This is a genomic window from Nannocystis sp. (assembly GCF_016714285.1).
Classification (GTDB): domain Bacteria; phylum Myxococcota_A; class Polyangia; order Nannocystales; family Nannocystaceae; genus Nannocystis.
Map to the genome: position 1 here is coordinate 115,344 of NZ_JADJNN010000035.1, position 115,343 is coordinate 230,686.

Here is a 115,343-nt window from a genome sequence, read left to right on the forward strand (position 1 = left end):
CGCGCCGCAGTGGGCCTGGAGGTCGCGCTCTGCGGCCGACGCGATCGTCGGCAGCGTGCTGCGCGGACGCACCGGCATGAGGTCGCCGGGGTCCTCCGGATCCGGCGCGCGAGGCTTCGGCCTACGCGACTGGGACTGCGGCTGCGACTGCGGCTGCGGCGGATCGGCGGCGGCCGGCGGCGCTTCGGCCACCGGCGGCGCGAGCTCGGCCGCGGGCGGCTCCTCAGGCGGCGTCGCAGCCACCGTCGACTCGGCGGGCGGCGTCGCAGCCACCGTCGGCTTCTCCTCGGCAGGCTGCGCCGCGGCGGGCGACGACGCGGCGCCCGCTGACCGCCGCACCCGCGAGGTCGCGAGGATCGCCGGCGTGTCGTCGGACTCGAGGTCGAGGCTCGGCCGCGACTCGGCGCGCCGCAGCAGCGCCGCGAACGCGAACACAAACACCATCGCGGTGCAGCTGGTCGCCACGATCGTCCACCAGCGCAGCAGCGGGCCGACACGACCCTCCCGCTCGTCGGCGGTGTCGTGCAGGTCCGGCACGACCCGCAGCGCCACCGGTGCCGGCGCAGGCACAGCCGCGGGCGTCGGCGCCGAACGTAGCCGGCCCCGGCCACCCGGTGAGCCGGCGTGCAGCAGCTCCGCCAGCGCCTGGCCGAACGCGACCGCGGTCGGGAAGCGCTTGTGCGGCTCGAAGGCGATCGCCCGCAGCACCAGCGCGTCGAGGCTCGGCGGGATCCCCCCGCCCGGGTTGGCCTGCGAGGGCGGCAGCGGGTCGTATGGGTGGGCCGCGCCCGGCTGCTCGTACCAGCGAGCCGGGATGTCGCCGGTGAGAAACTCGTAGAGCATGATGCCCGCCGAGTAGAGGTCGACCCGCGGGTCGCTCACCGGCCCGCCGAACTGCTCCGGCGCCATGTAACGCGGCGTGCCGAGCACGAACTCGGGCTGCGTGCGCGGGTGGTCGCCGCTCATCTCGAAGCCCGGCAACACCTTCACGATCCCGAGGTCGAGCAGCTTTAAGAAATCGCCGTCGGGCCGCTGCTCGAGGATGCAGTTGCCGGGCTTGATGTCGCGGTGCACCACGCCGCAGTCGTGCAAGGTGCCGAGCGCCTTCAGCAGCTCGCGGACGATCGACACCGCCTGCGTCCACGGCAGCGGCTGACGCGGCTGCTCGGGCCCGGTCGGCCGCAGCAGCGACTGCAAGGTGACGCCGTCGACGTGCTCCATCACGAGGTAGAGCAGCGGCGGCTGGGCGACGTCGCAGCGCCCCTGATCGATGATCTTCACCACCCGATCGCGGTACGGCCCGTCGAGCTTGGCCGCGACCTTGACCTCCTGCAGGAAGCGGTCGACGTTGCCAGGGTTCAGCCGCCGCTCCGGGTTCAACACCTTGATCGCCACCCTGCGCTTGAACATCCGCAGGTCGTGCGCGACATACACCGTCGCAAACGCGCCCGCGCCGATCTTGCGCGTGAGCTGGTAGCGCTGGTTCAGCGTGCGGCCGGAGAAGTCGTAGTCGGACATGGGCTGAATGTGGGGAGGTCAGTCGCTGGCCTCGGACGCGCCGCGCACGAGCGGGGCGACCACACACGTGAGCACCGCGCCGGCGAACACGCCGAGGCTGGCCTTGCGCGGGGTGCTGGGGGCGAGAGATCGGTACATCGGGGCTCCGTTGTTCGGCAGCGGGGACGCGGGTGTTGCGGGCTCAGAAGGTACCGTCCTTCAGGACATCCCGCCGCTCACCCGAGCGCCCGCCGCAGCCGCGCCGGCAACCGCGACTCCCAGCCCGGCCGGGCCAGCGCAGCCAGATCCGTCCCGGCGTGCGTGTTCCACAGCAGCACCGGCCCGGCCTGCCCGGCCGCCAGATCGGCCTGCATCGCCGCCGCACACTTCCCGGTGTAGGTCGTCTCGAGCAAGCACCCATTCGCCGTCGCCAGGGCCACCACCCGCTCGCCCGCCGGCGTCGGCACCGCGTACCCCGGCCCGACCTGCGAGTGGTCGATCGACCACCCGACCTTCGCCCGCCGCAGCAGCCCGCGCCAGCCCTCCGCCGCCAGCTCCGCGTGCAGCCCCGCCGCCAGCAGCTCGCGCCACACCTGCCCGACCATCCGGCCCCACGAGCCCGCCCCCAGCAGCACCGGCTCGACCGCCGAGACCACCTTGAGCTGCGTCGACACCCCCGCCAGCGCCAACCCGAGCACCAACCCCGCCGAGCTCGCCGCCGATCCCCCGGTCATGTAGATCGCCGCCGGCCGCGGCAGCTTGCCCGCGTCGATCTGCCGCCCCAGCTCGAGCCCCGCCTCCACGAAGCCGAGCCCGCCGAGCCCGTTGCTCCCGCCCGCCGGCATCCACGCGCCGATCCGCGGCGGCCGGGCCCACAGGTAGTAGCGGAGCCCGGCCCACGGCAACCCGATCCGCGTCCGCACCGACCACACCCGCGCCCCCGTCGAGACGAACGCCGCCAGCGTCTCGCGCACGTGCGGCGTGAACACCTGGTCGAACATCAGCCCATGCGCCTCCCGCCCCTGCTCGCGCAGAAACAGCGCCAGCGACAGCAGGTGGTGACTGCCCACGCCCCCGAGCGACACGATCGGCCCGTCCCCCGCGTAGCGCGGGCTCGCCAGCAACCACTCGAGCTTGCGCACCTTGCCGCCGCCGTACAGCCGCGAGGTCTGGTCGTCGCGCTTGACCCACACTTCAGCGCCGCCGACGTCGAGCCACGGCGCCCGCTCGACCGGCGTCGGCAATTCCGCCAGCGCCAGCCGAGGCGGCGGTCTGGCGACGAAGGCCGCGAGGTGATGATCGGCGCGCAGCGGCACGGGCGGCACCTATACCACCACCCTCGTCGTCCCGCTCCACCCACCCGACCGACCGCCAACCCCTCATCGCCCACCCGACCGACCCCGTCCGGACCACGTTCACCCGCGACCCGCGTCCCGGTCGCCCGCGCCCGCACGGATCTGGCGAGACTTCCGGAGATTCATGTAGGCTTCCCCGCGATGCAGAAGCCCTGCCCATTTTGCGGCGAGATGATCCAGAGCGTCGCCGTCAAGTGTCGCTACTGCGGCGAGTGGATCGATCCGTCGCGCCGCCCCGAGGCCGCCGAAGCCGTCGCACCTGCTGTCACACCCGCCGCCGCACCCGCCGCCATCGCGGCCCCCGTCGAGCCCGCCCCCGTCGAGCCCGCCTCGATCACGCCCTCCGTCGCGCCCGCCTCCCTCGCGCCCACCTCCCTCGCGCCCTCCCCACCCGCGCCGCCCGCCTGGTCCCCGCCGCCCGCCAACGCCCCGGCCGGCCAGGACACCCTCGGCGGCACCATGAAGGGCCTGCCCGTGCGCTCGTTCTACGAGCCCGCCCAGGAGTCCGGCCTGCACGCCGCCGCGACCAGCAACCTGAGCTCGCGGACAGGTCCTTTGGCACCTGTCCCAACGAACCTGTCCTTCGCGCCAGCCAACGCCCCGAGCCCGGCCCCCGCGAGCGTCGCCCCCGCGAGCCCGCCGCCCGTCCCCAGCTCGCGCCTCGACGACTTCGAGCGCCGCTTCCTCGGCGGCGACGACCTCCCCGCCGACGACCCCGGCGACGACGACCCCTTCCTCAGCCGCACCGCCCCGACCCCGCCGCCCCCGCCCTGGGGCCTGATCGCCGCGGTCGTCGGCGGCGTCGCCCTGATCGCCGTCCTGCTGTTCAAGGACACCCTCTTCCCGCCCGAGGCCCCGCCCGCGGAAGACCCGATCGCCGACACCAAGCTCGAGCCCACCCCCGCGCCAACCCCCGAGCCCGCCCCACCACCGGCCGACACCAAAGCCGCCACCAACCCCGACACCAAGGCCGAGCCCGCGCCGGTCGTGATCCCGCCGCCGGTCCCGGTCGACGCCGCCTTCAGCGACGAGCTCGCCAGAGCCCGCGCCGCCTACACCGCCGGCAAGATCAAGCCCGCCGCCGACGCCCTCGCCACGCTCGCCAAGCAGGCCCCCGACCACCCCGAGGTCCTCCTCCTCACCGCCCAGGTCCAGCTCGAGCAGGAGCAGCTCCCCGAGGCCCAGAAGACCGCCGACCGCTGCGTCCTCGTCGACCCCAAGCTCGCCGACTGCTGGCTCACCCTCGGCGTCCTGCGCCAGAACAACAAGGACAACCCCGGGGCCATCGCCGCCTACGAGGAGTACCTCAAGCTCGCCCCCGAGGGCCGCTACCACCGCGACGCGACCTCCCAGCTCGCCCGCCTCAAGCCCAAGTGAGCCCCGCCACGAGCCCTCAGCCCGCGGCCAGCTCCGCCTCGACCTGCTCGAGCTCCGCGACCCCGATCTCCCAGCGCCGCGTCAGATCCTCGAGCGTGTCCGCGTCCTTCTGATAGCCGTTGAGCAGCGACGCCCGCAGCTTGTCGTCCGCGTAGGTCGCCGGGTCCGCCAGCTGCGCGCTGCGCTGCTTCTGCGCCGCCTCGAGCCCGGCGATCCTCGCCTCCATCTCGGCCACCTTCTTGCGCAGCGGCCCGAGCACCTTGTTGCGCTCGTTGCGGAGCTCCGCCTCGCGCCGCCGGTCCTTCTGCTTCGGCGCCTCCGCGACCACCACCGCAGCCGGCTTCCCCTTCCCCGCCACCACCTGCACGTGGGTCGGCCGCGCCGCCTGCAGCGCCTTCTCCCCCTTCACGCCCGCCTCCGGCTCGCCATCCCGCCGCCTGCGGCAGCTGTCCATGTACTCGTCGAGCGTGCCCGGATAGGTCTCGACCTTCCCCCCGCTCACGTCCCAGATCCGCGTCGCCAGCTTGCGCACGAAGCTGCGGTTGTGGCTCACGAACAGCAGCGTCCCGTCGTAGCTCTTGAGCGACTCGGCCAGCGCCTCGCTCGAGTCGAGGTCGAGATGGTTGGTCGGCTCGTCCATCAGCATCACGTTGCCCGGCCGGATGATCAGCCGCGCCAGGGCCACCCGCGCCCGCTCGCCGCCCGACAGCACCCGCACCTTCTTGTCGACGTCGTCCCCGCTGAACAGGAAGGCCCCGAGGATGCTGCGCACCCGCGTCTGCCCGGCCGCCGGGTCCTCCGCCGCGACCTCCTCGAACAGCGTGCGGTCCGGCCGCAGCGTGTCCGCGTGGTGCTGCGCGTAGTAGCCCACCTTCACGCGATTACCGAAGCTGATCGTCCCGGCCTCGATCGGCAATTCGCCCGCGATCGCCCGCAGCAGCGTGGTCTTGCCGGCCCCGTTCACGCCGATGATCCCGATCTTCTCGCCCCGCCGCACCGTCAGGTCGACGTCCGCCAGCACCACGTGATCACCGTACGCCTTGCGCAGCCCCTCGACCCGCAGCACCACATCACCGGCCCGGTCGCAGGGCGGGAACTCGAAGCGCATCACCTGCCGCCGCGTGAAGGTCTTGACCTCCTCCATCTTCTCCAGCGCCTTGACCCGGCTCTGCACCGCCGCCGCCTTGGTCGCCTGGGCCCGGAAGCGCTCGATGAACTGCTCCGTCTTCTCGCGCTCGCGCGCCAGGTTCTTGGCCCGGTTCTCGAGCAAAACCTCCTCCTCGGCCCGCTGCTTGAGGTACCCCTCGTAGTTGCCCGAGAACTGCCGCACCCCCTCCGGCTCGAAGCTCACCACCCGACCGATCTGCTCGTTCAAAAATTCGCGGTCGTGCGACACCAGCACGAAGGCCCGCTGATAGCGCTTCAGATACGCCGCGAACCACGCCACCGAGGGCAGGTCCAGGTGATTGGTCGGCTCATCTAACAGCAGCAGGTCCGGCTGCTGAAACAGCAGCGCCGCCAGCACCGCCCGCATCTTCCACCCGCCGCTGAACTCGCCGAGGTCGCGCGCCGAATCCGCCGCCACAAAGCCCAGGCCCGCCAAAATCCGCAGCGCCTCGTGCTCGGTGAAGTGCGCGTCGAAGTGAGCGACTCGCTCGTGCACGTCGGCCAGCCGCTCCGCCAGCTCCATCAACCGCTCCTGCTCGGCCTCACCGTCCCCGCCCGCCGCGAGCGCCGCCTCGAGCCCGGCCTGCGCCTCGTGCAGCGCCGCCTCCGTCTCCGCCAGCCGCGCGTCGAGCTCGGCCCGCCCCGGCACGCTGTTGACCACGAAGTTCGCCAGCGTCTGCCCGCCCTCGACCACCAGGTCCTGCGCCAGGTAGCCGACCCGCACCCCGCGAGCGAAGCGCAGCGAGCCCTTGTCGTAGCTCTGCTGCCCCGCCAACATCCGCAGCAACGAGGTCTTCCCCGACCCGTTGGGCCCGATGAGCCCGATCCGGTCGCTCGCGCCGATCCGCAGGTTCAGGTCCGCGACGATCGTCTTCTGACCGAAGCCGAGTGACAGCGAATCGAAGACGACCAGGCTCACGGGCGCGGGTTATAACAGCGTCCCCGCCGCACCAGAAGCCCCATGCCCGACCTCGACCGCGAAACCCTCGAGCGCCTGCGCCGCGGCCTCCCGCTCCGCCTCGACCGCAGCGGCCAGTTCCACCTCGGCGACGACCCGATCTCCCACCCCCGCATCCGCGCCGCCTTCCTCGCCGGCCTCGACGAGGCCGACAGCGGCGAGCCCACCCTCCACCTCGGCGAGCAGTGGTGTTACCTCACGGTCGACGACTGCCCGCTGCGCGCCACCGCCGTCCTCCGCGCCCCCGACGACACCCCGCAGCTGCGCCTCGACGACGGCCGCACCCTCCCCCTCGACCCCAGCACCGTCGTCGAGGACCCCACGGGCCTGCGCGCCACGGCCCCCGCCCGCCGCAGCGGCCGCCCGCTCCGCGTCCGCCTGTCCAACACCGCCGCGATGGACCTCAGCGCCTGGCTCGAGGACGAGGCCACCCTCGTCGTCGCCGGCCAGCGCCACCCCATCGCTCGGGTCCCCCGCGTCGCCTGAGCGCTACTTCCGGAAGCGCACGTGGAAGTGGTCCTTGTGGCCCTTCCAGTGGCGGATGATCCCGTAGTTGCGCCCGCGGCCGCGTGGGTACTGGAACAGCACGTCGAGCGTGCTCTCGCCGACCTTCTGCTTCTTCGCGTGCTCGTACAGCAGCTTCTGCAGCCCGTAGTCGAGGAACACCGAGCGCACGTCATCGGTGTCGACGAAGGCCTTGATCAGCGCCCAGGTGCGGGCCACGTCGAGGTTGTCGACCCGCCCGGTGCGAAACCTCGTCTCGTTGGCGTCCTCGCCCTTGAGCACGAGACCGATGTCGACATCGATCCCCTTCTGGTGCGACTTGTGGCCCTTGAGCGGCCCGCCGCCGCGGGCGCTGATGTCCCCCACGTGCACCTGCGGCCCGCCCTTGCCGGCCTTGCTCTGCTTGTAGCGCGACAGCGCCGCCTTGATCGCCTTGACCGACTGAGCTGTCCCATAGGCCAGGTGCGGGCGCTTGATGTAGTAGCTCTTGCCGGGCTCGAGCGCGACCCCGATCTTGAGCGTGCCGCGGTCCTCGTCCTTCGGCGCGAACTCTGGCAGCACCCCGCGGTCGACCACCAGCGTCAGCTCGTCGCCCGGCCGCAGGTCGCTCATGTTCTTCTCGAGCCGCCGATGCAGCGCGCCCGACTGCAGGCGCACGATCTCCTTGGCCAGCAAGCCGTACTTCTCGCCGATCTTCGACAGCGAGTCGTTCTGCTTCACCGTGTACGTGAACTCCTCGCGGTTACGCGGCGCGATCTCCGGGCACACGCGGATCTTCTTCCCGATCCGCAGCACGTTGATGTCGAGCTTGGGGTTCAGCTTCTTGATCGCGCTCACCCGCACGCCGTAGCGCGCCGCAATGCTGCTGACGATGTCCCCCTCGATCACCTCGTGCTCGTACACCGGCATGCGAAACTCGCAGGCCGCGTCGCCCTTGATCTTCTTCTTGCCCGCGTCCTTCTGCTTCTTCGCGTCTGACTTCGCCGGCTTCGCCTTCGCCGCGGGCCTGACCCGCGGCTTCGCCGGCTTCAGCTCGCGCAGATCGATCAGCTCCTCCTCTTGCTCCTCGGCCTCGCTGTCGATCTGATCCGGCGACCCGGGCGGCGGATCCTCGACCGGCTCCTCGGGCTCCGCGCTCGCCGGCGGCGCGGGCAGAGGCACGGGATAGTCCGCCCGAGCCGGCGTGGCCCCCCCGAGGACGAGCCCCAGCAGGAAGCAGTTGAGCGAGACGAGTGCGAGGCGAAGGCGCATGCGTGGCTCCGGTCACGAGCCCACGGGCCCGCGGGCAGCTAGACCCGGTGACACCTGCTTTATTCAGGCAGGCCCGGCATCCTGGCAAATTCACGGCCGCAGCGCGCCTGCCGCGAACTTCGCCGACCGGAGTTTTCTCGCGGCCCGGCCACGCTCTTTGTTATACCGACCAGCATCATGGACTCCGTCGTGATCCAGGGCGTCGAGCTGCGCCTGTCACCGCCCGACGATCTCGACTGGGAGTGGGTCGGACGACCCGAGCTGCGCCGCCAACTCCTCGCCGCGTGGATGGTCCTCGACGACCACGACCACGCCATGTCGCCCCGCCTCGTCGGCAAACCCGGCGTCGGCAAGACCACCCTCGCCGCCGCCGCCGCCAAGACCCTCGGCCTCCCGGTCTACGTGTTCCAGGCCACGATGGACACCCGCCCCGAGGACCTGCTCGTCACCCCCGTGATCGCCGACGGCCAGAAGCTGCGCTACATCGCCAGCCCGCTCGTCAGCGCCATGATCACTGGCGGCGTCTGTGTGCTCGACGAGGGCAACCGCATGAGCGAGAAGTCGTGGGCCTCGCTCGCCCCCCTGCTCGACCGCCGCCGCTACGTCGAGTCGATCGTCGCCGGCATCAAGATCCCCGCGCACCGCCAGTTTCGCGTGTGCGCCACCATGAACGACGACTCGAGCACCTTCGACATCCCCGAGTACATCCACAGCCGCCTCCAGCCGCAGATCCTCATCGACTTCCCCGAGCGCGACGAGGAGCTGGCGATCCTCCAGGCCAACCTCCCCTTCGCCCCCGCCCGCATCCTCCACTACCTCTCGGTGTTCCTCGAGCGCGCCCACGAGGAGGACCAGGCCTACACCGTCCGCGACGGCATCAACATCGCCCGCTACGCCCTCAAGCTCGGCAAGAGCGAGCCCCGCGGCGGCCTCGACATCAAGAAGCACGTCCGCCACGCCACCCTCCAGATCCTCGGCGAGGAGGCCCTCGAGTACCTCCCAGGCGAAGTCCCCGTCGACCCCACCCGCTGACCCACTCGCTGCCCCACTCGCTGACCCACTCGCTGATCCCACTCGCTGACCCACTCGCTGATCCCACCCGCTGACCCACTCGCTGCCCCACTCGCTGATCCCACTCGCTGACCCACTCGCTGATCCGCTCGCTGACCCCACTCGCTGACCCCCGGGACCTGTCCGGAGGCACATGTCCGAAGAGACAGCCCCCACCTACCGCCCGGCCTGGCCGGACCCGCTCGGCCTCAGCCGCGACGAGCTCGCCGAGCTCGGCCTCCTCCTCCCCGGCGTCGCCGTGCTCCCGGTCCTGCACGGCCGCCTCGAGTTCGCATGGATGGTGCGCAAGGCGATCGAGAAGCTCACCCCGACCGCCCTCGCCGTCGAGCTGCCCGAGAGCCTCGGTGAGCCGATCCGCCGCGCCGTCGCCCGTCTCCCGCTGCTCAGCGTCATCGAGTACCCCGACAGCGCCGGCCGCCCGCTCTACCTCCCGATCGAACCCGCCGACGCGCTGGTCGAGGCCGTCCGCCGCGGCCACGAGCTCGGCATCCCGGTCCACCTCGTCGACCGCGATGTCGACCAGTACCCCGCGATCCGCGATCGCCTCCCCGACGCCCTCGCCGCCGAGTCCGCCGGCGCCCGCAGCTTCCTGCTCACCGCCCTCGCCGCCGCCGAACACTCCCCGCGCGTCCCCGAGGACGACCTGCGCGAGCAGACCATGGCCTTCCACGTCGCCACCCTCGCCCGCGACCAACCCAGAGACGCCGTCATCCTCGTCGTCTGCGGCCTCCACCACGCCCGCGGCGTGGTCCGCCAGCTGTTCCAGCTCCTCGGCGAGCGCCACCCTCCCGCCACCCCGCTGCGTCGCGTCCGCCGCGACGGCGCCGTCCTCCACCACCTCAGCGAGTCCGCCAGCCGCGAGGTCCTCGCCGAGCTCCCCTTCGTCAACGCCGCCTACGAGCGCAGCCGCGGCACCGCACCGCCCTCCGCCCAGGGCCCCGCCCCCGCCGCCACGATCGTCGACCTGTTCACCCGCACCCGCCAGGCCCCGCGCGTCGACCCCTTCCGCAGCGCCGCCCCGCCCGAGCCGCCCGAGGACCGCCCGCACGCCACCGGCCGCATGGGCATGCTCCTCGCGCTGTGCCAGCAGGCCCGCAAGACCCACCGCGAGCGCACCGGCGAGGCCCTGCGCCCCGGCACCCTCCTGCAGCTCCTGCGCTACGCCTGCCGCTACGCCTACCTCGAGGGCGGCCTCGGCCCCGACCTCTACCAGCTCGTCATCGCCGCCCGCGGCTTCGCCGACGACAACTACGCCCACGAAGTCTGGGAGGTCGCCACCCACTACCCCTGGCAGACCAGCCGCCCCGAGTTCCCCCCCCTCGACCTCAGCCTCCGCGATCTCCACGACCGCGTCCGCACGATCCGCTTCCACCCGAAGACCCTCCAGCGCCGCCATCGCCTGATGCGCGTCATCAAGCCGCGACCCAAGGAGCGCCGCCCCGGCGAGTGGGCCGAACACTTCGACGGCGACAACCTCTGCTCCTACCCCCCCGAGGACCTCGCCCTCGAGCACTACGGCGCGTTCCTCCGCAAACGCACCGAACGCCTCCAATCCGCCTCCCAGACCGTCGTCGAGCCCTTCAGCACCAACCTCTACGACGGCGTCGACGTGCGCGAGACGGTCCGCAACTGGCACAGCGGCACGCTCTACGTCCGCCGTGAACTCCCGAGCCGCGGCAAACCCGGCGCCGTGGTCGTCATCTTCGAGGACGAGCCGCTCCACGTCGCCGAGCCCCGCTTCCCCTGGCACATGACCTGGCAGGGCGAACACGACGAGGAGGGCGACATGGCCCTCTACGCCACCGACCCCTTCGCCCGCGTCGTCGGCCCCGGCATCGGCCGCGCCCTCTACGGCGGCTTCCTGCTCACCCGCCCCCCGGGCACGATGTTCGGCGTGTGGGAGGACCCGTACTATCACGACGCCCGCAGCAAGGCCGAGCGCCTCCTGCTCGCCGCCCTCGACCACACCCCCGAGCGCGTGGTGGTCTACGTCTCCCCGACCCCGCCGCGCCCCGCCTTGCGCCAGCTGGCCCAGCGAATGGACCGCAAGATCGTCCACGTCCCCCTCGGTCAGCTCTCCCCGGTCACCCTCAAGCGCCTGCGCGTCTTTCATGTCCTCAGCGACCGCGCCGCCCGGGCCAGCGCGCGCGCCTTCATCCGCGACTAAAAGCACATCGATCGCCAGGCCCCACCACGGCCGAACCTGGCACCGAACCTATTGCCGAACTGGCCGCCGAATTGGCCGCCGAACTTGCCGCCGAAACTTGGCCCTGCCGCGCCCCTCGGCTATCTCTTGCCCGGTAAACTCTGCCTCTTGAACAAGGCCGCGGCTCCCCGCGTCCTTGCGGCCCGCGCAGCGGGCTGTTCCCGCTGTCTGCGTCAGCACCCCGCGTCGAGGACCGTCCATGAACACCAAGCAGCTTGTCTCCCACGTAGCCTCCCTCTGCGCCCTCATCTCGGTCGCGGCCTGTAACAACGACACCCCCACCGGCAACCTCGAGGTCTCGTTCCAGATCGGCAGCGGCGTCCCCTGCGACACCCTCGGGGTCGAGGACATCACGGTCAAGCTGGTCTCCGGCTCCGACCTCACCGCCGAGCCCACCGCCGAGGTCACCGTCGCGTGTGACGAGGGCAAGGCCCTCCTCACCTCCGTCGAGGTCGGCACCTACCACGTCGTCGTCGAGGGCACGGACTCCTCGAACACCGTCGTCGTCGACAACGGCCTCACCGCCATGGACCCGAACAACCAGGCCGAGGTGCTCGAGGGCCAGGACACCAAGCTCAACAACGTGATCAAGCTGAGCCCCACCCCGGCAAAGCTGCTGGTGCGCTGGAACTACAGCAGCTTCAAGAACCAGTGCGACCAGATCCCGGTCGCGAACTACGAGGTCATCGGCTACAAGAACGGCGGCACGGCGCAGATCGCCATGGGCTCCTTCGCCTGCGACAGCGTCGCCGACGCGGGCGCCGACGGCACCTACCACAGCTTCCCGGACCCCAACCGCGTCGTCGACGGCGCCGAGCTCGACTCGATCGAGATCACGCCGCGGGACGCCACCGGCAACGTCGTCGGCACCGACATCGTCTACAGCCTCATGGAGCCCCCGGGCCCCGGCAAGACGGTCGAGCTGACCTTCTCCGTCGACTGCACGGACACCACCTGCGACCTCGCGTGCAAGTCCGACCCCTGCCTGCCCGACTGATCGCCGCGCGCTCCCGACCCTGACCCTTGGGTCAGGTGCGGGAGCGACGACAGAAACGCCAGCGCGGCGCGCTCCCGACCCAGGAAGCGCGCCGCGGCCGTTTCATCGCCTCGCCGTCTGTGTCACGATGGCGCCGCGATGCTCCCCTTGTTCGCGTCGATCGCCGCACTCGTGCCACTGGCAATGGCAATAGAGCCGGCGCCGCCGACCGCTGGAGTGACCGCTGGTTTGGCCGCGAGTCCGGCCGCGGAGCCACCGACCGCAACCACCCCGGCCCCGGTAGCGACCCCGATCGCCACGCCCGTCGTCGACTACCTCGTCCGCATCGACCTCGGCCCCGAGCTCGCCCGCCGCATGGGCCTCCGCGTCGTCGTCCGCCCCACCGGCGACAACTTCGGCAACCGCCGCAGCGCCGTCGCCATCGAGCTCCCCCGCCCCGTCACCGCCGACCAGAGCCCCGGCCCCGCCAGCGTCCGCCTGCCCGCCGGCGTGTGGCGCATCGAGGCCAGCGCCCCCGGCTTCCTCCCGAGCACCCGCGAGTTCACCGTCGACGCCACCACCCCCGACCAGACCCTGCGCTGGCCGCTGCTCCCCGACTCCACCCACAACGACGTCAGCTTCCCCGTCGCCACCGACGACACCGCCGCCACCCCGCCCGGCGTCGCCCTCCGCGTGCGCTCGGCCGACGGCGCCGCCAGCTGGACCTGCGCCACCCAGCACACCCCCTGCACCCTCCGCCTCGCCCGCGGCGCCTCACTCGTCGAGGCCCGCGCCAACGGCTTCCAGCCCGCCAGCCAGCGCTTCACCGTCGCCCCCGGCCAGCCCCTCAGCATCCCGCTCGCGCTCACCCGCAGCGCCGATAACCTGTCTCAAGCGCCAGGTCCGAAACAACCTGTCCCTGCGGACATCCGCCGCCGCCTCGCCCTCGGCCTCGGCGTCTCGGCCGCGCCCTTGTTCGCCGCTGGCGTCGGCCTGGCCGTCGCCGGCCGTCTGCAGTACCGCGGCGCGCTCGCGGACGACAGCTGCCGCGACGCCTACGGCCCGGTCTGCGCCAACGCGATCGTCGGACCGATCCACCGCGCCAGCGCCGGCTTCGGCCTGATCGGCGCCGCCGCCGGACTGCTGGCCACCAGCCTCACCGCGGCCTTCCCGGTCACGCGCAGCACCTGGGGGATCGAGCTCGGCATCGGCGCGGCCCTGACCGCCGCGGGCGCCGGCTGGACGATCGCCAACACCATCTCCCTCGACCGCGCCCTCCAATCCGGCCCGATCGACGAGCTCGACGCCCGCGCCGGTCGCCGCCTCGGCGCCAGCCTCGTCCTCGGCCTCGGCGCCGGCGCGACGGTCGGCGCCATCACGGGCCTGCTGCTGCACCGCCGCAGCAGCGGCGTCGCGCCCTACGCCGCCCCCGGCCAGGCCGGCCTGGTCTGGCGCGGCCGCTTCTGAACCCGCGAGCTACGAACGCCCCGCGAGCACCGCTGCCGAGCCCGCGCCCCTCAGCGCCCGGTGAGCACCGCCGCCGGATCCATGCGCGCCGCCCGACGAGCCGGTAGCCACGCCCCGAGCACGCAGAAGCCCGCCGCGAAGCCGAGCGCCAGCAGCACCAGGTCCCACGTGAACATGAAGTAGGTCGTCGGCTTGTACGGGAAGTCCGGCACGTAGTTGGCCGACACCGCGTCGAAGCCGACGCTCGCCGCCCACGCCAGCAGCACGCCGACCGTCCCCGCCGCCAGGCCGACGCAGGCCGCCTCGCCGAGGATGATCAGCCGGATGTCGCCGCGGCTCGCCCCGACCGCGCGCATGATCCCGATCTCTCGCTGGCGCTCGTACACCAGCATGAAGAACACGTGCATGATGTTGACCGCCGCGATGCCGACGATGATCGTGCTGAGCAGGCTAAACACCAGCACGAACACCGTGATCAGCATGCCAGCCTGTTCGGCGCCGCTGTCCGTGACCTCGAGGTCCAGCTCCTGGATCGCCTTGGCCACCGCCGCGACCTGGTCCTTCGCCACCACCTTGACCACGATCGAGTGGTAGCGCGTCGCCGCCTCCGGCGTGCCGTAGTGCACGTTGTAGCCGGCCACGTAGCCGCGCGGCAGCGTCAGCCCGAGCGTGATCGCCTTGTCGCTGAAGCCGACCAGCTTGACCCGCTCGTACAGCAGGGCATCGCGCGCCGAGGCCTCGACCATCGACGCCCCCACCTTCATCTCCACGCTGAGGCCGATCAGGAACTCCGGGTTCAGGCGCGGCAGGCTGTAGGCCCGGCGCAGCGAGCCGTTGTAGATCTCGACCAGGTGGTGAGACACCAGCGCCGGCACGTACTCGCGGCACACCAGCGTCGGCCCGCCCTCGCGCGGCCGCCCGCAGTAGCCCGCGCCGCACTCCTTGTCTTGCTTGCAGCTCTGCGGCTGGCTCCCGGGCGTCACCGCGGGCGGGTCATGGAAGGCCGGCCCGATCTCGTCCGCGACCAGCCCCGGATCGATGCCGTCGACGATCAGCTCGGTGCGCAGATCGTTGCCGATCAGCTGCTTCCCGCCGACCGCCACCGCTGGCACCGTCAGCTTCATCTTCGGGTACACGCCGCGCACCCCCGGGATCGTCCGCAGCTTGTCCGCGCTGGCGTCGTCGAGCACGTCGCTGGCCATGCCGAGGCTGAGCGGCCCGAGGTCGAGGCTCAGCGTCTTGGCCACCACCTCGAGCTGGTCCAGCGGGAAGATCTTGCCGAGCACCACGCTGCGCACCCCGGCCCCGAGCGCCAGGAAGAACGCGAACGCGGCGATGCCGACGATCACCCCGATCGACGCCAGCAGGAAGTGCACCGCGTTGCTGCGCAGGTTGGCGCCGACGATGCGAGTCAGCTTGTTGAACTTCACGCGCCCACCTCCTGCGCCGGCACGATCACACCGTCGCGCATCTCGATCACGCGGTCGGCCGCGCGGGCGATGGTCGTGTCGTGCGTGACCAGCACCAGCGTCACCTTGTCGTCGCGGCACAGCTTGAGGAACAGCGCCAGCACCTCCTCCGCGGTGTTGCTGTCGAGGTTCCCGGTCGGCTCGTCGCCGATCAGCAGCGCCGGTCGGTGGAACAGCGCCCGCGCGATCGCCAGCCGCTGCCGCTGCCCGCCCGACAGCGTCGACGGCCGCGCGTCGGCCTTCTCCGCGATGCCCACCCGCGCCAGCAGCTCCTCCGCCCGCGCCCGCGTGGCCGCCCGGTCCTGCCCCGGCCCGCGCACGAACAGCGCCGGCAGGGCCACGTTGTCGCGGCAGCTCATGTAGTCGAGCAGGTGGAAGGCCTGGAACACGAAGCCGATCGACGCGTTGCGGTACCCGCTCAGCTGCGCGTCCTTCAGCTTGCGCAGGTCCTGCCCGCCGACCTCCACCGTGCCCGTGTAGCCGGTGTCCAGGCCGCCGAGGATCCCCAGCAGCGTGCTCTTGCCCGAGCCCGAGCGCCCAACCACCGCCACGAACTCGCCGGTCGCCACCTCGAGGTCGACCCCACGCAACACCGGCAGCTCCGACTTGCCGGTGCGGTAGCTCTTGTGGACGCCGCGAGCCCGGATCATCGCGGCGCACACTACCGCCGCGCCGCGCAGGGGGTCAACTACCTCTTCGACACCAGCCTGCTCAAGCCCGTGCTACCGCCGCGCCGCGCAGGGGGTCAACCCTCGTTTCAGCGCGCGCCACTGCGACGCACATCAACGGGCATCAACGGGCATCAGCGGGCCGCCATCAGGCCCACGCTGTACCACGCACCCGCATCGCCGACGCAGCCCGCCTCACCCGTCTGCGCCGCCTCGACCCACAGCTGCGCCTCGCCGCGGTCGCCGACCTGCGCCCAGCTGGCGTCGACGTACCACCGCGGCGCCGCGCCGGCCCGCCGCAGCTCGAGCGCCCGCCGCTGCGCCTCGCCACAAGCTGTCTCTTCGGACATACACACTTCGGGCCCCTCCGTCAGCGTGAAGGGCGGCCACAGCTCCGTCCCATCCGGCGGCCCCAGAGCCCCGCCGCGCGCCCCCGCCAGCAGCAGCTCGCCCTTCGCGGTCTCGAGGCGCACGAACTCCGCCGCCCCCGCAGCCTCGCTCGAAGGCCAGAACGCCCGCAGGCGCACCGGGCCGCCGCGCGCCAGCGCCGTCCGCGGCGGCCGCGGCGTCGCCCACACCCGCAGCGTCCGCGCCACGACCACCCCGGCCTCGTCGCAGCGCAGCCCGATCGCCAGCTCGTCGGCGATCGCCGCCGCCGACGTCACCGTGCACGCGAGGTCCAACGAGATGTCCTCCGGGACAGGCTCGAGCGCCCACGCGAAGCTCACCGCCTCAGGCTCGGCGCACTCGGGCGTCGCCCCGGCCGTGGCCACCACGCTCGGCACGTCCGCCATCGTCGGCCCCGCACACGCAGCGAACCCCAGCGCAGCGCCGACGATCCACCCCGCCACGCCGGGTCGCTGACCCATGCCGCCAGTCTGCGCGCCGCGCGAGCCACCGTCCAGCCACCACCTGACCCCACCTGACCCAAAGGCCACCCGGCGCGCCGCTCTCCTCGCAGCGCAGGCTTGTGCCCCCGGGCCGGCCACGGCACCATGACCCGCCTATGCCGCGCCCGCTGCCCGTCGCCCTCGTCCTCGCCTGGTTGCTCCCCGGCTGCAAGGGCCCCGGCGAGGTCGCCACCGAGGCGAGCGAGACCACGCAGCACATCACCAGCGCCACGGCCACCGACAGCTCCACGCAGGGCCCGACCTCCGAGCCCACCACCACCGGCGACCCGCCCACCACCACCACCACCGGCCCCTGCGAGACCGGCGAGGCCCGCTGCCTCAACGCCGAGAAGCGTCAGGTCTGCCTGGGCAACGCCTGGGTCGACGAGCCCTGCAACCCCAACGAGGGCTGCTTCGGCGAGGGCACCTGCAAGCCCTGCGTCTGCGACGCCGCCACCTGCGACGGCCCCGACACCCTCAACGTCTGCCACTGCTTCTCCCTCGACCCCGAGCCCTGCCCGCCGCTCACCGGCTGCGCCGAGCTGGACGGCGAGGTCGCCTGCCACCCGATGGTGTGCACGCCCAGCAGCAGCGAGTGCGACGGCCCCGGCACCGTCATCGCCTGCAACGACAGCGGCACCGCCTTCCTGCCGCCGACCCAGTGCGGCACGACGGACATGTGCGACTTCGGCGAGTGCCTGCCCGCCTGCGAGGTCGTCGCCAAGAACGACTCCAGCCTCGGCTGCGACTTCTGGGCCGTCGACATGGCCAACGTCCCGCCGCGCGACGCCTACGTGTTCGCGGTCGCGCTGTCCAACCCGAGCGAGACGACCCCCGTCCAGGTCACGATCTACGACCGCAACGACAACGGCAGCGAGCAGGTCATCGCCGAGGACACCATCCAGCCGCGCGACGTCAAGGTGTTCCCGCTCTCGGGCAGCAGCAACGGCCAGAAGGGCTTCTACGCCGGCGACGCCGGCTTCCTCGGCACCGGCATCGCCCCCGGCCGGGCGCCTTCCGCGTGCACAGCGATCTGCCGATCGTCGCCACCCAGTTCAACCCGCTCGGCGGCGCCAAGGCCTTCACCACCGACGCCTCGCTCCTGCTGCCCACCCACACCCTCGGCAAGAGCTACTACCACCTCGCCTGGGACAAGGGCATCGGCGCCGGCTCGGCGATGGTGATCGTCGCCACCGAGGACAACACCCTCGTCACCATCAACTCCACCGTCGACACCCCCGCCGGCCAGAACGGCATGCCGGCGCTCGTCGCCGGCGTCCCCGTCGCCCTCCCGCCGCTCAAGCGCTACGACTACATCCAGGTCTCCGCCGGCAGCCAGGACCTCAGCGCCAGCAAGATCACCAGCAACGCCCCCGTCGCCGTGTTCGGCGGCCACAGCTGCGGGCAGGTCCCCAACACCAACATCGACTTCTGCGACCACCTCGAGGAGCAGATCTTCCCGGTCGACACCTGGGGCAGCCACTACGTCGCCGGTCGGTCCCCGCCGCGCAACACCGAGCCGATGGTCTGGCGGGTCCTCGCCGCCAAGGACAACACCTCGCTCACCTTCGACCCGCCGGTGTCGATCGGCGACAAGGCCAAGCTCGACGCCGGCGGTCTGCTGCAGTTCACCGCCGACGCCGACTTCGACCTCAGCAGCACCGCGCCGGTCCTGCTCGCCGGCTACATGTACGGCTGCAAGGCCACCATGCTGCCCGAGTGCCCCGGCGACCCCTCCATGGTGCTCGCCGTCCCGGTCGAGCAGTGGCTCACCGACTACGTGTTCCTGGTCGACTTCTCCTACACCAACGACAACGTCAAGATCGTCCGCAGCAGCGACCAGCCGGTCGAGCTCGGCTGCTTCGGCGAGGTCACCGAGTGGACCGACATCACCCCCGACTACCAGTCGGCCGTCGTCAACATCAACCCTGGCGCCCGCAACTGCAAGCCCGGCACCAACAGCGCCACTGGCGTCGCCCCCTTCAGCATCATGGTCGTCGGCGAGGCCGCCAGCACCAGCTACGCCTACCCCGGCGGCCTCGCCCTCAAGCCGATCAACCCGGGCTGATCGCCCGCGAATGATCGACTCACGATCCGCCCTGAGAAGCCACGCATGGCCCTGCACAGCAAGATCCTCCTCGGCCTGCTCTGCGGCGCCGTCCTCGGCGTCTCCGCCAACCTCGGCCTCGGCCCCGAGCACCCCGGCGTCGCCCTCGTCGACCGCTACCTCGCCGGCCCGGTCGGCCAGGTGTTCCTGCGCATGCTGCAGATGGTCGTCATGCCGCTGGTCTTCGCCTCGATCGCCCTCGGCGTCGCCGGCGTCGGCGACGTACGCCGCGTCGGCCGCATGGGCGCCAAGACCCTCGCCTACTTCCTCGGCACCACCGCGCTCGCCACCGGCCTCGGCCTCATCGCTGTCCGCCTGGTCCAGCCCGGCACCCACATCGCCGTCGCCACCCGCGAGAAGCTGCTCGCCGACTACGCCGCCAAGGCCGCCGACAAGATCGAGGCCGCCCACACCGCCGACTTCGGCGTCGACACCCTGGTCGGCATCGTCACCCGCAACCCTATCGCCTCCGCCGTCGACGGCGACATGCTCGGCATCATCTTCTTCGGCCTGGTGTTCGGCGCCGCCGTCTCGATGATCCGCGCCGACCGCCGCCAGGCCATGACCACCTGGCTCGAGGCGCTCGCCGAGGTCGTCACCACCATCATCGACTTCGCCATGCGCCTCGCCCCCTACGGCGTCGCCGGCCTCATCTTCGGCGTCACCTCCCGCTTCGGCTTCGACCTCCTCGCCCCGCTCGGCCTCTACGTCGGCCTCGTGCTCGCCGCCCTGCTGCTGCACGCGACCGTCACGATGGGCCTCATCATCCGCCTGCTCATCGGCGTGTCGCCCCTGGTCTTCTTCACCCGCATCCGCGCCAGCCTCGTCACCGCCTTCAGCACCTCCTCGAGCAGCGCCACCTTGCCGACCAACATCCGCGTCGGCGAGGAGCGCCTCGGCATCCCGCCGCAGGTGTGCGGCTTCGTCTACCCGCTGGGCGCGACCATGTGCATGAACGGCACCGCGCTGTTCGAGGGCATCACCGTCATCTTCCTGTGCCAGGTCTTCGGCGTCTCGCTCGACGCCGGCCAGATGGCCGTCGTCATGGGCATGGCCGTGATCACATCGGTCGGCGCCGCCGCCGTCCCGGGCGGATCGATCCCGCTGATGGTCGGCATGCTCGCGATGTTCCGCGTCCCGCCCGAGGGCATCGCCGTGATCCTCGGCGTCGACCGCATCCTCGACATGGCCCGCACCGCCGTGAACGTGCTCGGCGATCACACCGCCGCCGCCTTCATCGCCCGCTCCGAGGGCCTCTGGGACCCAGGGCAGCTGCCCGTCGATGAGCCGGCGCCGCGCCACGAAAGTGCCTGACCTGCCAGCACACTCGCGGCGCTCGCTGTAGAACTCCCACGATCGCCGCCACGACTGCCGCGACGCTGCCGCAGCGACGATCACCACGACCGCGACCACGACTGCCGGTAGGCAACCGGCAGACACCTGAGGACACCATCGGGGACCTCCGGCCCCACGCGCGGACGAGCGTCATCGCGGACGTTCTGAGTTATCATTGCGCCGCATGGCGCCGCACGCAGGGTCGCAGTCTGAATCTACCGACGCGTCGGCGTGGAAACCGAGGTCTGCGCTGGCTGGCACGCTGCTGGCCAACCGCTACCGCATCGCCGGCCTCATCGGTCAAGGCTCCACCGGCGCGGTGTTCCGCGCCGACGACATCATCTCGGGCAAGCCCGTGGCCGTGCGCGTGCTCGTGCCCACGCTCGCCCAGCAGCCCGGCCTCATCCCGCGGATCCGCGCCCGCATCGAGCGCAACAACGCGATCCAGCAGCGCGACCCCGCGGCCCTGATCAACCTCGTCGACATCTTCGACGTCGGCATGACCCTCGAGGGCGAGCTCTTCGTCGTCAGCGACCGCCTCGACGGTGACCACCTCGCCACGATGCTCAGCCACAACGGTCGCCTCCCGTGGAGCCGCGCCCGCAGCCTGCTGATCCGCCTGTGCCAGATCGTCCACGGCCTGCACGCCGAGGGCATCATCCTCGGCGGCCTCGAGGCCCGCCACTGCTATGCCATCCGCGGCAAGAACAAGCACGAGGCGATCAAGGTCGTCAACAACGCGGTCATCGAGCAGCTCGCCAGCACCATCGGCCCCCACGCCGGCCACGGCGCCACCGTCCTCGCCCGCTACATCGCCCCGGAGCAGGCCTGCGGCGAGCCGATCGACGCGCGCAGCGACGTCTACTCCTTCGGCGTCATCGCCTACGAGCTGCTGTCCGGCAGCGTGCCCTTCACCGACGCCAACCCGGTGCGCCTGGTGTCGATGCACCTGCAATGTCGGCCGCGTCCGCCCCGCGAGGTCGCCCCGGACGCCGAGATCCCCGCCGAGGTCGAGGCCGTACTGCTGCGCAGCCTCGCCAAGGACCCGGCCGACCGATTCCCGACGATGGACGCCTTCGCCGCCGCGCTCATCGCGGTGCCCGAGTCGTCGCTGCCCGCCGGCGCTCACACGGTCGTCTCCGCGAGCACCGCCGCCAGCGAGATCCCGACGGCCCCCGTCGACGCAGCGCCCACCGCGGCGCAGGCCCCAGCGAGCCCCACACCCGCCGCAACGCCTGTCGCCGCCCCAGCAACGCCCGCGCCCGTCGCCGCCGACGCAACGCCCGCGACCCCGCCCGTCGCCGACGCAACAACCGCGACCCCGCCCGTCGCCGTCGCAGCAACCGCGACCCCGCCCGTCACCGACGCACCGGCACCCGCGACCACACCCGTCGCCGTCGCAGCAACCAACGCACCGGCGCCCGCGACCCCGCCCGTCACCGACGCGGCACCCGCGACCCCGCCCGTCGCCGACGCACCGGCACCCGCGGCCCCGCCCGTCACCACCGTCAGCGACCCCGCGCCGAGCGCCCCCAACGTGCCGACGCCGGCCCGTCGCGCCGCCTCGATCCCCACCCACGTCACCCTCCCGCCAGGCTCGCTCAGCAGCGACATGATCCGTGGCGCAGCCGCCCCGCCGATGCCGGGCACAGCGGCCCGTCCTGCCACCTTGCCGCCGACGCTCGGCGGGCTGCGCTTGCCGCCACCGCCCTCGCTCGGGCGCCCCTCGACGATCCCTCCGGGCGGCCTGATCTTGCCGCCTCCGCCCTCGCTCGGGGTCCCGTCCGCGACCCCGCGCACCCCCTCGACCGCCTCGCCCACCGCCGCTCGCCCCGGCAGCGGCGTTCCCCTCCCCACCCCACGGGCGCCCTCCGCCGCGCTGCCAGCCGGCACCCTGCTGCGCTCCGGCCTCGCCGCCACGCCCGAACCCACGGCTGTCCCCGCGGCCAGCAAGCCTGTCCTTTCGGACAGCCCCGTCGCACCTGTCCCCGCGGACAGCAAGCCTGTCCCTTCGGACAGCCCCGCCGCGTCCGGCCCGACGGACAGCGAGCCGGCCCCGTCGGTCTCCACGGCTAGCACGCCTGTCCCTTCGGACAGCCCCGCACCTGCCGCCACCACCAAACCTGTCCCCGCGGACAGCAAGCCTGTCCCTTCAGACAGCCCCGCCCTGGGCGCCGCCACCGCCAGCAAACCTGTCCCCGCGGACAGCAAGCCTGTCTCTTCAGACAGCACCGCCCCGGCGGACGGCCCCGCGCGCCCCAGCAAGCCAGCCGAGGAGCCGCGCGCCGCCAGCTCCGCCTCGAGCGCCCGCCGCCCGGTCATCCGCCTCACCGAGATCCGCAGGAGCGACGGCGACAACGCCTCGGCCTCGGGCACCTACCTGCGCAGCGCGCTCGCCGAGACCGCGGCCCCCGCCCAGCCAAGACTCGTTCAGCCGCCCGTTCAGCCGCCGACTCAGGTCGAAGCCGCCGAGCCGACCCGCGCCGCCCTGCGCCCCTCCGACGAGCGCTTGCGCAGCGCCGCCCTGCAGCACGGCCCGGTGACGGGCCCGCAGGCGGCGCTCTCGCAGGTCAGCGGCACCACCGACTCGCTGGTCGCCGAGCTCCCGCGCAGCCGCGCCGGCGTGTGGATCGTCGTCGGCCTCGTCGCGGCCGCCGGCATCGCCGCGCTGGTGTTCACCAGCCCGACCTTCACCGGCACGGGCGACGATCCGATCGCCAGGACCACCACGAGCCCGTCCAGCAAGCTCGCCGAGGCCACCCCGCCCGTGAAGGACCCGCTCGCCGATCGCGGCACCGGCCTCGTCCAACCGCCCGACAGCCCGAAAAGCCCGCCCGATGGCCCGCCCGATGGCACCGCCGGCGATCGCCCCATCGCCGACCCGAAGGCCGTCGAGCCACCCGCGACCGACCCTCCCACCGCGGTGCCCGAGACCAAACCCGGCAAGAAGGACCCGAAGGACCCGAAGAAGAAGAAGACCCCGCGCACCAGGGTGGAGCCCGAGGAAGAGCGCGAGAAAGACGTCTTCGACCAGCTCCGCGAACACATGGCCGCCAAGAAGGCCGCCGAGGAGGCCGCCAAGAAGACCGCCGAGGAGGCCGCCGCCAAGAAGGCGCCCGCACCCGTCCCCACCCCCGCTCCCGCCAAGGCCGACGCCAACGAGGCCGACAAGGCCAAGGAGACCCTCGACCGCGCCAGGCAGGCCGCTGCCAACGGCAACCACACGCTCGCCTACTCGCTCGCCAGGCAGAGCAACCTCGCGTCCAAGTCGCAGGAGGCGCTCGAGCTGATGGGCGTGTCCGCCTGCCGCCTGAAGAACGCCGACAACGCCCGCGCCGCGCTCGGCTCGCTCAGCGGCAGCCGCCGCGACGCCGTCGTCTCGGCCTGCAACCAGGCCGGCGTCACGCTCTGAGCCCTCAACCGCCGCGGCGGATGCGAAACGGCAGCATCGTCTGCACCATCGGCGACGCGAAGCGCTCGAGCGACAGCGACTCGTGCACCGCCACCATGCGAGACCCCGCGAGGCTGGTCTGCAGCTCGCTGCGCGCATAAAACGGCGTGTCCTCGAGGGTCCGCAGCACCCGCGCGTCGCCGCCGTCCGTGCGGGTGCTCCGCGGCAACAACCACCGCGTGCGCCCGAGCAGGGCCCGCCGCGGCGCCGCCAGCTCCTCGACCCGCCCGTCGCTGTGGAACATCCGCCCCAGACGCAGCTCGCTGCCGTCGACCCGCCGCGCGTCGTACAGCACCGTCGCGCGCTCGCCGAGCGACGCCCGCGACCAGCTCCAGTCGAGGAACGCCGCCTCGAGCGGCTCGTCGCCGAAGTTCGCGTCGTGGTAGCCGCTGCCGCGCAGGCGCAGCCCCGGGTGCGTGAGCTCGGCCTCGACCCGCGCGTGCGGGGCGACGCCCCACCACGTGTGGCGACCGCGGCGATCGATCTGCACCGGCGCGGCCGGCAGCGCCGACGGGTACAGCCGCACCACCCCGGCGACCCGCTGCCCGAACACCGCCGTGCGCTCGTCGAAGCGGACCAGCAGACAGTCGCCCTCCCACGCCACGCTGCTGCCCCCGACCCGCAGGCGATCGGCGCTCCGCTCGACCTCCGCCGGACCATACTCCGACAGCACCCACGCGTCGGCCCCCGGCCCGTACAGCGCCACATTGATCGCGCAGTGCTCGAGCGGATCGGCGAGGCCCCAGCGCGACCGGGCCCGCGCCCGCGCGTAGTACGGCGAGAACACGCTGCCGATGAACGCGATGATCGTCAGCCCGTGGCGCCCGTCGTCGCTGAGCGCGTCGAGGTACCACCAGCTGTACCCGCCGGGCGCCACCCCGCGGTCGAAGCGAGGTCCGCGAGCACGCTCTGCGCCGCATGCCGCCCGCTCAGGGTCGCCATCGGCACGCCCGCCCCCGGGTGCACGCTCCCCCCCGCCAGGTACAGCCCCGCGAGCCGCGTGCGCGCCCCCTGACGCCGCAGCGTGTCCGTGAAGCCCCGCGTCGCCGCGCCGTAGATCGCCCCGTGCGTGCCCGGGAACAGCGCCGCGAGCTCGTTGGGCGTGGTCAGCAGCGTGGCCTCCGGCGTCAGCGTCAGGTCCAGCCCGCACCGCCTCAACAGTTGAAAGGTCGCCTGTTGGCATGCATCGATCTCCGGGTGACGAAAGCGGCCCTCACCGCCGCAGGGCGGCGCGTTGACCAGGATCAGCAGCCGCTGCGGACCCGCCGCGGCAGTATACGCGGCGGCCCCGGCGACGACGTCGCCCCGGTCCTGCGCGCAGATGTAAACGGTCGGCTCAGCGGGCAACCGACCCGCCGCGAGCGCGGCGAACTCCGCCGCGTAGTCGCGCGAGAAGCAGACGTTGTGGCGCACGAGCGGCCAGCCCTTCACCTCGGCGACGCACGCCCAGGTCAGCGCCGACAGCGAGCGCCGATCGGCCGCCGGGGTCTTCACCGCAGCCGCAGCCGCAGCCCCGAGGCGACCCTCCGCGACCGCCGCGACGTCGCCGTTGACGATCACCGCGTCGGCCGCGATCGCCTCGCCGCCGGCCAGCACGACCCCGCGCGCCTTGCCGCGCTGGACCGCGACCTCGGCGACCTCGGCCCCGCAGCGCAGCGAGACCCCGAGCGAGGCCCCGACCCGCCGCAGCGCCGTCGCCAGCCCGATCATCCCGCCCTCCACCGTCCACACGCCGAGCTGCTCGACGTGGGCGATCAGGTTCAAGGTCGCCGGCGCCGTGAAGGGATCGCTGCCGTAGTAGGTGGCGTAGCGGGCGAACAGCTGGCGCAGCCGCGGGTCGCGGAAGAAGTCGCCGAGCGCCCGCCACATGCTGCGATGAAAGTCGATCTTGAACACCCCGCCGAGACCGCCGAGCCCGAGCGAGCCCACGAGCCCCGGCAAGCTCGGCCGCGCCGACGCGATGAACGGCGCCGCGACCATGCGGTAGATCGTCGCGCTGTGGCGACAGAACTCGCGAAACCCGCGGGCCTCCGCCGCCCCCGCGAACGCGCCGATCGCATCCGCCGATCGCTCGAGCTCCGCGTGCAGATCGAGCCGCGAGCCGTCGGCCCAGGCGTGCCGCGCCAGCGTCTCCATCGGCGTCAGCGTCAGCTGCTCCGCCAGCGTCGTCCCCGCGTCCGCGAACAAACCCTCAAACACCCAGCGCATCGTCAACACCGTCGGACCCGCGTCGATCGATCGCCCCGCGACCGCGACCTGACGCAGCTTCCCGCCCACCTCCGCGGCCCGCTCGCACAGCGTGACGGCCACCCCGGCGCGCGCCAGGTCGATGGCACACGCCAGCCCGCCGACGCCGCCGCCGACGACCACTGCCCGCGGCGCTCGCCCGGAAACCGCCATGGGCCCCACCCTAGCGCGCTCCTGCCAGGTTTCAAGTCTTTGTCTAACCCCGGCCCCTTCATTGACAATCTCTGGACATCCCCCCATGCTTCCGAGCATCCGCGTTATGGACCCACGTCGGCGCATAGAACGACCCCTCAGATCCTGCCTCGATCACGCCGTCGCGCCGCCGTGCCCGCCCCGGCTGGCGCAGGCGATGCGCCACGCGGTCTTCCCCGGCGGCGCCCGCCTGCGACCCGAGCTCTGCCTCGCCGTCGCCGCGGCCTGCGGCGACGGCCACCCCGCGCTCGCCGAGTCTGCCGCCGTCGCCATCGAGCTGATGCACTGCGCCTCGCTGGTCTACGACGACCTGCCCTGCTTCGACGACGCCGCGATCCGCCGCGGCCACCCCTCGGTCCACGCCGCCTTCGGCGAGGAGCTGGCGATCCTCGCCGGCAACGCCCTCATCGTCCTCTCCTTCGACACCCTCGCCCGCGCCGGGGCGGCCCACACCAGCCTCCTCCCCGGCCTCCTGCGGGTGGTCGCCCGCGGCACCGGCGCACCCGCTGGCATCTGCGCCGGCCAGGCCTGGGAGTCCGATAGCCGCACCGAGCTGGCGATCTACCACCGCGCCAAGACCGGCGCCCTGTTCGAGTCGGCGATCCTCGCCGGCGCGATCGCCAGCGGCGGCGACCCGCTGCAGTGGACCGGCCTCGGCTACCGCCTGGGTGAGGCCTACCAGGTCGCCGACGACCTCCGCGACGCCTACGGCCGCCCCGAGCTGCTCGGCAAGCCCGTCGGCCAGGACACCGTCAACGCCCGCCCCTCCGCCGTGCACGAGCTCGGCACCGCCGGCGCCATCGCCCGCATGCGGACCCTGTGCGAGGAGAGCCAGGACCGCGTGCCCGCCTGCCCCGGCCGCGACGAGCTGCGCGCCTACCTCCGCGGCTGGTCGGCCCAGCTGCTCCCCCAGCTCCACCCGACCACCCAGGCCCTCGGCGCCGCCTCCTGAACCTGGCTGAAATCTGGCCGAACCTGGCCCCAACCTGGCCCCAACCTGGCCCTCCCGACCTGGCCCTCCCGACCTGGCCCTTACGACCTGGCCCTTACGACCTGTCCTCCGGGCCATCCGAGACCCCATGCAGCACGACCCCCTCACGGCCCAGAAGCAGGCCGTCCCCCACGAGTTCGACCGCGTCGCCCGGCGCTACGACCTGCTGACCGGCTGCAACCCCGGCTACAAGAAGCACCTGCGCTGGAGCGCCGAGCGCATGCAGCTCGCGCCGACCCCGGACACCGAGATCTTGGACCTCTGCTGCGGCACCGGCCTGTCGACCGAGGCCCTGGTCAAGACCTACCCGCGCGCCCGCATCGTCGGCCTCGACGCCTCCGCCGGCATGCTCGCCGTCGCCGCCAAGAAGCCGTGGGCTCGCGACGTCCGCTTCGTCTGCGGCGACGCCATGGACCCGGCCGCCAGCGGCCTCGCCGGCCCCTTCGACGGCATCCTCATGGCCTACGGCATCCGCAACATGCCCGACCCCGACCTCTGCCTCGCCCGCCTGCTCCAGCTCCTGCGCCCCGGCGGCACGATCTGCTTTCACGAGTACTCGGTCCGCGACTCGCTGCGCAGCCGCATGATCTGGAACGCCGTCGCCCTCGGCATCATCATCCCCGCCGGCCTCCTCACCTCGCCCGGCTCCGACATCTACCGCTACCTCCGCGCCAGCGTGAACGACTTCGACGGCGTCGCCGCCTTCGAGGTCCGCCTCGCCCACGCCGGCTTCACCAACACCCGCAGCCAGACGATGGACGGCTGGCAGTCCGGCATCGTCCACTCCTTCCTCGCCCGCCGCCCCGCCTAGCCATGCTCGGGTTTCGTCGCACCCCGGTCAACCACCCGGACCCCGCCGCCCCCCGCCGTCTCGCCACCCCGCGCAGCGTCGTCGTCGTCGGCGGCGGCATCGCGGGCGTCGCCGCGGCGCTCGTGCTCGCCGAACGCGGCGCCGCCGTCACCCTGCTCGAGAGCAACGCCGAGCTCGGCGGCCGCGTCAGCGCCTGGACCGACAGCCTCGCCGACGGCCAGCGCTTCGAGATGGAGCGGGGCTTCCACGCCTTCTTCCGCCAGTACTACAACCTGCGCGCCCTCATGCGCCGCATCGACCCCAGCCTCGCGCGCCTCACCCCCGTCACCGACTACCCGCTGCTCGGCCCCGACGGCGCCGTCGAGTCCTTCGCCGGCCTGCCGAAGCTCCCGATCGTCAACCTCATCAGCCTCATCCGCCGATCGTCGAGCATGAGCCTGCGCGACGCCCTGCGCGTCGACAACACCCTCGGCCAGGCGATGATGGCCTACGACCCGGTCGCCACCTACGCCAAGTACGACCAGCAGAGCGCCCACGAATTCCTCAACCGCCTCGGCTTCCCGCCGCGCGCGCGGCAGATGCTCTTCGATGTCTTCTCCCACAGCTTCTTCAACCCGGAGGCCGAGTTCTCGGCCGCCGAGCTGATGATGATGTTCCACTTCTACTTCATCGGAAACCCCGAGGGCATCGTCTTCGACGTCCTCGACGGCCCGTTCTCGACCCGCCTGTGGCAGCCCATGCAGCGCCACCTCGAGCAGCTCGGCGTGCAGATCGAGCTCGGCGTCGCCGCGACCCGCATCACCCGCGATCGCGAGCATATGCAGGTGCACACGAACGCGGCCACGCTCGCCGCCGACGCCGTCGTCCTCGCCCCGCACCTCCCGGGCCTGCAGCGCATCGTCGCCGACTCGCCCGGACTCGGTGACTCCCGATGGCGCGCCGCGATCGCCGGCCAGAGCGTCACCAACGCGTTCGCCGTGTGGCGCCTGTGGCTCGACCGCCCCTGCGCCCCGGCCCGCGCCGCCTTCGTCGGCACCACCGGCCTCGGCCTCCTCGACAACATCTCCCTCTTCCACCTGTTCGAGGACGAGAGCCGCGCCTGGGCCGCGCGCACCGGCGGCAGCGTCGTCGAGCTCCACGCCTACGCCCTCCCGCCCGGCCTCGATGACGAAGCGATCAAGGCCGACCTGCTCGCCACCCTCCACCACCTCTACCCCGAGACCCGCGCCGCCCGCATCGTCGAGCAGCGCTTCCTCATCCGCCAGGACTGCCCCGCCTTCCGCCCCGGCGAGGCCGCCCTGCGCCCCCGCGTCAGCACGCCCGAGCCCGGCCTCCTGCTGGCCGGCGATTGCGTGCACACCGACTTCCCGACCGCGCTGATGGAGCGCGCCGCCGCGACCGGCATGCTCGCCGCCAACGTGCTCCTGCGCCGCTGGGGCGCCGCCGAGGAGCCGCTGTGGTCGGTGGTCCCCCGCGGCCTGCTCGCCCGCGTCGTCCACCGCAAGTCAGCCCGCAGCGCCTGAACCTCTGAGCTCCGCGAGCGAGCCCCCGCCGTCGATCGGCGAAGCTTGCGACCCGCCCTGCCCGCATCACGCCCCCGCGCTCGCGTCACGCCCCGGGCAGTTCGACCACAGCGGCCCCCGCCGGCGCCCGGCGCCGTGTCCTGGCGATGCCGCACCAGCGCGAGCCCGAGGCCGACCCCGCCGTCGCCCTCGCGGTGACCCGCCGGGCGGTAGAACGCCGCGAAGATGCGCTCGCGCTCCGCCGCCACCCCGGGCCCGCGGTCCTCGACGCAGACCCGCTCCGCCTCCACCGGCGGCTGCCCGTGCCGCCCCGCGTTCTCCAGCAAGTTGCGCAGCAGCCGGCGCAGCGCCGCCGCGTCGCCCGCGTACCAGGCTGGCCCCGAGGACATGTCCTTCGCGCCAGCTCGCTCGGCCTCCTCCGCCAGCAGCGCCGCGAGGTCGACCCGCTCGCGCACCGGCGGCCGCGCCTCGAGCCGACTGGCCAGCAGCAGGTCGCCGACCAGCGCGTCGAGCTCCTCGATGTCGCGCCCCGCCTCCGCCGCCAGCGCGCGCTGCTGCGGCGCCGAGTCGGCCAGCAGCTCGACCGCCATCCGCGCCGGCCAGCGCGCCCGTGACTGGGCGCCAGCCCGCGACCTCGTCGCGCCCGACCACCTGCACGCGGGTCGCGAGCACGCCGGCGCCGAGCCCCTCGACCCCGCGCCGCAGCCCGGGGATCCGCCGCGCCAGCGCAGACAGCAACGCGACCGTCACCTGATCACGCCAGCACGCGCGAAGTGGGTGAAGTACCAGGCCGTCGTCGGCCGCGACACGCCCCAACCAGCGCCCGTCGGCGGGTGCACCACCACCGCCGCCGGCCGGAGGTGGGGGGGGGCAGCTCGAGCGCCAGCTGCCCGGCCGTCGCCCCGCGCGCGCAGCCGGGGGCGCAGCCGCTGCCCACCCGGACCAGCACCGCCGGCGCCGCAGCTGCCCGCGACCAGCTCGGCGCCGCCCACGGGCCGGGGCAGGTAGAGCACCAGACGCCCGGCCAGCAGCGCGAGCACCACGATCGCCGCGGCGATGCCGAGGAACGCGACATAGATCTGCAGGTACAAGCGCCGCATCATCCGCCCTCGCCTCGCCCGCCGTGAACACGAGCCCGCCCCGCGCACCGTCAAGATCCGCTGGGGTTGTGCGGGTCCTCCTGATCGCCGCGGATCCGCAGAGCACGTCTCGGGTCCAGGGTCGGGTCCTCGCCGCGCACCCGCTCCATCAGCTGGGCCCGCGACAGCACCCGCCCCGCGCTCTCGGCCAGCGCCCACAGCAGGTCGAACTGGTGCCCCGTCAGCGGCCGCGCCTCGCCGCCGAGCCGCACCACCCGCTCGTCGCGGTCGATCTCCAGCGACCCGAAACGCAGCACCCGCCGGCCCGCTGAGCGCCGCACCGCGGGCCACCAGCTGCGCGGGTTGAACGGCTGCAGTAGGCGGCCCCGAGGCCGACGATGCGGGTGTCCTCACCGCCGTCAGCATCACCACCGGCACCTGCAGCTGGCGGGATCCTCCGCAGGACCTCAAGCCGTCAGGTCCGGCAGCATCACGTCGAGCACGACGGGCCGAGCGGGCCCGGGCCGCTCACGCGGGCTCGACCGCGTAGCCGCGACCCGCGAGGTAGCTCTGCAGCATCGCCGCCAGCCGCAAGTCGTCGTCGATGATCAGGACCCGGCCGCTCATGCGCCCGCGATCTTAGCGGTGAAACCGGGCGACCGCCTCGGCCAGCGCCTTGCGGGGGGGGGGGGGGGGGGGGGGGCCCCCCGACCCGCCAGGGGGGGGGGGGGGGGGGGGGGGGGGGCCCGGGGGGGGGGGGGGGGGGGCGCGGTCTTCCGCCGCCAGCAGGTCGGCCGGTCTTCAGGTCGCCCGCCGCTTCCACGCGGGGCCGTCCGCGCGCATCGCCTTATCGCCCCCCCTCCACCCTGACCTTGGCGATCGTGGTCGATCACGTCCAGTGCGCGCGCCCGCTCTTTGGCGAACCGCCGGCCCGGCCGCATACGCGACCCCGCCGAGGCCGAGCGCGAGGCCGAGGCCGAGCAGGACGCGGCGACCCCAACGGCGGCCCCCGCGGTGCTTCGAGCTGCAATTCTTGGTGCTGTGGATGTCGTGACTGGTCATGTCCCGAGCATGCGAGCCCGCGTTTGCTCGCGTATGTCCGCCGCGTTAAGTTTCGTGAAGCCGCGTATACGCCCGATATGGCCGCCAATTCGGGCGTTCATACCGACCCGGTCCCGCCGGCTGCAGCCCGCTTCAGCCCGCGCGCCCGCGGCGTGTACACTTGGGTCCGCCGCGGGTCCGATCGCCGTCCTAGCACCTGTCCCGAGAGACATCTTCCCGCAGGTCTGAGCATCGTCCGGTGCCGCGTCCACGCCCAGCCATCACCCTCCGATCATGGGCAGCCGCGCTGTGTTGCCGCCCGGGAGGTCCGTGCATGCGCCGCTTCACCGCACCGATCATATGTCTTGGTCTCGCGCTGATCGCCGCGCCCGCGCGCGCCGCCCCGGCCGCCCCGGCCGCTCCGGCCGCACCGACGAGCGGCGCCACGCTCCAGGGCGTCGTCCGCGAGCAGTCGAGCGGCGAGCCGATCGTCGGCGCGCTCGTCATCGTCCAGTGCACCTGCCTGCAGGGCCCCGTCGAGACCACCACCGACGCCGCCGGCCTCTACAACCTGCGCAAGCTCCCGCCCGGCAACTACACCGTCCAGGTCCTGTCGAATCAGGCCGCCTTCACCGAGGCCCTCGCCCTCGCCGCCGGCGTCTCTCGCCTCGACTTCCGCATCGACGCCGCCTCGGGCCGCATCGTCACCGACATCGTCGTCGAGCAGCCGGTCCGCCGCGACACCGCCAGCGGCCTCGCGCTGCGCCCCGAGCAGCTGCGCCACGCCGGCACCGGCGGCCTCGACCGCAACTTCACCGGCGTGGTCGACGTCGCCTCGACCGTGACCTCCGACGCCGGCGGCCTGCGCGTCGCCGGCACCACCAGCGCCGAGTCGAAGTACACCCTCGACAACGCCAACATCACCACGCCCGCCTTCGGCAACCTGAGCTCCACCGTCGTCTCGGAGTTCATCGACATCGTCGAGGTGCTCGAGGCCGGCTACGACGCCGAGTTCGGCGGGGCCACCGGCGGACAGATCCGGGCCCGCCGCATCGGCGGCTCCAACAAGCTGCGCGGGGTGGTCGTGCTGCGCGTCGCCCCGCGCGTGGCCCCGCCGCGCCTGATCGCCGCCACCGACGAGGCCCTGCGGGTCGCCGAGATCGCCGATGTCGACGCCCAGGCCGTCATCCAGATCTCGGGCCCGATCGTCCGCGACAAGCTGTTCTTCTCGATCGGCGTCGCCCCCGGCGGCCAGCGCAACAGCCTGATCCAGTCGTTTTATCGCCGCCGCGACAAGGACCGCTCCGGCGGCTACGAGGCCTGCGCCTACGAGAACGGCGCGGCCGACTGCGCCGCCAACGGCAACTACATCGACACCGTCAAATTCGCCGAGCAGAAGTTTCGCACCGGCCGCTTCGACCTCCAGGCCTCCGGCAGCCTCGACTGGCAGATCACCCCCAAGCATCGCCTCCGCCTGTCCGGCGGCACCAGCCCGATCAGCTTCCGCCGCAGCAGCTTCCGCCTGCCGCCCGGCGCCGAACCCAGCGCCTTCGGCACCAACCCCAGCCAGACCATCGGCGGCCAGTCGCGCGTCGGCCAGGGCGTCATCAACGACACCTTCGGCACCCGCTACGTCGGCATCTCCGGCGTCGGCCTCGACTACGAGGGCCGCGCCAACGACGACAAGCTCGAGCTCGACGCGACCGTGTTCTACAGCCGCTTCCACAGCGCCGACGCCTGGCGCCTCGACAACCAGAGCCTCAAGAACGTCCCGCTGGTCCAGCAGACTGACACCCAGGGCCAGAACCTCTACGACCTGCTCGACCGCGACGGCGCCGTGCGCCTGGTCCAGGGCGTCGACGGCGCCTGCAACAACAGCAACCTGCCCGGCCTCACCTGCCCGACCCGCACCTGGCTCTCGGGCGGCATCGGCAACTACTCGAGCTACACGCAGGACCGCGCCGGCGGCCTGGTCGCGCTGACCCACTTCCTCAACTCCCGCCGCGCCGGCGCCCACCAGCTCAAGTACGGCGCCGAGATCGACAACGTCAGCTTCCGCCAGCGCACCGCCTACTCCGGCAGCAACACCGCCGACTTCTACAACAACTGTCCCTCGGGACAGCAGGGTGGCGGCGAGTACTGCTACGACCCCGCGACCCGCAGCTACACCGTCGGCGCCGGCGCGGGGCGGGTCGACAACCACCGCAGCGTCACCGTCGACGCCAACAACCCCGACATCCGCACGACCTACGGCTACGGCCGCGTGCGCGTCGAGCAGAACGACCTCCGCGCGATCGCCTCGCCGATCGGCGCCGGCGTCCGCGTGCCCGCCTACGACGCCACCCTCACGACCCAGAACTACGGCGTGTTCTTGCAGGACCGCTGGGCCGTCCTCTCCAACCTCTACCTCAACGCCGGCGCCCGCTGGGAGCTGCAGGACATGCGCGACCTGCTCGGCCGCCGCAACGTGTTCATCTGGGACAACGTCGCCCCCCGCCTCGGCTTCACCTACGACTGGACCGACGAGGGCAAGAGCCGCCTCTACGCCAGCTACGGCTGGTTCTACAGCCAGCTCCCCGTCCTCCTCAACAGCCGCGCCTTCGGCGGCCTCGTCAACGTCACCCGCACCTACCGCAGCTCCGACTGCAGCACGCCGACCACCGGCGGCGAGCCGCGCAGCGACGCCGCCGGGGTGCCCACCGCGTACTGCGTCGACGGCAACCAGAGCACCACGGGTCTCAGCGCCGGCGCCGTGGTCCCGCGCCTGCGCGGCATGTACACCCAGCAGTTCCAGGTCGGCTACGAGCAGGAGGTCGTCGAGGACCTGGTCGTCGGCGTCAACTGGCTGCATCAGGACCTCGGCCGCGCGGTCGAGGACATCTCGACCAACGGCGGCCTCAACTACCTGATCGCCAACCCCGGCGATTCGGTGTCGGCCAGCGACCTCGCGCGCCAGCAGCAGACCTGCCGCGGCCTCGAGCAGCGCTTCGACGCCAGCGAGGAGGACGACCCCGAGCGCAACACCCTCGCCCGCGAGCTCCAGCACTGCGAGTTCCTCGCCGACGCCTTCTCGAAGGTCGGCAGCATGTTCCCCCGGCCGACCCGCAACTACGACGCCTGGACCCTGCGGATCCAGAAGCGCTTCGCGAAGAACTGGCTGCTGCAGGCCAGCTACACCTACTCGCGCCTGGTCGGCAACTACGACGGCTTTGTCACCCGCAACACCGGCGCGATCAACCTCGGCGCCAGCCCCCAGTACGACATCCCCGAGCTGGTGCGCAACAGCTTCGGCCCGCTGTTCGACAACCGGCCGCACCTCGCCAAGCTCGACGCCTTCTACACCTTCGACCTGCGCGGCGCCGGCCGCCTCACCCTCGGCGGCTCGCTGCGCTTCCAGTCGGGCAGCCCGATCAGCCTCTACGCCGACAACAACCGCTACCGCGGCCAGTTCCTCAACTACCTGCTGCCGCGCGGCGCCGGCGGCCGCCTGGAGCCCAACTACTTCGGCAACATCAGCGTCAGCTACGCCTACCCGCTGCCCCGCGAGCTCGAGCTGGAGCTCACCGCCCGCCTCGCCAACCTCACCAACGCCCGCGCCGTGCTCCGCATCGACGAGGTCTACTCGTACTCGACCGCGCGCCCGGTCGCCGGCGGCGACCTCGAGGACCTCAAGCACACCAAGGTCCAGAGCCCCAACGCGCCGACCTCCTTCTTCCGCCGCGACATCGTCCCGCGCCAGGGCAACTACGGCGTGCAGACCGTGTTCCAGCAGCCCGTGCAGGTCCAGTTCGAGCTGCGCCTGCGCTTCTAGGCGCGGGCCCTCGCGGACAGCGGCAGCCGCAGCAGCCGCAGCGGCTCGCCCGACCGCGAGCGCGGGTTGGCGAGGTAGTAGAAGTCGCCGTCGGCGAAGGTCCCGGTGGTCGGGTTGCGATAGTCGGCGCGGCCCGTCTCGAGGATCTCCGCGGCCGCCAGCGTGCCGTCCGCGGCCAGCGGCAGGCGCCACACCCGACCGCGGCCGAGGATGTTCTGCACGCCGATCAGCGCGCCGTCGTGGAAGTAGAGCCCGTCGATGCCGCCCAGCGTGCGCGCCCCGGTCGGCGGACGCAGCGAGCTGATCGATCCGCTGGCGAGCGCGACGCGGTGGAGCCCGCGAAAGTCAGCGACGTAGAGCTGCTCGCCGTCCGGGGCCAGCGCGAGGCCGTTGGGGCCCTCGAAGCTGCCGGGCGGCAGGACGTCGCGCAGCTCGCCGTCCCGCACCGAGATCACGGCGCCGCTGTGGCTGTCGGTCGCGTACACGGTGCCATCGGCGGCGAGGTCGAGGTCGTTGAGCAGCGAGGGCGTGCGCGCGTAGGGGACCGCGGCGCGGGTCTCCCCGGTCGCGAGATCGAAGGCGTGGATCGTCGAGTGTCCGCGGGCCTCGGGGCTCGGGTCGGCCATGAAGGGCGCGTGCGTCGACGCGACCCAGACCCAGTCCCGCGTGACGTCCACCTTCATGCCGAGCACCGCCAGGAGCCCGTCCTGCCCCGAACGCGTGAGGTCCGCGGCCCGGCCCGCGCGATCGACGGCGACGACCTTGCGCTGACGTCCGCTGCTCAGGAGGAAGCGATCGCGGCGCGGGTCGTACGCGTGCCCCTCGGGCATCAGCTCGGGCACGTCGATGGTCAAGGCGACCGCGCTGGCCGTGCGTACGCGGGCGCGGGCCGCCAGACGTCCCGCGATCGCCCTGACCTCGGGCCGGCGCAGGCTGCCACGAAAGTCCTCCGGGTCGATCGCGTCGTCGAACTCGGAGCGCTCGAGCTGGGCCAGCCACGCCAGCGCGCCGGGGTAGTCGCCGACATCCTCGCGTACGCGGGCGAAGGTGTAGAGCACCGCCGGTGAGCCGGGGTCCTCGGCGAACATCCGCTGCAGCAGCGCGATGGTGTCGCCGGAGGCCCCGGTCTTCGCGGCGCAGGCGGTCAGGAGCGTGGCGAGGAGGAGAGCCGTTCGCATGCAGCTTGGAGGCCCACGCACGCACCCGGGGTTTCGCGGCCCCACGCCGGCCTGCGCCTGTTCGCTGCACGACTGGCGCCATCGGCTGCATCGCCACGGGTTTCACCGACCGTCGCTCACGCCTCATGACTGCGGTCGGCTGATTCGCCGGGTGTTTCACCGACCGTCGCTCACGCCTCGTGGCGGGCGACGAAGTCGTGGACGATCTGGTTGACCTCCGCGGCGCGCGAGCGGTGCACCCAGTGGTTGTCGTCGATGTCATGCCGCTCGAGCTCCGGCACGAACTCGGCGATGTTCTCGTACAGCTCGGGCGTCAGGGCCAGGTCGCGCTGCGGCACCACCAGGCACACCGGCGTGGTGATCGTGCGCGGCCCCCCCTTGCGGAGCTCGTGGAGCTCGCGGAGCGTCGTGCGGGCGAACATCTGGCGGTACAGCGGGAGCAGGGCGACCAGGGCGCTGCGGGCCCACGCCGGGTCGATGTCGGCGAGCTCGGGGTCGCCGCGCGGCACGCCGCCGCGGCGGTGGGCGCCGACCCAGGTGCGCACCGGATCGCGGCCGAGGTACAGCTCGGGGATCTTCGGCAGCTGGAACAGGAACAGGTACCACGAGCGACGCAGCTGCTCGGCGACCACCGCGAGGTCGGCGAGGCTGTGCCGCCGCAGACGCGCGCGCAGCATCGCCAGCGCGGCCGCGCCGTGCGGCGCCGCGATCACGGTCAAACTGCGCAGGCGACCTGCCCGCTCCGGATCGCCAGCGAATTGCCAGGCCAGCACGCCGCCCCAGTCGTGGCCGACCAGGTGCACCTGCCCGCCCGGGCCAGCGACGTGATCGATCACCGCCTCGATGTCCTCGACGTAGCGCGCCATTCGGGTCGCCGCCCGCGGCTCACCGACGATCGTCGACGCACCCACCCCGCGCAGGTCGAAGGCGGCGACCGGGTGCATCGCCGCGAGGCCCTCGAGCTGCCGCGACCAGGTCGCGTGCGTGTCGGGGTAGCCGTGCACGAACAGCAGCGGGGCGCGGCGCTCGTGCGGCGCGACGCGGCTGCGCACGACGTGCAGCCGGGCGTCGCCTCGCTCGACGACGCTGTGCTCGAGGGCCAGCTCCACCGTATCCACGGGCTCCACGGGCACCTCAGTCGTCCATCGCGCCGGCGTCGATCCAGTCCTTGACCAGCTTCAGCTTGTCGTCCGGCAGCGGCTGCGTGGCACCGTCGGGCATCAACGCGTCGCCGTTCATCGTGACTGTGCTCTGCATGTTGGTCATCTTGAGGTAGATGTAACTGTTCAGCGGATCGCCCGGCGTGAAGTAGTCGGTCATCGGCGCCTGGATCGACTTGACACCGACGGTGTTGGTGTAGGCGTCGGCGAGCGGCATGCTGAAGTTGCCATTCCCGTCCAGGCTCGGCGGGCCGAGGTGGCAGCTGCAACTAATCGCGATGATCTCGTTCTTCACGCGGGTGAAGGTCGGCGTGGTGTCCCCGGTCGTGGGGCCGCCCGTGGTCATCCCGCCCGTGCCTCCGCCGCCGCCCGGGAAGTCGGCGCCGGCGATCCACGCGAGGATCGTCTGCGTGTCCGCCAGGGTCTCGGGGCTGCCGGTCGCGGGGTCGAAGCCGAGCGGCATGCGACCGCCGGTGCGGGTCTGCCCGAACCCGGCGATCACGTTGTCGGGCAGCATCTTGATCGCGATGTACGAGTTGGCCGTGTCACCGAGCGTGACCAGCGGGATGGCGCTGCCGTTGGACGAGCCGCCGATGATCGCGCTGCTGACGGTCGCGTCGAGGGTCGGCGACTGGCCGCCGGCGGCGTGGCAGCCGGGCGAGTTGCCGCAGCTGCGCTCGAAGGCCGCGACAACCTCGGGGGGAAGGTCCCCGCCGCCGCCGCTGGCGCTCTCGTCGATCGCCTCGAGCTGATTACAGCCCGGGATCGTGAGCACCAGCGCGAACCAGGCGCACAGGGACTGGATGCTGCAGAGGGCGAGACGCATGGGTTAGAGGCTCCACTTTCGGCTGAGGTTGAAGCCGAAGAAGAAGTTGCCGCGCTGCTCGAAGGGGTTCTTCGACTGGCCGCCGGGCGCATACAAGTTGGTGTGGATCTCGCGGGTGTTGGTGAGGAAGATCTGGAAGAAGTGCAGGCCGGTGCGGATCGACCCGCCGAGCGACCAGGAGCCGATGTTGCTGCCGTTCGGGTCGGCGTTGCCGCCGTTGTAGTAGAAGACGCTGGTGGGGATCGGCAGGTTGTATTCCATGTCGATGCCCCAGCGCTTCTTCTCGCCGATCCACACCGTCGAGGCGATGCCGACGCCGAGGGTGCCGCGCTTGTCGTGGACCTTGACCGCGCCCTTGCCGTCGCCGAAGTCGACCGTCGGCGCGGCCTTGTGGTCGGTGCGCAGGCTGTAGCCGAGGACCAGCTGGGTGCTCCAGCGGTCGAACCACAGGCGACTCAGCATCAGCTGAAAATTGCCCGCCCACGGGTTGGCGGTGTTCGAGGGGAAGTCGCGGTAGTACTCGACCGAGGCGTAGCCGCCGAAGCTCAGCGGCTTGCCGTCCTCCTGGCGGATCGGCACGTACTTGGTGCCGAGCTCGTAGCCCTTGCGCGAGTTGCTGCGCCGCAGCACCACGTCCCAGCCGCTGAGGATGCCGTAGGCGAAGCCGTACGAGATGTTCGCGCCGGCGTCGAGGCCGAAGGCGCCGCGCTCGGTGCCGACGCGGCCGAAGCGGTGGTCGATGCGAAACTCGAAGGTGCGCTTGCCGAGCGTGGAGGTGGTCGGCAGGTTGATCTGAAATACGCCATGGAAGGGCGGCTTGCTCGGCTGCTTGTCGTCCTTCGGCGCGGGCTCGTCGGGCGGTGTATCGCCGACCGGCGTGTCGCTGACCGGCGGTGTGTCACCCGCCGGCGGCCCATCGCCGACGGGTGCAGCCGTCGCCTTGTCGCGCTCGCCGAGGGCCGCGATGTACTGCCGCAGCGTCTCGAGGTCGCCCTTGGCCAGCGGGTCGCCGCCCAGCGGCATCGCGTCGCCGACGATGCCCTTGGCGCCCGTGAGCTTCTGGATCAGGTAGCTGCCGTCGGCGTCGCCCGCGACGAGGATCGGCTTGCGCGCGACCTTCGAGCTCTCCTTGAGCAGGCGCTCCGGCGAGCCGGCGAGCACGATGTCGTCGCTGCCCGTGTCGTGACAGGCGAGGCACTGGTCGGCGAGGATCTTCTTCACCTTCGGCTCGAGCTCGGCGACCCGCTTCGCCGCGTCATCGCCCCCGGTGCTCGCTCCGGTGCTCGCCGGCTTGCCCGTGGGCGTCGGTGTGGGCGTCGGTGCTGGCGTCGGCGCGGGCGCGGGCGCGAGGCTCGCGATCCACTCCTTGACCGTGTTCTTCTGGGCCGCTGGCAGCGGATCGCCGCCCTGCGGCATCGCGTCGCCGCTGATGTTCTTGCCGTTCAGCTTGGCCAGCAGATAGCTGCCGTCGGGGTCGCCGGCCGCGACCATCGGCTTGCCGGTGGCCTTCGACTTGACCGACTTGAGCCGCGAGGGCGCGCCGGCCAGGACCGGCTCCTCGCCGCCCGTGTCGTGGCAGGCGGTGCAATGCTCTTCGAAGATCGCCTTGACCTTCGCCTCGAGATCCGGGGCTGGTGCTGCGAGTGCGAGATAGATCGTGAGGGGCAGCGGCATGGGACGGGCCTACCGTACGTGAGCCGTGAGTGTTACCACAATGCGGGCCCTCGCAGGCTCGGATAATATCGCCGTCATGCGCTCGCGCCTGGTCCGGCTCGCCCTCGTCACCATCACCGTTTGTACGGCCACAGCCTGCCAAACGCCCAGCCCCGAAGGTGCCAAGAAAGACGTCGTCGACGCCACGAAAAAGGCCGACGCAAAACCAGCCGACGCGAAGCAGGCGAGCCCCGACCTCAAGACCGCCGACCCGACGCCCACGCCCGCGACCGGGGCGAACGGCACCGCTGCGAGCGCCGACACTGCGGCCACCGCCGGCACCGCGACGGCCCCGGGCACCGCCGGTGATCCGAGCGCCGGTGATCCGACGGCCGCCGATCCCACGCCGACCGGCGGCGATGCAGCGACCCCACCGACCGACCCCGCCGCCGCCGCCGCCGACAAGGCCAAGTTGCTCGGCGAAGTGAAGGCCAAGAAGACCTCCGACACGCGGGCCAAGAAGGCGCTCGAGGAGGCCGAGGCCGCCGGCGCGACCGTGCGCGAGCTGGCCGAGGCGAGCAACGCGCGCGGCGAGGCGCTGATGGGCGCAGGTGAGGCCGAGCGGGCCACCGCCGCCTTCGTGTGGGCCCGCGACAAGGACACCACCTACCCGGACCCCAGCTTCAACCTCGCCCGCCTGACGGTCAACGCCGGCGACGTCGCCGAGACCGTCGCGCACCTCAAGGAGGTGCACAAGCGCGGCGGCAAGAAGCTGCTCAAGCAGGTCGGCTTCGACCCGAGCTTCGAGATCGTCAAGGACGACCCCGAGGTCTCCAAGCTGATCAAGTAGTCGGCGCAGCTGTCTCTCAGGACCATGGCCGACGCAGTCACCCGGGTGCTGTTCGTCTGCCACGCCAACATCGTGCGGTCACCGCTGGCCGAGGGCGTGCTGCGCCACCTGGTCGAACAGCGCGGGCTGGCCGACCGCTTCGTCATCGCCAGCGCCGGCATCTCGGCCTACGAGGGCGTGGCGCCCGACGCCGGCAGCGTCGCGGTCGCGGCGGCCCACGGCATCAACCTCGTCAGCCGCTCGCGCCAGATGACCCGCGTCGACCTCTACGATCACCACCACGTGCTGGTCGCCGACCGCCCCGTACTGGCGAAGATCCGCAGCCTCACCGGCTCCGCCTTCGGCGAGATCGGCGGCCCCGGGAAGGCCGGCGCCCGCGTCCGCCTGCTCGCGCAGCTCGCCGACCCGCACGCGCAGGGCGACGCCCTCGACGTCGCCGACCCGCTGCGCGGCGGCCCCGAGGGCTACCTCCGCGTGTACCGCCAGATCGAGCGCGCGTGTCACAACCTGCTGCTCGAGCTGGCGCCACGCGCCTCGTGAGCAGTGGTCCCCCGCGCCGCTGAGCGAAGGGCCCTCAGCCCGCGGGAGCAGCTGCGATCGCAGCCGCGGCCCCGGCCGCCGCCGCGAGCTCCGCGGCCTTGATGCTCGCCAGCGCGGCCGGATGGATCTCGAGCTCGGCGATGCCGCCGGGGATCTGCAGCGTGGTGATCGGCGTGCCCTCGGGGATCACGCTGCCGTCGTGGCGCCGCAGCACGATCGGCGGGTGGGCCTTCTCGTGGGTGGCGAGCTGCTTGCCGAGCTCGGCCTGGGTCGCCTCGTCGAGCGCGGTCCAGGCCAGGCGACCGCGGCACTTCGGGAACTTCGAGCAGCCGAGCCACGGGCCGCGGCGACCCGAGCGGAGGTTGAGCGGCGCGCCGCACTTCGGGCAGGCGACGTCGACCTCGAGCGCCGGCGGCGTCGGGTATTTGATCTGCTCGCGCTTGTCGAGGTTGATGGTGAACTTGACCTTCGGGTACTGCACCGACACCAGGAAGGGTCCGAAGCGGCTCGAGCGCAGCTCCATGTCGGAGCCGTCCTCGGGGCAGATCACGTCGACGCGCTCGGGCAGCATCGGCCGGCCGTCGCGGGTGATCGGGGCCGCGTAGTCGCACTCGGGGTAGCGGGTGCACGACAGGAAGCGGCCGTTCTTGCCGAAGCGATACGAGGTCGGCGCGCCGCACTTCGGGCACTTGTAGATCGAGGGCTGCACCTCGGCCTTGGCGTGGGTCATCGTGTCGCTGGCGGTCGCCAGCGAGCGCGAGAAGCCCTTGTAGAACTTGCGCAGCATCGCCTGCCAGTCCGCCCCCTTGTCCTCGATCTCGTCGAGCTCCGACTCCATCGAGCGCGTGTAGCCGACGTCCATCAGCTCGCGGAAGGCCTCGATCAGCTTGTCGGTCACGACCTCGCCGAGGTCCGTGGCGTAGAAGCGGCGGTCGAGCTGCTCGACGTACTTGCGCTCCTGGATGACGCCGATGATCGACGCGTAGGTCGAGGGCCGACCGATGCCCTCGGACTCGAGGGTCTTCACCAGCGAGGCCTCCGAGTAGCGCGGCGGCGGGGCGCTGAAGCGCTGGACCGCGTCGATCGCGAAGGCCCCGAGCTTCTGCTCCTGGACCAGCGCGGGCAGGGTCTGCTCGTCGGTCGCCTGGACCCCGAGCACCCGCAGGAAGCCGTCGAACACCAGCACGCGGCCGCTGGCCCGCAGCACGGCGCCGGTCTTCTGGTCGTCGCGCTCGAACAGCACGCTGGTCGCGTCCCACTGCGCGGGGCTCATCTGGCAGGCGACGCTGCGCTGCCAGATCAGGTTGTAGAGCTTGAACTGCTCCTCGCTGAGCGCCTCGCGCAGGTCCTCGGGGCGGCGGGCGACGTCGGTCGGACGGATCGCCTCGTGGGCCTCCTGCGCGTCCTTGTTGGAGGAGCTGAAGATGTTGGGCTTCTCCGGCAGATAGGTGGCGCCGAAGCTGCGCTGCACGAAGCCGCGGATCTGCTCGAGCGCCTCGCCCGACAGATTGGTGGAGTCGGTGCGCATGTAGGTGATGAGGCCGACCTGACCCTCGCCCGGCACGTTGACGCCCTCGTAGAGCGACTGGGCCGTCCGCATCGTGCGTTGGGCCGTGAAGCTGAGCTGATTGGCCGCCGCGATCTGCAGCGAGGAGGTGATGAAGGGGCCGGGCGAGCGCGAGCTGGTGCGCTTGGTCTCCATGCTGCGCACGCGGTAGCGCAGCTTCGGATCGACGGTGCCGCTCAGGGTCCGCACCGTGCGCGCGGGGCCCTTGCCCTCCGGGTTGTCGCGGCTGCTGACCTTGATGTCGACCAGCCCGACCGCCGCGGCGGCGCGGGTGACCTCGGCGCTGAGGTCCCGCGGCTCGCTCGCCGTGCAGGCGAGCGCGAACCTCTGGCCGCCGAGCTCGACCAGCTCGGCGTCGAGGGCCTGGTGCTCGGCCAGCCAGGCGTTCTGGAGCTTGAGCGTGGGGCCGCGGTTCTTGTCATCGAGGCGGGCGAGGAACTGGGCCCACGCGGCCGCCAGCGTCGCCGTGGCGTTCGGGTCGAGGCTCAGGCGAGCGCCGATCTCCCACCGCTCGTCAGGTACGAAGGCCGCGATCTCGCGCTCGCGCTCGACCACGAGGCGGACCGCGACCGACTGAACGCGCCCGGCCGAGAGCCCGCGCGAGACCTTCTTCCACAGCAGCGGCGAGGCCTGGTAGCCGACGATGCGGTCGAGGATGCGGCGCGCCTGCTGGGCGTTGACCTTGTCGACGTTGATCGGCCGCGGGTTGGCGAAGGCCTTGTGCACCGCCTGCTGAGTGATCGCGTTGAACACCACGCGCTTGGCGTTCTGCGGCTTGATGCCGAGCACCTCCGCGAGGTGCCAGGCGATCGCCTCCCCCTCGCGGTCCAAGTCTGTTGCGAACCACACGTCCGAGGCGCCCTTCGCCGCCTTCTTGAGGTCGGCGACGGTCTTGCTCTTGCTGGCAAGCACCTCGTAGGTGGGCTTGAAGCCGTGCTCGATGTCCACGCCGGGCACCGGTTGCTTGTCGCCCTTGGCCGACTTGGTCGGCAGGTCGCGGATGTGGCCGACGCTGGCCTGCACCACAAAGCCGGGTCCGAGGTACTTGTTGATCGTCTTGGCCTTCGCCGGGCTCTCGACGATGACCAGCTGCTTGCCCTTGCCGCGCGCGACCGGGGCCTCCGCCTCGCCCTCGCCCTCGTCCGCCACCGCGACCGTACGTGTGCGCGGCGAGACCTTGGCGACCCGGGCCTTCGCCACCTTCTTCGCCGGCTTCGCCGCCACTTTCGTGGCCTTCGGCGGCTTGGCGCTCGCCGCCTTGGCCACCTTCTTCGTGGCCTTCTTCACGGCCTTCTTCGTCGCCTTCTTGACTGCGGACGAAGTGGCGGCCGCCTTGGCTGGCTTGCTCGCCTTCTTCGTGCTGGTCTTCTTCGTCGCCGTCTTCTTGGCCGTCGCCTTGTTGGCGGTTTTTTTTGCGGGTGCAGACGTCGCCTTGGGCTTGGCGGCACTCGGGGTTTCGTCTGCGGAGGGGGCTCGAGCCATTTGGGTCACGTGACGGGAAGGGGGATACCGAAAGGCCCGGGTTTATAAAAGCCCTGGGTCGAGGCGCGCCAGGGGCGAGCGACCCCACCCCATACAAGAAGGCTCACGGCGCGCCTTTGCGTCAGCGAACGACGACGGCCCGGATCTCCGGGCCGTCACAACAGTCTTCACGGCGCGGCGCCAACGGCGGGCAGCCCGCGCAGCTCACATCGTCGGGACGACCGCGCCAGTGCACAGCGACACGTAGCCCGGGTTCTTCATGGCGCACACGTCCTCGATGCAGGGGCAGGCCTTGTAGCAGAAGCCACGCTGGTCGGCGACGCTGAGCTGGAGGTAGCAGTCCTTCTGCGTCGCCGCGTCGACCGCCATGGCACCGCCGCCGGAGGCGAAGAGGTTGCAGCCGTCACCCTGCGGGTCCTGGTTGGTGGTGTGATTCACGCCCCAGGTGGTCAGCGCCGGGATATCGGCGCCGGTGACTGCGCGCCACTTGTTGTCCTCCGGATCGAGGACGCAGTCCTTGACCGGGTCGAGCTCCTGCATCTGGCAGCACAACGAGCCGACGCCGCAGATCGCCTCGCGATCGCCCTGGGCCCACTTGGGGTTGCAGGGGACCGGGCAACCAGTAGTGGCGGCGAAGGGGCTCGTGAAGCCGCCGACCTCGACGCACATACCCGAGGTGCTGAGTGAATTGTTCGCGCCGGAGAAGATCGGAACGCCGTACTTCGCGTCGTTCTTGCCGTTGAAGTAGTTGGGGAGGCGGCCCTTGGTGGTCGCCGGATCGTCGGAGCAGCACACCTCGGCGTCCGGGCACGAGTCCACGGTCGCCTTCGAGGGGTTGCAGCGGAACGACGGATTGTCGAACTTCGGCTCAAAGCACGAGACCGAGGTCACGGCGCCGACGCAGAAGATCGCGACATAGGTGAGGGCAGTCTTGACGAGGTGCAACGACGGTCTCCTTCGGCGAGCGTCAACGTGGCATAGACCCCGCCGGCTTGTAAAGCTCTGCGCGAGCCGGGCCGCCGACCCCGAGCCTCAAGCCCGTGACCGCGTCGCCCGCCCGCTCGGACCTCGGCTCAAGACCTCCTTCACTACGGGTCTGCGGGTCTGCGGGCGAAAATCGCCGAGCGCTGCGATCGCGCGTTGCAGCGGCCCGAATGGCGGGCACGCTTCGGCCGTTGATCGCCCCGGTCCGGTCCCGCGATCCGGCCCCGTGCGCCGCTTCTGCCGGTCTTTGGCGGTCCGTGAGGCTGCACGCTAAGCTGCGAGGCTATTACGATGTCCTACCTGGTGAAACGCCCCCGTCTCGTGTGTTCGCTGACCCTCCTCGGGCCCGCCCTCGTGCTCGCCATGGCCTGTTCGGGGGCCCAGCAGACCGGCCCCCACGCGGCGCCCGAACCCGAGGCCGCGAGCGCGGGCGAGGTCGCGGCGCCGCCCGCGGGCGAACCGAGCGCCCCGCCCGCGACGGTGCTGCCCAAGGTGAGTCAACGCGAACATCCAGCCGGTCAGGCGTGGGTGTTCGAGGCCGGGGCCGAGCCGCGCAAGCAGGAGATCGCCCAGGCCGAGGCCGCCGGTTACACGGTCATCGACCTCGGCAACAGCTGGGTCCCCTACATCTTCAGCGAGAAGACCACGGGCGTGGAGGACCTCAGCGCCAACGAGTACCGCCAGCGCTACATCGACCTCGCCAACGACCGCGTCGACGCCGACGGCGAGAAGCTCGACCCGCACGAGCGCAACTTCCTCGAGCTCTACGGCATCCCGCCGACCCTGCAGGTGGTCCACGGCGAGTGGCAGGACTCCGACGCGGAGATCGAGCCCTGTCTCACCCAGGCCGGCTTCGACCCGGCCGTGTTCACCCGCTTCTCCGGCGTCATCGCCTACACCGGCAAGAAGGGCGGCGATGTCCGCAAGGCCAGGGCCCTCAAGGCCAAGCTGGCCAAGGACATGAAGAAGGCCGGCCTCGACCCCGCCACCCCCGAGGCCGCCAAGGACCACCCCAAGCTCGGGGCCACCTACGCCAGCTGGCTGGAGACCCAGGCCCGCGTCGACGTCATCGACCACGCCCAGCGTCGCCTGCGCTGCGAGAAGATGTTCGTGTCCGCCGAGGGCGTCGGCAAGTACGAGCCCGGCGTGTTCGACAGCGCCACCACCCACGCCCTCGCGGCCTTCGAGAAGAAGCACGCGATCAAGGGCTGGGGTCACTTCACGCCGGACAACCTCGCCGCGCTCGCCCGCAGCCAGGCCGAGAGCATGCACGGCCGCATGCTCCGCGTGATCGAGGAGCGCACCGTGTCCGGCGCCAGCATCCTCGAGGACGGCTCGGCCGCGAAGTGGAAGCCCAAGTTCCGCTGGACCGACAGCCAGGGCCAGGAGCACGCCCTGCGCGACGTGGTCGGCGAGGCCCGCACCGCCGTCGTCGCCGCCCTGGACCTCGCAACCCCCGAGTCGGCCAAGCAGACCCTGGCCCGCCTGTCCGACCTCGGCGGCGGCAACTTCGACAACCTGCTGGTGGCCGTGCGCCTGCCGCCGCCGCCCGCCTACTACGCCGAGGACATGAGCTTCGACGTCGTCATCGACCGCGGCGACGTCTGGTACGACTTCCCCTTCGACGCCCAGGGCAACAAGCTCGGCCAGCCGCGCGAGCGCTACCCCCACTTCACGATCTACGCCGTCGTCGGCGAGCAGAAGATCCCGCTGGTCCACTGGCGCACCACGATCGGCTCGTGGCGCAGCGAGATGTACAACGGCAGCGAACACTACAAGTACAAAGAGTCCGACGTCGGCGATCGCGTATGGAAGGAGATCGTCGCCGCCCCGGTGTGGATCCCCCCGGCCACGACCCCGGCGCGGGAGTTGGTGCGCCGCAAATGGAAGGACGGCAAGGTCCGCACGGTCGTCAACTACGGCGAGTTCGGCCCCAGCTACACCTCGGCCTACGGCCTGGTCGCCGCCTACCACGTCCGCGAGGTCACCGACGCCAAGGGCGAGGTGAAGGACTTCGACAACGGCATCCGCACCCACGGCAGCGTCGATTACATGTCGATCCTGCGCCGCTTCTCCCACGGCTGTCACCGCCTCTACAACATCTCGGCGGTGCGCATGTTCTCGTTCATCCTGGCCCACCGCGGCTTCACCCGCGAGGGCCAGGTGAAGCTGGGCTTCGGCCGCGAGATCGTCCACGAGGGCAAGCCCTACAAGATCCAGCTCAAGACCCGCGGCTACCGCTACAGCCTGCAGCAGCCGATCGCCGTGCACGTGCTCGAGGGCCGCATCCGTGGCGATCGCAAGTCGCCGATCGATGCATACATCCCCAAGCCGACCAAGGCCGAGGCCCCGGCCGACGCACTGACCACCGAGGCGCCGCCAGAGCTCACCCCCAATTTGGCCACCGACGTGGCGCCCGGATCCCCGTAGGCCAGCTGCGACCGGGCATCGTCGTGAACCGTGGGTTGCCGCACGCAGCCGCCAGACAACGTTCACGGCTCCTCCCGAGATTGCAGCGTCCACCCCTTGAGCGGGGCCGCTGCATGCTGCAATATCCCGCGCCGTGCAACGTAACATCGCGTCCGGGTTCGAGGACAGCTTCCGTCGCCACCTCGCCGTCGAACAGCGACGCGCCGTGCTCGACACCATCGCCCGCGAGCTGACGCCAGACACCACCCTCGGCGATATCGTCGACGCCGCCCACGACCTCGGCTGGGCCGAGGGCCTGGGCGAGCTCTGCCTCGCCGACCTCGCGCTGGCGCTGTTCGGCGAGGCGCCCGTCGAGGCGCCCGCTGCCCCCGTCGTCGCGGACGCACATGACGACGACGATGCGGTCGACAGCGAGGACGACAGCGAGGACGAGCTCGAGGACGCGGACGCCGACGACGACGCCGACGACGACGCCAATGACGCCGACGACGAGCCGGCCGCGCCCGCCGGACGCAAGCTGAGCAGCCTCGACCGCGCCGTCGACCGCATCGAGAAGACCCTCGCTGCCCGCCGCAAGGTGCGGGCCAAGAAGTCCGCCAGCAAGGCCGCCGCCCGCCGCCCCGCGCCGCCCAAGACCAGCAAGCCCGCGCCCGCGCCCGCCAGGACCAAGGCCGCCGCCAAGGCCGCCGCCAAGGCCGCCGCCAAGGTCTCCCCCATCAAGGCGGTCAAGGCGGTCAAGGCCAGCCGCGCACCGATCGTCGACGACGACGACCTGGACGACGACGAGGACGACGACACCGAGGCGATGAGCCTCGATCAGGCGGCGAAGCTGCTCATCCCGCTGGTCCGCAAGCTGCGCGAGGCGACGATGCAGGACCTCGAGGAGCAGACCAAGATGGGCCGCCGCAAGCTCCGCTTCCACATCGGTCAGCTGGTCAAGCACGGCCGCCTGCGCCGCCACGGCATGGGCCGCGGCACCTGCTACACGGTCAAGTGAGCGCGAGGCCGACGCCTGACACGGGCCCTACTGCGCACATGCACAGGCCGCGCAACCCCAGGCGCCGCCGGTTACTTGCCAGCGAGATCCGGGCCCTGCTAATGGCCAAGGTCGCCGCGCTCCATGATCGGTCCGTCCAAACTCCGTGACGCCCGCCAGGCCGCCCCGCCGAAGAATCGCCGGGTGCAGCAGGTGAAGCCGCGCGTCACCGCCCCGGCGACCACGCCCGGCCCGACCCGCAAGCCCGCCGCTCGCAACCTCCGCAGCGAGCTCCGACCCAACCGCCGCATCGGCGCCCCCCGCCCCGCGCTCCCCGCCCCGCCCCGCCCCTCGCGCCTGCGCCCCCTGCTGCGCGCGCTCGCCAGGCCGCAGCTCGGCCCCCGGACCCGCCGCTTCCTCAGCGCCGGCATGCGCCTCGGCGTCGCCGTCGCGCTCGCCTGGGGCCTGCTGCTCGGCGTGCAGCAGGGCTACCAGTACGTCACCACCTCGGCCCGCTTCGAGGCCAAGACCATCGCCTTCGAGCCGACCCCGCACCTCTCCGCCGACCGCCTCGCCGAGCTCATGGCCCTCGCGCCCGGCACCAACATCCTCGCCGTCGACGTCGACGCCGTGCGCCGCAGCATCGAGGCCGACCCCTGGGTCGCCACCGCCACCGTCTCGCGCGAGCTCCCGGACACCCTGCACGTCGCGGTCGCCGAGCACACGCCGGCCGCGGTGCTGCACTCGGGCCACTTCTACCTGCTCGACGACGCCGGCGTGCCCTTCAAGCGCATCGCCCCCGGCGAGCGCGGCAGCCTGCCCGTGATCACCGGGGTCGAGCGCGACCTGCTGGTCCAGGGCGACCCCGCCGCGGCCCAGATCATCCGCCGCGCGCTCGACGTGCTCGCCGCCTACAACGCCAAGGCCCGCCCCCGCCTCGGCGAGATCCACATCGGCGACGGCGGCGAGGCCCTGCTCTACACCGAGAAGACCGGCACCCTGCTCCGCCTCGGCCGCGGCCCGATCGCGGAGCGCCTGGCCCGCTTCGACGCCCTGCGCGCGGCCCTCGGCGAGCGCGCCGACAAGCTCTCGGTCGTCCACCTCGACGCCGCCCCCGGCGGCGACCGCCCGGCCCGCGTGGTCGCCAGCTTCACCGACGCCGCCGAGGCCGAGGCCCTGCTCGCGCAGGCGAGCCTCAAGCCGAAGCACAAGCCCGCCCAGCAGCAGGCCGCGCAGGACCTCGAGGACATGTCCGCAAAGCCAGCTGCGAAGCCGGCCGCGCCCGCGAAGCAGCCCAAGCAGCCCAAGCAGCCCAAGCACAAGAAGCAGCCCAAGGGCCAGCAGGGGCCTCACAAGTTCCCCTCCGGGATCCCCAAGTACGACTAGACGGAGCTCGTCATGGCAGAAGTCGGAGAAGTCATCGTCGGCCTGGACATCGGCACCACCAAGGTGGCCGCGATCATCGGTGAGGTCACCGAGAGCGGCGTCGACATCATCGGCGTCGGCACCTGCCCGTCGGAGGGCCTGCGCCAGGGCGTGGTCGTCAACATCGAGGCGACCACCAACAGCATCGCCCAGGCCATCCAGGAGGCCGAGCAGATGGCCGCCGTCGAGGTCCAGTCGGTGTTCTGCGGCATCGCGGGCGGCCACATCCGCGGCTTTAGCAGCCTCGGCCAGGTCAGCATGCGCAACCGCGAGGTCACCGAGCAGGACGTCGCCCGCGTGATCGAGCAGGCCAAGGCGGTCAACATCCCGCTCGACCGCCAGATCATCCACACCCTCCCGCTCGAGTACATGATCGACGGCCAGGGCCAGATCAAGGACCCGATCGGCATGAGCGGCGTGCGCATGGAGGTCCGCGCCCACGTCATCACCGCGGCCACCACCAGCGTGCAGAACATCATCAAGTGCTGCAACCGCGCCGGCCTCGACGTCATCGACGTCGTGCTCGAGCCGCTGGCCAGCGCCACCTCGGTGCTCCACGACGACGAGCGCGAGCTCGGCGTGATCCTCATCGACATCGGCGGCGGCACCACCGACCTCGCGATCTACGCCGAGGGCCAGAACGTCTTCACCTCGGTCATCGTCATGGGCGGCCACCGCATCACCCAGGACGTCGCCCACGGCCTGCACACCAGCGTCGCCGAGGCCGAGGCGATCAAGCGCAAGCACGGCTGCGCCCTGGTCTCGATGGTCGACGGCGACAGCAGCATCGAGGTCGCCGGCGTCGGCCCCCGCCCGCCCCGCAGCTTCCCCCGCCGCTTCCTCTCCGAGGTCATCGAGCCCCGCGTCGAGGAGATCCTCCTGCTCGCCCAGGAGGAGCTGCAGCAGTCCGGCTACATGGAGCTCGCCGGCAGCGGCATCGTCATCACCGGCGGCCAGAGCCAGATGGAAGGCATGGCGGAGATCGTCGAGGATATCTTCAACCTGCCGGTCCGCCGCGGCGTGCCCGTGCACGGCGCCAGCTTCGGCCGTCACGCCCCGCGCTCACCGAGGGCGGCTTCGCCGGCGTCATCCACGACCCCAAGTTCGCCACCGGCGTCGGCCTCGTCCTCTACGGCGCCGCCCACGAACCGATGGCCGTCCTCCACGAGCCCTCGCACCGCCAACAGTCCGGCGACCACCGCCCCGGCATCGGCAAGCGCTTCGTCGGCTGGATGCGCGACATGTTCTAGAGCGGCACCGGTCCGGGCGACGTCCTCCGCGCCGCCGATCGTTCACAACCCGTGTCGAGGTACTAGAGCGCCCTGGGTAAGCGCGCCGGCGGTGCCTGCACCGCGATCCCACCGCCCTCGAGATCCACATCGATCACCGTCGGCGCCCGCTCGCACTCCCAGGTCGTGCAGTTCACGTAGGTCGTCCCCGCGTGCGACCACGCCCCGCCGTCCTCGTGGATGTGCCCGAACAGGTGCAGCCGCGGACGCACCAGCTCGACCCGCGCCCGCAGATCGACGCAGCCCGTCCGCGCCGCCGACCACGAACGGTCGCCGAAGCCCTGCGGCGGCCCGTGCGTGAGCAACAGATCGAGCCCCGCGGGGATCTGCGCCCACCTCTCCGCCAGCGCCGCCCCGCGCGAGAGATTGAACGCCCAGCCGCCGAACTCCGGCTGCCACGGACTGCCCCACACCCGCAGCCCCGCCGCCTCCACGCCCGAGTCCTCGAGGTAGTGCACGCCCTCGCCGACCAGCAGCGCCCGCGCCTCCGCCGGCTGGCGCACGAAGCACCAGTCATGATTGCCCGCGATCACGATCTTGAGCGCGTGCGGCAGCCCGCAGATCCACCGCGCCGCCCGCCCGAACTCCTCGAGCGAGCCGCCGCGGCACATGTCCCCCGCGTGCACGAACACGTCGCCGTCCGGCACCACCAGCTCGCGGTGATACAGGTGCGTGTCGGCGACCGCGACGATGCGCATGACCGGTGATCCTCGCGCGCCACACCCGGCCTGTAAAGCCAGGCTCCCGCGAACACCGCCCATTTGAGGCTTCGCACGCCCGCACGCCCGGGGCCCGGCACGGATGACCACACCCGCCCGCGCCAAGCGGTGCCACCCTGGAGCCGCCCATGCACCACGCCGCCTCGGACCTGTTCAACCCCACGGACGAGCACCGCATGCTGCGCCAGATGGTGGCCGAGTTCGCGCGCCGCGAGCTCGACCCCCAGGCCGCCGAGTTCGACGCGAAGGGCGTGCTCAACCTGCCGCTGTTTCGCCGCCTGGGCGAGCTCGGCCTGCTCGGCATCACCATCCCCGAGGCCGACGGCGGCGCCGGCCTCGACACCACCGCCGCGGTCCTGGTCCACCACGAGCTCGCCAAGTACGACCCCGGCTTCACGCTCGCGTACCTCGCCCACGCGATGCTCTTCGTCAACAACTTCTACCACTGCTCCAACGCCGAGCAGAAGGCCCGCTACCTCCCGCGCGTGCTCAGCGGCGAGTGGGTCGCCGGCATGGGGATGACCGAGCCCGGCGCCGGCACCGACGTGCTCGCCATGACCACCACCGCGGTCCGCCAGGGCGACTGGTTCATCGTGAACGGCAGCAAGACCTACATCACCAACGGCTGCGAGGGCCACTGCTTCCTCGTCTACGCCAAGGTCGACGGTCGCCTCACCGCCTTCATCGTCGACCGCGACTGCCCCGGCTTCACCACCAGCAATCACATCGACAAGCTCGGCATGCGCGGCTCGACGATGTCCGAGCTCATCTTCGAGGACTGCCGGGTCCCCGCGGCGAACCTGCTCGGCGAGCTCGGCAGCGGCCTCACCCACATGATGCGCAACCTCGAGATCGAGCGCCTCACCCTCGCCGCCATGAGCGTCGGCATCGCCGAGCGCTGCGTCGAGATCATGGTCCGCCACGCCCACGAGCGGCAGGCCTTCCGCACCTCGCTCAACCGCTTCGGCCAGATCCAGCGCTACATCGGCGACGGCTACGCCATGACCGAGGCCGCCAAGTGCCTGGTCTACAACGTCGCCCGCGACGTCGGCCCGGGCATCCGCAACCGCGTCGGCTCTGACGCCGCCAAGCTGTTCGCCGCCCCGGTCGGCAAGACCGTCGCCGACTACGCCATGCAGGTCCTCGGCGGCGCCGGCTACTGCAAGGAGTACCCGGTCGAACGCCTGTGGCGCGACGCCAAGCTCTTGGAGATCGGCGGCGGCACGATCGAGGCCCACCAGAAGAACCTGACCAAGGACCTCACCGAGATCGTCCTCGCCCGCCCGCAGTAGCCGGCCCGGGCGGCCCCTGACCCTCGCGCGAAAATATGGTCTACTGCCCGCCGTGGACCACACGACGAGGCAGCTCCAGAGCAGTGATGTCCGTTTGCACGTCGAGCAGTGGCTCCCCGAGGGCCCGCCGAAGTTCGCCGTCTGCGTGTCCCACGGCGCCGCCGAGCACATCGGCCGCTACGCCCGCGTCGCCGGCTGGTTCGCCGAGCGCGGCGGCATGACCTTCGGCGCCGACCACCGCGGCCAGGGCAAGTCGGGCGGCCCCGGCGGCCACGTCGAGTCGTTCTCCGTCTACGCCGACGACCTCGCCGCCGTGGTCCGCTCGCAGACCGACCTCGTCCCCGCCGAGGCCAGGCCCGACAAGATCCCGTGGTTCCTGTTCGGCCACAGCATGGGCGGCCTGGTCGCCCTCACCTACCTGCTCGACCACCGCCGCCGCCACCCCTTCGCCGGCGCGATCATCTCGGCGCCGCTGCTCGGCCTCACCCTCAAGGTCCCCCCGCTCAAGCTCAAGGTCGGTCAGATCGCCGCCCGCCTGCTGCCGCGCCTGACCCTCCCGAGCGGCCTGCCGCCGTCGGCGATCTCCCGCGACCCAGCCGAGGTCGACCTCTACAAGCACGACCGCCGCCGCGTCGACAAGGTCTCGGCCCGCTGGTTCGCGGCGATGAACGACGCCGTCGCCCGCGTCTCCGCCGAGGCCTCCCAGCTCGAGCTGCCGATGCTGTGGTACGTCGGCACCGGCGACCTCGTGTGCGACCCGATCGCGACCCGCGCCGTGTTCGACCGCCTGGTCGACCCCGCCGCCCGCCACCAGAGCCTGCGCAGCTTCGACGGCTACTACCACGAGCTGCACAACGAGCCCGAGCTGCTGCGCCAGCCGATCAAGGAGATGCTGCTCGCGTGGGTCGAGCAGCGCCTGCAGTCCGCCGTCTGAAGCTGTCTCTCGGGACAGCCTGCACTCAGGGGCTGAAGCGGGCCAGCCACACGTCGCGCCCGTCCGTGCCCTCGTCGATCCCGCCGACCGCGATCACGGTGCCGTCCGGGGCCTGGCGCACGCAGCGGGCCTGACTGGCTCCGGGCCCCGCACCGGCGACGACCGTCGACCACAGCGGCGTCCCGTCCAGCGCCAAACGGCGCACCCGCGGCTCGCGGGTCCCCGCCTGCAGCGTCGCCCCCGCGAACAACAGGTCCCCGTTGCTCGCCAGGCCGAGCCCGTAGCACAGCGCCCCCGCGGCCTCCGGCCCGTCGTCGACCTCCGTCCACACGACCAGCCCGTCGCCGTCGTAGCGGCGCACGAAGCTCGACCACGGGATCCCCACCGCCGTCTCGTAGCCGCACACCACCACCCCGCCGTCCGCCAGCGCCACCGCGCCGAGCAGGTAGTCGTCCTTGCTGGCCGCGCCGTTGTACAGCCGCGACCACAGCAGGTTGCCGTCGATGTCGTACTTGCCGAGCCAGAGGTTGCGCGCCTCGCCAGCGACGGTCTCGGTGCCGGCCGCGTAGAAGTAGGCCCCGTCGGCGCTGACCGCCACCGCGTTGGTCTCGTCGTGACCCTTGGCCGCGCCGCTGTAACCCCGGGTCCACATCACCGCGCCCTCGGGCGAGTACTTGCGCAGCCAGGTGTCGTTGCCCGCGCCCATCACCGCCGTCGCCCCGCCGACCAGCAGGCCGTCGGGGGTGAGGGCCGCGGCGCTGGCGACGTCGGCGAGCAACGCCACCCCGCTGAACGACTTGGTCCACAGCGGCATCCCGTCGGCCGCGTACTTGCGCACCAGCACGTTGTTGCCCTGGTCGACGACGTTGGCGAGCCCGGCCGCGTAGACCAGCTCGGCGGGGTCGACGACCACCGCCCGGCCCTGGTCCTTGAGCTTCGCCGAGCCCGCGTAGGTCTGCGTCCACAGCGGATCGCCGGCGGCCGCGTACTTGCGCAGCCACAGATCCTCGTTGTCGACCGTGAGGCCGACCAGCCCGACCACGTAGATCGAGCCGGTGCCGTCGACGTCGCAGCCGAGGCCCTCGTCCGTGAGCCCCAGCATGCCCGCGAAGGTCGTCGACCACAGCAGCTGTCCCGAGGGCTGACAGTCGCCGTTGCAGCCGTTGCCCTCGACCATGTCGCCGTCGTCACACAGCTCGGGCGGGTCGACCTGGCCGTCGCCGCAGAACGGCTCGGCCGCGGTACCCGAGCCCGTGCTGCCCGCCTCGCCGCTGCTCGTCCCGCTCGTGCTCGTGCTCGTGCTCGTGCTCGCCGGCTCGCCGCTGCTCGTGCTCACGTCGACGGCGGGCCCGGTGCTCGCGCCGCTGCTGCTCGACGTCGGCGCGTCGCCGGTGGGTGCGCCGCTGCTCCCCGTGCCCGTCGCTTCGCCGCTGCTCCCCGTGCTCCCCACCCCCGTCGTCGCGGCCCCCGAGACGTCGCGCGAGCCCTCACCGCCGGCGCAGCCCAACATCCACCCCAGCGCCAGCGCCCCCGCTCCCCGCCTGACCATGCCGCATCGTACCCGGCGGGCCGCGCCGCCGCACCGGTGCGAAGTCGTCGCCATGGGCCCGCGCGCGCTCGCGGGCCGGCGCTTGATCACGGCTGGACAGCCGCGGCCCCAGCCCGGATGATCGCCACGTCGTGTTCCTCCTGCGCGCCAGCTCCACCATCGCCGCCGCGGTCATTCTCCTCGCCTGCATCAAACCAAACCCCGCCTTCGACGACGCGGCCGACAGCGCCAGCGCCAGCGACAGCGCCGGACCCACGAGCCCCACGAGCGGCCCGACAACCCAGCCGACCTCCGCAAGCACGGACACCGGCGGCAGCGCCAGCGCCGGTCAGACGACCACCGCCGGCCCGAGCAGCGGCAGCGACAGCCTCACGAGCACGACCGACCTCAGCGCGAGCAGCGGCGGCCCGCACTGCGGCACCACGGGCGAGCCCTGCGCGGAAGGCTGCTGTCCCGGCTGCGGCACCTGCATGAACGGCACCTGCGTCGCCGACGACGCCCAGTGCGGCGCGTGCCACAGCTGCGGCCCCGACGGCCAGTGCGTCCCGGTGACGGCCATGACCCCGTGCCAGCTCGCGCGCGACCCCTGCGCGGACAAGGTGTGGGGCCTCGCCGACGGCACCTGCTTCGCCAACGCGCCGGGCACCGGCAGCTGCGACGCGGGCGGCGTGTGTCAGCCCGACGCCTGCGCGCAGGGCGAGAAGCTCGTGATCTGCGACGCCGCCTGCATCATCGATTCAGGCAACTGCAGCAACGGCAACGCCGTCGCGTGGGTCGACAAGAACCTGCTGTGCGCCCAGGACGGCCCCACCGACCTGTGCAAGCCCGAGTGCGTGTTCGGCATGAACGAGGACATCGCCTACGACAACAGCTGCCAGATGGGCCTGTGCGCGCCGCAGAACCCGATGATGTGCGGCAAGTACAAGTGCCAGGGCCCCGTGTGCGGCACCTCCTGCATGAGCAGCGACGACTGCAAACCGGGCGAGAAGTGCATGGTCGACAAGTGCGACTGACGCCTACGCCGCGTGCGTGCGCAGGCTGTCGACCGCGTGCACCGGGGCCATGTCGCCGCGCATCAGGTGGGTGATCGCCGCGTAGACGAGGCGCTGGCTCTCGACCCGGCTCTTGCCCGCGAACACCTTCGACGTGACCTCGATCGTGAAGTGCCCGCCGCCGCCCGACACCAGCACCTCGGCGTCGGAGATCGCCGCGACGATCGCCTCGCGGATCGCGTCGGTCACGGAGCCCTGGAAGTCGGTGGGGTGGTGGCTCATGGCCTGGCCTTCTATCACTGCGCCGCCTCGCCGACCACCTTCACCTCGAGCTCGAGCGTGACGCCGTGGGCCGCCTGCACCGCCTCGCGGACGCGGCCGATCAATGCGAGCAGGTCGGCCGCCCGCGCGGGCTCGTCGACATCGCGGCGGATCACCAGCCAGTTGGCGTGCACCGGGCTCACCTCGGCCGCGCCGATCCGCAGCCCCTTGAGCCCCGCCGCCTCGATCAGCCGCCCCGCGAACTCCCCTGGCGGGTTCGTGAAGGTGCTGCCGTTGTTGTCGACGCCGCTCGGCTCGCGCTGCTTGCGACGCTCCCGCAGGCTCGCCACCTCGGCCTCGATCTCCGCCCGCGGGCGCGGCCACAGGCGCAGGCTCGCCGCGCACGCGACCTCGTCGGCCGGCAGGTCCGAGGCGCGGTAGCGAAACCCACACGCGGCGTGATCTCGACGCACCGCGCTGCCGTCGCGCCGCCGACTCCGGACCTCGGTGACGACCCTGGTGAACTCACCGAGGTAAGTCCCCGCGTTCATGATGAGCCCGCCGCCGACCGAGCCCGGCACGCCGCCGAGGAACTCGAGCCCGCCGAGCTGCCACTGCGTCGCCGCCAACAACAGCTTGCCGGTCGTCGCCCCGGCCTCGACCTCGACCTGCTCCGGCGCGCCCTCGGGGTCTGGCTGCCACACGCGGGTCATGCGACCGAGGTTGATCACGACGCCGCGGATGCCCCCGTCGCGCACCAACAGGTTGCTGCCGCCGCCGACGAAGCACACCGGCACGCCCGCGCGGTCGCAGCAGGCCAGCAGCGCCGCCAGGCTGGCCTCGTCGGCCGGGCGGGCCCACAGGTCCGCGGGGCCACCCAGGCGCAGCGTGGTGTGGCGACGCATCGGCTCGTCCTGGCGCAGCTCGATCGCGCCGGGCGGCAGCTCGGGCAGGGCCAGGTCGGCGAGCAGCGCGGAGCCCCGGGTCATGGCGCTGCTACGTCCGGGCCAGCAGGGCCGCCAACTCGTGCGAGACCCGGGTGACGCTGCCGGCCCCGAGCGTGATCACCAGGTCGCCGGGGCGCGTCTCCGCGGCCAGGCGATCGGCGAGCCCGACCACCGACTTGTCGAGCCGGACCACCCGCCCCGGCTGACGCGCGCGCGTCAGCTCGCACAGGCGCTCGATCGACACCCCCTCGATCGGCGCCTCGCCGGCCGCGTAGATGTCGGTCAGCACGACCGCATCGGCAGCGTCGAGGCAGGCCGCGAAGGCCGCGAGGTGGTCGCGCACCCGCGTGTGGCGGTGCGGCTGAAACACCGCGACCAGGCGCCGCTGCGGGTAGCTGGTCCGGGCCCCCGCCAGCGTCGCCCGGATCTCCGTCGGGTGGTGGCCGTAGTCGTCGACCACCAGCACGTCGCGGGCCGTGCCGCGCACCGTGAATCGCCGCTGAACCCCCGTGAACTCGGCCAGCGCGGCGCGGGTCAGCGCCCGATCGACGCCCTGCGCGTCGGCGATCGCGATCGTCGCCAGCGCGTTCAGCACGTTGTGCACCCCGGGCATGTGCAGCACGAACTCGCCGGCCTCCTCGCCGCGCGCGCGCACGCGGAAGAACGTCTGCGGGCCGTCGTGCCGCAGGTCGTACGCGCTGTAGTCGGCCTCGGCGTTGAACCCGTAGGTGAGCGCCCGCTTGGTCAGCCGCGGCAGCATCGCCGCGACCCGCGGGTCGTCGCTGCACAGCACCGAAAGCCCGTAGAACGGCACCCGGTTGGCGAAGCCGACGAACGCGTCGCACAGCCGCTGCATCGTCCCGTAGTGGTCCATGTGCTCGTCATCGATGTTGGTGACCACCGCGAAGGTCGGCGTCAGCACCAGGAAGCTGCCGTCGCTCTCATCGGCCTCGGCGACCAGCAGGTCCGAGCTGCCGAGCCGCGCGCTCGAGCCGAGCGAGTTGAGCTTGCCGCCGATGACCACCGTCGGGTCGAGCCCGGCCCGCTGCAGCACCGACGCGATCAGGCTGGTGGTCGTGGTCTTCCCGTGCGACCCCGCGATGACGATGCCCTGCTTGAGCCGCATCAGCTCGGCCAGCATCTCGGCCCGCTGGATCACCGGGATGTGCCGCGAACGGGCCGCCGTCACCTCCGGGTTGTCGGCCCGCACCGCCGACGACACCACCACCACGTCCGCGTCGCCGAGGAACTCCGCAGCGTGCCCGCGGTGCACCGTCGCGCCCAGCTGCGTCAGCCGCCGCGTCACCTCGGACTCCGCGAGGTCGGTGCCCGTCACCTGATACCCCAGCGTCAGCAACACCTCGGCGATGCCGCTCATGCCGATACCGCCGATGCCGACGAAGTGGATGTGAGTGTCGCTCTTGCGGAACATGCGAGGCCGCGAGCTTATACCCCCGCCGCGCGGCCGCGAAAACGTGCTACAGCCGCCTCGTGTCCGATATCGCTCCACGCCGCAAAGCCCCCTCTGCACGGCCCGCGGCGGGCCACAGGCCGCAGCCCGCAGCCGTCGCACCGGCAGCCGCGAAACGCCCGGACGCCCCCCCACAGTCCCGCCCGAACGGACCCGACCTGCTCGCCCAGGCCGAACAACTCGCACGGGCCGACCTGCTCGCGCGGGCCGACCTGCGCTCGCGGGCCGAACAACTCGCCCGCGCCGACCAGCTCGCGCGGGCCCTGGCCCCCTGGTTCCTCGCCCACCAGCGTGACCTCGAATGGCGACACACCCGCGACCCCTACGCGATCTGGGTCTCCGAGGTGATGCTGCAGCAGACCCGCGTCGACACCGTGAAGGCCTACTGGACCCCCTTCATGCGCCGCTTCCCCGACGTCGCCAGCCTCGCCGCCGCCGACCTGCAGCAGGTGCTCGCCGCCTGGAGCGGCCTCGGCTACTACCGCCGCGCCCGCCTCCTCCACGCCGGCGCCCAGCACGTACACACCCAGCTCGGCGGACGCCTGCCCGCCGCGCCCGACCAGCTGCGAGAGATCCCCGGCATCGGTCGCTACACCGCCGGCGCCATCACCTCGATCGCCCACGACCTGCCCGCCGCGCTGGTCGACGGCAACGTCGCCCGCGTGCTCTCGCGACTGCAGGCGATCGCCGAGCCCAAACAACAGGGCGCCGACGCGGCCGGCCACTGGGCGCTGGCCCAGCAGATCGTCGAGGCCGGCTCGCCCCGCGTGCTCGCCCAGGCCCTGATGGAGCTCGGCGCCACCGTCTGCACCCCACAACAGCCGCGCTGCGACGCGTGCCCCGTGCGCCCGCACTGCCGCGCCCACGCCCGCGGCCTGGTCGACCAGATCCCCGCCCCGAAGCTGCGCGCCGCCTCGCCGCAGCACGACCTGTGGGCCGTCGGCCTGCGCAAGGCCGGCCGCCTGCTGCTCACCCGCCGCCCCGACGCCGGCCTGCTCGCCGGCATGTGGTGCCTCCCGCTGCTCGAGCGCCCGCCCGCCCCACCGGAGGCCCCGCACGGCGGCCTGTTCGACCGCAGCAAGCTGACCCCCGCCGCCGTGCGCAAGGCCCTCGGCGTGCGCGTGCAGAAGATCGAGCCGCCGCACGAGCCGATCAAGCACGTCTTCACCCACCGCGTGTGGATGCTGTGGCCCCTGCGCGCCGACCTCGACCTCGCCGACGGTGCGGGCAGTCCCGCGGGCGAGTGCGCCTGGATCAGCCCCGGCGAGCGCCCGCTCGGCGGCATCCCGACCGTTACAGAGCGCCTGCTCGAGCGCCTCGGCTACTGAGCCAGCACCGGCTCGACCGCCACGCCCCGCGGCTCGGTCGTCACCGACTTCCGCCGTCGCGTCGTGGTCGCGTCGCTCCGGTGGCGACGCCCCCGCCCTCACGGCAGCGAGGTGCCGCAGCTGCCCTTCATGCACGCGACCTCGATCAGCCCGACGTCACCCGTCATCTTGCCGTCGTCGCACACCGTCAACATCGGCGCGCAGTCGCATTGCGGGAACTGCTCCTGGCACACCGCCTCGGCCTCGGCGAAGGGCTTGCTGGCGTCGTTGTTCACCCCCCACGCGACCAGGCTGCCGCAGCAGTCGACCTGGTGGAGCACGATCGTGCAATCGCGGTTGTTCATGCAGCTGCGGTCGAACTCGGGGAACACCTGCGGATCGGCGATGCAGTCGATCGCTCCGCCGCCGCCGGTCGTCTCCCCGGTCCCGCCAGTGGTCGAGGGCTCGCCGGTGCTCCCCGGATCGCTGCTCGCCGAGTCGCTGCTGCTGGTCCCGCCGCTGGTGGTCGCCGGGCACATCGAGCAGTCGCAGATCACCTGCCCGTCGACGCAGCTCTGCTCCGCGACGCAGCCGCCCGCACACTCCCCGCAGCCGATCGCGGGGCACTGCTCGCCGGTGGTCACCACATCGCCGCTGCTACCGGCGCCCTCCGTTGTCGCGCTGCTCGCCGCGCCGGTGGACTCGCCCGAGGTGCTGTCGCCGCCGCCCTTGTCGGCGCCGCAGGCGAAGAGGAGTGAAGAGGAGATCAGGACAGGTGCAAGCCAGGTCATCATCCCGGCATCATACCCGGCCCCGCTCACTCGAGCTCATACCTCGCGTGGATGATCGTGATGATGTCCTTCTCCAGCGAGGTCGTGTCGTTGTTGCCGTCCCACGAGCCCTGGGTCACGTTGGCCGGGTTGATGTTGATGACCCCCATGTCGGCGCTGCGCAGCTTGCCCAGGCTGGCGCCCCCGGCCGAATTGACCATGTTCTCCGCGCGCGTGCGCGCGTCCTTGGAGGCCTCCGCCAGCATCTCGATCTTCATCTCGCCGAGCTTCGTGTAGTGATAGAGCGGCGCCGACGAGGTGATGATGATGCCCTGCTCGAGCAGCTCCGTGATCTCGCGCGACATCTTCTCGACCAGGGTCACGTTGGTCGAGCGCACCACCACCGACTGCCGCGCCAGATACCCCGACAGCACCTGGCGGGCGATGCGATCGTCGCCGGTGCCGATGTACTCCGTCGTGTAGACCGGGTCGACCGCCGCCGACGAGGCGAAGATCTCCTGCGCCGGCACCCCGCGCGTGGTCAGAAATTCCTGCGCCCGCGCCGAGTGCTCACGCAGCTGCTTGTAGGCGACCAGCCGGTCCGGCGCGCTCGCCTCGATCGTCGCCGACCACTCGATCAGGTCGGACACGATGCGCTTCTTCGCCGACCCCGTGATCTCGATGCTGCGGGCCTCCGGGCGCACCCGCACCCGCTCCCAGGTGCTCGCCGCCACGAAGGTCGCAATCACCATCGCCACGGCGAGGCTCAGCGCGCCGAGCGGGCGCAGGTCGGGGGATCTCGACGGCTTCATGGTTTCCATGTCCAGGTCTCTGGGCCCTACGATTTGGCAGCGAACGCAGCGAGCCACGCAGGCATTCCCGCGGCAGCGACTCCCTACCACGCCCAGGGCCCGCCGGACAGCCGCCCACGACCACAGCTCGCGACCCGCGCCCACCCACCACGCCCACGACCGAGACAGCCGCCTACGACTGCGGCTCGCCGCCCGCCGGCGCCGCCTCGAGCTCGATCGCCTCGAGCAGCTCGTGATACCCGAGCTGCTCGCCGAAGGCCTGGACCATCCGCGCCGACCACCGCGTGAACGCGTTGAGCGCCGCATCCAGGCCGACCAGGTCGCACCTGTAGCGCGTCTGCGTCGTCCGGTTCTTGCCGCTGCCGACCGTCACCGTGTAGGAGCGACAGACCGCCCGGATGTCGTCGACCGCGTCGACCACCGCCGACAGCTCGGCCGCCAGCAGGGCCGGCGGATAGCCCCGCAGCGCCTCCCAGAAGTGCGCCGCCAGCCGCCCCCGCAGCTGCTCCAGCTCCCCCTCGAGCCCGCCGATCTGCTGCCTCAGCGCGTCGCGCTGCGCCTCGGCCTCCGTCGTCTTGAACACGTTGATGCGGTCCCACAGCGAGATGTCGCCCTCGACCAGCTCACGCTCGCTGTCAGCCCGCCGCAGCGCGCCCTGCCGCCGCCCGACCTCGTGGTACAGCGCCACGAAGTCGGTCCCGTCCAGCCGCGCCGCCAGCAGCTGCGGCAGCGCCTCGGCCCCGAGCGGCGCGTAGCCCTGGATCGGATCCTCGTACACGACATGCGCGACCGTCGACGCCGCGACCGTCGCCGCCATCAGCTCGGACAGCCCCCCGCGCACCCCGTAGATCCGCTCGAACACCCCGCGCAGCGACGCGATGGCCGCCAGCGCCGCCTCGCGCTTGTACACCTGACAGTCCTTGGGGAACGAGCTCGAGCCGCGGTCCGTGTGGATCTCGGCGATCGCGGCCGCCACCGCGACCGCCCAGTCGCGCGCCGCCAGCGGCCCGATCGTCGCCCCGATCTGCCGCGCCTCCGTCAACATCTGCTGCCACAGGCGCCCGGTCCACGCCGCGTTCGCCTCGCTGCGCCCGGCCAGCGTGCGCGCGGCCTTCTCCGCGTCGGTGTCCGACCAGAACACCAGGCGATCGATCAGCGAGATCTGGCCCTGCACCTCGGCCAGCTCGCGCCCCAGCTGACCCACCATCCCCGCGTGCACCAGCGCCTCGTCGCGCAGCGCCTGCAGCCGCTGCGAGGCGCCCGCCCGCGCCACGAAGGCCGCCGCCCGCGGATCACCGTACAGCCCCGGCGCCGTCGCGCTCACCGCCTGCCGCAGCTCCTGCGGCGACGGCACCCCCGGGAAGGTCGCCGCGAACACGGCCTGCAGCCGCCGCACCGCCGCCAGCAGCAGCGCCCGCGGGGCCACCACCGAGCGCTGCTCCACCGTCCCGTTCGCCGTGATCACCGACTCCTTCGCCGTGGCGAGCAGCTCGGCGATGCCGAGCGCCTCGATCACCCCGTGATAGAAGTCGAGCGGCGGATAGGCCCGCATCGCCGCGTGCAGCAGCCGCTGCTGCCGCTCGACGATCTGGCGCAGCTCGGTCTCCGCCGTCTTCTGCTCGCTGGTCGCCGCCGCGAGCATCAGCTCGTCCGCCGACTTCGTGAACACGTTGATCCGATCCCACAGCCCGATCGCCGCGTCGGCCGCGTCGATCTGCGCGACCAGCTCGGCGCAGCGGCGCAGCAGCAGGTCCTCGCGGTAGCGGGCCGCGAAGAAGCCGTTGCCCAGCAGCTGCTCCGCCACGCGACCGAGCGCCGCGTCGCCGACCGGCGCGTGCCCCAGCCCCGGCGCCATCGCCAGCGGCAGCTCGGCCAGCCCCGACAACGCCTGACACGCGCTCGCGTCAGCCAGCCGCTCGCGCAGCGCCGCGAAGTCCAGCCCCGGAAAATAGGTCCGCCGCAGCAGCCCCGCCAACCCCGCCAGCGCGGCCTGCAGATCATCGCCGCCGCCGACTCGCCGACGCAACCAGCCCTCCACCGCGACCCCCGTGTACGCCAGCGGCAGGCACTCGGCCAGGCCCAGCGCCACCGCGAAGGGCGGGCACAGCTCGCCGAGCCGGGCGTGCGCCGCGTCGACCTGCTTGCGCACGAAGGCCAGCGAGCGCTCCACCTGCGCCCGCCTCCGCCGCGCCCCCTTGACCTGCAGCTCCTCCGGCGTGTCGCTGAAGATCATCCACCGATCCCACAGCGAGATCGATCGCCGCAGCTCCCCCTCGCGCCGCCCCAGCGCCCACAGCTCGTGTTGCAGCGCCGCCAGCTCGGTCCGCAGCCCCGGCAAGCCCAGCCGCTCCACCTCGAGGTCGATCGTCTCGCGCAGCTCCATCCGACGAAATGTACTACCAAAGCTATCTTCTGTGCCTGTGCATCATGTGGCCAGGTTCACCAAACACCGCGCTGCTTCCCCTCCGCAGCGAGCTCGGTTATATGCGCACATGGACCGATTTCGGCCCCAGGTGCCCATGCTGCGAATGAACTCCTCCCCCTTCAGCCTCTGCGTCCTCGCCCTGCTCCTCGCCTGCGGCGACAGCGGCCGCGGCAACGCCGACGCCACCAGTGTCACCGGCGTCACCGGCGTCACCAGCATCACGATCACCGACCCCTCGGGCGACCCCACCGGCGACCCGACCACCATCACCGGCGCGACCGACTCCGGCACCAGCGACAGCAGCCCGACCAGCGCCGGCCCGGGCGGTGACGACAGCGGCACCGGCAGCGGCAGCAGCTGCAGCGGCGACGGCGACTGCCCGCCCGGCGAGCACTGCACCCCGTGGACCGGCGTGTGCGTGAACGCCAACGGTTGCCTCGTCGACGAGGACTGCGACCCCGGCTTCAAGTGTGACGGCGGCACCTGCGAGATCGGCGGCTGCGGTGCCTCGTCCTTCAACCTCACCGTCGTCCCGCCCAACGTCATGATCGTGCTCGACCGCAGCGGCAGCATGGACGGCGACGTGCAGGACTCCAACAAGAACCGCTGGGAGGTCGCCAAGGACGCGATCGACCAGCTCGTCAACACCTTCAACACCGACATCCGCTTCGGCCTCGTCACCTACTCCGGCTGCGTCCCCGGTCAGGAGTGCAGCGCCGGCAAGATCGCCGTCCCCCTCGGCAACCAGAACGCCGGCCCGATCACCGGCTTCCTCGCCGACAAGGGCCTGCTCTACCTGTGCAACTCCGGCAAGCCCGAGACCAGCACCGGCAACACCCTCTACGCCCTCATCGGCGAGGACTCCCTGCAGGACCCCGAGCGCGGCAACGCCGTCCTCCTCATCACCGACGGCGGCGAGAACAACGAGTGCCAGACCGTCACCAACGGCGCCGACGCGGCCGGCAAGCTGCTGTCCCAGACCATCTCCGTCAAGACCTTCGTCGTCGGCTTCTCCGACCAGGCCATCGGCTCGCTCAAGGGCATCGCCGAGGCCGGTGGCACCGCCGACCCCTTCAACGCCAACAACCCCGCCAGCCTCGAGGCCGCCCTCAACACCATCGCCGGCGCGGTCGCCTCGTGCACCTTCAAGCTCGACAGCGTCCCCGAGGACCCGAGCAAGATCTACGTGTTCTTCGACGACGACCCCGCCGGCATCCCCGTCGACCTCGCCAACGGCTGGACCTACGACCCCGTCACCAACACCGTCACCTTCCACGGCGCCTCCTGCCAGGCCATCCAGGACGGCACCGTCGTCGACGTCGACGTCGTGTTCGGCTGCAACGTCCCCGTCCCCGGCTGACCTCGAGCACGCCGGCAACGTCCCCGTCCGGCGGATCGCCGCGCGGACTCGGCCGCATCCCACCGATACCCGATCGCCTATCCTGTCCGCAGGAGGCTCCACCATGCCAGCGATCGCCCTTCGCAGCGTCCTCGTCGCCGTCGTCCTCGCGCTCAGCGCCTGTCCCAAGCCCGGTCCCCCGCCCACCGGCGTCGCCGTCGCCCCCACAGCCACACCCGCAACCGTCGCAACCCCCGACGCGACCTGCCTGCTCGGCGACTTCCGGGTCCAGATCCAGCAGCGAATGATCCAGGACGACGGCGTCACCGCCCTGCTCGAGGACCAGCGCATCGGCGACACCGCCGTCCTGTTCACCGCCCAGCGCGACGCCATCGCCAACCACCACCCGACAGCACCCGGCGCTCGCCCGCAGGTCCCGAGCCCGCCCCAGACCCTGCTGGTCGCCCGCGGCAGCATGGTCACCCAGGAGCTCGAGGACCTCGCGTACGTCCCCAACGGCGGCGCCAAGCCGACCGCGACGACCACCCGCCGCGAGCAGTACACCTTCTTCCTCGCCGACGCCGCGTGGGACTGCAGCGGCCTCGCCGACCGGATCGCCGCGCTGAAGCTCCCCGCCGGCCAGGCCAGCGCCGCCGCCTGCCTCTCGGACGACCTCCGCGCCAGCTGCCAGCCCGTCAAGCTCGGCGCGTGACACCACGATCGTTCCGCGCCCGCGGAACAACTCGCCGTCGCCGAGCGGCGCCTGAACCAACGCAAGCGGCCGCGACCCCGAAGGAGCCGCGGCCCGCGATCACCACAATCCGCAAACTCTGCGGATTCCCCACGATCAGCGGATAAGGCCGCTGTCGTCGCGCCGGCGCAGGAACGCCGGAATATCGCTGGGATCGCCGCTCTGCGCCACCGGCGGCTCGTTGCGCGTGCGCACCGGAGCCCGCGGCTCGACGCGGTCATGCCGCTCGACCCGCGTCTCGAGCACGGGCGGCGGCTCGCGCAGCAGGTTGCTGCGGCTGAGCCCCGCCGAGCTCGCCGACGGCTGCACGAAGCGGTCCTGCGCCAGGGGCTGACGCGCCGGCGTGGCCGCGTTGCCGAGCAGCCCGACGGTGCTGTGACTCGCGGAGCTGTGGCCAGAGACATGGCCAGAGACGCCATGGCTGGCCCCGCCGATCAGCGGATTGCTGGTCATGCCCGGCCCGGGCACGCCCGGCACCTGGACCTGCGACTGCCGGCGCCCGCGCGACACGATGCCCGACGAGTGGGCCCGGATGACCTGCTCCAGCTCGTCCTCGGCCGGCGCGTGGCGGTCGAAGCCGGTGGCGATCACCGTGAGCCGCAGCGCGTCGCCCATGTTCGGGTCGATGACCGCGCCGAAGATAATGTTGCAGTCCTCGTGCGCCGCCTCCTGGATCAGCGACGCGGCCTCCTCGACCTCGTGCAGCTTCAGGTCCGGCCCGGCCGTGATGTTGATGAGGATGCCCTGCGCCCCGTGGATCGTGACGTCCTCGAGCAGCGGCGAGCTGATCGCCTGCTGCGCGGCCTGCAGCGCCCGACCCTCGTCGTGGCCGATGCCCATGCCCATCAGCGCCCGCCCCTGGCCCGACATGATCGTGCGCACGTCGGCGAAGTCGACGTTGATGATGCCCGGTACGGTGATCAGGTCCGACACGCCCTGGGTCGCGTGCTGCAGCACCTCGTCCGCCAGGCGGAACGAGTCGAGCAGGCTGGTGTTGGCGCTCGTGACCTGCAGCAGCCGGTCGTTCGGGATCGTGATCAGGGTGTCGACCGCCTTCTCGAGCTTCTCGATCCCCTCCTCCGCGAAACGCAGGCGCCGCTTGCCCTCGAAGCGGAACGGCTTGGTCACCACGCCGACCGTCAGGGCCCCCATCTCGCGGGCGATCTGGGCGATGATCGGCGCGGCGCCGGTGCCGGTGCCACCGCCCATCCCCGCCGTCACGAACACCATGTCGGCGCCCTTGAGCGCCTCGGCGATCTCCTGCACGCTCTCCAGCGCCGCCTCCCGGCCCTTCTCCGGGTTGGCCCCGGCCCCGAGCCCGCGCGTGATGTCCCGCCCGAGCTGGATCACCGTCGGCGCCAGGCTGCGCTCCAGCGCCTGCACGTCGGTGTTGGCGACGTAGAATTCCACGCCCTCCACCTTGTTCTGGATCATGGTGTTGACGGCGTTTCCACCCGCGCCACCCACCCCGATCACCTTGATCTTCGCCTGATCTTGCACCGCGTCCTCGAGTTCAAAGTGCGCCATAGCTGGTACCGACCTGCCTCGTGAACAGGCATTATCCGAGCCGATCGCACATTGCAAAAAATTTGTGATCGCCGATCGCGCAGGTGATCCTATGGGGTTTTACACCCCACATGTAGGACATCTAGGCCGGTCACCGTAATTTCTCCCATCCGCCCCTGGGCCCCCGTAAACGCTGGATCTCGCGATCTTCGCGATCCTGGCGCCGCTGTCCCAAAGGACAGGTTCGCCGGCAATGCGGCGATCCACAGCGATCCGACCGATCACTGATTCGCCGCCCACGGGCGTGGTTGCCGCCGGTCCTGATCGCGGCGATTCATAGCAGATCAGAATTCAGGGAGATCGGACACTCGCCCCGGATCTACACACGATCCACCGCCTGTCCGATCGGACAGGAAGAGTGATCAGATCTTCAGTCCCTCGCAGACGCGACGATCCAACCTGGCCTTCGGGACCGGATCCGAGGGACAGGTCGCCCGGGACAGGCGCGCCCCGTGGCCTACCCCGGACCGGGCTCACCCGGCAAATTTTCGGCGTAAAGCGCCGCCCGCATCGCCGCCACCACCTCGGCGGACGCCGCGATCCCGAGCCACAGCTCGAGCGCCCGCACCCCCTGCCACAGCAGCATCGCCAGCCCGTCCTGGGTCGCCAGCCCGCGCGCCGCGGCCCGCTCCAGCAGCCCGCCCGACCCCCCTGGCGGCCCCCCGTACACGAGGTCGATCACCCGCGCCTGCGCCGGCAGCTCGCCCAGCCGGAGCCCCACCGGGAAGTCCACCGGCCCCCGCGCATCCCCACGCTCGTGCAGTTCACCAGCAGCTCCGCCCGCAGCGGCCGGTCGACCAGCTCGTCCCAACCCGTCGCCACCACCCCCGACCACTCCGGCCGCGCCGCGATCAGCCCCGCCAGCCGCGCCGGCTCACGCGTCACCCAGCGCAGCTGCCCGCCGGCCCGCAGCAGCCCCTCGTGGACCAGCGCGTCGACCACCGCCAGCGCCGCCCCGCCCGCCCCGAGCACCGCCACGCTGCCCACCGCTGCCACCCCCAGCTCGCGGGCGGCCGCCACGAAACCAACCCCATCCGTGTTCTCCCCCACCACCCCCGCCGCCGTGAAGCACAACGTGTTGACCGCACCGATCCGCCGCGCCGCTGCACCCAGCCGGTCGACGCAGCCGAGCCCCGCCTGCTTGTGCGGCGCCGTCAGGTTCAACCCGCCAAAGCCCAGCGCCCCCGCCCCCGCGATCGCGGCCGCGAGCTCCGAGCGCCGGACCTGAAACGCGAGATAACAGTGCGGCAAACCCAGCGCCGCGAACGCAGCCGCGTGCATCCGCGGCGAACGCGAATGTCCGACCGGATCCCCGAGCACCCCGAAGCAACGCGGCAACACCAGCGCATGCTAACGCCTGCGCCACCACCCGGCGAGATCGATCGCCACCTGTCCGATCCGCCAGGTGGCGCCGCCGCTTGGCCCCCGCCGCCACCTGTCCGATCCGCCAGGTGGCGCCGCGACCTCAGCCGGCCTTCTTGGCCTCCGCCGGCTTCGCCTCCGCCGGCGCGCTGGTCCCCGGCGTGATCCCTGCCACCGTCTGATCGCCGATCACCGCCAGCGAGCCCGGGCAATCGAGCGAGCGCAGGAACGCCACCAGATCGTCGATCTCCGCCTCGCTCAGCGAGCGGTCGAGCAGCTGGCTGTCGAGGTCCTTGATCTTGCGGTTGCCGCCGGCCGCCATCGTCTTCACCGCCGCCTTCAGATCCGGCTCGCTGCCGTCGTGGAAGTACGGCGCCGTCTTGCCGACGTTGCGCAGCGTCGGCGTGCGAAACTTGTACTTGTCGGCGTCGGCCTTGCTCGCGTCGAAGCGGCCCAGATCGCCGCCCTCGCCGCTCTCCGGCACCCCGACCCCGGTCTTGTGATAGAGCCCGTCGGCGAAGTTATCTCCGCTGTGGCAGGTCGCACAGGCCGCCTTGCCGCGGAACAGCTCCCACCCGCGCTGCGCCTCCGGGCTCATCGTGCTGCTGTCCCACGGCGTGTCGCCGCACAGCAGCGTGCGCTCGTACGCCGACACCGCCTTCGCCACCAGCTCCGGCGTCACCGGCACCGCGCCGAACACCGCCGTGAACTGCTCCCTGTACTCCGGCAACCCGCCGATCTCCGTCGCCTTGGCGGCGAGGCCCGGCTCTCCGACCCCCATGTTGCCGCCCTTCCACGCCCCGAGCATCTGCTTCTCCAGCCCCTTCGCGCGGCCGTCCCAGTAGCTCTCCGCGTGATACGCGACGTTCCAGATCGTCGGCGAATTTCGCGGCAACAGCTTGTCCCCCGGCCCGAGCGCCCGGGCCCGCCCGTCGGCGTTGCCGAGCTCGTTCTGGTGGCAGCTGTAACAGCTGCGCGTCCCGTCCACGCTCAGCCGCCTGTCGAAGAACAGCTCGTGCCCGAGCTTCACCTTCGCCGCCGTCATCGGGTTGTCCTCCGGCACCGCCGGCGCCTTCATCCCCCGCGGCAACACCCACGCATACTCCTCGACCACCTCGTCCTTGGGCGCGACCTTCACCTCGCCCTTCACCTCACCCTTCGCCTCCACCGCCTGCTTGCTCGGCCCCTGCTTGCTCCCGCGCTGCGCCGTCTCACCGCCACACGCGAGCGGCACCAACAAACCCAACAGCAGCGTGACCCGGGACCGACGTGACAGCATGGCCGCGACGCTACACCAGCGCCCCCGCACGCGCCAGCGGCGACCCCGCGGCGAGCCGACGAAACGGCAGCTGCGGCCCGCGCTGCAGCCAGTTGTCGGCCGGGTACGCCGCGTCCTCCTCCACACAATGCAGCGAGTACGCCAGACGTCGCCGCGGCGACCGGTTGGCCCCGCTCCAGTGCGGCAAGAGTCCGTGCAGCAGCACCAGAGTCCCCGCCCGCACCGGCAGCGCGACCGGTTCAGTCGGCCCCGGCAGCGCCGCCGCGTCGAGCAGGGCAAAACCCACCCCGTCCCCCTCACGACGAAAGCGCCGCCGCAGCGGCCCGCGCTGCTCACCCGGCGCGACCCACAGGCAGCCATTGTCCCGCGTCGCGTCCTCGAGCGCGAACCAAAAACCCACCACCGACAGCGGCTCGGTATACAGAAAGGTCGCGTCCTGATGCCACGCGACCTCCCCGCCGACCCCCGGCTGCTTGAAGATCGCCATGCTCTGCACCGCCAGCGGCGCCCGCATCCCGATCGCCGCCGCGATCTCGACGAGCCGCGGGTCGTACGACACCTCCGCGAAGCCCGGATCGAGGTCGTGCAGCGCGTGCCCGATCTTGTTGATCGCCCGCTCCGGCGCGACCCGCAGCGCCCCGTCCGGCGTGAACGCGTCCGCCTCAAAGAAGCAGCGCAGCTGATCCCCCGATCCCAGGAACCACGCGTCGCTGCTGCGCGCCTGCTCCGTCGTCGAGAACCGCGAGCGCGGCCCCGTCGGCGCCTGCTCGGCCGCGATCTGCTCGGCCCGATCGATCAGCGCGGCACATGTCCTTGGGGCCAGGAAGTCCGGCACCGCCAGATAACCGTCACGCGCGTACGCGGCGACCTGCGCGCCCGTCAGCACTAGAACCGCCCGCCGAGCCCCAGGCTCATCCCGCTCAGCACCCCGTTGCTGCCGATCGGCGAGGCCCCGAAGCGCAGCCCGCGGCTCGCCGTCGGCCGCCGCTGCGTGTCCTCGAGGCGCAGCCGCTTCAGCTCCCGCCGCGCCGTCAATGCATCGACCGCCATGAAGCCCGACCCGCCGAGCCCGAGCACCCCGGCGCCGGCCGTCAGCCCGCGCAGCTGCAGCGACTTCACGTCGCCATAGAAGCCCGTCAACCACAGGACGTTGAGCAGCGTCGCCGCCGAATAGAAGGTCCAGCCCATCGCCCGGGCCCAGATCTTGCCCTGCACCCGCAGGTCGCGGCTCGTGCTGCGCCCGCCGATCGCCACCACCGGGGTCCCCAGCGTCGTCGTCGTCACCCCGATCACCGAGTACACAAAGTGCGGCATCTCGACCGCCCCCCTCGTACACACCGCCCCGTCGACCTGCGAACGCTCGCACTTGGGATCGGGGTGCCCGATGTCGTACAGCGCCCCCATCACCAGCCCCAGCCCCGACAGCCCGATCCCCACCGCCGCCCCGCTGCGCGCCCACTCCGACGGCGTCGCGTCGTGCGTCTTGCACTCCCACGAGTTCTGGTGCAGCGAGGTCACGGCCACCAGCGGCGCCTGCTGCTTGCCGTTCTTGCGGTGCACGTAGAACAGCGCGTCCGGCGTCTTGCGCGTCAAGGTCACACACTCGCGCGACCCCGAACCCATCACCATCAACATCTCCTGCCCCATCACCGCCGGCCACATCGACTCGTTGAACGGCGCCCGAAAATACCGCGGCACCCCGTCCCCCGCCTTGGCAACCCCGGCCTGCACCTCGTACACGCCCTCCTGCGCCCGCTGCGGCGGCCTGCGCGACACCCCGGCCCGCGGCGCCGTCACCGGCGGTGCGCTCACACCTGTCCCGGCGGCCAGCTCACCACCATTGCCAGCACCGGTCCCAGCGGCCAGCTCGCCGCCACCTGTCCCCGGGGCCAGCTCACCACCTGTCCCCGGGGCCAGCTCGCCGCCACCTGTCCCCGGGGCCAGCTCGCCGCTCCCGCCACCTGTCCCAGAGGCCAGGGGATCGGCGCCGGGACGCTGCACCCGCGGCGCCGCGACCGGAGCCGCCCCGCCCGGCCGTTGCACCGCCGGCGCCAGCGGATCCGTCGGCGCCAGCGCGGCCGCCAACACGACAGGAGAGGGCAGCGCCAACGAGACGGTCAGGAGCGCGACGCGGAGCACGCCCCGCAGTCTACACGCCGCACGCCGACGGCGGAGCCCCCGGCAGCGCGTCGGCGAGCGCCGCCACCACCCGCTCGAGCCGCATCCCCCGGCTGCCCTTGACCAGCAGCGCCCCCGGCCGCGCGCTGAAGCGGGCCCGCACCGCCGCCACCACGTCGTCCACGCTCTCGCCCGCGTGCCAGGCCGCGATCCCACGCGCCCTCGCGGCCTCCGTCGCCTGCTGGCTCAAGCTCCCGAAGGTGAACAGCGCATCGAGCCCCAGCTCGGCCACCAGCGCCCCCAGCTCATCGTGCAGCTGCGGCGCCGTCGGCCCGAGCTCCAACATGTCCCCGAGGACAGCCACCAGCGGACCCGGCCGCCGCCCCCGCAGCCCGGCCAGGCTGCGCAGCGCCGCCGCCATCGAGCCCGGGTTGGCGTTGTAACAGTCGGCGATCAACAGATGCGGCCCGAAGCTCAGCACCCGCCCGCGGTCGCCCACCGGCTGCACCTGCGCCAGCGCCTCGAGCATCCCCGCCACCGGACACCCGAGCCACAGCCCGACCACCAGCGCCGCCGCGGCGTTGCGCGCGTTGTGCCCGCCGAACAGCGAGAGCCCCACCCGCACCTCCTCGCCGCCCGCCCCGTGATGCAGCCGCAGCGTCAGGTGGGTCCGCTCGTCCTGCTCGACCCCGACGATCTGCACCGCCGTGTCCGCCTCCGCCCCGAAGCGCAGCACCCTCACCCCCTGCGGCACATGCCCGGCCAACAACGGCTCATCGTCGGGCAGCACGACCACCCCGCCCGGGCGCAGGTACGGCAGCACCTCGGCCTCGGCCGCCGCGATCGCCTCGAGGCTGCCCATGAACTCGAGGTGCTCGAGCGCGACGCTCGTGATCACCGCGACCTCCGGCCGCACGATCGACCCCAGCAGCGCGTTCTCCCCCGGCGCGCTCATGCCCAGCTCGAGCACCGCCGCGTCGGCGTCGTCCGGCCCATTGAGCAGCGTCAGCGGCACCCCGAGGTGGTTGTTGAAGTTGCCCGCCGTCGCCAGCAGCCGCGGATAGCGGGTCCGCAGCACCGCCGCGATCATCGCCCGCGTGGTCGTCTTGCCGTTGCTGCCGGTCACCGCCACCACCGGCCCGCGCACGCGATCCCGGGCCGCCCGCGCCAGCGCGTGCAGGGCCGCCAGCGTGTCCAAGACCTCCACCACCGTGCAACCCGCGTCCGCGGGCGCGCGCCCGGGCAGACACACCAGCGCCGCCGCCCCGGCCGCGAGCGCCGCGGGGATGAAGTCGTGCCCGTCGCGGGCGGCCACGATCGCCACGAACACGCCGCCGACCACCGGGGTCCGGCTGTCGATGAAGGCGCCAGTGATCGCTTCCGCGGCGCCGCGCCGCACCAGGCGTCCGCCCGCGGCCGCCGCCAGTGTCTCGGGGGTCCAATGCACACCCCCGGATACCAAACTCTCGCCCCCCTGCGCCACAACTCCACGCCTCCACCCAGATCGCGCCCGGAACGCCCCAACAAGCCCAGCAACTGGGCCGCCAGCCCCCGCCGACGCCGTGCTAGCCTTGCCTGCGTTCGTGTGGGGAAGGAGGTCGCGATGAAGACGCTGGTACTCGATCAAGGCTACGTCCCGGTCAAGGTCATCGCCTGGCACCGCGCCCTCTGCATGAGCCTCATCGAGAAGGTCGAGGTCCTCGCCAGCTACGACCGCGAGGTGCGCACCGTCACCCGCAGCTTCCAGGCCCCCGCCGTCGTCCGCCTCCTCGGCACCATCCGCGCCCGCCCCCAGCTGGTCCGCTTCTCCCGCCGCAACGTCTACCTCCGCGACAACCACCGCTGCCAGTACTGTCAGAAGATCTTCACCGACGCCGAGCTCACCCTCGATCACGTCGTCCCCCGCGTCTCCGGCGGCAAGACCTCGTGGACCAACGTCGTCGCCGCCTGTGGCAGCTGCAACCGCCGCAAGGGCGGCCGCACCCCCGAGCAGGCCGGCCTGGCCCTGCGCACCCCGCCAAAGCGCCCGCAGTGGTCCCCGCTCTCGGTCGCCCAGCGCCTCCCGGAGCACGACCTCCCGGAGCTCTGGCGCGACTGGATCTTCAGCAACACCGGTTAGCACCTCGACACACGGGCCTCGTCGCGCGTGGCCCGTAACCACAAGGGCGCTCGGCCTCGCAGTCAGCATGTCGCAAGAGACATGTCCGTACGGCCATGTCGCGCCCTCAGGGCCGGTGCGGTCCGGCGCTCGGCGACGCCGACCGCACCGTCCTTCAGCGGAGGCTTGCCGTGCCGGAGGGCCGAGAGGGGGGTCGACCGAGTCCGGCATAGACCCGGGCATCACCCCGGCGACGGTGTGTCAGGCCGTGTTTGAGGGCGACCCCCCTCTCGGACCTCCGGCACGGCAAGCCTCCGCGGGCACCAAGCCGGACCGCACCGGCCCGCGCGACGTCGTCCGCGCCACCGAACCACCCGGACCGCACCACCCGCGCCACCGAACCGCAGCCCGGCCGCCAGCCCCCGCCGACCCGCCAAATAGTTGCGCCGCCCGGCCCGGCCGTGCCATCCCCGCGAGGGCTTGCTGTACCAACTGCTCTTCGCGCTCCACGACGACGTGAGCTGGCTGCGCTGGCTCAACGTCCTGCGCTACACCTCCACGCGGATCCTCGCGGCCACCCTGACCGCCCTGATCCTCTCGCTGGTCCTGTACCCGTGGTTCATCCGGACCCTGCAGAAGATCCAGCTCGGCCAGGTGGTCCGTGACGACGGCCCCAAGTCGCACTTCTCCAAGCGCGGCACGCCGACCATGGGCGGCAGCCTGATCCTGTTCACGCTGATCATCCCCACGGTGATGTGGTCGGACATGAGCAACGGCTTCGTCCTGCTCGCCACCGCCGTGACCGCCGGTTGCGGCGTGATCGGCTTCATCGATGATGCCCTCAAGATCCGCAAGAAGAGCTCCGGCGGCCTGCCCGGGCGCATCAAGCTGCTCTTGCAGTTCATCGTCGCCGGCGCCGCCGTCTGGTACCTGTTCGACCACTCCGGCCTCATGCCCGAGGCGATCCGCTACCGCCTCGCGCTGCCCTTCACCGACTTCTACCAGCACATCTTCACCCTGCCGGCGTGGATGTACCTCGGCTTCGCGACCCTCGTGATCGTCGGCTTCTCCAACGCGGTCAACCTCACCGACGGCCTCGACGGCCTCGCCATCGGCCCGGTGGCGTTGTCGGCGGCGGCGTTCCTCTTCCTCACCTACGCCGGCGGGACGATCATCGCCGGCTTCGACATCGCCCGCTATCTCAATATCCCTCACATCCCCGGCGTCGGCGAGCTCGCCGTCTACGCCGGAGCCATGTGCGGCGCCGGCATCGGCTTCCTCTGGTACAACAGCTTCCCCGCCAGCGTCTTCATGGGCGACGTCGGCTCCCTCCCGCTCGGCGCCGGCATCGGCTTCCTCGCCGTCGCCTCCAAGAACGAGTTCACCCTCGTCATCGTCGGCGGCCTGTTCGTGCTCGAGGCCGTCAGCGTGATCGTCCAGGTCATCAGCTTCAAGCTGACCGGCAAGCGCGTGTTCAAGATGGCACCGATCCACCACCACTTCGAGCTCAAGGGCTGGAGCGAGCCCAAGGTCGTCGTCCGCTTCTGGATCATCAGCATCATGCTGGCCCTCATCGGCCTCGCCACCCTCAAGCTGCGCTGAGGCCAGACCCACGCTGACCCTCGCCCCGCTGAGACCCTCGCCCTGCGCCCGAGCCCCCGCAAGAGATTGCCCATGCAAGCGACCCCCTGGACCGGCCAGACCGCCCTCGTCGTCGGCGCCGGCGCGTCCGGCTCCGCCGCCGCCGCCCTCCTCCTCGCCCTCGGCGCCCGCGTCCGCGTCTACGACCAGCGCCCCGCCGCCAGCCTCCCCGCCGGCGCCGAGGCCTTCCTCGGCGAGCCCACCGTGCCCGACGCCGCCCTCGCCGGCATCGACCTGATGGTCCTCAGCCCCGGCGTCCCCCCCTCCCCCTTCCGCGCCGCCCAACAGCGCCTCGCCCCGCACGCGCGGGTCCACGGCGAGATGTCGCTGTCCCTCGCCGTCGCCGCCCACCGCTGGGGTCGCCTGCCCACCGTCCTGATCACCGGCACCAACGGCAAGAGCACCGTCACCGCCCTCACCGGCGCCCTGCTCACCGCCGCTGGCCGCCGCCCCTTCGTCGGCGGCAACCTCGGTGTCCCGCTCGCCGCCGCCGTGCTCGCCGCGATCGCCGACGACACGCCCGCCCCCGACAGCCTCGTCCTCGAGTGCTCGAGCTTCCAGCTCGAGACCCTCGGCCCGCACCCGAGCGACGTGGCCATGATCCTGAACCTCACCCCCGATCACCTCGATCGCTACCCCACCCTCAACGACTACGCCGCCACCAAGGCCCGCATCTTCGCCGGCCTCGTCGACGACGGCCTCGCCCTGCTCGACGCCGGCGACCCCTGGACCCCCTACTTCCAAGACCAGCCCCACCGCGGCCGCACTGTCCTCGTGGACGCCCAACCCGGCACCGAGTCCGTCACCCACGCAGCCACCGCGGCGGGCGCACAGATCCACGGCCCGGGCCCAGGCCACACCCTGGCGCTCCCCGACGGCGAGACCTACCCGCGCGCCATCCTCCACCTCGCCGGCCGCCACAACAGCAAGAACGCCCTGTTCGCCCTGCTCGCCGCCCGCCACCTCGGCGCCCCGCGCGAGGCCTGCCTCGCCGGCCTCGAGTCCTTCCGCGGCCTCCCGCACCGCATGGTCCTGGTCCGCGAGCTCGCCGGCGTCGCCTACTACGACGACTCCAAGGCGACCAACGTCGCCAGCGTCCTCGCCAGCCTCGACGGCTTCGATCGCCCCGTCGTCCTCATCGCCGGCGGCCGGGCCAAGGGCGACGACCTCGCCCCGCTGCGCGCCCTGCTCGCCCGCGGTGGTCGCGGCCTGGTGGCGATCGGCGAGTCCACCGAGCAGTTCTTCGCCGTCGGCGACGGCGTCGTCCCGACCCTCCGCGCGACCACCATGCCCGCCGCCGTCGCGGCCGCCCGCAGCCTCGCCCAGCCCGGCGACGCCGTGGTCCTCTCGCCCGCCTGCGCCAGCTACGACTGGTTCAAGAACTACGGCGAACGCGGCGACGTCTTCGCCGCCCTCGTGCGCGCCCTCGCCTGAGTCGACGATCGCGCCGCGCGGCCGCGTGCAGTGGACAGCCCGCCGCGATCGATCGATCCATGTCGCCATGAATTGTCGCGGGTCGCTCGCCCTGTCCCTCGCCCTCGCCTGCACCCCCGGGGGCAGCGGCACCGAGACCACCGCGAGCTCGAGCAGCAGCACCAGCGCCACCGACCCCGCCCCGACCACCGGCGAACCTGTCGAGCTCCAGCGCTGCACCCCGACCTGCAGCGTCGACGCCGACTGCCTCATCGCCGGCCAGGGCAGCGGCTTTCGCTGCCTCACCGGCGCCTGCCAGCTCCCGCCCTGCAGCGACGACGACGCCTGCCGCGTCGCCGCCAGCGGCTGGCAGGACCCCTGCGCCGACCAGGCCGCCTGCGGCCCCGGCCGCGCCTGCATCACGATCGCCGGCGGCGAGGGCCGCTGCGCCGCCCTCGAGGGCGACATGTTCATGTGCACGGACCTCGGCCTCGTCGCCCTCGCCCGCGACCCGATCGAGGGCGGCCGACCGCTGCTCGTCTGCGGCGACGACCGCTCGACCTGCGTCGACGACCACTGCGTGCGCCCCTGCCTGGCCGACGCCGACTGCCCGCCCCAGCTCGGCCAGCCCCACTGCGACGTCCCGACCGGCGCCTGTCGCTGCAGCGCCGACACCGACTGTCAGATGAGCGGCCAGCCCGGCCTCGCCGCCTGCCTCGCCGGCACCTGCGGCTGCCAGGTCGACGCCGACTGCCAGGGCGGCAGCAACGTCGACACCTGCGTCGCCGGGGCCTGCGGCTGCACGTCGACCGCCGCCTGCACCACCCCGGTCTTCGATCACGTGACCCAGATCTGCCAGCCCGCCTGAGCGGCTCCGCCCGCCGCCGCAGCCATCGTGTGCGCAAGCGAACCCTCCACCGGACACCCAGCGCGCCGCTCCTCGCTATGCTCGCCTCCTCCTCGATGCACCGCCTCGCCTGCCTCGTCGCCCTCGCCTGCGCCTGCACCCGCGAAAACCCCGGCTTCGTCGTCGACAGCGACGATCCCGGCGCCAGCGAGCCCGCGACCACCAGCACGAGCGCCACGACCACCGCCGTCGCCACCAGCGAAGCTCCGACCACCGAAGCTCCGACCACCGCAGCGCCCACCACCGACGTGACCACCGGCGACGATCCCCTCCCGGCGTGCCACCTCTATCCCAACGACGTCGGCCTCATGCTCGACGCCACCATCGACGACGACCCGATCGCCAACGACCCGATGAACTGCGCCCCGCAGACCTACCGCGGCATCGGCTTTGTCACCGCCTTCGGCCTGACCGTCAACCTCGACAACTGCATCGCCGACCCTCCCCCGGCCCAGACCCTCCACGTCAGCACCGGCTTCGACAACCAGCTCCCCGTCGAGCTGCCCGGCGACTGCTTCACCGTCACCCTCGCCTGGCAGCCCGACTGCGTCACGCTGCGCAGCGTCGTCGTCAAGCTCGAGCCCTTCAACATCCCGATCCCCGTGGTCCTCGCCGTCGGCGTCAGCGCCAGCACGATGCCCGTGGCCGGCCTCGACGGCCTCATCGCCCCCACCCTCGAACCCATCGACGGCGGCGTCTGTCAGTGCGACGACGCCTGCCTCCTGTGCGCCGAGAGCCGCCCGCCCGGTGACTACCAATTGCGCTTCGACGACGTCGCCAGCACGGTCCTCGGCCCCGGCGACCTCAACATGACGGCCGAGTTCCCCGCCTACAAATTCTTCATCCAGAACCTGCGCTCGCACATCCACCCCGAGTGCGGCGCCGGCCGCCTGCACCTCGACTGGTACGCGATCGTCACGGCCTGACCGCCCCAGCGCCGCGGCCCCAAGGTCAGCGCAGCGGCCAGGCCCGCAGCAGCGCCGCGATCAGCCCCTCCCGCGACCCCGCCGCCAGCAGCACCGCGTCCCCGGGCTCGCTCAGCGTCTCCGCGTGCTCCGGCATGAACGTCCCGTGCTTCGCCAGATACGCGGCTCCCTTGGCCGGATCGAGCACGAGCCGCCGCACCTGCCACTCGCCCGCGCGCACCACGATCGCGTGCGTGAAGTGATGCCCGCCGAAGCGCATCACCTCGCCCTCGCGCGCCGCCACACCGCGCAGGCGCGCGACCACCTGCTCCTTCGACTCGATCGCCCGGGGCGCCACGCCCCGACTATCGCTCGAGTCAGCCTGGATTGAACGAGATGCAGTCGCAGACGCCCCAGTCCCCCCGATCAAAGCGCGCCACCAGAGGCAGCCCCGGCCTCGAGGCGGCGATCAAACCAGGTACTGTGGCGCGCATGCTCGCCGACCTCAGCGACGCCGAAGTCCTCCACGAAGCCCTCGTGCGCCCGCGCGACGCCCACGTCGCCTACCCCGGCATCCGCGAGATCCACCGACCCGGCTGGTCCCAGCGCATCACCCCCGCCTTCGCCCGCGGCGGCTTCAACTCCGTCGACCTCGCCGTCCTCGCCGACGCCGACGCCGACGCCGTGATCGACGCCACCATCGCCGAGTACGACGCGCTCGGCATCCGCTTCCGCTGGACCGTCGGCCCCGACAGCCGCCCGCACGACCTCGGCGAGCGCCTGCTCCGACGCGGCCTGCGACGCCACGAGGTCGCCGTCATGGCCGCCCCGCTCGCCGCCATCACGATCCGCGGCACACAACCACTCGCGGGCCTCACCGTCGAGCGCGTCGACCTCGCCAACGTCGACCGCTATGCCCACACCGTCGCGACCGGCTGGGACGCCGACCCCGTCCCGCTCGCCGCCTACGAGCGGGCCGTGCTCACCGGCCGCGACGATCGCCACCCCGCCTTCCTCGCCCGCCTGGGTGGCGTCCCCGTCGGCGCGGCCAACTGCGCCCTCTTCGATCGCTCCGCCTATCTCATGGGCGCCGTCGTCCTGCCCACATTCCGCGGCCGCGGCGTCTACCGGGCCCTCATCGCCGCCCGCCTGCAGGTGATCGCCGCCCACGGTCTCCGCCTCGTCACCACCCAGGCCCTGCGCACCAGCTCGGCGCCGATCCTCGCCCGCCTCGGCTTCGTCACCGTCGCCGAGATCGCCAGCTACGCCCGCTAAAGCCCGCGCCCCACTCACTCCATCCTCGCGGTGTTACCCTCGCCCGCATGCGCCACCTCGGCCTGTGTCTGTTGCTCGCGGCCTGCTCGATCGACAATCCCCTGTTTGGCCTCAAGCAGGAGACCACCAGCGCCACCAGCGAGCAGAGCACCAGCGGCGACCCGACCACCACGCCCACGACCACCGCCAGCCCCGGCACCAGCACCAGCACCAGCACAAGCACCAGCGGCCCCACCAGCGACGCGAGCACCCAGCCCGCCAGCGCCAGCGAGCCCGGGACCACCACCGGCGAGTCCTCCAGCGCCAGCAGCTCTGCCAGCACCACCGCGGCCGAGAGCACCGGCGGCCAGGCCTGCAGTGTCGCCGCGCCCGAGCCCAGCTTCGACCGCGAGGTCCACGACATCGCCGCCGACAAGGGCATGCACGTGTGCGGCATCATGAACCCCAAGATCACCGGCCTGCTCAAGGTCCTCAACGGCCAGATCGTCATCCACGACGCGGGCAGCTGCGCCAACCCCGGCAAGGGCACCGCGCTGCGCCTCGGCGACAACTTCCCCCTCACCATCCCGGACGGCGAGCTCGGCTGCGGCATCGCCAAGATCTTGTGGCAGCCCGGCTGCCTCATGAGCGCCATGCTCGTCACCAACGCCAACGAGACCGAGCTCCTGTTCGTCGGCTCCTTCACGCCCATGCCGCCGCTCCTCCCGATCACCCCCGCGATCGTCGCCGCGGACATCTGTGGCTGCGGCGACAACCCGCCCGGCTGCTGCGCCCCATTCCCGGACCCCGGCATCTACGACCTGCAGGTCCCGCCCGACCCCCCGATCGCCGAGGGCGAGCCCGGCATGATCCACGCCAACGGCGCGCCGATGCTGCTGCACAACCTCAGCTCCCGCATCACCAGCGAGTGCATCGGCGCCGACGGCATCGGCATCCACGTGGCCTGGGTCGCCGAGTTCGCCAGCTGAGCTTCCCCTCCACGCTGCGCCAGCGAAGCACTATCATCGGCCGATGCGCCGCGCACTCGCCCTCCCCCTCGTCACCGCCGCCGCCCTCCACTGCGGCGACTCCACGACCACCAGCGACAGCGCCAGCGACAGCGCCACCACCACCGCGAACAACCCGACCAGCGAACCCACCACCGCGACCACCAGCGCGACCGAGCCCACCCCCACCACCTCCGGCGTCAGCGCCAGCGACAGCGCCGACACCAGCGCCAGCGCCACCAGCGACACCAGCACCGGAACCCCCCAGGGCGCCTGCGCCGACGACCCCCACTACCGCGTCGGGGCCGGCATCGCCGACGTCACCGGCCCCGTCGCCGAGCTCGTGATGATGGGCTACTCGATGCCCGAGCAGAAGGCCGAGGGCATCTCGACCCGCCTGTGGGCCCGCGCCTTCGTCGTCGAGAGCCCGTGCAACGGCAAGCGCGTCGTGTTCGTCAGCGCCGACCTCGGCCAGGTGTTCCAGGGCGTCCACCTCGAGGTCCTGAAGCGCCTCGCCGCCAAGTACCCCGGCGTGTACACCCAGGGCAACGTCGCGCTCTCGGCCACGCACACCCACAGCGGCCTCGGCGGCTTCTCCCACTACACCATGTTCAACCTCGCGGTCGGCGGCTTCGACCCCGACAACTTCGAGGCCGTGGTGTCCGGCATCGTCGCCGCGATCGACCGCGCCCACGCCAACCTCGGCGACGCCGTCATCAAGATCAACAGCGGCCCGCTGCAGGACGCCAACTGGAACCGGTCGCCCCAGGCCTACGCCGGCAACCCGGCCGACGAGCGCGCCGCCCACGAGGCCGAGTTCGATCGCAACACCAACACCCGCATGACCGTCCTCCGCTTCGAGCGCAGCGACGGCGTCGCCACCGACGGCCCGCCGATCGGCGCCCTCACCTGGTTCTCCAGCCACGCCACCAGCGTCTCCAACCAGAACCGCCTCGTCAGCGGCGATCACAAGGGCCTCGCCTCCTACTACTTCGAGCGCTCGATGGCCGCCGACTACAGCGCCAAGGAGCCCTTCGTCGCCGCCTTCGCCCAGAGCGACGCCGGCGACGTCTCGCCCAACGAGGTCATCCTCGGCGAGCCCGTGAACACCGTGCTCCGCCCCTGCGACGGCAGCCCCGACCCCGAGTGCGACGACCTCGCCAACGCCGCCGTCCACGGCGACCTCCAGTACGCCCGCGCCCGCCAGCTCTTCGACGACGCCAGCGAGCTGCTGCGCGGCCCCGTCGACGCCCGCGCCGCCTTCTTCGACATGGAGAACGTCGCCGTCGACCCGATCTACACCCACGGCGCCGGCCCCCAGCAAACCTGCAAGGCGGCGATCGGCTTCTCGATCGCCGCCGGCGCCGAGGACGGCGTCGCCGTCAGCTTCATCGAGGAGGGCATCGTCTACGGCGACCTCCCGAAGGTCACCCTGGTCCCCGAGGACCAGACCTGCCACGCCGAGAAGACCATCCTCCTCCCCGTCGGCCGCATGCTCCCCCACCCCTGGTCGCCGACCGTGCTCCCGGCCCAGGTCCTGCGCATCGGCGGCCTCGCCGTGCTCCCCGCCCCCTTCGAGGTCACCACCATCTCTGGCGCCCGCCTGCGCGCCACCGTGCTCGCCAGCCTCGCCGACCTCGGCGTCACCCGGGCCGTCGTCGCCGGCCTCAGCAACGGCTACTCGAGCTACGTCACCACCCGCGAGGAGTACAAGGCCCAGCACTACGAGGGCGCCTTCACGCAGTTCGGCCCGTGGACCCTCGCCGCCTGGCAGCAGAACTTCGCGACCGTCGCCGACGCATTGCAGGCCGACCTCGATCCGCCAGACACCGGCACCCCGAAGGACCTGAGCGACGCCCAGCTCGTCAACACCCCGCCCGTCATCGCCGACTCGCCCTGCCCGCTCCCGGACGCGATCCTCTGCATCGGCGAGAAGTTCGGCGACGTCGTGCAAGCCCCGCCCGCCGCGGCCAAGCCCGGCGAGCACGTCAGCGTCCGCTTCCGCGGCGCGCACCCGCGCAACGACCTCCGCACCGGCACCGGCTTCCTCGAGGTCCAGCGCCAGGACGGCGACCAGTGGCAGACCGTCGCCCACGACTGGGACCCCGAGACGACCTTCCGCTGGCAGCGGACCGGCGGCCCGCTGAGCCCCACCTCCGAGGTCACCATCGACTGGCGCATCGCCAAGGACACCGCCCCCGGCACCTATCGCATCGTCTACCACGGCGACGCGAAATCGCTGCTCGCCGTCATCACCCCGTTCTCGGCCACCTCCCCCAGCTTCACGGTGCAGTGATACCGTGGACGTCTATGCGTACCTTGGTCTTGACCCTGACACTGGCCAGCTGCACCTCGAATAACCCGCTCTTCGGCCTCGACACCGAAGGCACCGGCGGCACCACCAGCGCCGGCACGACCACCGCTGCGCCGCCCACCACCGGGCCCGCCTCGACCACCGACCCGACCACGCCCGGCACCACGACCACCGACAACCCGACCACCGAAGCCCTCACCACCGACAACCCCAGCGCCCCGGTCACGAGCAGCAGCAGCGACCCGGGCACCAGCACCGGCGTCAACGCGGACACCACCACCGGCGTCGTCGAGAACAGCACCGGCGTCGGCGAGAGCACCGGCGAGCCGATCTGCGCCCTCACGAAGGCCGACGGGTTCAGCGACTTCGTCTACCTCGACGGCATGAAGGCCCAGATCTGCGCCGGCAACGTCGTCAGCCTCATCGGCAAGCTCGAGGCCGGCCCGGACGTCCTGAAGTTCAACACCAAGGGCACCGGCTGCGTCGGCGAGTCCGGCAAGGGCCTCCTCACGCTCGGCGCCGGCTATGCCCTCCCCGTCCCCATGACCAGCCCCTGCGCCAAGCTCTTCATCTATCGCGACGGCGACGGCCCCCTCTGCGACATCGGCACCTTCTTCATCATCAGCAAGGAGCTCTTGATGCCGCTCGCCAGCGGCAGCTTCACCCGCAACGCCGACCCCAACCAGCCACCGTTCATGCTCCTGGACCCGGCCGAGGAGCAGAACCCCTACTGCTGCCCCCCCGACGCCCAGGACTGCTGCAAGCCGGAGTTCGGCGACTACGACCTCGTACCCCCGGGGGTCGACCCGATCCACCCCGGCGACCCGCCCGCCGAGGTGATGAACTCGCTCGTCCTCAACATCCAGAACTACCGGACCTCCAATTGCGTCGACCCGAACAACTCCCTCAACCGCCGCGACTGGGCCGCCCTCCACCTCCCCTAGCCCCCATCACTTCACCGCGGCGTCCAGCTCGACCGCCGCGCACCCGCGCGGGTCGCCCTTGTTGTAACCCGGCAGCGCCTCCGCGTAGGCCTCGTTGACCTCGCGCCACACCAGCGCCCCGCGCGGGTCAAAGCACTCGTCGAGCACCATGTCCCCGAGCAGCAGGTCGCCCTCCACCTCGCTGCGCAGCTCCCCGTGCGCCCGCCCGGCCCCGTCGGCCTGCCAGCTCATGTCGATCACCGCCCGCTCGATCGCCGGCCCGCTCCACAGCGCCCACTGGAAGGTCGCCGCCAGATCGACGTGGAAGCTGCCCGCCCCGTCCGCCGCCCGCGCGAAGCGATAGCGGGTCGCCGCGAAGTCGTCGTGGATCGGGACCTCCTGCGTGATCGTGAAATCGTCGTAGTCGATGTCGATCGTCTTCAGCTGCGAATCGAGGTCCCGCTCGAAGCGCAGATCGACCACACCGGTGTAGTGCCGGTCGCGGTCCGCACCGATCTTCAGCGCCGACCCGTAGGCCTCGTACACGTCGAAGTCGAGGTGGAACGCCCCGCTGCGCCGCGTCTTCGCCACCGCCACCTCGCCGCTCAGGAGCTGCTGCATGTCCGAGCGCGAGCCCGCCGAGGTCGGCCCGCCCCACACCTCGAAGCGCGACCCGTCCGTATCGCCATCGAGGCGAAACAACCAGCTGACCTCCGCGTCGCGCGGGTGGTACGGCCCGTACACGCGATAGCCCTCGTCGTCCTCGTCCGTGGGAAACCGGTCCAGCAGCTTGAGCACCTTCTCGATCCCCTCGATCGCCGCCGCGATCGTCCCGCCCACGTCGTGCGCGCTCTGCATCGAGATCGCGTACAGGTCGCCGTACTCCGTCAGCTCGCGGTACTCCGCCCCGCGCACCGGCTCGATCATCACGTCGTCCGCCTCGATGAAGGCGTAGTCGGGGGTCAGAAAACAGCCGCCAAGGGCCAGCGACAGCGTGGAAGCGACGATCGTGCGAGTCAGCATGACCCTCCCCAATGCCACCCCCGTGCCAGCCCAAACCGGCCCCCAGCGCCCTTCCAGCCCCTCCGCGGCCGTCCTGTGGCGAACCACCACGTCGCGTCCCGCCGCGCACCGACCACCTGCGGTACGCTCGCCGCGCCTCATGCGAGCCCTGCCCGTGGTGATCGTCCTCCTCGGCGCTTGTCATCCCCGCCCTGAGCGAACTTCCCGCGGACACGGGCCCCGTCGCCAGGGCCTCGCAGGCAGCATGTCGCAAGAGACATGTCCATCCAGCCATGTCGCGCTCTCAGGGCCGGTGCGGTCCGGCTTCTCGGCGACGCCGACCGCCCCGTCCCTTGGCGGAGGCTTGGCTTGCCGGAGGGCCGGAAGAGGCCTCGACCGAGTCCGGCGTAGACCCGGGAATCACCCCGGCGACGGTGTGTCAGGCCGTGTTTGAGGGCGAGGCCTCTTCCGGACATCCGGCTTCTCGAGCCTGCGCGGGCGTCCAAGCCGGGCCGCACCGGCCCGTGCGACGTCGTCCGCACAACCCTGTGCCGACTAGTCGATCGGGTGCATCGCCCCGCGGATCGTCTGGTGCACCACGCCCGCCCCGACCTCGAGCCGCTGGGCGATGTCCTCCATCACCTGCAGCTCCTCGGCGCTGACCTGCCCGTCCGCCGCCGCCACGATCGTCAGGTGCTGGACCAGCTGCGCGCGGTACAGCAGCGGCACCTCGAGCGCAGCCGCGATCCGCCCCTCGAGGTCCCCGATCACCTTGGCCACGTCGACCACCTCGTCGCCGTGGTCCGACCCGAGCAGGCGACCGATCGCCTCCAGCTCGCTCGCCTCGACGCCACCCGACGCCGCCGCCACCGCGACGCCCGCCGTGTACAGCAGCCGCCGCAAAGTGTCCGAGGTCTGGCTCTTCTCCTGCAGGTAGGTCGGCTCCATCAGCTGCATGTCGCGGTCGACCAGCGCCTCCACCTCGGCCAGCCCCCACGCGTCACCCGTCGGCTTGCCCATCGCCGCCAAAAACTCCTTGGAGCGGCTAAACGCCCACACCGCCCGCACCCGCACCGGGTTGTACGGATGCGTGCTGAAGCAGTCGAGGGTGTCCTCGTCGTACTCCTTCTCGCGCGCCTCCGGGGCCGAGGCCAGGCTCTCGACCTGGCGGGCGAAGGTCGCCAGGTCCGGCACCACCCGCGGGCTCGCCATCCCGCTCGCCAGCTTGAAGAAGCCGCTCGCGGCCGCCTGCGGGTCCTGGGCGCACAGCAGACCGATGCGGTCCGCCGACAGCTCGGCGCTGCGGCACCACGCGTACAGCTTGAGCGACATCGGCCGCGACACGAACGGGATCCCGAGCTCCTCGATCATCGCCGCCGCCGGCATCGGCAGCCCGTAGTGATCGAAGGCCGCGTGCCCGAGCTCGTGCCCGATCACGAAGCGCAGCTCGGCCGGCGTGAACGCCTCGAGCAGCCGGCTCGACAGGGTGAGGACCGTCGGCCCGCGCGTCTCGCGGTAGCAGCTCGCGTTGAACTGGTGCTCCGGCGTCACGTAGACCTCGACCGGCCCCTCGTGCCCGATCAGCGCCTTGCACTCCGCCACCGTGTCCGCGATCTCCGGCGACATCGACCGCGTCAGACGCAGCGTCGAGCTCAACAGGCTCCGGCGGTAGCCGTAGCCCTTGCCCCCGCGCACCTCGCGGATCTTCGCCAGCGCCTTGCGCACCCCGAAGTCGCCGACCACCTCGTCGCGCAGCTGCTGCTCGCGCCGGACCTGAAACTGCCTCGGATCGATCTGCATGCCGGATCTCCCACCAAAAAAATCACGGCCGACCTGCACCTCGGCGCAGGTCCGGCCCCATCGACACGCACCTAGGTGCGCGCGTACTTCAGCGTCAACACCTCGAGGATCTTGGTCGCCAGCGAGTCCTCGACCTGCAGCACCCGCTGCATCGCCTCGAGCATCGCGTCCTCCGCCTCGTCGACGTCACCGCTCGACATCGCGATGTCGGCCGCCAGCAGGTAGCACTTGTTCTTCACCGTCTGGTTGGTCAGATCCGACAGCGCCTTCACCGAGTCCTTGAGGCTCGGGTAGCGCTTCAGCACCTTCGCCGCCTCCTGGTAGACCGCGCTGAACTCCTTGCCCTCGAACTCGGGCAGCGCGCTGAAGTAGCTCTCCACCTGCGGCAGCTCCTGCTCGTCGAAGCTTCCGTCGGCGCCGCACATCAGCAGCATCGCGTGCAAGAGCAGCGCGTCGTCGGCCGGCTTCTTCTGCGGGGTGACCTTACCGGTGAGTTTGGACAGTAGACCCATTGATGTTCCTCCTTGAGCTTGTACGGCTCTGTTGCGGCTCGCCGGGGGCACATCGGCCCCGCGGGCCGGAGGAGTGTCGACCACGCCTCGCCCCGGCACAAGCCGCGACCGCCACCAATTCGCCGACCCATTCGCCGCCCCATTCGCCGGCCAATCCCGCGGCCAATCCCGCGGCCAATCCGCGGCCAATACCGCTCACAGCGTGGCCTGGGCCGCCAGCGCGGCCGGCACATCGACCGGCACGCGGATCGTGAAGGTCGAGCCGCGCCCGGCCTCGCTCGTCACGCTCACCTCGCCGGCCATCATCCGGCAGTACTCGCGCGTGATCGTCAGCCCGAGCCCCGTCCCGCCCTTGCGCTGGCTGCTGTCGCCGACCTGCGAGAACGGCACGAACAGCTCGCCGAGCCGCGCCGCCGGGATGCCGATCCCCGTGTCGTGCACCGCGATCACCACCCAGGTGCGCGCCGCGACCCCGAGCCACGACATGCCCGGCTCGACCTCGCGGTGGGCGACCAGGCGGATCGTCCCCTGACTCGTGAACTTCGCCGCGTTGCCGAGCAAGTTCAGCAGCGCCTGCCCGAGCTTGGTCCGGTCGGCGACCACCGCCCCGACCTCCGCCGGGCAATCGACCACCAGCTTGTTGCCCCCGCGCTGCACCAGCGTCGCCATCGTGCTCGCCACGGCGTCGACCAGCGCCGGCACCTCGAAGGACTCACATTCGAGGCGCATCTTCCCGGCCTCGATCTTCGACACGTCGAGGATGTCGTTGATGAGCTGAAGCAGGTGCCCCGCCGCCTGGTGGATCCTCGCCGCGTCGGCGACCGTCGCCGCGCCCTGCGACTCCTCCTGGATCAGCTCGCTGTAGCCGAGGATCGCGTTCAGCGGGGTCCGCAGCTCGTGGCTCACGTTGGCCAGGAACACGCTCTTGGTCCGGCTCGCCTGCAGCGCCCGGTCGCGCGCGTCCACCAGCGCCTCCGAGGTCCGCAGCAGCTCCCGCTCCGCCTGCCGCGACTCCGTCGTGTCGCGGAACACGAACACCGCCCCCGTCGCGACCCCACCCACGATCAACGGCGTCAACACGCAGGCCACGGGCCGCGCCTCGCCCGCGCCCCGCAGCAGCGACCGGTCGTAGCGCAGCGTCTGCCGCTGCCCGACCACGAAGCCGAGCACCACCGCCGCCACCACCGCGTCGCCGTCGGCGACCGCGTGCAGGCTGAAGCGATCGAGCACCGACTTGCCCCGCAGCGCCGCCTCGTCCGCCCCCAGCAGCGCCTGCGCGCTCGCGTTGGCCGACTGCACCACGCCCCGCGGGTCGAGCACACACAGCCCGTCGCTGAGCGCCGCCAGCACCGACGCGAGCCGGTCCCGCTCGCCCGCCAGCCGCGTCTCGGAGGCCTGGCGCAGGTTCTCGTAGAGCGCCTGCATCTCGCGCGACGACAGGTCGAGCGAGCGCTCGAGCAAGTAGCGGTCCTCCTCGGCGCTGGTGTAGCTGCGGCTCACCGTGGCGAGCAGCGCCTGCCACTGCGACGCCGACGGCGGCCCGTCCTGGGCCGTCAGACCCAGACGTCGCAGCTGCCTCTGGAGCAGCCGGTGCAGCTCGGCTTCAGCGCTCACAGATCGTCGTCAGCGTCATGGTCTGGTTGTGAAGATCGCAGTCCCCCGACGCGCTCGGCGACAGCTCTCCGTACGAATAGAACCCCACCACCTGCGCGCCCGCCGGCAGCGCCTCCTGGACCGCCTCGACCTCCTCGTCGCTGCGGTCACGCAGCACCAGACGCCGCCCCACGCAGCTGATCGCGATCGCCAGCGTGTCGCCCGCGACCAGGGCCCGCGCCCGCCCGGCCGCGTCCTCGGCCCCCTCGATCAGCCGGTCGAGCTGCGCCTTCATCAGCTGCGCCTGCGCGCCGGTCGGGATGTCCCCGGCGAAGGTCAGCGACTGCGTGGCCTCGTCGACCGCGAGGATCGTCCGCACCACCCGACGCCCCTCGCCCTCGTCGCGCGACAGCGCCAGCGGGAACAGCAGCCCGGTCGCCGGCAGCCCGTCCGCGCGCTCGCCGAGGTACTGCTTGTACAGCTCGAGCGCCGGCTTGCCGTCGAGCTCGTAGAGGACGTTGCCCTTGCTGCGCGTCACCAGCCGCCGCGGCCCGAACGGGTCCCAGCCGCCCGCCGACCCGTGACCGATCGCCACCCGCTCGCCATAGAAGCCCACCGCCGTCACGTGCCCCGAGCTCGGCGCCCCGTCGTGCAGCACCCAGGTGCGCACGAAACGGTCCCCGTCGCCCGCCAGCCCGCCCGTGACCACGACCCCCGCCGGCAGCACCGACGACAGCCCGCGCACCAGCTCGCTGCCGTTGACCAGCAGCCCGTCCGACAGCACGTGCACCCCGCGCAGGCCCTCGCCCGCGAGCTGGCGGCCGATCGCCTCGCCCGCCGCGAACGACTGGTCCGCCGCGCTGATCGGCGCCGACGCGGTCGCCAGCCGCGTCGCCGCGAAGCGGGCCACCGCGACCACCAGGCTGTCGTCGCCGACCCCCGCCCGCTGCCCGCCCTGGCTGCCGAAGATCTCGCCCGCCGTCGAGCAGCCGATCACCCGCGAACGCGGGAAGGCCCGCGCCAGGTCGATCACCGGACCTGGCCGATCGAGCAGGTTCGACGGCCCGAACACCAGCACCAGCGTCTGCTCCGAGTCGAGCCCCAGCGGCAGACCGCTCGCCCCGTCGGAACGCGCCCCCTCAAGCCGCACGCTGCGTAGCTCCAAGCGCCACCTCCCTCGTCCCGGGACTCTACCGACCCCCCCACAAACCGGCAATCAAACGCTGTTCCTGGGGCCCATTCGGCGGGCGAGTCTGCACCCTGTCCCTCAGGACATGTCATCAAGGACATCTGCCAGCAAGCTCGCCGGCGCGCCGAGCCCGGCCAGCGCCCCCGCCAGGTCGGCCGGCACCGCCGCCGTCAGCAGCAGCGGCGCCCCGCTCACGGGGTGGTGCAGGCGCAGCGAGCGGGCGTGCAGGGCCAGGCGATGCAGGTCGTGCTGCTCGCGGAACAGCCGGTTGTGCTCGCCCTTGCCGTAGCGGACGTCTCCGATCAGCGGGCAGCTGATGTGCTTGAGGTGGCGACGGATCTGATGCAGCCGTCCGGTGCGCGGCGCGGCCGCGACCACCGCGTAGCGGCCAGCCCGGTGCAGCGTACGGATGTCCGTCACCGCCGGCACCCGCGGCCCGTCCTCGCTGCGGGGGATCGGGTGGTCGATCTCCGCCGCGTCGGGCGGCGCCCCGCGGACGATCGCCAGATAACGCTTCGCTCACCGTCCCCGCCGTCCACTGCTCCTGCAGCGCCCGCGCCACCGCCGATGACAACGCGAACACCAGCACCCCGCTGGCCCCGCGATCGAGCCGGTGCACCGGATACACGTAGGCCCCGACCGCGTCGCGCACCAGCCCCAGCAGCGCAACCTCGTCGTCCGCCCACCCGCGATGCACCACCAGCCCCGCCGGCTTGTCGACCACGACCATCGCCTCGTCGCGGTACACGATCTGCTCTGGCCTCAGGGACATGTCCGATGGGCCAGCCAATCCGCCGACCCTCATGGCCGCCCCATCACCCGGGGCCCCATCACCCGGGGCCCCATCACCCGGGGCCCCATCACCCGGGGCCCCATCACCCGGGGCCCCATCACCCGGGGCAAGGCTCGTTCCACACGTAACAACAGGTCGTCGCGTCGCCCGCGTTGCGCTTGGCCTTGGTCGCCTTCTCGTCGAGGGTGCCGCGCGCCCCCGCGGGCACGCCGGCCGGCGGCTGGGCCCCGCTCTCGATCGCCACCGCCGCACGGATCCCGATCGGGCAGGTGAAGGTCGTGCCGGTCGACGGCTCGGCCACCGTGGCCGCCTCGCTCGCGCTCGCGCACCAGCCCGCGCCCGGGCACGCTGGCGGCCCCTTGGACCCGCCCGCGCAGGCCCCAGTGAAGCCGATGAAGACGACGCACAGCGCACCCACGACGAGCTTGGTCCGCGACATTGGCGGGACCCTAACACGCCCGCGACCGCGCGGCCTACTCCGCGACGCGCCCAAGTTGACGCCGCATCCTCGCAGCACTCGCCCCTCGCCTCGTTCTGGCACTGTCCGATCGGCGACGGCCCGTCGTCGTCCGCACAGCCCAGGCCCGCCGCCGCGAAGATCAGGGCGAGCCAGGCTCCGGGGAGGAGCATCGCAGGACGGTCGTGCGCACCCTCGCGCGGGTCAAGACGATACCCTAGCCCGATGTCCCTGGCCAGCTCCGCCGCCCGCGTGATCCGTCAGCAGCTCCGCGCTCATGTCGCCTGGCTCCCGCTCGCCAACAACTTTGAGCTCGGCGACTTCGGCGTCGTCAGCGGCGGCGTGTTCACCCGCCTCGGCAACGTGCGCAGCCTCGGCGTCCGCTTCAAGACCCGCAGCACCGCCGGCGCGCCCTTCGAGTTTCGCTCCGGCGGAACCACCGAGGTGACGCTCGACGCCGACGCCAAGCTCGACATCGCCGCGGGCCTCGACGCCAGCGCCGGTCTGCGCATCGCCTTCGCCAGCGCCGAGTCGCTGTTCCTCCGCGCCGCCGAGATCGTGATCTCGGAGATCGACGAGCTGCTGCCGGTCGCCGCCGTGCTGCGCAACCACTCGCAGTGGCGCCTGCGCTACCGCGTCGTCCACAAGGTGTGGACCGGGCACGACGCGATCTTCATCACCAGCGCCGAGAGCGACGCGGTGATCGACCTCCGCGGCAGCCTCGAGGCGATCCAGGGCCTCCGCCAGGGCCGCGCCAACCTCGATCTCCAGGTCCACAACAAGACCAACGTCGGCCTCGACCTCATCGGCCACACCGGCCCGATCGCCCTCGGCCTGTTCCGCGTGCGCCTGGTCGGCGGCGACCCCGAGCTGCTCGACTTCAGCGTCGGCGCCGTCCCGAGCGGCGGCGTGCCGTATGAGCTCGACCAGCCCGGTGAGCACGACGAGCCCGTCGACGACCTGTGATCGATCGCGCCCGCGGACAGCTGTCGGCGTGAGGCCTGGACGCCCCAGCGAGGACCATCGCGACCTCGCCGTCACATCATAACCTGTCCCAAGAGACATCCTGCGCGCAACGCCCAGGATTGTCGGCCCGCGCCGCTTGTGCCTACGATGCCCGGCGATGATGGGTGAACACAGCCGCCGTAACCTGCTGCGCCTGGCCATGTCGACCCTCGCGGCCGCCCCGCTCGCCTGCTACGGCGGCGACGGCACCGCGACCCAGGCCGACAGCACCGGCGCCAGCGAGCCCGCCAGCACCACCGGCGACGACACGCCGACCACCAGCGCCGGCGACAGCACCGGCGACAGCACCGGCGACGCCAGCACCGGCGAGCCCGTCGACTGCTACTCCACCCGCGACTTCTTCGCCGACCGCGTGTGGGCCCCGCTCATGTCGAGCAACTGCGCCATGTGCCACGAGCCCACCGGCGTCGCGGCCGAGAAGGGCGCCAAGTTTCGCCTCCTCACCCCCGTCTACCCCGGCTTCATCGAGGCCAACATCGAGAACATCAAGAGCCTCGCGGGCTACGAGTACGAGGGCGTCCCGCTGCTGCTCGCCAAGCCGACCGGCCTCGTCGACCACGGCGGCGGCGTCCAGCTCAGCGAGGGCACCCAGGTCTTCGATGACCTCGCCGAGCTCATCGCCCAGCTCGACGCCCCCGTCGAGTGCGCCCCCAAGCCCCCGTCCGCCGCATTCCCCGACGTCTCCCTGCTCACCCCCGAGGAGACCCTGCGCAAGGCCGCCCTGCACCTGGTCGGCCGCCTGCCCACCGCCGACGAGCGCAGCGCCGTCGCCGACGGCGGCGAGCCGGCCCTGCTCGCCGCGCTCGACGCCTTCATGCAGGAGGACGCCTTCTACGACCGCCTCGCCGACATCTACAACGATGTCTTCTTCACCGACACCTACCTCGTCCGCGACGGCGTCCAGTTCCTCAACGCCGCCACCCCCGACTTCCCGAACGTCACCAAGTACCTCGACACCATGAACCCCTTGCCGGCCGACCAGAAGGCCCGGGTCAAGAAGGCCGTCGCCCGCGAGCCGCTCTCGCTGGTCCAGTACATCGTCCGCAACGACCTCCCGCTCACCGACCTGCTGCTCGCGCCCTACACCGTCTTCACCCCCGACTCCGCCTGGCTGTACGGCGTCGACGCCAAGTTCGACGACCCCAACAACCCCAACGAGCTCCAGCCCGGCGTCCTCAAGGTCACGCGCAACGGCAAGCCGATCGAGTACCCGCACGCCGGCGTGCTCACCTCGCCGATGTGGCTCAACCGCTTCCCGACCACCCCGACCAACCGCAACCGCCACCGCGCGCGCAAGGTCTACGATCAATTCCTCGCCACCGACGTGCTCGCGCTGGCCAGCCAGGCGATCGACCCCGCCGCCGGCTCGACCTTCTCCAACCCCACGCGCGACGCCTCCGAGTGCGCCAAGTGCCACCGCGTCATCGACCCGATCGCCGGCGGCTTCCAGATGTTCGACAAGAACAACCAGGAGTTCCTGCTCGACCCGCCGGTCTGGTACCCGGAGATGTTCGCCCCCGGCTACGGCAACGAGCTCATGCCCGCCGACCTGTTCGCCACCGGCGTGCGCTGGCTCGCCGAGCGCGTCGCCGCCGACCCGCGCTTCAGCCTCGCCACCACCTACACCATCTTCGCCGCGCTCACCGGCCAGAAGCCGCTGCGCTACCCCACCGACACCGCGAGCCCCGACTACAAGTCGCTGCTGGCCGCCTGGCAGGTCCAGGACGAGCTCCTCCGCTCGATCTCCGAGGAGTTCATCGCCGCCAACTACGACCTCAAGCTCATCATCCGCGAGGTCATCCGCGGGCCCTACTACCGCGGCATCGGCATGAGCAAGGAGCCGAGCGCGGCCCGCCGCGCCGAGCTGGTCGCCGTCGGCACCGGCCGCCTCTCCACCCCGGAGCTGCTCACCCGCAAGATCCAGAGCGTCACGGGCGTCCGCTGGGGCGGCACCGGCACCGACCTGCTGGTCGGCGAGTACAAGATCCTCTACGGCGGCATCGACTCCTTCGACGTCACCCAGCGCCTCACCGCCACCAACCAGATCATGGCCGCGGTCGCCACCCGCATGGCCATCGAGGTCGCCTGCATCGCCACCGCCTTCGACTTCAGCAAGCCGATGGCGGAGCGCCTGCTGTTCCCGCTGGTCGACCCGGTCGACACCCCCGACTTCAACGAGGGCGCGATCCGCAAGAACATCGCCCACCTGCACGACCGCGTGCTCGGCGAGGTCGTCGCCGAGGACTCGCCCGAGGTCGACGCCACCCTCGCCCTCTTCTACGACACCTGGACCGCCGGCGTGCAGAGCATCGCCGACAAGACCGAGACCACCTCCCTCGGCTCGTGCCAGGCCCTCAAGGACCCGACCACCAACACCGACCTCCCCGCCGAGCGCCAGATCAAGCTCGACGAGACCTACGCCATCCGCGCCTGGCAGGCCGTCATCATCTACCTGCTGTCCGACTACAAGTTCCTCTACGAGTGAGCCCGCCTCCTCGCGCACCCCACGGAGACCACCATGGACCGCCGAAGCTTCCTTCAGATCGCCGCGATGACCGGGCTCGCCGTCGCCGCTCCCCGCAGCGCCCGCGCCCTCACCCCCTACGCCGGCCCCTTCTACGTCATGATCTCGGCCCGCGGCGGCTGGGACCCCACCTACCTCTGCGACCCCAAGCCCAAGGGCGGCCCCTTCAACCGCCTCTACGACTTCGACCCCGCCATCGACAAGGTCGGCCCCTTCCACTTCGCCGACATCCCGCTCGCCGCCAACCTGGTCACCGACCCGATGGCGATGCAGTACCTGATGAAGACCGGCGACTTCTTCAGCAAGCACGTCAACAACCTGCTCGTGGTCAACGGCGTCAACATGCAGACCAACAACCACGACCGCGGCGTCACCACCACGTGGTCGGGCCGCGGCGACGGCGGCTACCCGAACTTCGCCGCCCTGGTCGCGGCCACCCGCGCCCCCGCCCACCCGCTCGCCTTCATCAGCTCCGGCGGCTACGACGGCACCGGCAACCTCCTCCCGGTCACCCGCCTCAACTCGGTCACCTCCTTCCGCAAGCTCGCCGAGCCCAACCGGGTCAACCCCGCCGACCCGATGAACCAGAGCACCTACGTGCCGGCCGCCACCTTCGACCGCATCCGCGCGGCCCAGGACGCCCGCCTCAAGGCCTACAAGGACGCCCAGCACCTGCCCCGCATCGCCGACTCCGCCGGCCAGCTCTACGTCGCCCGCGGCAACCTGGACAGCCTCTCGCAGGTCGCCCTCCCGGACACCCTGATCGACATCCCCAACGAGCTCTCCGACCTCGAGCGCATGATGCAGCAGACCCAGCTGGCGATCGCCGCCTTCCAGGCCGGCCTCGCCGTCGGCGTCAACCTCGAGCTCGGCGGCTTCGACACCCACGCCAACCACGACACCACGCAGGTGCGCCAGCTCGCCAAGCTGCTCAAGGGCATCGACTACGTCGTCGAACAGGCCACCGCCGCCGGCCTCTACGGCGACATCGTGATCATGGTCGGCTCCGACTTCGGCCGCGGCAAGGGCTACAACGGCGTCAACCCCGGCGACGGCAAGGACCACTGGCCCGTCAGCAGCGCCATGTTCCTGAGCGGCGACCCCAGCCTCATCGGCGCCGGCCGCCTCGTCGGCGGCACCGACGAGGTCGACCAGCTGCCGCTCCCCGTCGACCCCGACACCCTCGACACCCTCGAGCCCGGCGACGACACCGGCGTCGTGATCACCGCCGGGCACATCCACCTCGCCCTGCGTGAGCTCGCGGGGATCAGCGAGGGCGCGCCGGCCCAGAAGTTCAAGCTCGCCGGCGAGATCCTCCCGATCTTCACCTGATCACCCGCAGACCGCCGCCTCCTGTGCATCTGCACAGGCGGGCGGGCCACCTCAGCGCCCCCACAGACCCGCAGTAGATCCGCAGTAGATCCGCAGCGGACCCGAGATCGACGGCGGCCGCGAAATATGCGATCCCGATCCCGCGTCGCTGCGTACCCTGCGACCCCGAAGGTCGGACCATGCACGCCGCCGTCGAAGCACCCTCTGGACTCGTGTACTTCTGCGACGCCGCCGAGCACATCATCGGCGTGCGCCCCGCGGCCACACGCGTCCATGAGTTGCTCGCCGGAACCCCGGGCTCGCCCGGCATCATCAACGCCAATTGCCGCAAGGCCCGCTTCAACGGCCCCCGCTCGCTCTCCATCGATCCCGGCCATCACATCCTCTACGTCGCCGACACCGGCAATCAGTCGGTGCGCCAGGTCGACCTCCGGGTCCGCGTCGTCAACACCGTCGTCAACCTCCTCGACGCCCGCGCCATCGCTGGCGTCGCCGAGTTCACCCCCGGCGGCGTCGCCTTCGACGGCGACGACCTGCTCGCGATCGCCGACATCAAGAACCACATCCTCTGGGCCTACCAGATCAGCCAGCACCGCCTCCGCGTCCTCGCTGGCGCCCCCGGTCAGCACGGCCTCGTCGACGGCGAGCCCGAGCGCGCCCGCTTCTGGCTGCCCACCACGATCTCCCTCGCCGACGACCACTCCGGCTTCATCGTCACCGAGGCCGGCAATCGCCAGCGTCGCCTGGTCACCCGCGCCGGCCTGGTCCGCACCCTCCCGCGCTGACAGGAGTGGGGCGACCCGCAGGGGCGCACCCGAAGCCCGCGCTGACGCCCGTGCCGGGATCCCCCGCGCTGACGCCGTGCCGCATTAACGACAAAGAGACCCGAGCCGCGAAGCCCGGGTCCGTGCTGCTTAACGACAAAGAGACCCGGGCCGCGAGGCCCGGGTCTCCCGTGTTCACAGCGCAGGACGATCAGTAGCGACCGCCGCCACCGCCGCCACGACCACGGCCACCGCCGCCGCCGCCGCCACCGCCGCCGCCGTAGCTTCCGCCACCGCCGCCGCCGTAGCCGCCGCCGCCGCCGCCGCCGCGCGCCACCGCCGCCGCCGCCGCTACCGCCACCGGGCTTGTCCTCGGCAGCGTTGACGCGGATCGAGCGACCGTCGAGGGACGCACCGTCCATCGCCTGCTGGGCCGTCGCACCATCGGCCGGATCCTGGAAACCGACGAAGCCGAAGCCGCGCGAGCGCCCGGTCTCACGGTCCGTCACGACCTTCGCCTCGATCACCGATCCGAACTTGCTAAACGCCTCACGAAGGCCCTCATCGTTCGTATCCCAGCTCAAACCACCGACAAAAAGCTTCTTTGACATCGTCTCTTCTCTTCTCGTGACATCCGCCCCGCAGCGCGCGAAGCGTGCGATCCATTCTCTGGATGCGCTGGTCGGGCTGGAGAATGCGCTTTTTCTCGCGCCTGTCAACGCGCCCACTGGCCGCCCGGAGTCCCGCCGCGATCGCGGCGAATCGATGTGGCTGCACGTGCAAGCGGCCTGCGGCGCAGTGGCACCGTGGCCCGCCCCGGCCCCGGGCGTTGCGTCACGTCTCCATTGCTTCTGCTTCACCACCTCGTGCGCCCATCACGCCCTTGTCCGCCGATGCGCCCGCCGACGGGCCAACTGAGCTACGCTCCGCGCGCCATGGGCTTCGGTCGCAATCCCCACGTCCCCAAGGCCCAGGCGGCCGAACAGAAGGCCGAGGAGGCCTCCGACGAGCTGGCCCGGGCCCGCGCCTACTTCGAGGCCGCCCACGCCTGGGACCGCGCCGCCGAGCGCGAGAAGCCCGGCAAGCTGCGCAGCGAGTACGAGGCCCACGCCATCCGCACCCGCGAGCTCGCCGAATAACCCGCTGACCCGCGCCGGCCGCGGCTCACAACATTCGCACCGCGACCGACAGCACGATCGCCGCGATAAACAGCACGATGATCACCGGGACCTTCCACGCCAGCTCGCTGGTGAAGGCCTGGCGACAGTGGCAGCAATTCGCCTCGGCGCTCGGCGTGAACTTGCCGCAATTCGTGCAGCTGCGCCGCGGCGCCTGCTTGTTGCGGCCGCACCCGCCGCAGCGCCCGGCCTCGCCGGTCAGGTCGCCGCAGAAGGGGCAGGCCACCAGCGGGGCGACCTCCGGCGTCACGCCGGCAGCGCCTTGCTCGCGAGCGCCGCGGCGATCGCCATCGCCTGCTCGCGGTTGGTCTTCATGCCCATGCGATGAAACTTGGCGGTGAAGGGCACGGCCCCGCCGATCGAGATGTGCGTGAACAGCGAGCCGGTCGAGGTCTTGACCCCGTGGAGGTCGCCGAGCGCGTACTCGCTGACCTCCTTGACCTTCACGCCGCCGCCGACGCGCAGCACGATGAGGCGGCGGTCGGTGAGCCCGACCACGTACTCCTTCGTCAGCAGCGCGATCGCTATGAGCCCCGGCAAGATCGCCAGACACACCAGCAGGATGATGAGCCCCATGTTCGGCTGCTTGACGCCGAACGCGTAGTATTGGAGCTGCTCGCCGGGCTGGAGCTGCGCCGTGAGGGCCGCCTTGACTGGTTCATCTTTGAATCGCGCCATCGGCGGCGAGCTTCTCCCGTCCCGCGTCGGCGTGCAAGCGCCGGAGGCGCTGCGGGGCGCCGACGCAGCGAACCACGGCCTCGCGGGGCGCCACCGGGACGCCGACGCGGCGAAGCACGGATGGACTGCGCCCGCCCACGCGCGGGATACTGCGCGCATGGCCAGAGTCCCGGCGCCGCCGGTCGCAACCGAGAGCAGCCCCACGTCACCCGCACCGGGCGTCGCCGCGCCGTGCGAGCAGCGACCCGACGACCACGCCGCCGTGCTCGCCCGCCTCGCCGGCGAGCCCGCGGCCGTGCGCGACAGCATCGGTCTGTTCGCGATCCTCGTGTTCCTCGTCGGCGACCGCAACGACCACGGCGACCACCTCGTCGCCGCGATCACGGAGGGCATCGGCCTCTCGGAGGACGACATCGAGCGACTGATGCCCCACGGACGGCTCGCCCTCGAGAGCGTCGCCGTCACACCGCCCGCCTCGGACTGGGCGCGTCAGGTCTGCCTCGAGCTGCTCTGCGGCGTCGCCCGGACCTCCACCCCCGTCACCGCCGGCCAGCTGCAGGTGCTCGGCCGCCTCGGCGAGGCCTACGGCGTGGACCCGCCGGCCCTGACCCGCATCCTCGCCGCCGAGCTCGGCATCAGCCCGGCATCAGCGACGACTTGAAGCCCAGCGTCACGCGCAGGCGCTTGTCCGGCTCGTCGACGTTGTTGCCCATCGTCGTGTGCGTCTCGAGCTTGCCGTCGATCGCATTCGGCTCCGTGCCCGGCACATAGTTGTCGCCGAGCCCGAGGAAACTGGCGAGGAAGCTGCCGTACTCGACCGAGTTATCGTCGTAGTTGAGGCTGATCTCCGCGAGGTTCAGCCCGCCTCCGGCCGGCAGCTTGGCGCCGAAGGAGCCGGCGATCGTCAGGTAGCTGCCGTCGGCGTTGAAGGTGCCGTCCTCCTCCGAATAGTAGACATCGTAGAATTCGACGCCGGTGCCCTGAATGTCGCGATTCTGCTGAGTCAGCGGATCGGCGAGCTGATTGTTGAGCTCGGGGCCGTCGACCGTGAAGGTATATTCGGTGACCTTGCCGGTCGTCTCGTAGAAGGTGATCGACATGAGGCCCGGGATGTCGTGCACCGGGATCGGCTTGTCCGGCAACGGGAGGTCGAACTTGAAGCCGCCGCTGCTCTCCCCGCCGCCGCTGCTGCTGCCCTCGCCGGTCGTGCCGCCGCTGCTGCTGGCCGAGACCTGCCCGGTCGTGCCGCCGCCGCTGCTCTCGCCGCTCACGCCGCTGTCGCTGGTCGTCGGCGTCGCGCCGCTGCTGCCCCCGGTGCTGGTCCCCGCCGTGCCCGTCGCGCTCACTTCGGTGACGGTGACTGGCATGGTCGCGGGCGTGTCGGTCTCGTTGCGACCGTCGCCGGGTCCGCAGGCGAGCGCGAGGAGAGCGAGACAAGGAGGGACGAGCGAGGTCATGCGCATGCGGCCGATCGAACCCCGCGGACCGAGGAACTGCAAGCGCCGCCAGGCGCCGCGATCGTGCGCCAGGCGGACCCCTGGACGCGCCTGCACGGCCGCTGGCGTCGTCTGGCACCGATCGGGCCCTCGATCGGCGCCAAATCAGCGCCAGATCGGCCGAGTCGGGTCCGATCGGGCGCCAGATCGGGCCAGATCGGGCCAGCTCGGGCCTCTGTGGGCGGATACGTACGGGGTGAGAGCCCGCCGCACCCGCGGCGCGTCGCGCCGTGAAGCTTGCTTCCGGGGCCAGTTCCGCGGGAGTCTGGGCCCCCGTGCCAGGCGAGAAGCTCACGCTCGACGGGCCAACCCTGGGGGTCCTGGACAATCGCAGCGGCGCGGCGCCCCCCGCCGAGCCGCGCGACCGCCAGTACCTCATGGTCTTCCACGGCGAGGTCTCGACCAGCTTCGCCCTGCCGCACACCGGCAGCGTGCTCATCGGCCGCTCCGACGAGGCCCACCTGCGCATCGACGATCACGGCGTCTCGCGCCGCCACGCGATGCTGACGATCGACCAGGGCGAGGCCCGCCTCGCCGACCTCGGCAGCCACAACGGCGTGTGGGTCAACGACGATCGCATCGCCGCGTCGCGGCTGCTGCTGTCCGGGGACACCGTCACGATCGGCGGCGCGACCCTCGTGTACCACGCCGGCGGGACCGCCCCGCGCCACCGTCGCGCGCTCGACTTCCCGCAGCTGCGCCTGCGCCTCGCCGAGGAGGTCGAACGCGCCGCCCGCTTCGCCCACGAGCTCACGATCGTCGTGCTGCAGCCGGGTAACGACGGCGACCGCATCGCGGTCGAGGCCGCGGTCGCGAGGCTCGCGCGCCGCGGCGACATCGTCGGCATCGACATCAGCGGCGGCACCGTCGTGCTGCTGCCCGAGACCGACGCGGCCACCGCCCTCGCCGGCAAGCTGCCGCGCAGCGGCGCGGCGCGCATCGGCTACGCCGGCTACCCGCTCGACGGCAGCGACCCCGACGCCCTGCTCGCGGGGGCCCGCGCCGCCGCGGCCCAGGCCACGCCTGGCAGCCCGCTCGCGGCCGGCGCGGCCTGCGAGACCCGGCGCGTCGGCGAGGTCGAGGTGATCGTCGCCGACCCGGCGATGCAGCGCCTGTTCGCCTTCGTCGAGCGCATCGCCGCGGCCGACCTGCCGGTGCTCATCACCGGCGAGACCGGCACCGGCAAGGAGCTCGTCGCCGCGGCGATCCACGCGATGTCCAGCCGCAGCGCCGGGCCCTTCATGGTGATGCACTGCGTCGCGCTCTCGGAGCAGCAGCTGGAGAGCGAGCTGTTCGGCCGCGGCGCCGACGCCTCGGGCCCCGAGCGCCCCGGCGGGCTCGAGCGGGCCGCCGGCGGCACCCTCTTCCTCGACGAGATAGGCGAGCTCAGCCTGGCCGCGCAGGCCCGCCTGCTGCGCGCGCTCGAGACCCGCCGCGTCGTCCGCGTCGGCGAGCAAGGCGAGCGGGCGATCGACCTCCGCATCGTCGCCGCCACCAACCACGCGATCGACGAGGCGGTCCAGGCCGGCCGCTTCCGCCGCGACCTCTACTTCCGCCTGACCGGCGCCAAGCTGTGGCTGCCGCCGCTGCGCGACCGCCCGCGCGAGCTGCCGATCCTCGCCCAGCGCTTCCTCGCCGCGGCCCGCCGCGAGGCCGGGGCGCCGCCGATGACGATCGCCCCGGCGGCGATGCGCCGACTCGCCGAGCACCCGTGGCCCGGCAACGTCCGCGAGCTGCGCCACGCGATGGCCGGCATCGCCGCGGCCTACCCCGACGAGGTCCTGCGCCCGCACCACCTCATCGAGTGGCTCGGCGGCCCCGCGCCGACCGACCCGGCGAGCCCAGGCGACAGCAGTCCAAACAACAGCGACGACGAGCCCCCCAAGTTTCGCCCCCTGGAGGACGAGATCCGCGAGCTCGAGATCCAGCGCATCTCGGCCGCCCTCGCCGCGACCGGCGGCAACCAGACCCGCGCCGCCGAGCTCATCGGCATGCCCCTCCGGACCTTCGTCAACAAGCTCAAGCGCCACGCCATCGGCTCCGACCGGAGGTCCTGAGCGGTGAGCCCGGTGCTCGACCACGACGACTGGTCGCCGCCGGACGAGGTGGAGGAGTACAAGCTCATCCGCCAGATCGGCCGCGGCACCATGGGCCAGGTCTACCTCGCCCGCGACCGCATGCTCGACCGCCTGGTCGCGATCAAGTTCATCACCGCGATCGAGCCCGAGGCCCGCGAGCGCTTCGTCGTCGAGGCCCGCGCCGCCGCGAGGATCCAGCACCCCAACGTGGTCGCCGTCCACCGCGTCGGCGAGCTGAACAACCGGCCCTACCTCATCACCGAATTCGTGCGCGGCCAGAGCCTCGCCGAGCTGGCCCTGCCGCTGCCCTGGGCGCGGGCGCTCGAGCTCGGCGTCAGCCTCGCCCGCGGCCTCGCGGCGGCCCACGGCCACGGCATCCTCCACCGCGACATCAAGCTCGCCAACGTCGTGCTCAGCGAGGCCGGCGAGATCAAGCTGCTGGACTTCAGCCTCGCAAAGTTCGTCGACGCCGCCCACGGACGCCTGCGCAGCGCGACCCAGCCGGGCGCCCAACCGCCGGCCCTCGAGGCCGCACCGCGCCCCACAGCGCCCGCCACCGCCGTCAACCGCTTCGCCGACACGATCACCCTCGGCGCCCCGACCCAGGCCAGGCCAGCCGCCGACCCAGCCGTAGGGGGGCGCGAGCTGCTGTGGTCGAGCGGCCAGGCCGAGATCACCGACGTCGGCGCGCTCGTCGGCACGCCGCACTACATGGCCCCGGAGCTGTGGGCCGGCGAGCCCGCCTCGCGCGCCTCCGACGTCTACGCCCTCGGCGTGCTGCTCCACTGCCTGTGCTGCGGCGTCCCGCCGACCGACGCCACCGACATCCTCGAGCTGGCCACGCGGGTCCAGTGGGAGGACCCGCCGCCGCTGCGCGAGCGGGCCCCCGAGGTCGACCGCCGCTTCGCCGAGATCATCGACCGCTGCCTCCGTCGCGACCCCACCGCCCGCTTCAGCTCCGGCGACGACCTGCGCGAGGCCCTCGAGGCGCTCGCCGCCGCGGTGCGCAGCCAGCAGGTCCAGGGCGGCAACCCCTACCGCGGCCTGCAAGTGTTCGAGGCCGGCCAGCGCGAGCTCTTCTTCGGTCGCGCCGCCGAGATCGCCGCGGTGGTCGCCCGCGTGCGCGCGCAGAACTTCGTGCTGGTCGCCGGCGACTCGGGCGTCGGCAAGTCCTCGCTGTGCCGCGCCGGTGCGATCCCCACCGCATGCGAGGGTGGCCTCGACCCGACCTGCCGCTGGACCTCGGTCGTCGTCACCCCCGGTCGCCGCCCGGTGCACACGCTGGTCGCCGCGATCGCCCGCGCCCGCGAGGTCGACGAGGAGGCCCTGCAGCGCGCCAGCGCCACCCCGCTGGCCTTCGCCGGCGCCCTCGCCGACGCCCGGGCCACCCACGGCACCCTGCTCTTCGTCGACCAGCTCGAGGAGCTCATCACCCTCGCCTCGCCGACCGACGCCGCGACCGCGGCCGAGATGCTCGGCGTGATCGCCCGCGGCGTCCCGCGCCTGCGCCTGATCGCCACCGTGCGCGGCGACTTCCTGACCCGCGTCGCGCCGCTGCCCGGACTCGGCGACGAGCTGCTGCGCGGGCTCTACTTCCTGTACCCGCTGTCCCCCGCCGGCGTGCGCCAGGCCATCGTCGGGCCGGCCCAGGCCCGCGGGGTCCGCTTCGAGTCCGAGGCGATGATCCAGCAGCTGGTCACCGCCGGCATCGAGGGCAGCCTGCCGCTGCTGCAGTTCGCGCTGTCCGAGCTGTGGGAGGCCCGCGCCAGCGACAGCTCGACGATCGCAGTCGCCGCGCTCACCAAGATCGGCGGGGTCTCGGGCGCCCTGGCCCGCCACGCCGAGGGCGTGCTGGCCCGGCTCACCCCGCTGCAGCGCCGCGCCGCCCGCTCGCTGCTCCTGCGCCTCATCACCATCGAGGAGACCCGCGCGAGCCTCAACTACGACGAGCTCGCGGTCGACGGCGACGACGCGCGCATCGCCCTCGACGCGCTGCTCGACGCCCGCCTGCTGCTGATCCGCGACCTCGCCGAGGGCCCGCCCGTCTACGAGATCGCCCACGAGGCCCTGATCCGCGGCTGGGTCAGCCTGCAGGTCTGGCTCAACGAGAAGACCGAGAGCCGCCAGACCTACCACCGCCTCGAACACGCCGCCGGCGAGTGGGACCGCCTCGGCCGCCCGCCGCACGGGCTGTGGAGCGCGCGCCAGCAGGACGAGGCCCGCCGCATCGATCCTCGCAACCTGCGCGCGCACGAGGCCGCCTTCCTCGCCGCCAGCGCGGCCTTCCACCACCGGGCCCGCCGCCTCCGCCTCGGGCTCATGTTCGGTGCGCCGCTGCTGATCGCCCTCGGCGTGGTCGTCGCCCTGCTGATCCTCCGCGCCGCGCTGCAGCGCGAGGTCGACGATCAGCTCGCCGCCTCGCGCCAGCTCATCGCCGAGGCCCAGGCGATCGACCGCGAGGTCGAGGCCCACCGCACGGCCGCCTTCGCGGCCTTCGAGCGCGGCGACGAGGCCGACGGCGAGGCCGCGTGGCACCTGGCCGTCCGCGCTGCCCCCGGCGTCCAGCTCCTCCTGGTCCGCGCCGCCAGCCGCCTGGAGACCGCCCACGGCCTCGACAGCGCCCGCGACGACGTGCGCCGCGCCCTCGCCGACGTGCTGGTCGATCAGGCCACGCTCGCCGAACGAGACCACGACCCCGCGCTCGTCGAGGCGCTGCTGCTGCGCGTCGCGGTGCACGACACCGACGGCACGCGGATGACCCGCTGGCGGGCCCCGGCGCGGGTCGACCTCCGCAGCGAACCCGCCGGCGCCCGCGTCCACGCCGCCCGCTACGAGCGCGACAGCGAGGGCCGGCTCCACCTCGGCGCCGCCCAGGACCTCGGCGTCACGCCGCTCACGGGCCGCGAGCTCGCGCCCGGCTCATATCTCTGGACGATCGCCGCCGACGGCCGCGCCGAGCTGCGCTATCCGGTGCTGCTGCACCGCGGCGAGCACTTCAGCGAGACGCTCGACCTCCCGACCAGCGACCAGATCCCGGCCGGCTATGTCTATATTCCGCCCGGGCGCTTCCTGGTCGGCAGCGCCGCCGACGAGGATCTGCGCCGCAGCTTCTTCACCGCCACCCCATTGCACGAGAGTCGCGGCGAGGGCTACCTCATCGCCCGCGAGGAGACCACCTACGGCGATTGGCTCGCCTTCCTCGAGTCGCTGCCGCCGGACGAGCAATTGCGACGCAGCGGCCGACGCGAGGGCGCCGTGTTCCTCTCGGCGCCGCTGCTCACGCGCGATGACGACGGCTGGAAGATCGAGCTGCGCCGCGGCGCCGCGGTCCAGCGCGCCGGCTTCGGCCAGCCGATCCGCATCCCCAAGCGCAAGCACCACGCCGAGCAGGACTGGCTGCGCTGGCCGATCACCGGCATCAATTGGGACGACGCCCAGGCATACCTGGGGTGGCTATCCCTCACCGGTGCGGTCCCCGGAGCCCGCTTTTGTAGCGAGTTCGAATGGGAGCGAGCCGCCCGCGGCGCCGATGGACGCGACTTCCCCACCGGCGACGACATCGACCCCGGCGAGGCCAACTACGACGAGCGCCACGCCCGTGACCCGGAGGCGATCGGCCCCGAGGAGATCGGGAGCAACCCCGATATCATCAGCCCCTTCGGCCTCCACGACACCGCAGGCAACGTCTGGGAGTGGGCCTCGCCGATCGACGGGGGCGCGGTCAAGGTCGTCCGCGGCGGCTCGTTCTACCACGGCGAGGTCGCAGCGCGGGCCGTCAACCGCTCGCGCCTCGACGGCAGCTTCGCCGACGGCACCATCGGCCTGCGCGTGTGTGCCCCCCTACATGTCCGCGGGTCCACTGCCCCCTAGCCCGCTTGCGACAATGCCAACATTGCACGACACATTCGGCCGCGCGACGCCGAATGTGCACGATAAGATTTAGTCGCCGAGGCCTTGCGCACGCGTACAACTAGCGTGTATTGTCTGATCCATGGCAAGGGAGGTCTTGATGCAGTCAATGACGAAGATTGTGGCGTCGGTGATGCTCGCCTCTTTCGCAGGGGTCACCGGGGGATGCGACGAATCCTCGTCCGACGGAGCCTCGGTCGATCTGCGCACGCAGAAGAAGAACGCCCCCGCGCTCAACGGATCGAGCCTCAACGGCTCCAGCCTCAACGGCTTCTCGCTGAACGGCTTCACCGTCAACGGCTTCACCGTCAACGGCTTCACCGTCAACGGCTTCACCGTCAACGGCTTCACCGTCAACGGCTCGCTGCTCTCCGGCCTGGTGTGGGTCGAAGGCAACCCGCAGCCGATCGCCGGCGACGAGCTGATCGGCGCCAAGATGGTGATGGAGAACGGCGAGAAGACCTTCATCCTCACCTTCGACGACATCCGCCTCGACGCCCAGAACCCCGCCGGCGACGTATACCTGTACGATGTCAGCGTATATGACACCGAGAACGAGGTCATGGTCCCCCTCTGCCAGTACAACGGCGACGCGGTCCCGGCGATCCTGATGGTCAACCACTGGGACATGGAGACCGGCGACCGCATCGACGACTCGTCCGTCGTCACATTCGCCTGCCGCGGCGGCGCGATCGCCAAGTGCGTGGATTGGGGCTACCGCCCGTGGGCCACCGCGACCGAGTGCGACCCCGAGCTCGGCACCTGCTCGGAGATCTCGCTCATCGACCACCACCAGGCCTGCACCCGCATGGTCCGCGCCGACTACTGCGGCGACGGCGTGCCGCACACCGTCAACGGCACCCTGGTCGACGTCTACGACCGCCTGAGCCCGTCGATCCAGAGCCAGGCGACCGCGAATCACCCGGAGTGGGGCGTCGAGGCCGAGTGGGGCCCCGACGGTGCCCTGTGCGCCGGCACCTCGCTGCGCCTGCAGCACCTCGACGAGCTCGGCATCTCCTACGAATACCCGTCCTGCCTCGACGAGCTGCAGGACCAGCCCGATTGCGGCAGCTTCCCGCATCCCGCGGCGCCCGCACCGGCAACTCGTACTGCGGCGCCTTCGGCACCGATCCCAAGAGCTGCGGCTGACCGATCTGCGGCGAGCGCCACCCCAGGGCGCTCGCCGCAGGTCGGCAGCGACCTCGCCCCGGGCTCGAGCACACGACCGCCAGCGAGCCCTCACCCCGGCGCGTGCGGACGCGCGGAGCTCCGGCGCCCCGGCCCCCGGGCGAGCGCTGTATGCTGCGACCGTCGTCCGCCTCGAGGTCTCCGCATGCCCCTCACTCCGTTGCGCGCCCTGCCCCTCGCCCTCGTCCTCGCCGCCTGTGGACCCGACACCGGCGACGACACCGGCGCGCCTGCCAGCACCGGCGACCCCAGCACCACCCAGCACAGCACCAGCGGCGACGCGCCCACCAGCGGCGACGCCAGCACCGGCGAACCCAGCACCGGCGAGCCCGTCGGCGTCACCTACTATCGCGACATCAAGCCGCTGCTCGACGCCCGCTGCGTACAGTGTCACAGCGCCGGCAACATCGCCCCCTTCGCGCTGACCACCCACGCCGAGGCGGCCCCCTTCGCCGCCATGCTCAGCGCCGCCGCCGACGCGGGGACCATGCCGCCCTGGCCGCCCGACCCCGCCTGTCGCGCCTACGCCCACGACGTCACGCTGACGCCCGAGCAACGCGACCTCCTGCGCGAATGGACCGAGCTGGGCGCCCCGGCCGGCGACCCCGCGAGCGAGCCGCCCGGTGACGACACCCCGGGCGACGACGTCGTCTACGACGTCGAGCTGCAATTGCCGGCTCCATATCTACCGACGATCACCCCCGACGAGTATCGCTGCTTCCTGCTCGACTGGCCGAAGGCCGAGGACACCTTCGTGACGGCGCTCGACGTGGTGCCCGGCGAGCGGCAGATCGTCCACCACGTGATCACCTACGCGATCGAGCCGCAGGACGTCGACGCCTACCACGCGCTCGAGGACGCCGACCCGGACCCCGGCTACGTGTGCTACGGCGGCCCCGGTGCGAGCGCGGAGTCGGTGTACCGCGTGCCCTGGCTGAGCGCGTGGGCCCCCGGCACGCCCGGCGGCGCCATGCCAGCGGGCACCGGCCTCCGGGTCCAGCCCGGCTCCGTGATCGCCGTGCAGATGCACTACCACGGCCTCCCGGGCGCCAAGGCCGATCAGTCGAAGATCCGCATCCGCACCGCCAGCAAGGTCGACCGCCCCGCGGTCATCATGCCCTTCACCAACCTCGACTGGGTCCTCGGCAGCGAGCCCATGCACATCCCCGCGGGCGACCCCGACGTCATGCTCTCCCACGAGCTCGACATCACCCCGTACCTCACCTTCCTGTTCCCCAAGGGCCCCTTCAAGGGCACCGAGCCCTTCGTCGTCCACGCCGCCGGCACCCACCAGCACACGCTCGGGACCAAGAACAAGCTATCGGTGGTGCGCAAGGGCGGCACGGGCGACGAGTGCCTGCTCGAGATCCCCCGCTGGGACTTCAACTGGCAGGGCACCTACCCGTTCGCCGCGACCGCCACGGTCCACCCGGGCGACCGCCTGCGCCTCGAGTGCCACTGGGACAACTCGGCCGCGAACCAGCCGGTCGTCGACGGCGTGCAGCAGCCCGCGAAGGACCTCGGCTGGGGCGAGGGCACCGGCGACGAGATGTGCCTCGGCATGCTCTACGTGACCGCGCAGTGACAGGTCACCCGCGGCGACGCCGACGGGTCGCCACCAGCACGACGAAGCCGAGGCCCATCGCCCCGGCGAGGTTCATGTCGCCGCCGTCGGCGCTGCAGTTGCAGGTGACCTGGCCCTCGGCCATGCAGCTGTTGCCGCTGCACGACGCGCTGCCGTCGGCCTGAATGTTGAAGATCGCCTTCAGCGCCGCGATGCACTCCTCGAGCTGGCTCCCGGTGTCGACATACTGCCCGTCACAGAACAGCGCCCCCTCCGGCTTCTCGCACTGGGCCTTGCAGCCGCCCGTCAGCTTGGCCTCGCAATCCACGTAGCCGTCGGCCTGGCAGTCGATCTGACAGTCGACGTTCGCCTCGGCGCGGCACGATCCGCTGCAGCTCGCCTCGCACTTGGCCGAGCAGTCGGCCTCGGCCGGCGTCACCTTGCAGCTCGCGTCGCACTCGCCGGTGCAGCTCGCCGAGCACGAGGCCTCGCACTCGCCGCGGTTGCCCGCCGCCGCGCAGTGGCCCGAGCAGTCGGCGCTGCAGTCGGCCTGGCACGACGCGGTGCAGTTGAACTCGGCCGGCTTCACCTCGCACTGGGCGCTGCAGTCCGCCTGACAGCTGCCGGTGCACGACGCCTCCGCGCTGACGTCACACGCACCCTGACAGCTCGCGCTGAGCTCCGCGGCGCAGGCCGCCTCGACGTACACCGGCTCGCACTGCGCCGTGCAGCCGCCCTCGACCTCGACCACACAGTCGGCCGAGGCCTCGACGTGAATGTTGCCGCACGCCGCGAGGCTGGCCGCCGCAGCCTCACCGACGAAGAAGAAGGGAGCGGCCAGCGCGAGGGCGCCGATGACAATCTGGGAGATACGTCGCATGGGGGTTCCTTGAAGTGGGACAGGCTTGCCACGGATCGCCGCGATGCGCAGCGGGAGCCCCGGCGACCCCATGGTGCCCGAGCCCACGCCGTCTGCGAAGCCACCGCACACGCACCGACCCGGCCGGCTCCAGCGGCCACACCCGCCGCTCCGCAGCCCGCGCCCGGCTCCCGCCTCCGCCTCACGCGCGACGGCGACGCCGCAACCCCGCGAGCACGAGCACCCCGGGCAGCGCCCACGGACCCGGCGCCCCGCCGCCGACGCAGCCGCAGCCCTTCTCGCCCGGCTCCGCCTCGCCCGCGCTCCCACCCGAGCCGCCGCTCCCGTCCGAGCCCGCGCTGTCCGAGCCGCCCTCGGTGGGCGTCCCCGTCTCGCCCCCAGGCGGCCACGGCGTGCACATGTTCGGGTCCCACGCGTCGCCCATCGCATTCACCGCGCAGGTCTGGAGCGGCTCGCTGCACGTGATCGCTAGCGTCGGATCGAGACTCTGCGGCCCGAGCTGCGACGCCACGGCGTCCCCATGACACTGCTTGTCCGTCGTCAGCGTCGCGCCGGTGCCGAGGTTCGTCACCACGACCTCCGTACAAAACGGCGCGCTCGCCTGCCACCCGAGCTGCGGACTCAGCGTGCTCGCGACCACGACGCCGTCGACCTTCAGCGAGTAGGCCAACATCGCCGCGGTGCCGATCGGCAACATCGGCGCGATCGGCAGCTGCACGTCGAGCCAGCCCGTCCCCTGCGTCGGCGCGCACTGGCCCTCCGGATAGTCGACGCTGTCCCCACCGCAATCGTTGAAGCTCGTGCCCGGCACCACACCCTCGCAGCACACCAGCGTGTCGAGGCCGACGATCTGCGTCGTGCTCACCACCTCCATCGGCGTCAGCGACGGCGGCGTCAGCGGGACCGCGGCACCGCCGTCGGACATGAACTCGAAGTCCAGCAGCAGATCCTCGCCGCAGTAGTCGAGGTCGTCCGGATTGTCGAGCGTGCCCATCACCTTGTACATACCGGCGACCAGCGGCGCGTCCGGCCGCCACACCAGCACGCCTGTGAGCCCCGGGGCCTCGAGCGCACCCGCGACCGGCGTCGCGTCCAGCGTCACCGTCAACGCGACCTTGTCGAGCCACGCCGCCGGGTCGCCCGGGTTGGCGCCCTGCAACACCAGCACGCCGTCGCCCGGGATCAGCGACGCGTTGACCGGCGCCAGGGTCTGCCACAGGTCGGCCTGGTAGCAGGGGTCCGGGTCGCACGCCGCGGCCTCGGCGGGTCGGAGGATCAACGCGCTCGCGACGAGCAGCGCGGGGGCGAGACAGATGCGGGGCGTCATCGTCGCGATGCTACCGCATCACCGGCCTGTAAGGCCCCCAGGGACCCCGTCGTTCTCAGGCCCGGACCCGCCGACATGACCGCCCGCCGCCTCAATCATTACACCTCTGGCCTCCTCAGCGCGGGCTTGCTCGCCCTCGCCATGCTCACCGGCTGCAAGCCGGCCCACGTCGAGATCAAGCCGCCCGACCCGATCGTCGCCACCCCGCCCGCCGCCGACCCCGGCGTCGTCGACCTCAGCTCCGCCCTCGCCCACAAGCTCATCGCCGCCGACGCGGCCGGCGAGATCCAGGTCCGCCTGCGCATCGACGGCGGCAAGCTGGCCCACAGCAAGCGCCCGCCGATCAACGTCGTCCTGGTGATGGACAGCTCCGGCTCGATGGAGGGCGAGGCGATCGCCGACGCCCGCCAGGCCGCGCTCGCCCTCGTCGACGGCCTCAGCGACGGCGACCACCTCGCCGTCGTCACCTTCGACTCGCAGGCCCGCGTGCTGGTCCCATCGACCGCGATCGACACGAAGACCCGCGCCGACGCCCGCGCCCGCGTCGAGACCATGGCCGCCCACGGCACCACCGACCTCGCCGGCGGCCTCGCCCTCGGCCTCGCCGAGGCCGGCCGCGGCTACCTCAACGACGGCGTCAACCGCCTGGTCCTCCTCAGCGACGGCGTCCCCAACGACGATACCCAGGTCGCCAACCTCGCCCAGCAGGCCGCCGGCATGCGCGTCGCCATCACCGCCCTGGGCCTCGGCCTCGAGTACAACGAGACCCTCCTCGCCGCCCTCGCCCGGCAATCCGGGGGCAAGTTCCACTTCATCGAGGACTCCGACCAGGTCGCCGCCGTGTTCCACGACGAGGTCCTGCGCCTCGAGCGGGTCGTCGCCAAGAACCTCGCCCTCACCCTCCTGCCCGGCCCCGGCGTCACCATCGTCGGCGTGCTCGGCCACAGCGGCGCCGCCACCGGCAACCGCGGCCTCAGCCTCGGCCTCGGCGACCTCGGCGAGGCCAGCCACCGCGACCTCATCGTCCAGCTGCGCGTCGGCCCGCACCGCGCCGGCGCCTCGCTCGAGCTGATGGACGCCGTCCTCGGCTTCCAGGACGCCGTCGCCGGCGCCGGCCAGCTCGAGCGCCGCGTCTTCGTCAGCGCCAGGACCAGCGGCGACGCCCAGGCCGTCGCCGCCAGCCGCGACCTCGAGGTCGAGCGACAGATCGCCCGCGCCCTCGCCGACGCCGCCACCCTCGACGCGATCGCCCTCGCCCGTCAGGGCCAGCTCGCCGCCGCCATCGCCGTCATCGACCGCGCCGAGCCGCTCGCCCGCGGCGACGCCAACCAGCTGGGCGACGACGAGCTGCGCACCCAGGCCGACGGCCTCGTCAAGCTGCGCAAGGCCCTCCCCACCCTCGGCCCCGCGCCCCAGCCCATGCCGGCCCCGAGCCAACCCCTCGCCCCCAACGCCCGCGAGCCGGTCGCCGCGATGGGCTCCACGGTCAGCGCCCCCGTCGACGCCACCGCCACCGTCAAGCGCTCCCACGGCCGCGCCATGCGGCGCCTGCAAGGCGAGTAGCCGCACCTGTCCCCCAGGACAATACTATCGGAAACCGTTGCGTTGAATCGCAGACCGCGCCGATTGGACGATGGGGTCGGCATCTACCGAACTGCCCCCCTCGGTGAGGTATCTACTATAGTTGCGGAGGCTGATTACTAAATTGTTGACAAACGCTGCAGGCCAGCGCTCGAAGAGCGATTGATACAGCTTCACCGCCTCCCCCGTCGACGCCAGCGCCTCCTCCCGCTGCCCCACCTTGCTCTGCATGTTGCCCAGGTTGTTGAGGCTCATCGCAAGGTCCGGCTCGAACGCGTCCGGCCGCGCCGCCGCAAGCTTCCGGTACAGCTT

91 protein-coding genes and 4 pseudogenes (2 of these 95 cut by a window edge) are annotated in these 115,343 nt (G+C 72.0%); 46 read left to right on the top strand and 49 right to left on the bottom strand.

Features of this window, described 5'->3' with window-relative positions:
- A protein-coding gene (locus IPJ59_RS32695) for a serine/threonine-protein kinase (RefSeq protein ID WP_293275138.1) crosses the window boundary here: on the bottom strand, positions 1 to 1,518 show its 5' portion. The gene continues 192 nt to the left of window position 1, outside the view; the window shows 1,518 of its 1,710 coding nt (coding positions 1–1,518); it begins with the start codon at positions 1,516 to 1,518; its stop codon lies off the left edge, out of view.
- A 215-nt stretch (positions 1,519 to 1,733) separates the two neighbouring features.
- Positions 1,734 to 2,813 carry a pyridoxal-phosphate dependent enzyme gene (locus tag IPJ59_RS32700; protein ID WP_293262019.1) on the bottom strand — a complete coding sequence of 360 codons (1,080 nt, stop codon included), beginning with the start codon at positions 2,811 to 2,813 and terminating at the stop codon, positions 1,734 to 1,736.
- A 180-nt stretch (positions 2,814 to 2,993) separates the two neighbouring features.
- Between IPJ59_RS32700 and IPJ59_RS32705 the strand changes: the two genes are divergently transcribed.
- Complete coding sequence (locus IPJ59_RS32705) at positions 2,994 to 4,229, top strand: tetratricopeptide repeat protein (protein WP_293275140.1); 1,236 nt, start codon at positions 2,994 to 2,996, stop codon at positions 4,227 to 4,229.
- A 16-nt stretch (positions 4,230 to 4,245) separates the two neighbouring features.
- Here IPJ59_RS32705 and IPJ59_RS32710 read toward each other — a convergent pair whose 3' ends face one another.
- A complete protein-coding gene (locus IPJ59_RS32710) occupies positions 4,246 to 6,315 on the bottom strand; it encodes an ABC-F family ATP-binding cassette domain-containing protein (protein WP_293275142.1) in 2,070 nt (689 codons plus the stop codon).
- A 42-nt stretch (positions 6,316 to 6,357) separates the two neighbouring features.
- On the opposite strand from IPJ59_RS32710, the gene IPJ59_RS32715 reads away from it, so the two are divergent.
- Entirely contained in the window at positions 6,358 to 6,840 is a 483-nt protein-coding gene (locus tag IPJ59_RS32715) for a hypothetical protein (protein WP_293275144.1), read from the top strand.
- Between the two features lie 3 nt (positions 6,841 to 6,843).
- Here the strand turns inward: IPJ59_RS32715 and IPJ59_RS32720 are convergent, their stop codons facing one another.
- Positions 6,844 to 8,109, bottom strand: a complete 1,266-nt coding sequence (locus tag IPJ59_RS32720) for a penicillin-insensitive murein endopeptidase (RefSeq protein ID WP_293275146.1) — start codon at positions 8,107 to 8,109, stop codon at positions 6,844 to 6,846.
- A 177-nt stretch (positions 8,110 to 8,286) separates the two neighbouring features.
- Between IPJ59_RS32720 and IPJ59_RS32725 the strand changes: the two genes are divergently transcribed.
- From IPJ59_RS32725 to IPJ59_RS32740, 4 genes are all read left to right on the top strand, one after another.
- Positions 8,287 to 9,141 carry an AAA family ATPase gene (locus IPJ59_RS32725; protein WP_293262029.1) on the top strand — a complete coding sequence of 285 codons (855 nt, stop codon included), beginning with the start codon at positions 8,287 to 8,289 and terminating at the stop codon, positions 9,139 to 9,141.
- Positions 9,142 to 9,313: 172 nt separating this feature from the next.
- Positions 9,314 to 11,347: a TraB/GumN family protein gene (locus tag IPJ59_RS32730; RefSeq protein WP_293275163.1), complete on the top strand. Its 2,034-nt coding sequence runs from the start codon at positions 9,314 to 9,316 to the stop codon at positions 11,345 to 11,347.
- Positions 11,348 to 11,585: 238 nt separating this feature from the next.
- Positions 11,586 to 12,383, top strand: coding sequence for a hypothetical protein (locus IPJ59_RS32735; protein ID WP_293275165.1), 798 nt, complete (start codon positions 11,586 to 11,588; stop codon positions 12,381 to 12,383).
- Between the two features lie 228 nt (positions 12,384 to 12,611).
- Positions 12,612 to 13,829 (top strand): hypothetical protein, encoded by a 1,218-nt coding sequence (locus tag IPJ59_RS32740; RefSeq protein WP_293275166.1) that lies wholly within the window; start codon positions 12,612 to 12,614, stop codon positions 13,827 to 13,829.
- Between the two features lie 50 nt (positions 13,830 to 13,879).
- Here IPJ59_RS32740 and IPJ59_RS32745 read toward each other — a convergent pair whose 3' ends face one another.
- The 3 genes from IPJ59_RS32745 to IPJ59_RS32755 form a co-directional block, all read right to left on the bottom strand.
- Complete coding sequence (locus IPJ59_RS32745) at positions 13,880 to 15,259, bottom strand: ABC transporter permease (protein WP_293275167.1); 1,380 nt, start codon at positions 15,257 to 15,259, stop codon at positions 13,880 to 13,882.
- The gene (locus tag IPJ59_RS32750; RefSeq protein WP_293262043.1) at positions 15,256 to 15,948 is read right to left on the bottom strand and encodes an ABC transporter ATP-binding protein; all 693 of its coding nucleotides are present in this window, start codon (positions 15,946 to 15,948) and stop codon (positions 15,256 to 15,258) included. Before IPJ59_RS32750 ends, IPJ59_RS32745 begins: the two co-directional genes overlap by 4 nt.
- 152 nt (positions 15,949 to 16,100) lie before the next feature.
- Positions 16,101 to 16,835 (bottom strand): hypothetical protein, encoded by a 735-nt coding sequence (locus IPJ59_RS32755; protein WP_293275169.1) that lies wholly within the window; start codon positions 16,833 to 16,835, stop codon positions 16,101 to 16,103.
- Between the two features lie 137 nt (positions 16,836 to 16,972).
- On the opposite strand from IPJ59_RS32755, the gene IPJ59_RS32760 reads away from it, so the two are divergent.
- The 4 genes from IPJ59_RS32760 (at position 16,973) to IPJ59_RS32775 (ending at position 23,710) form a co-directional block, all read left to right on the top strand.
- Entirely contained in the window at positions 16,973 to 18,040 is a 1,068-nt protein-coding gene (locus IPJ59_RS32760) for a hypothetical protein (RefSeq protein ID WP_293275171.1), read from the top strand.
- Positions 17,962 to 18,924 carry an IgGFc-binding protein gene (locus tag IPJ59_RS32765; protein WP_293275343.1) on the top strand — a complete coding sequence of 321 codons (963 nt, stop codon included), beginning with the start codon at positions 17,962 to 17,964 and terminating at the stop codon, positions 18,922 to 18,924. The genes IPJ59_RS32760 and IPJ59_RS32765 overlap by 79 nt, the downstream gene beginning before the upstream one ends.
- Positions 18,925 to 18,969: 45 nt before the next feature.
- A complete protein-coding gene (locus IPJ59_RS32770; protein ID WP_293275173.1) occupies positions 18,970 to 20,277 on the top strand; it encodes a dicarboxylate/amino acid:cation symporter in 1,308 nt (435 codons plus the stop codon).
- A 205-nt stretch (positions 20,278 to 20,482) separates the two neighbouring features.
- Positions 20,483 to 23,710 carry a serine/threonine-protein kinase gene (locus tag IPJ59_RS32775; protein ID WP_293275175.1) on the top strand — a complete coding sequence of 1,076 codons (3,228 nt, stop codon included), beginning with the start codon at positions 20,483 to 20,485 and terminating at the stop codon, positions 23,708 to 23,710.
- Between the two features lie 4 nt (positions 23,711 to 23,714).
- Here the strand turns inward: IPJ59_RS32775 and IPJ59_RS32780 are convergent, their stop codons facing one another.
- A complete protein-coding gene (locus IPJ59_RS32780) occupies positions 23,715 to 24,626 on the bottom strand; it encodes a hypothetical protein (protein ID WP_293262063.1) in 912 nt (303 codons plus the stop codon).
- A complete protein-coding gene (gene crtD / locus IPJ59_RS32785) occupies positions 24,560 to 26,149 on the bottom strand; it encodes a 1-hydroxycarotenoid 3,4-desaturase CrtD (RefSeq protein WP_293275178.1) in 1,590 nt (529 codons plus the stop codon). The genes IPJ59_RS32780 and crtD overlap by 67 nt, the downstream gene beginning before the upstream one ends.
- A gap of 106 nt (positions 26,150 to 26,255) precedes the next feature.
- Between crtD and IPJ59_RS32790 the strand changes: the two genes are divergently transcribed.
- The 3 genes from IPJ59_RS32790 (at position 26,256) to IPJ59_RS32800 (ending at position 29,513) form a co-directional block, all read left to right on the top strand.
- Positions 26,256 to 27,140 carry a polyprenyl synthetase family protein gene (locus IPJ59_RS32790; protein ID WP_293275180.1) on the top strand — a complete coding sequence of 295 codons (885 nt, stop codon included), beginning with the start codon at positions 26,256 to 26,258 and terminating at the stop codon, positions 27,138 to 27,140.
- Positions 27,141 to 27,267: 127 nt separating this feature from the next.
- Positions 27,268 to 27,990, top strand: coding sequence for a class I SAM-dependent methyltransferase (locus IPJ59_RS32795; protein ID WP_293262069.1), 723 nt, complete (start codon positions 27,268 to 27,270; stop codon positions 27,988 to 27,990).
- Positions 27,991 to 27,992: 2 nt separating this feature from the next.
- Positions 27,993 to 29,513, top strand: a complete 1,521-nt coding sequence (locus IPJ59_RS32800) for an FAD-dependent oxidoreductase (protein WP_293262072.1) — start codon at positions 27,993 to 27,995, stop codon at positions 29,511 to 29,513.
- 197 nt (positions 29,514 to 29,710) lie between these two features.
- Here IPJ59_RS32800 and IPJ59_RS38390 read toward each other — a convergent pair.
- From IPJ59_RS38390 to IPJ59_RS32815, 3 genes and pseudogenes are all read right to left on the bottom strand, one after another.
- A pseudogene (locus IPJ59_RS38390) lies at positions 29,711 to 30,103 on the bottom strand (histidine kinase); the annotation flags it as partial.
- Positions 30,104 to 30,259: 156 nt separating this feature from the next.
- Positions 30,260 to 30,604, bottom strand: coding sequence for a hypothetical protein (locus IPJ59_RS32810; RefSeq protein WP_293275183.1), 345 nt, complete (start codon positions 30,602 to 30,604; stop codon positions 30,260 to 30,262).
- 59 nt (positions 30,605 to 30,663) lie between these two features.
- Positions 30,664 to 30,909 carry a winged helix-turn-helix domain-containing protein gene (locus IPJ59_RS32815; protein WP_293275185.1) on the bottom strand — a complete coding sequence of 82 codons (246 nt, stop codon included), beginning with the start codon at positions 30,907 to 30,909 and terminating at the stop codon, positions 30,664 to 30,666.
- 1,058 nt (positions 30,910 to 31,967) lie between these two features.
- On the opposite strand from IPJ59_RS32815, the gene IPJ59_RS32820 reads away from it, so the two are divergent.
- Positions 31,968 to 35,444 carry a TonB-dependent receptor gene (locus IPJ59_RS32820; protein ID WP_293275187.1) on the top strand — a complete coding sequence of 1,159 codons (3,477 nt, stop codon included), beginning with the start codon at positions 31,968 to 31,970 and terminating at the stop codon, positions 35,442 to 35,444.
- On the opposite strand, the gene IPJ59_RS32825 is transcribed toward IPJ59_RS32820, so the two are convergent.
- From IPJ59_RS32825 to IPJ59_RS32840, 4 genes are all read right to left on the bottom strand, one after another.
- Complete coding sequence (locus IPJ59_RS32825; protein WP_293275189.1) at positions 35,441 to 36,622, bottom strand: tetratricopeptide repeat protein; 1,182 nt, start codon at positions 36,620 to 36,622, stop codon at positions 35,441 to 35,443. The genes IPJ59_RS32820 and IPJ59_RS32825 overlap by 4 nt on opposite strands.
- A 170-nt stretch (positions 36,623 to 36,792) precedes the next feature.
- Entirely contained in the window at positions 36,793 to 37,740 is a 948-nt protein-coding gene (locus IPJ59_RS32830) for an alpha/beta fold hydrolase (protein ID WP_293275191.1), read from the bottom strand.
- A gap of 16 nt (positions 37,741 to 37,756) precedes the next feature.
- The gene (locus tag IPJ59_RS32835; RefSeq protein ID WP_293262084.1) at positions 37,757 to 38,608 is read right to left on the bottom strand and encodes a hypothetical protein; all 852 of its coding nucleotides are present in this window, start codon (positions 38,606 to 38,608) and stop codon (positions 37,757 to 37,759) included.
- 3 nt (positions 38,609 to 38,611) lie between these two features.
- Positions 38,612 to 40,282, bottom strand: a complete 1,671-nt coding sequence (locus IPJ59_RS32840; protein WP_293275193.1) for a DUF5777 family beta-barrel protein — start codon at positions 40,280 to 40,282, stop codon at positions 38,612 to 38,614.
- Between the two features lie 76 nt (positions 40,283 to 40,358).
- On the opposite strand from IPJ59_RS32840, the gene IPJ59_RS32845 reads away from it, so the two are divergent.
- Together IPJ59_RS32845 and IPJ59_RS32850 are read left to right on the top strand one after the other, a co-directional pair.
- Positions 40,359 to 41,111 (top strand): tetratricopeptide repeat protein, encoded by a 753-nt coding sequence (locus tag IPJ59_RS32845; RefSeq protein WP_293275195.1) that lies wholly within the window; start codon positions 40,359 to 40,361, stop codon positions 41,109 to 41,111.
- A gap of 24 nt (positions 41,112 to 41,135) precedes the next feature.
- Positions 41,136 to 41,651 carry a low molecular weight protein-tyrosine-phosphatase gene (locus tag IPJ59_RS32850; protein WP_293262092.1) on the top strand — a complete coding sequence of 172 codons (516 nt, stop codon included), beginning with the start codon at positions 41,136 to 41,138 and terminating at the stop codon, positions 41,649 to 41,651.
- Positions 41,652 to 41,685: 34 nt separating this feature from the next.
- Here IPJ59_RS32850 and IPJ59_RS32855 read toward each other — a convergent pair whose 3' ends face one another.
- Positions 41,686 to 44,505, bottom strand: a complete 2,820-nt coding sequence (locus tag IPJ59_RS32855) for a DNA topoisomerase (protein ID WP_293275197.1) — start codon at positions 44,503 to 44,505, stop codon at positions 41,686 to 41,688.
- On the opposite strand from IPJ59_RS32855, the gene IPJ59_RS32860 reads away from it, so the two are divergent.
- Positions 44,477 to 44,713: a hypothetical protein gene (locus tag IPJ59_RS32860; RefSeq protein ID WP_293262098.1), complete on the top strand. Its 237-nt coding sequence runs from the start codon at positions 44,477 to 44,479 to the stop codon at positions 44,711 to 44,713. The two genes, IPJ59_RS32855 and IPJ59_RS32860, sit on opposite strands and share 29 nt — an antisense overlap.
- A 191-nt stretch (positions 44,714 to 44,904) precedes the next feature.
- On the opposite strand, the gene IPJ59_RS32865 is transcribed toward IPJ59_RS32860, so the two are convergent.
- The gene (locus IPJ59_RS32865; protein WP_293262101.1) at positions 44,905 to 45,645 is read right to left on the bottom strand and encodes a class III extradiol ring-cleavage dioxygenase family protein; all 741 of its coding nucleotides are present in this window, start codon (positions 45,643 to 45,645) and stop codon (positions 44,905 to 44,907) included.
- A 342-nt stretch (positions 45,646 to 45,987) separates the two neighbouring features.
- Here IPJ59_RS32865 and IPJ59_RS32870 point away from each other — a divergent pair, with 342 nt between their 5' ends.
- The 4 genes and pseudogenes from IPJ59_RS32870 to ftsA all read left to right on the top strand — a co-directional run.
- Positions 45,988 to 48,114: a hypothetical protein gene (locus IPJ59_RS32870; RefSeq protein ID WP_293275199.1), complete on the top strand. Its 2,127-nt coding sequence runs from the start codon at positions 45,988 to 45,990 to the stop codon at positions 48,112 to 48,114.
- A gap of 133 nt (positions 48,115 to 48,247) precedes the next feature.
- Positions 48,248 to 49,111, top strand: a complete 864-nt coding sequence (locus IPJ59_RS32875; protein WP_293275201.1) for a hypothetical protein — start codon at positions 48,248 to 48,250, stop codon at positions 49,109 to 49,111.
- Positions 49,112 to 49,234: 123 nt separating this feature from the next.
- Positions 49,235 to 50,476 carry a cell division protein FtsQ/DivIB gene (locus tag IPJ59_RS32880; protein ID WP_293275203.1) on the top strand — a complete coding sequence of 414 codons (1,242 nt, stop codon included), beginning with the start codon at positions 49,235 to 49,237 and terminating at the stop codon, positions 50,474 to 50,476.
- Positions 50,477 to 50,488: 12 nt separating this feature from the next.
- Positions 50,489 to 51,502 (top strand): annotated as a pseudogene (gene ftsA / locus IPJ59_RS32885) (cell division protein FtsA); the annotation flags it as partial.
- Between the two features lie 325 nt (positions 51,503 to 51,827).
- On the opposite strand, the gene IPJ59_RS32890 reads toward ftsA, so the two are convergent.
- On the bottom strand, positions 51,828 to 52,502 hold the full coding sequence (locus tag IPJ59_RS32890) for a metallophosphatase domain-containing protein (RefSeq protein ID WP_293275205.1): 675 nt from the start codon (positions 52,500 to 52,502) through the stop codon (positions 51,828 to 51,830).
- Between the two features lie 149 nt (positions 52,503 to 52,651).
- On the opposite strand from IPJ59_RS32890, the gene IPJ59_RS32895 reads away from it, so the two are divergent.
- Together IPJ59_RS32895 and IPJ59_RS32900 are read left to right on the top strand one after the other, a co-directional pair.
- Positions 52,652 to 53,815, top strand: coding sequence for an acyl-CoA dehydrogenase family protein (locus IPJ59_RS32895; RefSeq protein ID WP_293275206.1), 1,164 nt, complete (start codon positions 52,652 to 52,654; stop codon positions 53,813 to 53,815).
- A gap of 52 nt (positions 53,816 to 53,867) precedes the next feature.
- Positions 53,868 to 54,749, top strand: coding sequence for an alpha/beta hydrolase (locus IPJ59_RS32900; RefSeq protein WP_293262122.1), 882 nt, complete (start codon positions 53,868 to 53,870; stop codon positions 54,747 to 54,749).
- 25 nt (positions 54,750 to 54,774) lie between these two features.
- Here IPJ59_RS32900 and IPJ59_RS32905 read toward each other — a convergent pair whose 3' ends face one another.
- Positions 54,775 to 56,298 (bottom strand): hypothetical protein, encoded by a 1,524-nt coding sequence (locus tag IPJ59_RS32905; protein ID WP_293275207.1) that lies wholly within the window; start codon positions 56,296 to 56,298, stop codon positions 54,775 to 54,777.
- A gap of 131 nt (positions 56,299 to 56,429) precedes the next feature.
- On the opposite strand from IPJ59_RS32905, the gene IPJ59_RS32910 reads away from it, so the two are divergent.
- Positions 56,430 to 57,311 carry a hypothetical protein gene (locus IPJ59_RS32910; RefSeq protein WP_293275208.1) on the top strand — a complete coding sequence of 294 codons (882 nt, stop codon included), beginning with the start codon at positions 56,430 to 56,432 and terminating at the stop codon, positions 57,309 to 57,311.
- Positions 57,312 to 57,314: 3 nt separating this feature from the next.
- Here the strand turns inward: IPJ59_RS32910 and IPJ59_RS32915 are convergent, their stop codons facing one another.
- From IPJ59_RS32915 to murC, 3 genes are read right to left on the bottom strand one after another with little or no spacing between them, the layout of a single operon-like run.
- A complete protein-coding gene (locus IPJ59_RS32915) occupies positions 57,315 to 57,572 on the bottom strand; it encodes a BolA/IbaG family iron-sulfur metabolism protein (protein ID WP_293275210.1) in 258 nt (85 codons plus the stop codon).
- Between the two features lie 14 nt (positions 57,573 to 57,586).
- Positions 57,587 to 58,540, bottom strand: coding sequence for a UDP-N-acetylmuramate dehydrogenase (gene murB / locus IPJ59_RS32920; protein WP_293275212.1), 954 nt, complete (start codon positions 58,538 to 58,540; stop codon positions 57,587 to 57,589).
- A gap of 7 nt (positions 58,541 to 58,547) precedes the next feature.
- Positions 58,548 to 59,930 carry a UDP-N-acetylmuramate--L-alanine ligase gene (murC, locus tag IPJ59_RS32925; protein ID WP_293275213.1) on the bottom strand — a complete coding sequence of 461 codons (1,383 nt, stop codon included), beginning with the start codon at positions 59,928 to 59,930 and terminating at the stop codon, positions 58,548 to 58,550.
- Positions 59,931 to 59,989: 59 nt separating this feature from the next.
- Between murC and IPJ59_RS32930 the strand changes: the two genes are divergently transcribed.
- Positions 59,990 to 61,297 carry an A/G-specific adenine glycosylase gene (locus IPJ59_RS32930; protein WP_293275214.1) on the top strand — a complete coding sequence of 436 codons (1,308 nt, stop codon included), beginning with the start codon at positions 59,990 to 59,992 and terminating at the stop codon, positions 61,295 to 61,297.
- Between the two features lie 98 nt (positions 61,298 to 61,395).
- Here IPJ59_RS32930 and IPJ59_RS32935 read toward each other — a convergent pair whose 3' ends face one another.
- The 3 genes from IPJ59_RS32935 to IPJ59_RS32945 all read right to left on the bottom strand — a co-directional run bounded on the left by IPJ59_RS32935 (position 61,396) and on the right by IPJ59_RS32945 (position 65,241).
- A complete protein-coding gene (locus tag IPJ59_RS32935) occupies positions 61,396 to 62,070 on the bottom strand; it encodes a hypothetical protein (RefSeq protein ID WP_293262146.1) in 675 nt (224 codons plus the stop codon).
- Positions 62,071 to 62,093: 23 nt separating this feature from the next.
- Positions 62,094 to 62,858: an SIMPL domain-containing protein gene (locus IPJ59_RS32940; RefSeq protein WP_293262149.1), complete on the bottom strand. Its 765-nt coding sequence runs from the start codon at positions 62,856 to 62,858 to the stop codon at positions 62,094 to 62,096.
- 172 nt (positions 62,859 to 63,030) lie between these two features.
- A complete protein-coding gene (locus IPJ59_RS32945; protein WP_293275215.1) occupies positions 63,031 to 65,241 on the bottom strand; it encodes a hypothetical protein in 2,211 nt (736 codons plus the stop codon).
- Between the two features lie 145 nt (positions 65,242 to 65,386).
- On the opposite strand from IPJ59_RS32945, the gene IPJ59_RS32950 reads away from it, so the two are divergent.
- Entirely contained in the window at positions 65,387 to 66,643 is a 1,257-nt protein-coding gene (locus IPJ59_RS32950) for a vWA domain-containing protein (RefSeq protein ID WP_293262155.1), read from the top strand.
- Between the two features lie 103 nt (positions 66,644 to 66,746).
- A complete protein-coding gene (locus tag IPJ59_RS32955) occupies positions 66,747 to 67,334 on the top strand; it encodes a hypothetical protein (protein ID WP_293275216.1) in 588 nt (195 codons plus the stop codon).
- 135 nt (positions 67,335 to 67,469) lie between these two features.
- Here the strand turns inward: IPJ59_RS32955 and ftsZ are convergent, their stop codons facing one another.
- From ftsZ to IPJ59_RS32990, 7 genes are all read right to left on the bottom strand, one after another.
- Complete coding sequence (gene ftsZ / locus IPJ59_RS32960; protein ID WP_293275218.1) at positions 67,470 to 68,900, bottom strand: cell division protein FtsZ; 1,431 nt, start codon at positions 68,898 to 68,900, stop codon at positions 67,470 to 67,472.
- 496 nt (positions 68,901 to 69,396) lie between these two features.
- On the bottom strand, positions 69,397 to 69,660 hold the full coding sequence (locus IPJ59_RS32965; protein ID WP_293275220.1) for a hypothetical protein: 264 nt from the start codon (positions 69,658 to 69,660) through the stop codon (positions 69,397 to 69,399).
- Positions 69,618 to 70,280: a shikimate dehydrogenase family protein gene (locus tag IPJ59_RS32970; protein WP_293275222.1), complete on the bottom strand. Its 663-nt coding sequence runs from the start codon at positions 70,278 to 70,280 to the stop codon at positions 69,618 to 69,620. Before IPJ59_RS32970 ends, IPJ59_RS32965 begins: the two co-directional genes overlap by 43 nt.
- Positions 70,281 to 70,404: 124 nt before the next feature.
- Positions 70,405 to 71,580, bottom strand: a complete 1,176-nt coding sequence (locus IPJ59_RS32975; protein WP_293275224.1) for a cytochrome-c peroxidase — start codon at positions 71,578 to 71,580, stop codon at positions 70,405 to 70,407.
- Between the two features lie 10 nt (positions 71,581 to 71,590).
- The gene (locus IPJ59_RS32980) at positions 71,591 to 72,466 is read right to left on the bottom strand and encodes a phytanoyl-CoA dioxygenase family protein (protein ID WP_293275225.1); all 876 of its coding nucleotides are present in this window, start codon (positions 72,464 to 72,466) and stop codon (positions 71,591 to 71,593) included.
- Positions 72,466 to 73,719 carry a hypothetical protein gene (locus IPJ59_RS32985; RefSeq protein ID WP_293275226.1) on the bottom strand — a complete coding sequence of 418 codons (1,254 nt, stop codon included), beginning with the start codon at positions 73,717 to 73,719 and terminating at the stop codon, positions 72,466 to 72,468. Before IPJ59_RS32985 ends, IPJ59_RS32980 begins: the two co-directional genes overlap by 1 nt.
- 10 nt (positions 73,720 to 73,729) lie before the next feature.
- Positions 73,730 to 75,145, bottom strand: coding sequence for a UDP-N-acetylmuramoyl-tripeptide--D-alanyl-D-alanine ligase (locus IPJ59_RS32990; RefSeq protein ID WP_293275227.1), 1,416 nt, complete (start codon positions 75,143 to 75,145; stop codon positions 73,730 to 73,732).
- Between the two features lie 156 nt (positions 75,146 to 75,301).
- Here IPJ59_RS32990 and IPJ59_RS32995 point away from each other — a divergent pair, with 156 nt between their 5' ends.
- From IPJ59_RS32995 to IPJ59_RS33015, 5 genes are all read left to right on the top strand, one after another.
- Complete coding sequence (locus IPJ59_RS32995; protein ID WP_293262179.1) at positions 75,302 to 75,817, top strand: HNH endonuclease; 516 nt, start codon at positions 75,302 to 75,304, stop codon at positions 75,815 to 75,817.
- A 459-nt stretch (positions 75,818 to 76,276) separates the two neighbouring features.
- Positions 76,277 to 77,398 (top strand): phospho-N-acetylmuramoyl-pentapeptide-transferase, encoded by a 1,122-nt coding sequence (gene mraY, locus IPJ59_RS33000; RefSeq protein WP_293275228.1) that lies wholly within the window; start codon positions 76,277 to 76,279, stop codon positions 77,396 to 77,398.
- Between the two features lie 72 nt (positions 77,399 to 77,470).
- Entirely contained in the window at positions 77,471 to 78,871 is a 1,401-nt protein-coding gene (murD, locus tag IPJ59_RS33005) for a UDP-N-acetylmuramoyl-L-alanine--D-glutamate ligase (RefSeq protein ID WP_293275230.1), read from the top strand.
- Positions 78,872 to 78,938: 67 nt separating this feature from the next.
- A complete protein-coding gene (locus IPJ59_RS33010; RefSeq protein WP_293275232.1) occupies positions 78,939 to 79,718 on the top strand; it encodes a hypothetical protein in 780 nt (259 codons plus the stop codon).
- A gap of 95 nt (positions 79,719 to 79,813) precedes the next feature.
- Positions 79,814 to 80,683, top strand: a complete 870-nt coding sequence (locus IPJ59_RS33015) for a hypothetical protein (RefSeq protein WP_293275234.1) — start codon at positions 79,814 to 79,816, stop codon at positions 80,681 to 80,683.
- 25 nt (positions 80,684 to 80,708) lie between these two features.
- On the opposite strand, the gene IPJ59_RS33020 is transcribed toward IPJ59_RS33015, so the two are convergent.
- Positions 80,709 to 81,020, bottom strand: a complete 312-nt coding sequence (locus IPJ59_RS33020) for a hypothetical protein (RefSeq protein WP_293275236.1) — start codon at positions 81,018 to 81,020, stop codon at positions 80,709 to 80,711.
- Positions 81,021 to 81,154: 134 nt separating this feature from the next.
- Between IPJ59_RS33020 and IPJ59_RS33025 the strand changes: the two genes are divergently transcribed.
- From IPJ59_RS33025 to IPJ59_RS33040, 4 genes are read left to right on the top strand one after another with little or no spacing between them, the layout of a single operon-like run.
- Positions 81,155 to 81,937: a GNAT family N-acetyltransferase gene (locus tag IPJ59_RS33025; protein WP_293262195.1), complete on the top strand. Its 783-nt coding sequence runs from the start codon at positions 81,155 to 81,157 to the stop codon at positions 81,935 to 81,937.
- 47 nt (positions 81,938 to 81,984) lie between these two features.
- On the top strand, positions 81,985 to 82,905 hold the full coding sequence (locus tag IPJ59_RS33030; RefSeq protein WP_293275237.1) for a hypothetical protein: 921 nt from the start codon (positions 81,985 to 81,987) through the stop codon (positions 82,903 to 82,905).
- A gap of 43 nt (positions 82,906 to 82,948) precedes the next feature.
- On the top strand, positions 82,949 to 85,219 hold the full coding sequence (locus tag IPJ59_RS33035; RefSeq protein ID WP_293275239.1) for a neutral/alkaline ceramidase: 2,271 nt from the start codon (positions 82,949 to 82,951) through the stop codon (positions 85,217 to 85,219).
- A 29-nt stretch (positions 85,220 to 85,248) separates the two neighbouring features.
- Complete coding sequence (locus IPJ59_RS33040; protein WP_293275241.1) at positions 85,249 to 86,181, top strand: hypothetical protein; 933 nt, start codon at positions 85,249 to 85,251, stop codon at positions 86,179 to 86,181.
- A gap of 6 nt (positions 86,182 to 86,187) precedes the next feature.
- Here the strand turns inward: IPJ59_RS33040 and IPJ59_RS33045 are convergent, their stop codons facing one another.
- The 8 genes and pseudogenes from IPJ59_RS33045 to IPJ59_RS33075 all read right to left on the bottom strand — a co-directional run bounded on the left by IPJ59_RS33045 (position 86,188) and on the right by IPJ59_RS33075 (position 93,488).
- Entirely contained in the window at positions 86,188 to 87,183 is a 996-nt protein-coding gene (locus IPJ59_RS33045; protein WP_293275242.1) for a hypothetical protein, read from the bottom strand.
- A gap of 534 nt (positions 87,184 to 87,717) precedes the next feature.
- A complete protein-coding gene (locus IPJ59_RS33050; RefSeq protein ID WP_293275244.1) occupies positions 87,718 to 88,962 on the bottom strand; it encodes a M48 family metallopeptidase in 1,245 nt (414 codons plus the stop codon).
- 71 nt (positions 88,963 to 89,033) lie between these two features.
- On the bottom strand, positions 89,034 to 89,474 hold the full coding sequence (locus IPJ59_RS33055) for a tellurite resistance TerB family protein (RefSeq protein WP_293262213.1): 441 nt from the start codon (positions 89,472 to 89,474) through the stop codon (positions 89,034 to 89,036).
- A 195-nt stretch (positions 89,475 to 89,669) separates the two neighbouring features.
- Complete coding sequence (locus tag IPJ59_RS33060) at positions 89,670 to 91,088, bottom strand: PAS domain-containing sensor histidine kinase (RefSeq protein WP_293275246.1); 1,419 nt, start codon at positions 91,086 to 91,088, stop codon at positions 89,670 to 89,672.
- Positions 91,078 to 92,232 carry an FIST signal transduction protein gene (locus IPJ59_RS33065; protein ID WP_293275248.1) on the bottom strand — a complete coding sequence of 385 codons (1,155 nt, stop codon included), beginning with the start codon at positions 92,230 to 92,232 and terminating at the stop codon, positions 91,078 to 91,080. Before IPJ59_RS33065 ends, IPJ59_RS33060 begins: the two co-directional genes overlap by 11 nt.
- A 102-nt stretch (positions 92,233 to 92,334) precedes the next feature.
- The gene (locus tag IPJ59_RS33070; protein ID WP_293275345.1) at positions 92,335 to 92,763 is read right to left on the bottom strand and encodes a pseudouridine synthase; all 429 of its coding nucleotides are present in this window, start codon (positions 92,761 to 92,763) and stop codon (positions 92,335 to 92,337) included.
- A gap of 79 nt (positions 92,764 to 92,842) precedes the next feature.
- Positions 92,843 to 93,061, bottom strand: a pseudogene (locus IPJ59_RS38395) (pseudouridine synthase); the annotation flags it as partial.
- 85 nt (positions 93,062 to 93,146) lie between these two features.
- Complete coding sequence (locus IPJ59_RS33075; protein ID WP_293262224.1) at positions 93,147 to 93,488, bottom strand: hypothetical protein; 342 nt, start codon at positions 93,486 to 93,488, stop codon at positions 93,147 to 93,149.
- Positions 93,489 to 93,731: 243 nt separating this feature from the next.
- Here IPJ59_RS33075 and IPJ59_RS33080 point away from each other — a divergent pair, with 243 nt between their 5' ends.
- The 4 genes from IPJ59_RS33080 (at position 93,732) to IPJ59_RS33095 (ending at position 99,173) form a co-directional block, all read left to right on the top strand.
- Complete coding sequence (locus IPJ59_RS33080; protein WP_293262226.1) at positions 93,732 to 94,472, top strand: hypothetical protein; 741 nt, start codon at positions 93,732 to 93,734, stop codon at positions 94,470 to 94,472.
- A gap of 157 nt (positions 94,473 to 94,629) precedes the next feature.
- Complete coding sequence (locus tag IPJ59_RS33085) at positions 94,630 to 97,017, top strand: DUF1588 domain-containing protein (protein ID WP_293275250.1); 2,388 nt, start codon at positions 94,630 to 94,632, stop codon at positions 97,015 to 97,017.
- 33 nt (positions 97,018 to 97,050) lie between these two features.
- The gene (locus tag IPJ59_RS33090; RefSeq protein ID WP_293275252.1) at positions 97,051 to 98,388 is read left to right on the top strand and encodes a DUF1501 domain-containing protein; all 1,338 of its coding nucleotides are present in this window, start codon (positions 97,051 to 97,053) and stop codon (positions 98,386 to 98,388) included.
- Between the two features lie 179 nt (positions 98,389 to 98,567).
- Positions 98,568 to 99,173, top strand: coding sequence for an NHL repeat-containing protein (locus tag IPJ59_RS33095; protein WP_293262232.1), 606 nt, complete (start codon positions 98,568 to 98,570; stop codon positions 99,171 to 99,173).
- Positions 99,174 to 99,598: 425 nt separating this feature from the next.
- Here the strand turns inward: IPJ59_RS33095 and IPJ59_RS38400 are convergent.
- A pseudogene (locus tag IPJ59_RS38400) lies at positions 99,599 to 99,763 on the bottom strand (RNA recognition motif domain-containing protein); the annotation flags it as partial.
- Positions 99,764 to 100,087: 324 nt separating this feature from the next.
- Between IPJ59_RS38400 and IPJ59_RS33100 the strand changes: the two are divergent.
- Positions 100,088 to 100,291: a hypothetical protein gene (locus tag IPJ59_RS33100; protein WP_293275253.1), complete on the top strand. Its 204-nt coding sequence runs from the start codon at positions 100,088 to 100,090 to the stop codon at positions 100,289 to 100,291.
- A 25-nt stretch (positions 100,292 to 100,316) separates the two neighbouring features.
- Here IPJ59_RS33100 and IPJ59_RS33105 read toward each other — a convergent pair whose 3' ends face one another.
- Together IPJ59_RS33105 and IPJ59_RS33110 are read right to left on the bottom strand one after the other, a co-directional pair.
- Positions 100,317 to 100,580 (bottom strand): hypothetical protein, encoded by a 264-nt coding sequence (locus tag IPJ59_RS33105; protein ID WP_293262240.1) that lies wholly within the window; start codon positions 100,578 to 100,580, stop codon positions 100,317 to 100,319.
- Positions 100,577 to 101,008 carry a hypothetical protein gene (locus tag IPJ59_RS33110; protein ID WP_293262243.1) on the bottom strand — a complete coding sequence of 144 codons (432 nt, stop codon included), beginning with the start codon at positions 101,006 to 101,008 and terminating at the stop codon, positions 100,577 to 100,579. Before IPJ59_RS33110 ends, IPJ59_RS33105 begins: the two co-directional genes overlap by 4 nt.
- A 157-nt stretch (positions 101,009 to 101,165) precedes the next feature.
- Here IPJ59_RS33110 and IPJ59_RS33115 point away from each other — a divergent pair, with 157 nt between their 5' ends.
- A complete protein-coding gene (locus IPJ59_RS33115; RefSeq protein ID WP_293275255.1) occupies positions 101,166 to 101,669 on the top strand; it encodes a hypothetical protein in 504 nt (167 codons plus the stop codon).
- Here IPJ59_RS33115 and IPJ59_RS33120 read toward each other — a convergent pair.
- Positions 101,644 to 102,561 (bottom strand): hypothetical protein, encoded by a 918-nt coding sequence (locus IPJ59_RS33120; RefSeq protein WP_293275256.1) that lies wholly within the window; start codon positions 102,559 to 102,561, stop codon positions 101,644 to 101,646. The genes IPJ59_RS33115 and IPJ59_RS33120 overlap by 26 nt on opposite strands.
- A gap of 218 nt (positions 102,562 to 102,779) precedes the next feature.
- Between IPJ59_RS33120 and IPJ59_RS33125 the strand changes: the two genes are divergently transcribed.
- The 3 genes from IPJ59_RS33125 (at position 102,780) to IPJ59_RS33135 (ending at position 111,264) form a co-directional block, all read left to right on the top strand.
- Positions 102,780 to 104,561, top strand: coding sequence for a sigma 54-interacting transcriptional regulator (locus IPJ59_RS33125; protein ID WP_293275258.1), 1,782 nt, complete (start codon positions 102,780 to 102,782; stop codon positions 104,559 to 104,561).
- A gap of 3 nt (positions 104,562 to 104,564) precedes the next feature.
- A complete protein-coding gene (locus IPJ59_RS33130; protein ID WP_293275260.1) occupies positions 104,565 to 108,452 on the top strand; it encodes an nSTAND1 domain-containing NTPase in 3,888 nt (1,295 codons plus the stop codon).
- Positions 108,453 to 108,624: 172 nt separating this feature from the next.
- Complete coding sequence (locus IPJ59_RS33135) at positions 108,625 to 111,264, top strand: ADYC domain-containing protein (protein ID WP_293275261.1); 2,640 nt, start codon at positions 108,625 to 108,627, stop codon at positions 111,262 to 111,264.
- Between the two features lie 4 nt (positions 111,265 to 111,268).
- Here IPJ59_RS33135 and IPJ59_RS33140 read toward each other — a convergent pair whose 3' ends face one another.
- Both IPJ59_RS33140 and IPJ59_RS33145 read right to left on the bottom strand, forming a co-directional pair.
- Positions 111,269 to 112,123 carry an MYXO-CTERM sorting domain-containing protein gene (locus tag IPJ59_RS33140; RefSeq protein WP_293275263.1) on the bottom strand — a complete coding sequence of 285 codons (855 nt, stop codon included), beginning with the start codon at positions 112,121 to 112,123 and terminating at the stop codon, positions 111,269 to 111,271.
- Between the two features lie 181 nt (positions 112,124 to 112,304).
- Complete coding sequence (locus tag IPJ59_RS33145; protein WP_293275264.1) at positions 112,305 to 113,450, bottom strand: MYXO-CTERM sorting domain-containing protein; 1,146 nt, start codon at positions 113,448 to 113,450, stop codon at positions 112,305 to 112,307.
- A gap of 75 nt (positions 113,451 to 113,525) precedes the next feature.
- On the opposite strand from IPJ59_RS33145, the gene IPJ59_RS33150 reads away from it, so the two are divergent.
- Positions 113,526 to 115,013: a vWA domain-containing protein gene (locus IPJ59_RS33150; protein WP_293275266.1), complete on the top strand. Its 1,488-nt coding sequence runs from the start codon at positions 113,526 to 113,528 to the stop codon at positions 115,011 to 115,013.
- A gap of 24 nt (positions 115,014 to 115,037) precedes the next feature.
- On the opposite strand, the gene IPJ59_RS33155 is transcribed toward IPJ59_RS33150, so the two are convergent.
- Positions 115,038 to 115,343, bottom strand: the final stretch of a protein-coding gene (locus IPJ59_RS33155; protein WP_293275268.1) for a tetratricopeptide repeat protein. Its footprint extends 555 nt past the window's final position; only the last 306 of its 861 coding nucleotides appear in the window; its start codon lies beyond the right edge, outside the window — the gene reads right to left on this strand; the stop codon is at positions 115,038 to 115,040.

What these genes read in the sequence shown, in the direction of transcription:
- IPJ59_RS32705 (WP_293275140.1), top strand. Translation starts at nt 2,994, where the DNA reads ATGCAGAAGCCCTGCCCATTTTGCGGCGAGATGATCCAGAGCGTCGCC.
- IPJ59_RS32715 (WP_293275144.1), top strand. Translation starts at nt 6,358, where the DNA reads ATGCCCGACCTCGACCGCGAAACCCTCGAGCGCCTGCGCCGCGGCCTC.
- IPJ59_RS32720 (WP_293275146.1), bottom strand. Translation starts at nt 8,109, where the DNA reads ATGCGCCTTCGCCTCGCACTCGTCTCGCTCAACTGCTTCCTGCTGGGG.
- IPJ59_RS32725 (WP_293262029.1), top strand. Translation starts at nt 8,287, where the DNA reads ATGGACTCCGTCGTGATCCAGGGCGTCGAGCTGCGCCTGTCACCGCCC.
- IPJ59_RS32730 (WP_293275163.1), top strand. Translation starts at nt 9,314, where the DNA reads ATGTCCGAAGAGACAGCCCCCACCTACCGCCCGGCCTGGCCGGACCCG.
- IPJ59_RS32735 (WP_293275165.1), top strand. Translation starts at nt 11,586, where the DNA reads ATGAACACCAAGCAGCTTGTCTCCCACGTAGCCTCCCTCTGCGCCCTC.
- IPJ59_RS32750 (WP_293262043.1), bottom strand. Translation starts at nt 15,948, where the DNA reads ATGATCCGGGCTCGCGGCGTCCACAAGAGCTACCGCACCGGCAAGTCG.
- IPJ59_RS32755 (WP_293275169.1), bottom strand. Translation starts at nt 16,835, where the DNA reads ATGGGTCAGCGACCCGGCGTGGCGGGGTGGATCGTCGGCGCTGCGCTG.
- IPJ59_RS32760 (WP_293275171.1), top strand. Translation starts at nt 16,973, where the DNA reads ATGCCGCGCCCGCTGCCCGTCGCCCTCGTCCTCGCCTGGTTGCTCCCC.
- IPJ59_RS32770 (WP_293275173.1), top strand. Translation starts at nt 18,970, where the DNA reads ATGGCCCTGCACAGCAAGATCCTCCTCGGCCTGCTCTGCGGCGCCGTC.
- IPJ59_RS32775 (WP_293275175.1), top strand. Translation starts at nt 20,483, where the DNA reads ATGGCGCCGCACGCAGGGTCGCAGTCTGAATCTACCGACGCGTCGGCG.
- crtD (WP_293275178.1), bottom strand. Translation starts at nt 26,149, where the DNA reads ATGGCGGTTTCCGGGCGAGCGCCGCGGGCAGTGGTCGTCGGCGGCGGC.
- IPJ59_RS32790 (WP_293275180.1), top strand. Translation starts at nt 26,256, where the DNA reads ATGGACCCACGTCGGCGCATAGAACGACCCCTCAGATCCTGCCTCGAT.
- IPJ59_RS32795 (WP_293262069.1), top strand. Translation starts at nt 27,268, where the DNA reads ATGCAGCACGACCCCCTCACGGCCCAGAAGCAGGCCGTCCCCCACGAG.
- IPJ59_RS32800 (WP_293262072.1), top strand. Translation starts at nt 27,993, where the DNA reads ATGCTCGGGTTTCGTCGCACCCCGGTCAACCACCCGGACCCCGCCGCC.
- IPJ59_RS32820 (WP_293275187.1), top strand. Translation starts at nt 31,968, where the DNA reads ATGCGCCGCTTCACCGCACCGATCATATGTCTTGGTCTCGCGCTGATC.
- IPJ59_RS32825 (WP_293275189.1), bottom strand. Translation starts at nt 36,622, where the DNA reads ATGCGAACGGCTCTCCTCCTCGCCACGCTCCTGACCGCCTGCGCCGCG.
- IPJ59_RS32835 (WP_293262084.1), bottom strand. Translation starts at nt 38,608, where the DNA reads ATGCGTCTCGCCCTCTGCAGCATCCAGTCCCTGTGCGCCTGGTTCGCG.
- IPJ59_RS32840 (WP_293275193.1), bottom strand. Translation starts at nt 40,282, where the DNA reads ATGCCGCTGCCCCTCACGATCTATCTCGCACTCGCAGCACCAGCCCCG.
- IPJ59_RS32845 (WP_293275195.1), top strand. Translation starts at nt 40,359, where the DNA reads ATGCGCTCGCGCCTGGTCCGGCTCGCCCTCGTCACCATCACCGTTTGT.
- IPJ59_RS32850 (WP_293262092.1), top strand. Translation starts at nt 41,136, where the DNA reads ATGGCCGACGCAGTCACCCGGGTGCTGTTCGTCTGCCACGCCAACATC.
- IPJ59_RS32880 (WP_293275203.1), top strand. Translation starts at nt 49,235, where the DNA reads ATGATCGGTCCGTCCAAACTCCGTGACGCCCGCCAGGCCGCCCCGCCG.
- IPJ59_RS32890 (WP_293275205.1), bottom strand. Translation starts at nt 52,502, where the DNA reads ATGCGCATCGTCGCGGTCGCCGACACGCACCTGTATCACCGCGAGCTG.
- IPJ59_RS32895 (WP_293275206.1), top strand. Translation starts at nt 52,652, where the DNA reads ATGCACCACGCCGCCTCGGACCTGTTCAACCCCACGGACGAGCACCGC.
- IPJ59_RS32905 (WP_293275207.1), bottom strand. Translation starts at nt 56,298, where the DNA reads ATGGTCAGGCGGGGAGCGGGGGCGCTGGCGCTGGGGTGGATGTTGGGC.
- IPJ59_RS32915 (WP_293275210.1), bottom strand. Translation starts at nt 57,572, where the DNA reads ATGAGCCACCACCCCACCGACTTCCAGGGCTCCGTGACCGACGCGATC.
- murB (WP_293275212.1), bottom strand. Translation starts at nt 58,540, where the DNA reads ATGACCCGGGGCTCCGCGCTGCTCGCCGACCTGGCCCTGCCCGAGCTG.
- murC (WP_293275213.1), bottom strand. Translation starts at nt 59,930, where the DNA reads ATGTTCCGCAAGAGCGACACTCACATCCACTTCGTCGGCATCGGCGGT.
- IPJ59_RS32935 (WP_293262146.1), bottom strand. Translation starts at nt 62,070, where the DNA reads ATGATGACCTGGCTTGCACCTGTCCTGATCTCCTCTTCACTCCTCTTC.
- IPJ59_RS32940 (WP_293262149.1), bottom strand. Translation starts at nt 62,858, where the DNA reads ATGAAGCCGTCGAGATCCCCCGACCTGCGCCCGCTCGGCGCGCTGAGC.
- IPJ59_RS32945 (WP_293275215.1), bottom strand. Translation starts at nt 65,241, where the DNA reads ATGGAGCTGCGCGAGACGATCGACCTCGAGGTGGAGCGGCTGGGCTTG.
- IPJ59_RS32950 (WP_293262155.1), top strand. Translation starts at nt 65,387, where the DNA reads ATGAACTCCTCCCCCTTCAGCCTCTGCGTCCTCGCCCTGCTCCTCGCC.
- IPJ59_RS32955 (WP_293275216.1), top strand. Translation starts at nt 66,747, where the DNA reads ATGCCAGCGATCGCCCTTCGCAGCGTCCTCGTCGCCGTCGTCCTCGCG.
- ftsZ (WP_293275218.1), bottom strand. Translation starts at nt 68,900, where the DNA reads ATGGCGCACTTTGAACTCGAGGACGCGGTGCAAGATCAGGCGAAGATC.
- IPJ59_RS32975 (WP_293275224.1), bottom strand. Translation starts at nt 71,580, where the DNA reads ATGCTGTCACGTCGGTCCCGGGTCACGCTGCTGTTGGGTTTGTTGGTG.
- IPJ59_RS32995 (WP_293262179.1), top strand. Translation starts at nt 75,302, where the DNA reads ATGAAGACGCTGGTACTCGATCAAGGCTACGTCCCGGTCAAGGTCATC.
- murD (WP_293275230.1), top strand. Translation starts at nt 77,471, where the DNA reads ATGCAAGCGACCCCCTGGACCGGCCAGACCGCCCTCGTCGTCGGCGCC.
- IPJ59_RS33010 (WP_293275232.1), top strand. Translation starts at nt 78,939, where the DNA reads ATGAATTGTCGCGGGTCGCTCGCCCTGTCCCTCGCCCTCGCCTGCACC.
- IPJ59_RS33015 (WP_293275234.1), top strand. Translation starts at nt 79,814, where the DNA reads ATGCACCGCCTCGCCTGCCTCGTCGCCCTCGCCTGCGCCTGCACCCGC.
- IPJ59_RS33025 (WP_293262195.1), top strand. Translation starts at nt 81,155, where the DNA reads ATGCTCGCCGACCTCAGCGACGCCGAAGTCCTCCACGAAGCCCTCGTG.
- IPJ59_RS33030 (WP_293275237.1), top strand. Translation starts at nt 81,985, where the DNA reads ATGCGCCACCTCGGCCTGTGTCTGTTGCTCGCGGCCTGCTCGATCGAC.
- IPJ59_RS33035 (WP_293275239.1), top strand. Translation starts at nt 82,949, where the DNA reads ATGCGCCGCGCACTCGCCCTCCCCCTCGTCACCGCCGCCGCCCTCCAC.
- IPJ59_RS33045 (WP_293275242.1), bottom strand. Translation starts at nt 87,183, where the DNA reads ATGCTGACTCGCACGATCGTCGCTTCCACGCTGTCGCTGGCCCTTGGC.
- IPJ59_RS33050 (WP_293275244.1), bottom strand. Translation starts at nt 88,962, where the DNA reads ATGCAGATCGATCCGAGGCAGTTTCAGGTCCGGCGCGAGCAGCAGCTG.
- IPJ59_RS33055 (WP_293262213.1), bottom strand. Translation starts at nt 89,474, where the DNA reads ATGGGTCTACTGTCCAAACTCACCGGTAAGGTCACCCCGCAGAAGAAG.
- IPJ59_RS33075 (WP_293262224.1), bottom strand. Translation starts at nt 93,488, where the DNA reads ATGTCGCGGACCAAGCTCGTCGTGGGTGCGCTGTGCGTCGTCTTCATC.
- IPJ59_RS33080 (WP_293262226.1), top strand. Translation starts at nt 93,732, where the DNA reads ATGTCCCTGGCCAGCTCCGCCGCCCGCGTGATCCGTCAGCAGCTCCGC.
- IPJ59_RS33085 (WP_293275250.1), top strand. Translation starts at nt 94,630, where the DNA reads ATGATGGGTGAACACAGCCGCCGTAACCTGCTGCGCCTGGCCATGTCG.
- IPJ59_RS33090 (WP_293275252.1), top strand. Translation starts at nt 97,051, where the DNA reads ATGGACCGCCGAAGCTTCCTTCAGATCGCCGCGATGACCGGGCTCGCC.
- IPJ59_RS33095 (WP_293262232.1), top strand. Translation starts at nt 98,568, where the DNA reads ATGCACGCCGCCGTCGAAGCACCCTCTGGACTCGTGTACTTCTGCGAC.
- IPJ59_RS33100 (WP_293275253.1), top strand. Translation starts at nt 100,088, where the DNA reads ATGGGCTTCGGTCGCAATCCCCACGTCCCCAAGGCCCAGGCGGCCGAA.
- IPJ59_RS33110 (WP_293262243.1), bottom strand. Translation starts at nt 101,008, where the DNA reads ATGGCGCGATTCAAAGATGAACCAGTCAAGGCGGCCCTCACGGCGCAG.
- IPJ59_RS33115 (WP_293275255.1), top strand. Translation starts at nt 101,166, where the DNA reads ATGGCCAGAGTCCCGGCGCCGCCGGTCGCAACCGAGAGCAGCCCCACG.
- IPJ59_RS33135 (WP_293275261.1), top strand. Translation starts at nt 108,625, where the DNA reads ATGCTCGCCTCTTTCGCAGGGGTCACCGGGGGATGCGACGAATCCTCG.
- IPJ59_RS33140 (WP_293275263.1), bottom strand. Translation starts at nt 112,123, where the DNA reads ATGCGACGTATCTCCCAGATTGTCATCGGCGCCCTCGCGCTGGCCGCT.
- IPJ59_RS33145 (WP_293275264.1), bottom strand. Translation starts at nt 113,450, where the DNA reads ATGACGCCCCGCATCTGTCTCGCCCCCGCGCTGCTCGTCGCGAGCGCG.
- IPJ59_RS33150 (WP_293275266.1), top strand. Translation starts at nt 113,526, where the DNA reads ATGACCGCCCGCCGCCTCAATCATTACACCTCTGGCCTCCTCAGCGCG.